This window comes from Paenibacillus sp. Soil522, assembly GCF_001428245.1.
GTDB lineage: Bacteria > Bacillota > Bacilli > Paenibacillales > Paenibacillaceae > Pristimantibacillus.
Map to the genome: position 1 here is coordinate 1 of NZ_LMRV01000034.1, position 99,473 is coordinate 99,473.

Annotated in this window: 76 protein-coding genes and 3 pseudogenes; 66 read left to right on the forward strand and 13 right to left on the reverse strand. The window is 49.5% G+C overall.

All coding sequences use genetic code 11. The annotated features are described in order from the left end of the window. Positions 1-149: 149 nt before the first annotated feature. Positions 150-1,718: a stage V sporulation protein B gene (gene spoVB / locus ASG81_RS10245; protein WP_056632920.1), complete on the reverse strand. Its 1,569-nt coding sequence runs from the start codon at positions 1,716-1,718 to the stop codon at positions 150-152. A gap of 246 nt (positions 1,719-1,964) precedes the next feature. Between spoVB and ASG81_RS10250 the strand changes: the two genes are divergently transcribed. The 13 genes from ASG81_RS10250 (at position 1,965) to ASG81_RS10300 (ending at position 17,479) form a co-directional block, all read left to right on the forward strand. After that, the gene (locus ASG81_RS10250) at positions 1,965-2,204 is read left to right on the forward strand and encodes a post-transcriptional regulator (protein ID WP_056632923.1); all 240 of its coding nucleotides are present in this window, start codon (positions 1,965-1,967) and stop codon (positions 2,202-2,204) included. An 83-nt stretch (positions 2,205-2,287) separates the two neighbouring features. Next, on the forward strand, positions 2,288-3,520 hold the full coding sequence (secD, locus tag ASG81_RS29730) for a protein translocase subunit SecD (protein WP_081417241.1): 1,233 nt from the start codon (positions 2,288-2,290) through the stop codon (positions 3,518-3,520). Further along, positions 3,510-4,424 (forward strand): protein translocase subunit SecF, encoded by a 915-nt coding sequence (gene secF / locus ASG81_RS29735; protein WP_081417242.1) that lies wholly within the window; start codon positions 3,510-3,512, stop codon positions 4,422-4,424. The genes secD and secF overlap by 11 nt, the downstream gene beginning before the upstream one ends. 105 nt (positions 4,425-4,529) lie before the next feature. Next, complete coding sequence (locus tag ASG81_RS10260; protein WP_056632926.1) at positions 4,530-5,447, forward strand: cation diffusion facilitator family transporter; 918 nt, start codon at positions 4,530-4,532, stop codon at positions 5,445-5,447. Positions 5,448-5,479: 32 nt separating this feature from the next. After that, complete coding sequence (gene recJ, locus ASG81_RS10265) at positions 5,480-7,507, forward strand: single-stranded-DNA-specific exonuclease RecJ (RefSeq protein ID WP_056632928.1); 2,028 nt, start codon at positions 5,480-5,482, stop codon at positions 7,505-7,507. A 33-nt stretch (positions 7,508-7,540) separates the two neighbouring features. Next, positions 7,541-8,071 (forward strand): adenine phosphoribosyltransferase, encoded by a 531-nt coding sequence (locus ASG81_RS10270; RefSeq protein ID WP_056632930.1) that lies wholly within the window; start codon positions 7,541-7,543, stop codon positions 8,069-8,071. Between the two features lie 198 nt (positions 8,072-8,269). Then, positions 8,270-10,450 carry a RelA/SpoT family protein gene (locus ASG81_RS10275; RefSeq protein WP_056632933.1) on the forward strand — a complete coding sequence of 727 codons (2,181 nt, stop codon included), beginning with the start codon at positions 8,270-8,272 and terminating at the stop codon, positions 10,448-10,450. A 54-nt stretch (positions 10,451-10,504) separates the two neighbouring features. Further along, the gene (gene dtd / locus ASG81_RS10280; protein WP_056632935.1) at positions 10,505-10,948 is read left to right on the forward strand and encodes a D-aminoacyl-tRNA deacylase; all 444 of its coding nucleotides are present in this window, start codon (positions 10,505-10,507) and stop codon (positions 10,946-10,948) included. Between the two features lie 92 nt (positions 10,949-11,040). Beyond that, positions 11,041-11,211 carry a hypothetical protein gene (locus ASG81_RS31950; RefSeq protein ID WP_200961471.1) on the forward strand — a complete coding sequence of 57 codons (171 nt, stop codon included), beginning with the start codon at positions 11,041-11,043 and terminating at the stop codon, positions 11,209-11,211. Between the two features lie 740 nt (positions 11,212-11,951). Further along, a complete protein-coding gene (gene hisS / locus ASG81_RS10285; protein WP_056632938.1) occupies positions 11,952-13,199 on the forward strand; it encodes a histidine--tRNA ligase in 1,248 nt (415 codons plus the stop codon). Positions 13,200-13,245: 46 nt separating this feature from the next. Next, positions 13,246-15,060, forward strand: a complete 1,815-nt coding sequence (aspS, locus tag ASG81_RS10290; RefSeq protein WP_056632942.1) for an aspartate--tRNA ligase — start codon at positions 13,246-13,248, stop codon at positions 15,058-15,060. Between the two features lie 29 nt (positions 15,061-15,089). Next, positions 15,090-15,845 carry a tRNA threonylcarbamoyladenosine dehydratase gene (locus tag ASG81_RS10295; protein WP_056632945.1) on the forward strand — a complete coding sequence of 252 codons (756 nt, stop codon included), beginning with the start codon at positions 15,090-15,092 and terminating at the stop codon, positions 15,843-15,845. Between the two features lie 326 nt (positions 15,846-16,171). Beyond that, positions 16,172-17,479 carry a replication-associated recombination protein A gene (locus ASG81_RS10300; RefSeq protein ID WP_056632952.1) on the forward strand — a complete coding sequence of 436 codons (1,308 nt, stop codon included), beginning with the start codon at positions 16,172-16,174 and terminating at the stop codon, positions 17,477-17,479. 71 nt (positions 17,480-17,550) lie between these two features. On the opposite strand, the gene ASG81_RS10305 is transcribed toward ASG81_RS10300, so the two are convergent. Both ASG81_RS10305 and ASG81_RS10310 read right to left on the reverse strand, forming a co-directional pair. Then, positions 17,551-18,636: a copper resistance D family protein gene (locus ASG81_RS10305; protein WP_056632954.1), complete on the reverse strand. Its 1,086-nt coding sequence runs from the start codon at positions 18,634-18,636 to the stop codon at positions 17,551-17,553. Continuing rightward, complete coding sequence (locus tag ASG81_RS10310) at positions 18,636-19,187, reverse strand: copper resistance CopC family protein (RefSeq protein ID WP_056632958.1); 552 nt, start codon at positions 19,185-19,187, stop codon at positions 18,636-18,638. Before ASG81_RS10310 ends, ASG81_RS10305 begins: the two co-directional genes overlap by 1 nt. 374 nt (positions 19,188-19,561) lie before the next feature. Here ASG81_RS10310 and ASG81_RS10315 point away from each other — a divergent pair, with 374 nt between their 5' ends. Then, positions 19,562-20,902 carry a hemolysin family protein gene (locus tag ASG81_RS10315; protein ID WP_056632961.1) on the forward strand — a complete coding sequence of 447 codons (1,341 nt, stop codon included), beginning with the start codon at positions 19,562-19,564 and terminating at the stop codon, positions 20,900-20,902. A 90-nt stretch (positions 20,903-20,992) separates the two neighbouring features. Here ASG81_RS10315 and mnmA read toward each other — a convergent pair whose 3' ends face one another. After that, a complete protein-coding gene (mnmA, locus tag ASG81_RS10320) occupies positions 20,993-22,120 on the reverse strand; it encodes a tRNA 2-thiouridine(34) synthase MnmA (RefSeq protein ID WP_056632964.1) in 1,128 nt (375 codons plus the stop codon). Positions 22,121-22,323: 203 nt separating this feature from the next. On the opposite strand from mnmA, the gene cymR reads away from it, so the two are divergent. The 16 genes and pseudogenes from cymR to ASG81_RS10395 all read left to right on the forward strand — a co-directional run bounded on the left by cymR (position 22,324) and on the right by ASG81_RS10395 (position 38,509). Next, on the forward strand, positions 22,324-22,743 hold the full coding sequence (gene cymR, locus ASG81_RS10325; RefSeq protein WP_056632967.1) for a cysteine metabolism transcriptional regulator CymR: 420 nt from the start codon (positions 22,324-22,326) through the stop codon (positions 22,741-22,743). A 13-nt stretch (positions 22,744-22,756) separates the two neighbouring features. After that, a complete protein-coding gene (locus ASG81_RS10330; protein ID WP_056632970.1) occupies positions 22,757-23,911 on the forward strand; it encodes a cysteine desulfurase family protein in 1,155 nt (384 codons plus the stop codon). 56 nt (positions 23,912-23,967) lie between these two features. Then, positions 23,968-24,075 (forward strand): annotated as a pseudogene (locus tag ASG81_RS32650) (PRC-barrel domain-containing protein); the annotation flags it as partial. Further along, positions 24,076-24,474 (forward strand): PRC-barrel domain-containing protein, encoded by a 399-nt coding sequence (locus ASG81_RS10335; protein WP_235548814.1) that lies wholly within the window; start codon positions 24,076-24,078, stop codon positions 24,472-24,474. Positions 24,475-24,477: 3 nt separating this feature from the next. Next, on the forward strand, positions 24,478-24,675 hold the full coding sequence (locus ASG81_RS10340; RefSeq protein WP_056632975.1) for a hypothetical protein: 198 nt from the start codon (positions 24,478-24,480) through the stop codon (positions 24,673-24,675). 152 nt (positions 24,676-24,827) lie between these two features. Next, positions 24,828-25,898 carry an AI-2E family transporter gene (locus ASG81_RS10345; protein ID WP_056632980.1) on the forward strand — a complete coding sequence of 357 codons (1,071 nt, stop codon included), beginning with the start codon at positions 24,828-24,830 and terminating at the stop codon, positions 25,896-25,898. 348 nt (positions 25,899-26,246) lie between these two features. Further along, positions 26,247-28,880 carry an alanine--tRNA ligase gene (gene alaS / locus ASG81_RS10350; protein WP_056632983.1) on the forward strand — a complete coding sequence of 878 codons (2,634 nt, stop codon included), beginning with the start codon at positions 26,247-26,249 and terminating at the stop codon, positions 28,878-28,880. A 50-nt stretch (positions 28,881-28,930) separates the two neighbouring features. Then, positions 28,931-29,191 carry an IreB family regulatory phosphoprotein gene (locus tag ASG81_RS10355; RefSeq protein WP_056633122.1) on the forward strand — a complete coding sequence of 87 codons (261 nt, stop codon included), beginning with the start codon at positions 28,931-28,933 and terminating at the stop codon, positions 29,189-29,191. Between the two features lie 25 nt (positions 29,192-29,216). After that, positions 29,217-29,633: a Holliday junction resolvase RuvX gene (gene ruvX / locus ASG81_RS10360; RefSeq protein ID WP_056632987.1), complete on the forward strand. Its 417-nt coding sequence runs from the start codon at positions 29,217-29,219 to the stop codon at positions 29,631-29,633. Between the two features lie 8 nt (positions 29,634-29,641). After that, positions 29,642-29,938, forward strand: a complete 297-nt coding sequence (locus ASG81_RS10365) for a DUF1292 domain-containing protein (RefSeq protein ID WP_056632990.1) — start codon at positions 29,642-29,644, stop codon at positions 29,936-29,938. Then, entirely contained in the window at positions 29,938-30,249 is a 312-nt protein-coding gene (locus tag ASG81_RS10370; RefSeq protein WP_056632993.1) for a DUF1292 domain-containing protein, read from the forward strand. The genes ASG81_RS10365 and ASG81_RS10370 overlap by 1 nt, the downstream gene beginning before the upstream one ends. Positions 30,250-30,451: 202 nt before the next feature. Continuing rightward, positions 30,452-31,567, forward strand: coding sequence for an endolytic transglycosylase MltG (gene mltG / locus ASG81_RS10375; protein WP_081417243.1), 1,116 nt, complete (start codon positions 30,452-30,454; stop codon positions 31,565-31,567). Between the two features lie 55 nt (positions 31,568-31,622). Then, positions 31,623-32,555, forward strand: a complete 933-nt coding sequence (locus tag ASG81_RS10380; protein ID WP_056632996.1) for a peptidase U32 family protein — start codon at positions 31,623-31,625, stop codon at positions 32,553-32,555. Positions 32,556-32,690: 135 nt separating this feature from the next. Next, complete coding sequence (locus ASG81_RS10385) at positions 32,691-33,953, forward strand: peptidase U32 family protein (protein WP_056632999.1); 1,263 nt, start codon at positions 32,691-32,693, stop codon at positions 33,951-33,953. A gap of 191 nt (positions 33,954-34,144) precedes the next feature. Next, on the forward strand, positions 34,145-36,364 hold the full coding sequence (locus ASG81_RS10390) for a methyl-accepting chemotaxis protein (protein ID WP_081417244.1): 2,220 nt from the start codon (positions 34,145-34,147) through the stop codon (positions 36,362-36,364). A 228-nt stretch (positions 36,365-36,592) separates the two neighbouring features. Next, positions 36,593-38,509, forward strand: coding sequence for a peptidoglycan D,D-transpeptidase FtsI family protein (locus ASG81_RS10395; RefSeq protein ID WP_056633132.1), 1,917 nt, complete (start codon positions 36,593-36,595; stop codon positions 38,507-38,509). Between the two features lie 125 nt (positions 38,510-38,634). Here the strand turns inward: ASG81_RS10395 and ytvI are convergent, their stop codons facing one another. Continuing rightward, a complete protein-coding gene (ytvI, locus tag ASG81_RS10400) occupies positions 38,635-39,786 on the reverse strand; it encodes a sporulation integral membrane protein YtvI (RefSeq protein ID WP_056633002.1) in 1,152 nt (383 codons plus the stop codon). 166 nt (positions 39,787-39,952) lie between these two features. Between ytvI and ASG81_RS10405 the strand changes: the two genes are divergently transcribed. Next, the gene (locus ASG81_RS10405; protein WP_056633004.1) at positions 39,953-41,356 is read left to right on the forward strand and encodes a polysaccharide deacetylase family protein; all 1,404 of its coding nucleotides are present in this window, start codon (positions 39,953-39,955) and stop codon (positions 41,354-41,356) included. A 174-nt stretch (positions 41,357-41,530) separates the two neighbouring features. Here the strand turns inward: ASG81_RS10405 and ilvD are convergent, their stop codons facing one another. Beyond that, positions 41,531-43,216 carry a dihydroxy-acid dehydratase gene (gene ilvD / locus ASG81_RS10410; protein WP_056633007.1) on the reverse strand — a complete coding sequence of 562 codons (1,686 nt, stop codon included), beginning with the start codon at positions 43,214-43,216 and terminating at the stop codon, positions 41,531-41,533. A 410-nt stretch (positions 43,217-43,626) separates the two neighbouring features. On the opposite strand from ilvD, the gene ASG81_RS10415 reads away from it, so the two are divergent. The 9 genes from ASG81_RS10415 (at position 43,627) to ASG81_RS10455 (ending at position 51,715) form a co-directional block, all read left to right on the forward strand. Further along, on the forward strand, positions 43,627-43,932 hold the full coding sequence (locus ASG81_RS10415) for an urease subunit gamma (RefSeq protein WP_056633010.1): 306 nt from the start codon (positions 43,627-43,629) through the stop codon (positions 43,930-43,932). Between the two features lie 88 nt (positions 43,933-44,020). Further along, the gene (locus ASG81_RS10420; RefSeq protein WP_056633013.1) at positions 44,021-44,389 is read left to right on the forward strand and encodes an urease subunit beta; all 369 of its coding nucleotides are present in this window, start codon (positions 44,021-44,023) and stop codon (positions 44,387-44,389) included. Then, complete coding sequence (ureC, locus tag ASG81_RS10425) at positions 44,386-46,101, forward strand: urease subunit alpha (RefSeq protein ID WP_056633016.1); 1,716 nt, start codon at positions 44,386-44,388, stop codon at positions 46,099-46,101. Before ASG81_RS10420 ends, ureC begins: the two co-directional genes overlap by 4 nt. 41 nt (positions 46,102-46,142) lie before the next feature. Beyond that, a complete protein-coding gene (locus ASG81_RS10430; protein WP_056633021.1) occupies positions 46,143-46,835 on the forward strand; it encodes an urease accessory protein UreF in 693 nt (230 codons plus the stop codon). Positions 46,836-46,861: 26 nt separating this feature from the next. Next, positions 46,862-47,590, forward strand: a complete 729-nt coding sequence (gene ureG / locus ASG81_RS10435) for an urease accessory protein UreG (RefSeq protein ID WP_056633024.1) — start codon at positions 46,862-46,864, stop codon at positions 47,588-47,590. Next, positions 47,590-48,456, forward strand: a complete 867-nt coding sequence (locus ASG81_RS10440; RefSeq protein WP_056633031.1) for an urease accessory protein UreD — start codon at positions 47,590-47,592, stop codon at positions 48,454-48,456. The genes ureG and ASG81_RS10440 overlap by 1 nt, the downstream gene beginning before the upstream one ends. 246 nt (positions 48,457-48,702) lie before the next feature. Beyond that, on the forward strand, positions 48,703-49,158 hold the full coding sequence (locus ASG81_RS10445) for a MarR family winged helix-turn-helix transcriptional regulator (RefSeq protein ID WP_155971396.1): 456 nt from the start codon (positions 48,703-48,705) through the stop codon (positions 49,156-49,158). 18 nt (positions 49,159-49,176) lie between these two features. Further along, entirely contained in the window at positions 49,177-50,109 is a 933-nt protein-coding gene (locus ASG81_RS10450; protein WP_056633036.1) for an AraC family transcriptional regulator, read from the forward strand. 109 nt (positions 50,110-50,218) lie between these two features. After that, the gene (locus ASG81_RS10455; protein ID WP_056633039.1) at positions 50,219-51,715 is read left to right on the forward strand and encodes an alpha-glucosidase/alpha-galactosidase; all 1,497 of its coding nucleotides are present in this window, start codon (positions 50,219-50,221) and stop codon (positions 51,713-51,715) included. Here ASG81_RS10455 and ASG81_RS10460 read toward each other — a convergent pair. Next, on the reverse strand, positions 51,712-52,323 hold the full coding sequence (locus tag ASG81_RS10460; protein WP_056633042.1) for a 3'-5' exonuclease: 612 nt from the start codon (positions 52,321-52,323) through the stop codon (positions 51,712-51,714). The genes ASG81_RS10455 and ASG81_RS10460 overlap by 4 nt on opposite strands. 575 nt (positions 52,324-52,898) lie before the next feature. On the opposite strand from ASG81_RS10460, the gene ASG81_RS10465 reads away from it, so the two are divergent. The 18 genes from ASG81_RS10465 (at position 52,899) to ASG81_RS10550 (ending at position 80,075) form a co-directional block, all read left to right on the forward strand. Then, positions 52,899-54,155, forward strand: a complete 1,257-nt coding sequence (locus ASG81_RS10465; protein WP_155971398.1) for an MFS transporter — start codon at positions 52,899-52,901, stop codon at positions 54,153-54,155. 211 nt (positions 54,156-54,366) lie between these two features. Continuing rightward, a complete protein-coding gene (locus ASG81_RS10470; protein ID WP_235548811.1) occupies positions 54,367-55,707 on the forward strand; it encodes an ABC transporter substrate-binding protein in 1,341 nt (446 codons plus the stop codon). A 26-nt stretch (positions 55,708-55,733) separates the two neighbouring features. After that, on the forward strand, positions 55,734-57,518 hold the full coding sequence (locus tag ASG81_RS10475; protein WP_056633045.1) for a cache domain-containing sensor histidine kinase: 1,785 nt from the start codon (positions 55,734-55,736) through the stop codon (positions 57,516-57,518). 5 nt (positions 57,519-57,523) lie between these two features. Then, the gene (locus ASG81_RS10480) at positions 57,524-59,140 is read left to right on the forward strand and encodes a response regulator transcription factor (protein WP_056633050.1); all 1,617 of its coding nucleotides are present in this window, start codon (positions 57,524-57,526) and stop codon (positions 59,138-59,140) included. Between the two features lie 849 nt (positions 59,141-59,989). Continuing rightward, a complete protein-coding gene (locus tag ASG81_RS10485) occupies positions 59,990-61,624 on the forward strand; it encodes a GMC oxidoreductase (RefSeq protein ID WP_056633052.1) in 1,635 nt (544 codons plus the stop codon). 392 nt (positions 61,625-62,016) lie between these two features. Beyond that, positions 62,017-64,857 carry an extracellular solute-binding protein gene (locus ASG81_RS10490; RefSeq protein WP_056633056.1) on the forward strand — a complete coding sequence of 947 codons (2,841 nt, stop codon included), beginning with the start codon at positions 62,017-62,019 and terminating at the stop codon, positions 64,855-64,857. Then, positions 64,854-65,753, forward strand: coding sequence for a carbohydrate ABC transporter permease (locus ASG81_RS10495; RefSeq protein ID WP_056633059.1), 900 nt, complete (start codon positions 64,854-64,856; stop codon positions 65,751-65,753). The genes ASG81_RS10490 and ASG81_RS10495 overlap by 4 nt, the downstream gene beginning before the upstream one ends. 16 nt (positions 65,754-65,769) lie before the next feature. Beyond that, positions 65,770-66,639: a carbohydrate ABC transporter permease gene (locus ASG81_RS10500; RefSeq protein WP_056633062.1), complete on the forward strand. Its 870-nt coding sequence runs from the start codon at positions 65,770-65,772 to the stop codon at positions 66,637-66,639. 20 nt (positions 66,640-66,659) lie between these two features. Beyond that, positions 66,660-68,129 carry an NHL repeat-containing protein gene (locus ASG81_RS10505; RefSeq protein ID WP_162255014.1) on the forward strand — a complete coding sequence of 490 codons (1,470 nt, stop codon included), beginning with the start codon at positions 66,660-66,662 and terminating at the stop codon, positions 68,127-68,129. Beyond that, the gene (locus tag ASG81_RS10510) at positions 68,126-68,758 is read left to right on the forward strand and encodes a Yip1 family protein (protein WP_056633066.1); all 633 of its coding nucleotides are present in this window, start codon (positions 68,126-68,128) and stop codon (positions 68,756-68,758) included. The genes ASG81_RS10505 and ASG81_RS10510 overlap by 4 nt, the downstream gene beginning before the upstream one ends. 32 nt (positions 68,759-68,790) lie before the next feature. Further along, complete coding sequence (locus ASG81_RS10515) at positions 68,791-71,013, forward strand: DUF5696 domain-containing protein (protein WP_056633069.1); 2,223 nt, start codon at positions 68,791-68,793, stop codon at positions 71,011-71,013. 11 nt (positions 71,014-71,024) lie between these two features. After that, entirely contained in the window at positions 71,025-71,927 is a 903-nt protein-coding gene (locus ASG81_RS10520; protein WP_056633072.1) for a carbohydrate ABC transporter permease, read from the forward strand. Between the two features lie 21 nt (positions 71,928-71,948). Beyond that, complete coding sequence (locus ASG81_RS10525) at positions 71,949-72,908, forward strand: carbohydrate ABC transporter permease (RefSeq protein ID WP_056633075.1); 960 nt, start codon at positions 71,949-71,951, stop codon at positions 72,906-72,908. A 137-nt stretch (positions 72,909-73,045) separates the two neighbouring features. Continuing rightward, positions 73,046-74,401 (forward strand): ABC transporter substrate-binding protein, encoded by a 1,356-nt coding sequence (locus ASG81_RS10530; RefSeq protein ID WP_056633078.1) that lies wholly within the window; start codon positions 73,046-73,048, stop codon positions 74,399-74,401. A gap of 91 nt (positions 74,402-74,492) precedes the next feature. After that, positions 74,493-76,067 carry a glycoside hydrolase family 32 protein gene (locus tag ASG81_RS10535; protein ID WP_235548815.1) on the forward strand — a complete coding sequence of 525 codons (1,575 nt, stop codon included), beginning with the start codon at positions 74,493-74,495 and terminating at the stop codon, positions 76,065-76,067. A 25-nt stretch (positions 76,068-76,092) separates the two neighbouring features. Further along, on the forward strand, positions 76,093-77,550 hold the full coding sequence (locus tag ASG81_RS10540) for a glycoside hydrolase family 32 protein (protein WP_056633084.1): 1,458 nt from the start codon (positions 76,093-76,095) through the stop codon (positions 77,548-77,550). Positions 77,551-77,580: 30 nt separating this feature from the next. After that, positions 77,581-79,074 (forward strand): glycoside hydrolase family 32 protein, encoded by a 1,494-nt coding sequence (locus tag ASG81_RS10545; RefSeq protein ID WP_056633087.1) that lies wholly within the window; start codon positions 77,581-77,583, stop codon positions 79,072-79,074. After that, the gene (locus ASG81_RS10550) at positions 79,074-80,075 is read left to right on the forward strand and encodes a PfkB family carbohydrate kinase (protein ID WP_056633138.1); all 1,002 of its coding nucleotides are present in this window, start codon (positions 79,074-79,076) and stop codon (positions 80,073-80,075) included. Before ASG81_RS10545 ends, ASG81_RS10550 begins: the two co-directional genes overlap by 1 nt. 60 nt (positions 80,076-80,135) lie before the next feature. Here the strand turns inward: ASG81_RS10550 and ASG81_RS10555 are convergent, their stop codons facing one another. From ASG81_RS10555 to ASG81_RS10565, 3 genes are all read right to left on the reverse strand, one after another. Next, positions 80,136-80,852, reverse strand: a complete 717-nt coding sequence (locus ASG81_RS10555; protein WP_056633090.1) for a DUF4956 domain-containing protein — start codon at positions 80,850-80,852, stop codon at positions 80,136-80,138. 1 nt (position 80,853) lies between these two features. Continuing rightward, positions 80,854-81,567, reverse strand: a complete 714-nt coding sequence (locus ASG81_RS10560; protein WP_056633094.1) for a polyphosphate polymerase domain-containing protein — start codon at positions 81,565-81,567, stop codon at positions 80,854-80,856. A 264-nt stretch (positions 81,568-81,831) separates the two neighbouring features. Further along, on the reverse strand, positions 81,832-83,922 hold the full coding sequence (locus tag ASG81_RS10565) for an RICIN domain-containing protein (protein ID WP_200961472.1): 2,091 nt from the start codon (positions 83,920-83,922) through the stop codon (positions 81,832-81,834). A gap of 971 nt (positions 83,923-84,893) precedes the next feature. On the opposite strand from ASG81_RS10565, the gene ASG81_RS10570 reads away from it, so the two are divergent. From ASG81_RS10570 to ASG81_RS29740, 5 genes and pseudogenes are all read left to right on the forward strand, one after another. Then, a complete protein-coding gene (locus ASG81_RS10570; protein ID WP_056633098.1) occupies positions 84,894-86,705 on the forward strand; it encodes an ABC transporter ATP-binding protein in 1,812 nt (603 codons plus the stop codon). Next, positions 86,662-88,392, forward strand: coding sequence for an ABC transporter ATP-binding protein (locus ASG81_RS10575; RefSeq protein WP_056633101.1), 1,731 nt, complete (start codon positions 86,662-86,664; stop codon positions 88,390-88,392). The genes ASG81_RS10570 and ASG81_RS10575 overlap by 44 nt, the downstream gene beginning before the upstream one ends. A gap of 578 nt (positions 88,393-88,970) precedes the next feature. After that, the gene (locus ASG81_RS10580) at positions 88,971-90,746 is read left to right on the forward strand and encodes an ABC transporter ATP-binding protein (protein ID WP_056633104.1); all 1,776 of its coding nucleotides are present in this window, start codon (positions 88,971-88,973) and stop codon (positions 90,744-90,746) included. After that, positions 90,743-92,479: an ABC transporter ATP-binding protein gene (locus tag ASG81_RS10585; protein WP_056633107.1), complete on the forward strand. Its 1,737-nt coding sequence runs from the start codon at positions 90,743-90,745 to the stop codon at positions 92,477-92,479. The genes ASG81_RS10580 and ASG81_RS10585 overlap by 4 nt, the downstream gene beginning before the upstream one ends. A gap of 453 nt (positions 92,480-92,932) precedes the next feature. Further along, positions 92,933-93,225 (forward strand): annotated as a pseudogene (locus tag ASG81_RS29740) (DinB family protein). Positions 93,226-93,368: 143 nt separating this feature from the next. Here ASG81_RS29740 and ASG81_RS10595 read toward each other — a convergent pair. After that, positions 93,369-93,710 (reverse strand): CBS domain-containing protein, encoded by a 342-nt coding sequence (locus tag ASG81_RS10595; protein WP_235548812.1) that lies wholly within the window; start codon positions 93,708-93,710, stop codon positions 93,369-93,371. A gap of 27 nt (positions 93,711-93,737) precedes the next feature. On the opposite strand from ASG81_RS10595, the gene ASG81_RS10600 reads away from it, so the two are divergent. After that, the gene (locus ASG81_RS10600; RefSeq protein ID WP_081417248.1) at positions 93,738-94,280 is read left to right on the forward strand and encodes an alpha-L-arabinofuranosidase C-terminal domain-containing protein; all 543 of its coding nucleotides are present in this window, start codon (positions 93,738-93,740) and stop codon (positions 94,278-94,280) included. A gap of 742 nt (positions 94,281-95,022) precedes the next feature. After that, positions 95,023-96,360, forward strand: a complete 1,338-nt coding sequence (locus ASG81_RS10605; protein WP_056633116.1) for a glycoside hydrolase family 68 protein — start codon at positions 95,023-95,025, stop codon at positions 96,358-96,360. A gap of 169 nt (positions 96,361-96,529) precedes the next feature. Here the strand turns inward: ASG81_RS10605 and ASG81_RS10610 are convergent, their stop codons facing one another. Then, entirely contained in the window at positions 96,530-97,408 is an 879-nt protein-coding gene (locus tag ASG81_RS10610; protein ID WP_056633119.1) for a CotH kinase family protein, read from the reverse strand. A 221-nt stretch (positions 97,409-97,629) separates the two neighbouring features. Further along, positions 97,630-98,832, reverse strand: a pseudogene (locus ASG81_RS10615) (IS110 family transposase). A gap of 312 nt (positions 98,833-99,144) precedes the next feature. Here ASG81_RS10615 and ASG81_RS10620 point away from each other — a divergent pair. Beyond that, positions 99,145-99,473 (forward strand): GNAT family N-acetyltransferase (locus tag ASG81_RS10620; protein WP_235548813.1); only part of this gene is annotated, 329 nt, incomplete at its 3' end.

Sequence of the window (99,473 nt, forward strand, 5' to 3'; positions counted from 1 at the left end):
CGATTTCAAGCCAAACTCAAACAGCGCGCGCCGATTGAGTATCGGCACGCGCTGGCAGCTTAGCTTTTTTCATCTGTCTACTTGACAGGGGTATGACCAGGGACTCCCTTTCTTAGCCGCGGTTTTTTTGGGGTAACTGACGCTCAGCATTATTTAAACCAATTGCCAAATAAAGGAATACGAATCATGTCATGACGGTCAATAATTTTCATTCCAACCATTAATATCAAATAAATGATTACACTCGCTGCGCATGCAAGCAGCAGGTTAATCCACTCGTAAGTCAGCGGCTGCTGGTTCATCGTGAACCGGGCGGCAGCTCCCATAATGATCATGGCTGCGCCTACTTTCGTAAAGTCTGTGAGCTGCATGTGAAAGCCGATAAACCGGAGCACGCTAATCCCATGTAAGACGGTGACGAGGACGATGTTGACGTTAATGGCGATTAAGGCGCCATATATGCCAAAGTCAGGATCTGATGCCAGCTTCACGATAAGAAACAACTTGACGATTGCGCCGATTAATGTGTTGATTAAAGCTGTGCCTGGCTTGTTGAGCGCTTGAAGAGCGGCTTGTAGCGGCGCTTGAAGATAAATGAAAATACCGACTGGAGCTATGAGCTGCAGCATCGGCGCAATTTCCGCGTGATTATAAAGGATGCGGCAGATCGGCTCTGCGAATAAAGCCATGATGACGACAAAGGGAGCGCCCGAAACAAGGGCAAGTCTCATCGATTGATGCAGCCGTTTGTGAATTAAGGAGTTATCCCCCCGAGCAGCCGCTTCTGATAAGGATGGGATGAGCGATACGGCAAGTGAATAGGTTAAGGCCGTCGGCAGAAGCAGAAGCGGGACGATCATCCCTTGCAGCGCGCCATATTGTGCGGTGGCAACTCCGGTAGCAATGCCTGCAGCAGCTAAGCTTCGAGCGGTAAGAATGGATTCAAGCAAATACGAGAAGGAACCAACCAAGCGGCTTCCGGTTACCGGTATCGATAAACCAAGGAGTCTGCGAAATACAGGAACGTTTTTGGGAGTATGTTGGTTGGGAAGCTGTGATGATGCTTGTTTCAAGAGATGCTTGTCACGGTAATATTTCCACAGCAGTACAGCCAAACCCCCGATTTCTCCTACGACGGCACCAAGCATCGCGCCTGCAGCTCCCCACTCCAGACCGTACGGCAGAAGCATGTAAGCAAAAGAAAGCGATGCAACAATACGCAGCACGGTTTCCACAATTTGAGAAACAGCAGTAGGTATCATGTTTTGTTTACCTTGAAAGTATCCGCGATAAACCGATGAAATGCCTATAATGAGCAGCATCGGGGTCATAACGATAAAAGTGCGGTATACGCGGGCATCCGGCAGCACATGTTTAATGATCCAGGGAGCACCGAGCAGCATCACAGCAGTCATCAGTATGCCAAGCAGCGTAACGAGTGCCATAGCTGTCCGGAAAATGTACTTCACACGAATGGAATCGCCTTGCGATTCAGCTTCTGCAATCCATTTGGCGACCGCAAGCGGAATGCCTCCAGTAATAATAGTAAGCATAACGGTTAGAAACGGGTAGCTAAGCTGATACAAGCCGACGCCCTCCGCGCCAATAATGCGCGGAAGCGTGATGCGGGGCACGAAGCCGAGCAGACGGTTAATAATGCCAGCGGCAAGCAGAATCATAGCGCCCTTTATAAATGTTTGTTTAGTTTGCTTCGTCATAATAAAATACCCTCTTCTCTTTCATGGAATAGCGAATCCGCTCCTGCTTGATCAATAGACGAAGCTATGAGACAGGCCGGTACTAACATGTTTATGCGGTGCATGTCCGTTTCCATGTCAGTCATTTTGTGGAATACAAAGGCAGCGTGCAGGAATATGGAGAAGACGTAGCGAATAATTGGATTAGACTAAGAAATCGGTTGAAATAGGTTTAGATTAATGTCATAAGCTTTTAGGAGGCGCAGCATGACAGACGAAGAGTTAAGCCGGATGATCGAGGAGCTATGCAACAGCAAGGCTGAGGAATTTCACCTCATTGGCTATGAGCACGTGACGGGACAAGAGGTTTGGGCATGCGTAAGCGAAAAGTACAATACAAAGGGACAACCCGAGCTTCACCAAATGGTGAATGATATTTTATCTCTAAAGGTTATGAAATTTATGAATTTCATGACGATTAGCGCATACAAAGGAACCCCGTTCTAAATCGGCGGGTTTCTTTTTTTTTGACTCGATTTTAACGCGTCTGTATAATAGGAATATTGAGATCATAAGGGGGATTTAGACGTATGTTCGGGAAGAGAATTATTGCCTTCCTTGCGATCGTAGTCATTATGTTTGGCGTTATCGCTTGGACAAGCCCATCGCTGGTAAAAGATGTAAAGCTAGGCCTTGATTTAAAAGGCGGATTTGAGGTTTTGTACGAGGCGGAGCCGCTTGAGGGCGGAGAAGCAGTAACACCGGAATCATTGAAGGAAACAGCAAGAAGCTTGGAATCACGGATTGACGAGCTCGGCATTGTGGAGCCTGAAATTACGACCGAAGGAACGAACCGGATTCGCTTGAAACTAGCAGGAGTTGCGAACGAGGATGAGGTTAGAGAAGTTCTAGCTAAGCCGATCAATCTGACGTTCCGCGGCCCTGACGGCAAGATCGAGCTTGATGGCAGCGACTTTAAGCAAAATGGCGCAGGTATCGGCTATGACGAATTAAGCAAGCCATTCGTTACAATCGAACTCAAAGACGCGAAAAAATTCGAAGAGATTACTACTCGTTTAACGGGCCAATATTTAGCTATTTATCTTGATGATAAAGAGCTTTCCAAACCGTCCGTTAACTTTCCTATTTCCGGCGGGTCTGCTCAAATTTCGGGCGATTACACGGTAGATGAAGCGAAAGAATTGGCAGATATGATCAACCTTGGAGCTTTGCCGCTCAAGCTGGTTGAGAAGTATACACAAAGCGTTGGCGCTAAGCTTGGACTTGCATCCTTGAAGGATACAGTTGAAGCGGGCTTAATCGGTACGGTTATTATTTTGGCGTTTTTAATTATTTTGTTCCGTATTCCAGGCGTAGTTGCCGGAATAACAGTCGTTACTTATACGTGGCTCTTGATCGTTGTATTCAATTTAATGAATGCCACCCTCACCTTGCCGGGTATAGCAGCCTTTGTACTCGGTATCGGTATGGCGGTAGATGCGAATATCATTATGTACGAACGTATTAAAGAAGAGATCCGCAGCGGCAAAAGCTTACTGTCCTCTTTGAAGTCAGGCTCGAAAAACTCCTTCCGTACTATTATGGATGCGAACATTACGAACATCATTGCGAGTGCCGTATTGTATTACATCGGCAATGGCGCGATTCGCGGCTTCGCGCTGACGATGATCTTCAGTATTCTCGTAAGTATGCTGACGAACATCTTCTTATCCAGATTTTTAATTATGCTGCTCATTAAAAGTAACCTATTTACAAACCCAAGCTACTATGGCGTGAAGGAGGCAGAAATCCGTGAACTTTAATACAAAAATTCGTTATGATTTTGTCGGGAACCGCAACAAGTTCTTTCTGTTCTCGATCACGTTAACTGTACTGGGCATATTGTCTTTGCTTATCTTCAACCTTAATTTCGGCGTTGATTTCAAGGCCGGTACGAATATGGATATTTTGGTAGGCAAGCCGGCTACCCAGAAGGATGCCAAAGAGATTCTCGTAAAAGCAGGGATTGAAGGCATTACGCCTACGGTAGGCGGCACTGGTAACGAACGCGTTTCCGCCCGTTTTGACGAGGTGCTCACGCAAGCCAAAATTGTTGAAATTCAAAACGCATTTAAAGCGAAATACGGCGATCAAGTGTCGGCCGAAGTAAACGTCGTATCCCCTGATATGGCACAGGAGCTCGGAATAAAAACGATATGGGCGATCCTTATTGCAAGCGTAGCAATCATGATTTATGTCATGTTTCGTTTTGAATGGCGCTTTGCGCTTGCTGCGAACATCGCGATTTTGTATGATGCGTTTGTCGTAGTTGCTGTATTCTCGATTTTCCGACTGGAAGTAGACCTGCCGTTTATAGCAGCAGTGCTGACAACGATCGGTTATTCGATCAACGATAAAATCGTTATCTTTGACCGGATTCGTGAAAACCTGCGCTTCGGTCAATTCAAAAACCGTGAACAGCTGGCTGAGATGGTAAATGCGAGTATTTGGCAAACGATGGCAAGGAACATTTATACCGTATTAGCGGTACTTATCGTTGCGGTTTGTTTGTTCATTTTCGGAAGCGAATCGATCAAGCTGTTCGCATTTGCTAAAATTATTGGACTTTCAAGCGGAGCCTATTCATCCATCTGTATCGCGAGCCCGCTCTGGCTGCTTCTTAAAGGAAAACAAAAGCCGAAGGCTGCCGTTAAAACTACAGCTTAACTTACGCTTACTATTTATGCTTACGAAGTAGGTTTTGCATCCGCAAGACCTTAGCACATGCTTACGAAGTAGGTTTTGCATCCGCAAAACCTTTAGGAGGTACAAATGTCAACCACACAGCGATATGCAAAAGCAGAGTCCGCAAGCTGGGCCGGCTTATGGGGAAACATGCTGCTGGCACTATTTAAAGGCGTAATTGGTTGGTTGTCAGGAAGCAAGGCGCTGCTCGCGGATGCGTTTCGAACGGCAACTGAAGCCGTTTCGGGGATTGCAGCTATTTCAGGTTTAAGGGCAAGCCGCAAGCGTAAAATGGCAAAATCAAATGCTGCTGCGGAAGCTGAGGATACGAGAGGAGAGGCGACGTCAACGATTCTGTTGTCTGTCGTCCTTCTCATCATTGGGCTCGAAATCGGTATTTCCGCCATTCGGGATATTTCCGATCGTGTAATAAACGCGCCGCATTGGAGTTCGGTAGCGGCAATTGCTCTCTCTTTAATCGTTCAGCAGCTGTTTTTTCCTGCGAAAGACCGTTTGGCCGGCCTTTTTTGCTCGGCGGCGGCTTTGATTGGAACAAGCGGAGCGATAATCGGCAAAATGCTGGCCATTCCGGTACTCTATTATTTTGATCCGGCTGCGGCGATTGTCATAGCTGCAATCGTTGTCATTAACGGATACAAAATGGCTACTGTCCTCATCCGCAAAGATGGCAATGGAACGGTGATAGAGGAAAATCCCGATGAGCTTATGCAGCTTGTTCAGAGAGTTGAAGGAGTCGTCACCGTGCAATCATTGCGAGCTAAAGAGCATGGACATTATGTCATAGCAGAAATGGTTATTAGCGTTAATCCGCGTATTTCTGTTCTTGAGGGCCATGAGATTGCAAAGCGGGTAAAGCAGCTTGTTATGAAACGTTTTATACATGTTACGGATGTTTCGATTTATGTTGAGCCATATGATCCTGGTTATCCTTATAAGTCCAATCATGATCCGAATCAGGAGCAGATGCCGACACTGCTGCAATAAGAACTGCAAACAGCAGGAGAGGGGAAAGCAACATGATTCAAAGGAAGACGCGGTGGGCTGTTGCGCCTTGGTCAGTAACCGATGAGGATAAGGCGAAAAATCTGGCTTCCAGCCTAACCGTGCCGCCATTGGTAGCAAGGCTGCTCGTGCAGCGCGGCTACGGCGATGTGGAATCGGCGGAACGGTTTTTACGGGGCGGACTGGAGCATTTTCATGATCCGTATCTATTGTTAGGAATGAAGGCGGCTGTCGAACGAATAAGATTGGCTGCAGCTAATAACGAGAAAATTCGGATTTACGGCGATTATGATGCTGATGGCGTATCCAGTACAGCGTTGCTTGTGCATTTATTTCGAACTTTACATTATAATTTTGACTATTATATTCCTCATCGCGCTTTGGAAGGGTATGGATTGAACAGAAAAGCAATCGAGCTTGCAGCTGAAGAGGGCATCGGATTAATCGTTACGGTTGATACAGGCATTAGTGCCGCAGAAGAGATTGAATATGCGAAGCAGCTTGGCATCGATGTCGTTGTAACCGATCACCATGAGCCGCCTGAGCATATTCCAAATGCAAGCGCGGTCGTAAATCCGAAGCAGAAGGGCTGCGGCTACCCGTTTAAAGGGCTTGCAGGCGTTGGCGTCGCATTCAAACTGGCGCACGCCCTGCTGGAGCGTCCGCCGCTTGAATGGGCTGATATTGTCAGCTTGGGCACGATCGCCGATTTAATGCCGCTAAAGGACGAGAATCGAATTTTGGTGCGGTATGGTCTGGAAAGATTGCGCAGCCATACGAGCATCGGGTTCCGGGCATTAGCAGAGGCTGGCGGCATAGAGCTGGAAGGTCTTACCGCAACAGGAATTGCTTTTGGAATGGCGCCGCGCGTCAATGCGGCCGGCAGGCTGGATCATGCGAAGCGGGCGGTAGAGCTGCTTACGACCGATGATTATGATAATGCGATTTTGGCAGCAATCGGGCTTGATAGCTTAAACAAGGAACGACAGCGTGTAGTAGAAAGCATCGTGAAGGAAGCGGAACTGCAATGGCAGGCCAAATGCGAGGAAGCTGCAGCGGACGGCGCGGAGCCGCCGCCCGTTATCGTGCTTGCGGGCGAAGGCTGGAACGTTGGCGTCATCGGCATTGTCGCCTCTAAGCTGCTTGAGAGGAATTATAAACCGGTTATTATTCTTGGAATAGATGGGCAGACAGGGATGTGTAAAGGCTCTGCACGCTCCATAGACGGCTTTGACCTGCATGCGGCACTTACAGCCTGCGATGAGCTGCTCGATCATTACGGCGGTCATCAGGCGGCAGCCGGCATGAGCCTGCACCGTGACCGTCTGCTGCAATTTGAACAGCGGCTTGGCGAGCTGGCTGCCGAGTGGTTGACCGCTGACGATTGGATTCCGAAAACATCGGTGGATCTCGTATGCTCGGTAAGCGAAGCTACGCTCGATACGATTACCGAGCTTTCGCAGCTGGAGCCTTTCGGGATGGGGAATCCGTCGCCTAGGCTGCTATTCCAGCGGACCGAGCTGGCGGACCGGCGTACGATAGGAAAGGAATCCAAGCATCTGAAGCTGTCGCTCGGCAACGGACGCCGTTTGTTAGACGGGATTGGCTTCAGCATGGGTATGCTGGCGGATCGGCTAAAGCCAGGCAGCAAAATCGATATCATAGGCGAGTTATCCGTCAATGAATGGAACGGACAGCGTAAGCCGCAGCTGCAGCTGCATGATGTCCATTTTAATCCTGCAGCGGCAGATTTTCCGGAACGCGAGCATTTCGGAAAAGTTTATCAGCTGCTTAAGCAGCTCGGACAAGCTCCGATCCAAGGATTAAACGGACGCTTATCGCAGCAAAGCGGTCTATCCTTAGAGACGGTGGAGCTTATGCTGGACGTATTTGAGGAACTGCAATTTATTGAACGAAGCAATGGGCTAATGACTGCGGCATCGTCGCCTCAGAAACGGGATTTAGCTGCTTCGGAGCGTTACCGTGCCGCAAAGCAGCAATTTGAAGCCTCGCAAATATCGGTTCTCAACTTAAGAACTTAACTAAATATTTTGAAATGGAAAGGGTTGACTTCAGTGTCCAACACACAATACAACTTCAAAGATTACATCCGGGTAATTCCAGATTTCCCGCAGCCGGGTATCCGTTTCAAAGACATTACAACGCTTTTGAAGGATGGGGGAGCGTACCGTGCTGCAATTGAACAGATGCGCGCAGCTGTACAGCATATGAACATCGATATTATTGCCGGACCCGAAGCGCGCGGCTTCGTAGTCGGCGCTCCGCTTGCGCTTGCGCTTGGCGTAGGATTTGCTCCGATTCGCAAGAGCGGCAAGCTGCCTGGCGAGACGATTTCCGCCAGCTACGATTTGGAGTACGGCAAGGATCAGCTGGCTATGCATAAGGATGCGATAACGCCGGGCCAGCGCGTATTGATTGCCGATGATTTGCTGGCAACGGGCGGAACGATTGCAACATCGATTAATCTGGTTCGCCAGCTTGGCGGCGAAGTGGTCGGAGCGGCGTTTCTGATTGAGCTTGCTTACTTAACGGGCCGTGAAAAGCTTGATGGTATCGACGTGTTTTCATTAATGACATACGAATAAATAGAGCGGCATGATCCGTCTCTAAATGAACCGCCAATCCCTTTAATCGCGCAAAGCGATGAGGGCAGGCGGTTTTATTTTATTATTGGAGGCCTCCGGTAGTTGACGCGGTACCGCTGTTACAGGCATAATATTATAAAAAACTCGGAAAACGCATGAATGGGATCCGCCAGGAGTGTAATCAGAAAGGGACGTTTCATGGGCATTGAGCATTTACTCGAGAAGGCATCCGCCTATATGAAAGAGCAGGACCTTATACGCATCCAGGAAGCCTATAACTTTGCGGAGCAAGCCCATCATGGACAAGTTAGGAAATCGGGAGAGCCTTATATACTGCACCCCGTAGCGGTTGCGGATATACTTGTTGATATGCAAATGGACGTGCTGTCGATTATTGCGGCATTGCTTCATGATGTTGTTGAGGATACGACGGTAGATTTGCAGACGGTTCGCGCAAAATTTGGCGAAACCTGTGCGATGCTGGTAGACGGTCTGACAAAGCTTGAAAAAATTCAGTTTCGTTCGAAGGAAGAGCAGCAGAACGAAAATTACCGTAAAATGTTTGTCGCTATGGCGCAGGATATTCGCGTAATTTTAATTAAATTAGCAGATCGTCTTCATAACATGCGTACGCTCAAATTTCAATCGGAGGAAGCCCAGCGCCGTATCGCGTATGAGACGCTGGAAATCTTTTGCCCGATCGCACACCGCCTCGGTATTTCAGCTATCAAGTGGGAAATGGAAGATATTGCGCTTCGTTTTTTGAACCCGCAGCAATACTATCGTATCGCTAATTTGATGAAGAAGAAGCGTGCGGAACGCGAGCAGTTTATTGATGATGTCATCTCCCGCATTACGGAGAAGCTTGAGGAAATGGGCATTGAGGGAGATATTTCCGGACGCCCGAAACATTTGTACAGCATTTACAAAAAAATGACCGACCGCAACAAGCAGTTCACTGAAATTTACGATCTGCTTGCGATTCGCATTATCGTTGATAATATAAAAGATTGTTATGCGACGCTCGGAATTATTCATACGCTTTGGAAGCCGATGCCAGGCCGCTTCAAGGATTATATAGCTATGCCGAAGGCGAATATGTATCAATCGCTGCATACGACGGTTATTGGGCCGAATGGAGAGCCTACGGAGGTGCAGATTCGAACTTGGGAAATGCACCGGACCTCTGAATACGGTATCGCGGCGCATTGGGCGTACAAAGAGGGATCGCTTGTGCCGGGCGGCAGCTTCGAGGACAAAATGTCCTGGTTCCGTGAAATATTGGAGCTTCAGAATGAAGCGCGCGATGCGTCTGAGTTTATGGAGTCGCTTAAGATGGACTTTTTTTCCGATCTCGTATTCGTGTTTACGCCGAGCGGTGAAGTTATTGAGCTGCCTGCCGGTTCTGTGCCGCTTGATTTCGCATACCGGATCCATACGGAGGTCGGAAATCGGACGATTGGTGCGAAGCTGAACGGGCGGATCGTACCGCTTGATCATAAGCTGAGGACGGGGGATATCGTCGAGATTTTAACGTCGAAGCATTCTTACGGACCAAGCCAGGATTGGGTGAAAATCGCTCAGTCTTCCCATGCCCGCAGCAAAATCAGGCAGTGGTTCAAGAGGGAGCGGCGCGAGGAGAACGTTGCGAAAGGCAAGGAGCTGCTTGAGCGGGAGCTGAAACGGCTCGGGCTTGAGCCGTCTGCATGGCTGCATGATGATAAGCTGCAGGAGGCAGCGGCCAAATTTGCCTTTAACGATATTGAAGATATGATGTCCGCAATCGGATTTGGCGGTATTACAGCGGCACAAATTTGTACGAAGCTTACCGAGAAGATGCGCAAGGAAGCTGAGCTCGCCAGTCAGCTGGAACTGACGGCTGAAGTGAAGGAAATTAAATCGCCCGGCAACCGGAAGACGAGGCCGAATCAGGGTGTGACAGTGAAGGGCATCGAAAATCTGCTTGTCAGATTCGCGCGCTGCTGCAACCCTGTTCCGGGAGATTCGATTATCGGTTATATTACGCGCGGCCGCGGCGTCTCCGTCCACCGGATGGATTGCCAGAACATTCCTTTCGGCGATCAAGGTGAAGAGGGCGAACGCGTCATAGAGGTCGAATGGGAAGATTCCATCGAGGCCAACTACAGCGTTGATATCGAGATTACAGGAAATGACCGCAGAGGTCTGCTAAATGAAGTGCTTCAGGCTGTATCGGAGAGTAAAACCAACATTTCTGCTGTTACCGGACGTTCGGTCAAAAACAAAATGGCGCTTATTCATATAACGGTGCTTATCCGCAACATCGAGCATCTGACTTCGGTCGTAGAGAAAATCAAGCGGGTTCAGGATATCTATTCTGTCCAACGCATTATGCAATAGACATTTGGCTCAAGGAGCATAACGGGCGAGATGAATATCGGAGGGTTATAGGCAGTGAAGGTAGTCGTACAACGCAGCAAGCAGGCAAAGGTCGTCATTGAGGGCGAAACAGTTGGTGCCATTGATTTTGGACTTGTGCTGCTGGTCGGCATAACTCACGAGGATACGGAAGCGGACATGGTGTGGATGGCGGACAAGGTGGCTAATCTGCGCATTTTCGAGGATGAGTCCGGCAAAATGAATTATTCGGTTACGGATATCGGCGGACAGCTGCTGTCGGTGTCGCAGTTTACGTTATATGGCGATTGCCGAAAAGGCAGACGGCCGAACTTTATGGCAGCGGCCAGACCTGAGCAAGCGGAGCAGCTTTACGATAAGTTTAACGAAACGCTTCGCTATGCGGGCCTTGTTGTGGAGACCGGCCGCTTCGGTGCGATGATGGATGTCGAGCTCGTTAATTCAGGACCGGTTACGTTAATTTTGGAGAGCGGCGCTTAATATAGCGTTCGTGGGAAACAATATACATTATGCTGTGCGGGCGAGCAACAGACCTCGCACGAGCTGTATGCCATATTGGAGGAATACCACGAATGCATCAATCACGCAAGGAGCAAGGAATGGAACGGGCTTCCCGGAGGCTGCTGCATATGGACCGAAGAGAAGCTAAGGTATTTGCAGAGCTGGAGGATGATATGGAAGCGGCTGAAGAATGGGCGGGTTTCCCGCATCAGCCCCGCCGCGACAATCCGGGTCATTTGTAGCTTTAAGTAGGATACCGTCTGTGCGTATATTGCCCGGACGGTTTTCTAGGCACGCCGTAAAAACGCTTACGAAATTGTAATATTACTGTAATCAATCTCTAACTTTCTTTTAACATCATTAACCTATAATAAATCTCGACCCCCTTTTTAAAAATATATTTTACTTTTGGACCTACAAACACGTTTTGTAGGTTTTTTTCTGCCCATTTTCGCAGAGGGTGCTGTGAGCTCAGACCGGTCTTGACTTTAACCCTTTTGAGGGGTAAAATTAAACCTCAGTATGACCAGCATAAACGGATGAATCCATACGAAGAGGTGGAACCCCGGTTTGTGATGAAATATAAGCATGGGACAAAAGGATTGCTTTTTACATACTTATATTTATGATAGCGATTCGTGGATGGGACAAAGTAATTCTTCGCGCTATATCCAGAGAGGGACGCCATTTGGCTGCAAGCGTCCTTATACCGGCTGAATGAACAGACTTCCCGGAGAACAGACAGTGAACGGCTGAAAGGAGCAGGCAATTGGCTTGCGGCTAACAGCGTAAAGTAGCTGGACTGCGGATGACGGACGTTAACCGTCTTGGAGCGGGCTGATGCATAGGATGCAGGCTCGAAATGTGGGTGGTACCACGGGAGATTCACTCTCGTCCCTTATGGCGCAAGCCGTTAGGAACGGGAGTTTTTTGCGTTTTCCGGTTTTAAAGTGTTTATTACGGAGACAGGAGGTTTTATTCAATGGCATTTCAGAAAATGCCGGGCACACAGGATATTTTGCCTGGCGCGGTAGAGAAATGGCAGTATGTCGAGCAGAAGGCGCGGGATATTTGTCAGCGTTACAACTTCCGTGAAATTCGTACACCGATCTTTGAATCCACGGAGCTATTTCAACGCGGAGTCGGTGAAACGACCGATATCGTTGAGAAGGAGATGTATACCTTCACAGACCGCGGCAACCGCAGCCTAACGCTGCGTCCGGAAGGAACCGCAGGCGTTGTAAGATCGTATGTGGAAAATAAGCTGTACGGCGAGCCAGACGTGTCTAAGCTGTACTACATCGGACCTATGTTTCGTTATGAGCGGCCGCAGGCAGGTCGTTACCGCCAATTGCATCAGTTTGGCGTTGAGGCTTTAGGCTCAGTTGATCCGGCTATCGATGCTGAGGTTATCGCACTTGGTTATACGTTTTATACGGAGGTAGGACTAAAGGGCGTGCGCGTGGAAATCAACTCGGTCGGCACACCTGCGGTGCGCGCGGTATTCCGCGAGCGCTTGCTTGCTTTTCTTGAGCCGAAGCGCGGGCTGCTTTGCAAGGATTGCCAGTCACGGATGGACCGCAATCCGCTTCGCGTGCTCGACTGCAAGGTCGATCAGGATCATTTTACAGACGCGCCTTCGATTTTGGACAGCTTGGACGAGGAATGCCAAAACCATTTTGACAAGGTTAAAATGTATTTGAGCGATATGGGCATTCCTTATGAAATGAATCACCGGCTCGTTCGCGGGCTCGACTACTATACCCATACGGCTTTTGAATATAAGGCTGAGGGCATTGGTACGATCGATACCGTCGGTGGAGGCGGACGCTATAATGGTCTCGTTGCGGAAATCGGCGGCCCCGATCAGCCCGGAGTCGGTCTTGGCCTGGGCCTTGAAAGAACGATTTTGCTGCTGCAGCATCAAGAAACGGAATTGCCTGCTTTTAACCAAGTCGACGTCTATGTCGTTGCGCTTGGCGAAGCGGCGGAGCGCGAGGTGACGAAGCTGGTTTACCAGCTGAGACAGAACGGCATCCGGGCAGAGCGCGATTATCTTGGCCGTAAGATGAAAGCTCAGATGAAGTCGGCAGACCGGCTTCAGGCGCGTTATACAGCTATTCTCGGCGACGATGAGCTTGAGCGCGGCGAGATATCCCTCAAGGATATGTCGAGTGGCGAGCAGCGCAATGTGGCATTAGATAAGCTTGCCGATGAAATTAAAGGTTAAACTTCACCTTTCCAAACAATCTAACTAAATGAGGAGCATGAAAACTATGTTGTTAAAAACACATCACTGCGGCCGCTTAACGAAAGCGGACGTTGGTCAAACGGTTATTCTAAACGGCTGGGTACAGCGTCGCCGCGACCTTGGCGGCGTACTATTTATCGATTTACGCGACCGGTCGGGTATTGTTCAAACGGTATTTAACCCGGATTTCTCCGGTGATGCTCTAGCGATCGCAGACCGCGCACGTAACGAGTTCGTTCTTGCTATTCAAGGCACAGTTGTAGAGCGCGATGCGGAAACCTTCAACGCGAACCTTGCTACCGGCGAAATTGAAGTGCGCGTTACAAAAATCGAAGTGATGAACGCCGCAAAAACGCCTCCGTTCCCAATTGAAGACGGCGTAGAGGTAGATGAGTCGCTGCGCTTGAAATACCGTTATCTGGACCTGCGCCGCCCGGAAATGCAAAAAACGCTGTTCCTTCGTTCGAAAGCTGCAAAGGTATTCCGCGATTTCCTGGACGGAGAAGGCTTCATCGATGTGGAAACGCCGATTTTAACGAAAAGCACACCAGAAGGCGCGCGTGATTACCTGGTGCCGAGCCGCGTGCATGAAGGCGAATTTTTTGCCCTGCCGCAATCGCCGCAAATTTTCAAGCAGCTGTTGATGGTTGGCGGCATTGAGCGTTACTACCAAATCGCCCGCTGCTTCCGGGATGAGGATCTTCGTGCAGACCGTCAGCCGGAATTCACCCAAGTCGACATCGAGACTTCCTTCCTTTCGCAGGATCAATTGCTTGCTATGATGGAAGAGCTTACGGCTAAGCTGCTTAAAGAGACGGTTGGCGTAGAGCTGGAGCTTCCATTCCAACGTATCACTTACGCGGATGCTATGAACAAATACGGCTCGGACAAACCGGATCTGCGTTTCGGTCTTGAGATTGAAGACATTACGGATATCGTATCAAGCAGCGATGTAAAAGTGTTCGCAAGCGTAGCGGCTAGCGGCGGCGTTGTAAAAGCGCTGAACGCTAAGGGCTGCGCGAGCTGGAGCCGCAAGGAGCTTGACGACTTGCAGCCGTTCGCCGCGCGTTACGGCGGTAAAGGTCTTGCGTGGATTACGGTGAAGGAAGGCGAATGGCGCGGGCCGATCGTCAAATTCCTTAAGCCGGAAGAGATTGCCGCTCTTACAGAGCGCCTGCAAGTGGAAGAAGGAGATTTGCTGACGTTCTCTGCGGATAAGAAGAAGGTCGTTGCCGACGTTCTTGGCAACCTTCGCTCGAAGCTTGGCAAGGATCTTGGCTTGATCGACGAATCGAAATTCAAATTCGCTTGGGTTGTTGACTTCCCGCTGCTCGGCTGGGATGAGGATGCGAAGCGTTACGTTGCGGAACATCATCCGTTTACGCGTCCAAATGAAGACGATCTTCACTTCTTCGATACGGATCCGGGACAAATTCGCGCGCAAGCGTATGATCTCGTTCTGAACGGCTACGAAGTAGGCGGCGGCTCGATGCGTATTTACAAGCGTGACGTACAGGAGCAAATGTTCAAGGCGCTTGGCTTCAGCATGGAGGAAGCGCAAGAAAAATTCGGCTTCCTGCTGGATGCATTTGAATACGGAACGCCTCCGCACGGCGGTATTGCCTTCGGCTTCGACCGTCTGGTCATGCTGCTTACCGGCCGTACGAACCTGCGTGAAACGATTGCCTTCCCGAAAACGGCAAGCGCGACCGATCTGCTTTGCGATGCGCCTTCCGAGGTCGAGCTGTCGCAGCTTGAGCAATTGCATATCCGTACCGTGCTTAAGCCTAAGCAGCCGGTTGCCGCAGCAGCAGCTGCAGCGGAAACAAACGAAAAATAAGCGATTTATGCTAAGGAGGCGGCAGCCTGATGCTTCACCAATTTTCACGTACAGAGCTGGCTATCGGGCCAGAAGGGCTTGCGCTAATGAAGGGGAGCACGGTTGCCGTGCTCGGCATCGGCGGGGTTGGCGGCATTGCTGCTGAGGCGCTTGCGCGTACCGGCGTTGGACGTATTATACTCGTAGACAAGGACGTTGTGGATATTACGAACGTCAATCGTCAGATTCATGCGCTCACGACGACGGTTGGACAGCCAAAGGCAGAGCTCATGCGCGATAGGATCAAGTTAATTAATCCCGAATGCGATGTAGTAGCCTTGCGGATGTTTTATACGGAGGAAACGTATGAGCAGTTTTTTGAGTATCCGCTTGATTATGTTTTAGATGCGTCTGATACGATATCGTACAAGATTCATTTGATCAAGCAATGCCTGGAGCGGAAAATACCGATTATTTCGAGTATGGGCGCTGCGAATAAGATGGACCCTACGAAGTTCCAGGTCGTCGATATTTCGAAGACGCATACCGATCCTTTGGCGCGGGTTATCCGTACAAAGCTGCGCAAGGAAGGGATCAAGCGCGGCGTGAAGGTCGTATTCTCGACAGAGACTCCGATGAAGCCGCGCGAGGATGTAACAAAGAAAATTGTTCCGGAAAATGCGCCAGAGATACGTAAGGCCAAGCAGCCTCCGGCCAGCAATGCGTTCGTTCCCCCGGTTGCCGGTCTGATCATGGTCAGCGTCGTTGTGAACGACCTGCTTGCTGCTGGCGGGATTGAGCTATGAATGAAGCGCTTGTCAAAAAGCTGAGATTAACGCCTGAGATGAAGGCGCTTATGGATCACTTATCCGAAGGGCTCATCCAAAATCAAGACGGATATTAACCGCGATACGGGCTGGAAGCACATGCTGACGCTGAATGTGGAAGGTGTCGCTTTGTAAGAGAAGATAGCTGTTTCGGGAAAAAAGCTTCTAAGCTTTTTTCTGCGATGCGGCTATTTTTTCTTTTGGGACAAGAAAGCGAGCGGATAGGGATTTATCCGCTGTCTGGCGAACAAATGTGCTTGTATGCTATGATCGGGTTAACAGAAGGTAGAAGGTTGGGGAGCAGGATGGACTTATTTACCTATCAAGAAGCTGAATTGCCGCGCGCAAGGCTGCTTGCGGATCGCATGCGGCCGCAGACTCTAGACGAATATATTGGGCAAGAGCACATAGTAGGTACGGGAAAGCTGCTGCGCAGGGCGATCGAGGGCGATCAGGTGTCGTCTATTTTGTTATACGGGCCTCCGGGCTGCGGCAAAACGACGCTTGCCCACATCATTTCCCTGCGGACGGCTGGCGAGTTCGTGAAGCTGAATGCGGTGGACGCATCCGTTAAGGATGTGCGCGAGGTTATTGATCAGGCCCGCACGAATAAATCGATGTATGGCAAGAAGACGATTCTTTTCTTAGATGAAGTGCATCGCTTTAATACGGCAAGGCAGGATGCGCTGCTGCCGGCTGTCGAGCAGGGAATCATTATCTTTATTGGAGCGACGACGGAAAATCCGTTTCATCATGTGAACGGCGCTCTGTTGTCCCGTTCGACGCTGTTTCAATTAGAGCCGCTTGGCGAGGCGCATGCCTATGAAGCGATGAGGAGAGCGTTATCCGACCGGGAGCGGGGGCTCGGCTTTATGGATTTAAATGCGGATGAGGACGCGCTGCAGCATATTGCTGCTATGGCGGGCGGCGATATTCGCCGTGCGCTCAATGCGCTTGAGCTGGCCGCGGTGACAACGCCGTCGGAGCAGGATGGCTCGGTACGCTTGACGCTGGAGGTGGCGCAGGAGTCGATAAGGAAGCCGTCAATACGCGCCGATCTGTCGACGCAATACGATGTGCTTTCGGCATTCCATAAGAGCGTGCGCGGCTCGAGTGACGCGGCTCTGTTCTGGTTTCTTTATGCGGTCGAGAAGCTGGGCATGGATCCGATGACCTTTATCCGCAGGCTGATCGTTGCTTGCAGCGAGGATATTGGACTCGCGAATCCGCAAGCGATGATTCAGGCGGTCACCGCGATGGATGCTTATCATAAAATTGGCTGGCCGGAAGCGAAATACAATATATCTCAGGCGATTTTATTTGCGGTAGAGAGCCCGAAGTCAAACGCAACGGCAATAGCAATTGGCCATGCAGAGGCGGCTATCGAACGTGCGGGCGGAGCGGAGGTGCCGCTTCATCTGCGGGATACCCATTACAAGGGTGCGCAGCAGCTGGGACATGAGGGCTACAAATATCCGCATGACTACCCGAATCATTATGTGAAGCAGCAGTATTTGCCCGACAGGCTTGGCGGAATGACCTTTTACAAGGCAACGGAGCAGGGAATGGAAGATAAAATTAAGCAAAATCAGCAGAAACGCAAAGGCAATTGATTCAGCTGCAAACCTAAAAGGGACTTTCCTAGGTATCTAGGAAAAGTCCCTTTTACATACTAGCTTTAGAATTAGGCAATCGAAAACATAAGGCCGAAATAACCGAACACAACAGTCAGAATACCCATTAAAAAAGCAGGGATCAGCTTATTCGAGCGGTACATCCATATCACTCCGCCAGCCATCAGCACAGCTGCGGCAAGCATGAGTATGCTCTCCATATGCAGCGAAAATTGCAAGGCGATGTCGGTGCTGAAGCTGCCTTTGTAGACCGATGTGAAAAGCGGCGAAGGCGAGACGGTCTGCAGCGTTTCTTTCACGGTGTGCGGCGGTGTTTGTTGACCAAGCGCGCCGGTTGCCGCGAGCACGAGCAGCGCGATTATGCTTTCCGCTTGCAGCCATCGCCTCGGGTTGAAGGCAGGATTGCTTTTTGCCATTTTTTTATATAGGAAGCCGTTCGAGTAGGCAAACAGAAGCAAAGGCAAAATCAATAAATGCTTAATGAGGAGCATTTGCCCGTAGGGCAGCATCCAGGCGTTCACATATTCCGGCGTCGTGAACGACATAAGGACAAAGCCTGCTAGAAGCGTCACCAGCACGCAAGCAATCGCGACGGGTGAAAACCACCGCAGAAACGCTTCCCACTTGGCATTATCCTTGGAAAACCAGCTTACGACGAATAATATGCCGATCCATACGCTGACGGCGAGGAAATGGGAAGCATGCGTAACCAGTCCTCTAAACCCGTAAAGGGATGAAGCGTGACCGGCATAGCCTAGCCACACGATTAGCAAAAAAGTGACAAACAAAGCTACCTTAGGCATATGCTTGTCACCCCGGAACGCTTTAAGCCCGAGCAGAAAAGCAAGCCCTACAGCACCTATCGTAGTCCATAGCCAAGCTTTGCCGGTATTGATATCGAGCAGGATGCTCTTCAGAATAGAGCTGTATGTCATATCAAAGTCTTTGGAGAACACGATGGCGAGCTTATGGATAGGGACATATGACAGCACTGGAATTGCTATTACACATGCCAGCAGCAAGCCGCCCGGCACCTGAACGGAGGGCCTTTTGTCCTCCGGCACAAGCCGCAGCAGTAAAGAGCCCGCCAGAATAGCGAAGCAGACGTATAGAAGGCCTTCGCTGACGTATATCATTATTTGCGCCTCCGCAAGAACAATACGAGAGCAGCCGCTGCAATAATGACCCCGATAATTATAGCGGGCGTGTAGTTAGTCCCGGCTTGATCCGTTGCCGACTCCTTATTTTCTCCGCCTGCATCAACACTTGTTTCGGGCGAAGGCGAAGACGTCTCGGCTGTCGCTTCCGGTTCTGCCGATGGCTCGTTCGTCATGACGGGCGCTTCGACGGTAAAAGCGTAATCGCCTTCCACGGAATGGCCATCGGCACCGATAATGGCCCATTTTACAGTGTAAATGCCATTCGGCAGCGCGGCTGGAACCGTTCCGCTCATCGTCATCCCGTCAACTTCGACTGTCCCTTTTTCCATCTCCTCGCCGGCTGCATTCCATATTTTAAAATGACTAAGCTTCTCGATCTTTGTGTTAAAGGTCAGCTCAATACGCTCTGGCGGGACGGCAACCGTCGCATCCTGCGCCGGAACAGCGTTTTCTAGTTTGGAATGAGCCATTGCAACGCCCGGCACGAGCCACAAAGCTGCAAGGCAAATAAGCAATATCCGTTTCATTTGTAAGCCTCCTACATATTATTGTGACAACCTGCATCTTAAGCTGATTGCATTATAACAGATTCCGTGAAGCGTTAGCTCGTCATTAAAGGCGTATTTCATAGCGCTTTATGAACATTTGTTGAAGGCTGACCTCTTCAGCTGTATAAAAAACGCGTGAAAAGGCTGGAATTCCGCGTATAAAGGCTAGCCTATGACGAATACACATAACTACAGTCTTGAGTGAGGCTTAACTTGAGACGTCACCATATGACGCGGCGGCCCTGCATCCTGGAGAGCTCTTACATTACACAAAGATCGCCGTATCTTTGTTCCAAAGGAGGTGCGCCTGTCATCGCATTTGGCTTGCCAATATTGCGGAGGACAGGAAATCGTTGAATGACCCATTACCGATTAGTTTGTCCCTTGCACTCATTCTGTTTTTAGTATTTATGAACGGATTTTTTGTTGCAGCCGAGTTTGCGATGGTGAAGGCTAGAGGAAGCCGAATTGATACGCTCGCCTCCGATGGACATTCGCGGGCAAAGCTCGCTTCTCATGTGACAGGCAATCTGGACGCCTATTTGTCAGCTTGCCAGCTGGGCATTACGCTCGCCTCGCTTGGACTTGGCTGGATCGGCGAGCCGGCCATCTCCAATATGATCGAGCCGTTGTTTGGCTATATAGGTGTTCGTAACGAGGTGTTCATTCATACGCTCTCCTTCATTCTCGCCTTTTCCTTTATTACGCTGCTTCATATCGTACTGGGAGAATTAGCGCCCAAGACTGTAGCAATCCGCAAGGCCGAATCGATTACGCTGTTAACGGCAGGGCCGCTCGTTTATTTCTATAAGCTTATGTACCCCTTCATTTGGGTGCTGAACGGAATGGCGAATCAGCTTCTCAAACGAATCGGAATCGAGCCTGCGAACGAGAAGGACTCCGCGCACACCGAGGACGAAATTCGGATATTGATGAAGGAAAGCCACAAAAACGGACTAATTGATAACACAGAGCTTACGCTCGTAGATAATATTTTTGATTTTACCGAAACGAATGCCCGTGAAATTATGATTCCCCGGACGGAAATGATTTGTCTAAATACGAGCCATACCCTCGCTGACAATAAAAGACTCGCACTGGAGCAAATGCTAACGCGTTATCCGGTTTGCGAGAACGACAAGGACAATATTATCGGCTTTGTTCATATTAAGGATTTGCTGAAGGATACGACGCTAAGCCTCCATGATATTAGGCAGATTACAAGGCCGATTACGACCGTGCCCGAGTCCATGCAAATCAGCACGCTGCTGAAGCTGATGCAGAAGCGGAAATCACAAATCGCCATTTTGATCGACGAGTACGGCGGCACTTCGGGCTTAGTAACGTTAGAGGACATCATGGAGGAAATTGTGGGCGAAATTCAAGACGAATTTGATGAGGAACGAGAGCATCTTGAAAAAAAGGACGACGATACCTACTCGGTCAGCGGCCTTATGCTAATCGAGGAAGTGAACAGCTTCTTCGGTCTTGATATTGAGACGGACGATTACGATACGATCGGAGGCTGGATTTATTCCAAAATTGAAATTCCCCCCGTCAATAACCAACGTGTCGATTACGCGGGCGAGTTTGAATTCATAATCGAAGAGATGGACCATTTACGCATCTCCCGGCTAATCATACGCAGAATTGGAGAACGGACTGAAAGGCATGACGGTCAATATCTAGGTTGAAAATAGAAACTTTGAAAAAGAAACAAGGCTGCTCTCACGCATCGGATGGACGCGTTAAGGCAGCCTTGTTACGCAGCTCGCTTATTAGGCTTAATTAGCGTGAGCTGCGGCAGTTTCAATTTTTTGTACGGTTTCGATCGTGCCGCCTCCAAGGCATTCCTCTCCGTCATAGAGCACGACCGCTTGTCCGGGAGTGATTGCCTTCTGCGGCTTATCGAATGCGATATGAGCTGAACCGTCCTCCAAGACCGTTACGCTAACGCCTTGATCCGGCTGGCGATAGCGGAATTTAGCGGTGCAGCGGAATGTGCCGGTATCCGTTACCGGCATTATCCAATTCATGCCGCTCGCCGTCAGGCTCTCGGAATAAAGGCTTGGATGGCTCTCGCCCTGCACCACGTACAAAATGTTGCGTTCCAAATCCTTGTCGGCCACGAACCATGGCTCACCGGAGCCTGATCCTCCTATGCCGAGCCCTTGGCGCTGACCGAGCGTATAATACATCAGGCCGTCGTGACGGCCTTTCTTCTCGCCGCTCTGTATATCGATCATATCGCCTGCTTGAGCGGGCAAATAACCGCTTAGGAAAGTTTTGAAGTTCCGCTCCCCGATAAAGCAAACACCGGTGCTGTCCTTCTTCTTGGCGGTATACAAGCCTGCTTCCTCAGCGATGCGGCGCACCTCGGGCTTCGGAAGATGCCCGATCGGGAACATGGCTTTCGCCAGCTGCTTCTGATTGAGGGCGCTTAGGAAATACGTCTGGTCCTTGTTCGAATCTACTCCGCGAAGCAGCTTCGTTAGGCCGTCTTCCGTACGCTCGACCCTTGCATAATGGCCTGTCGCCAAATAGTCGGCGCCAAGCTCCATCGCACGCTTCAGGAAATCGCCGAACTTAATTTCCCGATTACACATGACGTCCGGATTTGGCGTGCGTCCGCGCTTGTATTCATCCAGAAAATAAGTGAATACCTTGTCAAAATATTGCCGTTCAAAATTAACGGTATAGTAGGGGATGCCGATTTGTTCACATACGCGGCGAACGTCTTCCGAGTCCTCTTCCGCCGTGCAATGACCGAATTCATCGGTATCATCCCAGTTTTTCATAAAAATGCCGACAACGTCATAGCCTTGCTGCTTCAGAAGCAGCGCAGTGACGGAGGAATCGACGCCGCCGGACATGCCGACGACTACCCTTGTCGAAGCTTTTGGTTTATCCATCGTAAACACCACCTTGCTCGAATCAAACAACTATTATTGTAACATAGGCTGAAAACTTTTTCATGGAGATGTATACCTTTTTGCACACGATGCTTGTGTGATATGTTAACATATAAGTGAAATGGGAATACAGAGGTTTATAGAGCTAATAAATGCAGCAATTTCATTATTCAAATATAACAACTTATAAAAGAGGTGCCACTTTGAAAATATCGACGAAAGGCCGTTATGGCTTAACTATTATGATGGAGCTTGCGGCTAAATTTGGTGAAGGTCCGACTTCGCTCAAAAGCATTGCTGAACGAAATCAGCTTTCCGAGCACTATTTGGAGCAATTAGTAGCGCCTCTGCGTAACGCAGGTCTTGTGAAGAGCATTCGGGGCGCTTATGGCGGCTATGTTTTATCCAAGGATCCGGAAACGATCACATCGGGGGACATTATCCGTATTCTTGAGGGCCCGATTTCTCCTGTTGACTTTACGGAAGAGGATGATCCTGCTAAACGCCAATTGTGGCTGCGAATCCGCGACAGCATCGCGGAAGTGCTTGATTCGACGACGCTCTCTGACCTCATCAACTTTGAGGATGAAGGCAAACCTGACAGTTATATGTTCTACATTTAAAGGAAGCTGACTTATGAAAACATACTACTTTGATCATGCTGCCACTACGCCTTTACATCCTGACGTCGCGAAAGCGATGCTCGAGATTATGCAGGGGCCTGGCGGCAATTCGTCCAGCATGCATGCTTACGGAAGAGCTGCCAAGCAGCAGCTTAACCGTTCGCGCGATTCTGTTTCTGCTGCCCTAGGCTGCAAGCCGGCAGAATTGTTGTTTACTTCCGGCGGAACCGAAAGCGATAACGCGGCGTTGACCGGTGCTGCCAGAGCACAGCGCAAAAGGGGTAAAACACATATCATCACATCAGCGGGCGAGCATCATGCCGTTCTACATACATGCGAATGGCTTGCCAAGGAAGAGGGCTTCAACGTAACGGTGCTGCCTATAGACAGCAATGGACGAACGTCGCCTGAGCTTGTTCAAGCTGCAATGACGCCGGAAACGGGGCTCATTAGCATTATGCATGGAAATAACGAGATTGGTACGCTGCAGCCTGTCGAAGAAATCGGGCAAATCGCTAAGGCGAGCGGCGCGATTTTTCATGTCGATGCCGTTCAAACCTTAGGCTGGATCCGATATCGGCTCAGTGAGCTTCCCGTTGATTTGATGAGCTTCTCCGCACATAAGATCAACGGCCCGCAAGGAGTTGGCGCGTTATACGTGGCTAACGGGACGCCGCTCGAAGCGATTCAGCATGGCGGCTCTCAGGAGAGAAAGCGCCGTGCGGGAACGGAAAATATCGCCGGCATTGCCGGATTTGCGGCAGCAGTTGACATTTGTGTGAACGAGCTGAAAAATAAGCAACTTTTTATGGACAAGCTTCGTAAGAGATGGATAGAAATGCTGCAAACGCATGTTGATGTGCCTATCGTTATCAATGGCAGCGAGCGGCAGTATTTACCGCATATCGTAAATATCAGCTTTATCGGGATTGATACGGAAACGATGCTGATGAACCTGGATATGGAAGGGATCGCGGCAGCAAGCGGCTCAGCCTGTACTTCCGGGGCGCTTGAGCGCTCGCATGTGTTGCGCGCTATGGATCTGCCGCAGGAACAAATTCAATCCGCTGTAAGATTTAGCTTCGGTTTGGGGAATACTTTGGAGGAATTAGAAGATGCCGCACAAAAAGTTGGAACACTCGTGAGGCGTATTCGTAATAACTACTAGGAGGCCTCTTCCTGAGCGTAATTAAACTTCAACAGCTTATTGGTCTTCCCGTTATCGTGATCCACTCCGGGAAGCTAGTCGGAACAGTCAAGGATGCATGGTTCGATGAGCATTGGCTTCTTAGAGGCCTAATACTCGATTGTGCTAAGTGGTTTGCTTCATCCGTGAAAACAGTGGAGTGGTCTCACGTGTTATCCTGCGGCGAGGACACCGTTATTATAGCAAGCGAAGCTGCGATTGTTCGGATGAAATCGAAACGATTGCTGCGTTCTTTTTACACAGGATTAGTGAAAATAAAGGATATGCCCATCGTAACTGTCCAAGGTTTGCAACTTGGCCGTGTATCGGATGTTTATTTTTACCCAAAACAGGGTACACAAATAATAGGATACGAGCTTACGGACGGTTTTGTTTCGGATCTGATGGAAGGGCGCAAATGGCTGAAGGCGCCGAGTGATCCGGATAGTGTGTTACTCGGGGAAGACGCGATTATTGTTCCTGCTGTCAGTGAAGCGGAATTGGAGCCTGTCGCAGCTTCCAATTTCAAGGATAGGGAGAAATGAAAGATGATGAGATGTCCGAACTGTAATTCGAAAGATATCGGAAAGATCGGTTCCCACCAGTTTTATTGCTGGGGCTGCTTCATTGAACTGACGGTTAACGGCGACAAAATGTCGGTTTACCAAGTGGAAGAGGATGGCACGTTAAGCTCGCTCGACGACTTGTTCTTTGAAGAGGAATTACCGCAGATACACGCCAACTGATGTGATTTGCATAAAAAGGAATATCGAAAAACGGTCTTTGGCCGTTTTTTTTGTTGTTCGAGGATGATATTCACCGCTTGTACATATACTGAACTAGTTCCGCTTATCCTATTTACGGCAGGCTGGAATAAGAAAGTTCGGGGGTGAGGGCGGTGGAACGATTCACCAAAAACCGTCTGTTTGTTTGGATGATTTATATGATATTAGGCTTGCTCGCCATTTATCTGATGCTGCTAATAAAACCTTTAATCGTTAACGTTTACGATTTTTTGAAATCCGTGCTTGCTCCCTTCATCATCGCGATGATTATATCCTATGTTCTGAATCCGATTGTTACGCTGCTTCATGACCGTAAAGTGCCAAGAACGATCGCCGTGCTTCTTATTTATGCAGTGTTTTGCGCGGTCATAACGGTACTGCTCGTTAATTTAATTCCGATGTTCATCAGTCAGGTGCAGGAATTGAACCGTCATGCGCCGGAGCTGTCGATGCGCGCCCAAAATATCGTAACCGACATAAACAATACTTCGTTTTTGCCGGAGAGCATTCGTAACGGCGTGAATAAATCGTTGATGCATATGGAGAAGAAGCTATCGGATAGCCTGTTTAATTTTGTGAATAATATCGGGTCGATGGTGAATGTCATATTTATCACATTCATTATTCCGTTTCTCGCTTTCTATATCTTAAAAGATTTTGACGTGTTTGAACGGACCATTATTACTTACGTGCCCAAAACGCATCGTAAAAACACAGTCAGGCTGTTAAAGGATATTGATACTGCTCTCGGCAGTTATATTCGCGGTCAATTTTTAGTCTGCGTTATCGTGGGAGTGCTTGCGTATTTCGGATACTTATTTATTGGAATGCCCTATGCCTTGCTTCTCGCGGGGATCGTTGCCATTACGAATGTTATTCCATACTTAGGGCCGTTTTTTGGGGCTGCTCCCGCGCTGCTGATGGCTTCTACCGTATCCTTAAAAATGGTTATCCTTGTTGGGATCGTAAATACAGTATGCCAAATACTTGAAGGAAACGTCATTTCTCCTCAGGTTGTAGGACGGACGCTTCATATGCATCCCTTGTCGATTATTTTTGCCTTGCTTGTCGGCGGTGAAATTGCGGGTATCGTTGGCATGATTTTAGCCGTTCCCATCTTTGCCGCTTGCAAAGTCATTATTCAGCATATGTTTGCTTATTACGTGCGGCGAAAGATTATTTGACAGGCGTAAGGGGTGTAGCTATAATTTTTAATTAATCAAGTGTTTATCATATTTGGATAAAACGTTGACGAAATGAAGTACGTCATAGCCCGTTAGCCAGAGAGAAAGCTTCTTCGCTATAGGTTCCTTATGGAGCTTTTCAGCGTTGGTTGAGAAAGCTTTTATAACGAAGAGTGGCCGAAAGCTCTTTTCGGAGTGTGAAAGAACTTCACCGGGTGGACCCGTTATCGTCCAATGAAGGCGATTGCGCATGCTGTGCAATAACCAGGGTGGTACCGCGAATCTATTCGTCCCTGTCTATGACAGGGGCGTTTTTTGTGTTTTATCAATTAAAGGGGGCTTATATGAATGAAAGCTAGTGAAATTCGTGCAAAATGGCTTGCTTTTTTTGAAAGCAAAGGCCATAAAATTGAACCGAGCGCATCGCTCGTACCGCATAACGATCCATCCTTGCTATGGATCAATGCAGGCATGGCGCCATTGAAAGCTTATTTTGACGGCCGCATCATTCCGGAGAACCCGCGTATTACGAACTCGCAAAAATGTATCCGTACAAATGATATCGAGAACGTAGGCAAAACCCGCCGTCACCATACGTTTTTTGAGATGCTGGGCAACTTCTCGATCGGTGATTATTTTAAAGAAGAAGCCATTACCTGGGCATGGGAGTTTCTAACCGAGCCGCAGTGGATCGGCTTTGATCCGAATCGCTTGTCGGTAACGGTATATCCCGAGGATGAGGAAGCATTTGCGTTCTGGAATACGAAAATAGGAATTCCGGCTGAGCGCATCTATAAGCTGGATGAGAACTTCTGGGATATCGGCGAGGGCCCTTGCGGACCTTGTACGGAAATTTTTTACGATCGCGGCGACAAGTACGGCGACCTGAATGATCCGGAATGCTGGCCTGGCGGTGAAAACGAGCGCTTCCTTGAAGTATGGAACGTCGTGTTCTCACAATTTAACCATAATAAGGATGGCAGCTATACGCCGCTTCCAATCAAAAACATCGATACAGGTGCAGGATTGGAGCGTTTTGCTTCGATTTTGCAGGATGTGGATTCAAACTTCGATACAGATTTGTTCCGTCCGATTATCGATCGTACTTGCGCGATTGCAAAGGTCAGCTACAAAGCTAACGAAGAGCATGACATTGCGCTCAAGGTCATCGCCGACCATATTCGTACCGTTGCGTTCGCGGTTGGCGACGGCGTAATGCCGTCGAACGAAGGCCGCGGCTACATTATTCGCCGATTGCTCCGCCGCGCTGTGCGTTACGGAAAGACACTCGGCATCGACCGTCCGTTCCTGCATGAACTGACATCTGTCGTTGGCGAGGTAATGGGCGTTTACTACCCGGAGGTTGTAGAGAAGCGCGAGTTTATCGAGCGTGTTATCCGTACGGAGGAAGAACGCTTCCATGAGACGTTGTCAGACGGCCTAGCTATGCTGTCCGAGCTGGTGGCTGCGGCAGCGAAAGCAGGCAACAATGAAATTAACGGCGACGATGCATTCCGGTTGTATGACACTTACGGCTTCCCGTTCGATTTGACAGAGGATTATGCTTCGGAGAACGGAATGACGGTTGACCGCGCCGGCTTCGACGCGGCAATGGAAGCACAGCGCGACCGTGCGCGCGCAGCGCGCCAAGACACAGGCAGCATGAAGGTTCAAGGCGGTCCGCTTGGCGATTTTACGGTTAAAAGTGAGTTTATTGGCTATAATGATCTGGTAACTGAGTCTAAAATCATTGCAATCGTCCAAGACGATTTATTGGTTGATGCTGCAGTTGAAGGCAGCAAAGCAGTAGTTATTTTGGATCGCACGCCTTTCTACGCGGAAAGCGGCGGGCAGATCGGTGACAAAGGAACGATTACGGGCAAGGGTTTTACCCTTCAGGTCGAAGATGTGACGAAGGCGCCACACGGTCAAAGCGTTCATCATGCCGTCGTTACGGCAGGCACCGTGCGCACGGGCGAAGCGGCAGAAGCGACTGTTACAAGAGCAGTACGCGATGATGTTATCAAAAACCATACGGCAACGCATTTGCTTCACAAAGCGCTTAAAGAGGTGCTTGGCGACCATGTCAATCAAGCGGGATCTCTCGTTGAGGCTGAGCGTCTGCGTTTCGACTTCTCGCATTTTGGCAGCATTACTGCGGAAGAGCTGGTTGCCATCGAGCGCCGTGTGAACGAGCAAATTTGGCTGGGTACGGCCGTATCAATCGATACGAAGTCTTTGAACGAGGCGAAAGCGATGGGCGCTATGGCCTTGTTTGGCGAGAAGTATGGCGATGAGGTGCGCGTCGTTCAGGTTGGCAGCTACAGCTTAGAGCTATGCGGAGGCTGTCACGTAAGCAATACGTCGCAAATCGGACTTTTCAAGCTGCTCAGCGAGAGCGGTATCGGTTCGGGCGTACGGAGAATTGAAGCCGTTACGGGTAAGTTTGCCTATAACTTCTTGGAAGGCCAGCTTGATCTGCTTAAGCAATCGGCTTCCCTGCTGAAATCGAATACGAACGATGTGCCGAAACGAATCGAGGCTTTGTACGGTCAAATGAAGGAGCTCTCGCGCGACAATGAGTCATTGCAAGCGAAGCTAAGCCGCATCGAAGCGGGCTCGCTCGAGCAAAATGCGAAAACAGTTGACGGCATTTCGGTGCTCTGCGCAAAAGTAAATGCACCTTCCATGGACGCGCTGCGGGGTATTGTCGATGAGCTGAAGCTGAAGCTTGAGTCAAGTGTTATCGTGCTTGGAGCGATCGCAGATGACAAAGTTAATCTGGCTGCTGCGGTTTCGGCGGATCTTGTTAAAAGAGGCTTCCATGCAGGAAAAATCGTAAAAGAGGCTGCTGTGCACTGCGGCGGCAGCGGCGGAGGACGTCCAGATATGGCGCAAGCGGGCGGAAAAGATACTTCAAAGTTGGACGAAGCTTTGAAACTTGCGGAAGAACTAGTTCTTAATCAAACAAATGTGATATGATATAAATGTATATCTCATTGAAAAGTGGTTTGGAAAGCGAGGTGCTGGCGATGAGTTCCATGGACAAAACAATGAAGTTTAACGTGAAGGCGGAGGGGGTTGAATCTTCTCAAGACATTCTGCTAACCGTGCATGAAGCGCTGTTGGAGAAAGAGTACAATCCGATTAACCAGATCGTTGGGTATTTGCTGTCCGGAGATCCCGCGTATATTCCGCGGCATAACAACGCCAGAAGTTTAATTCGCAAGAAAGAACGAGACGAATTAATTGAAGAGCTTGTCCGGTTTTATCTAAAACATAAGAAACAATAACAAGCAGGCAGGAGCCGGACAAGTCATGAGATTAATGGGATTGGATTACGGTGACCGCAATATTGGAGTTGCTGTCAGCGACGCCTTTCGCTGGACCGCACAAGGGACCGGAGTAATTGAACGCAGACGCGACGGAAGCGAATTTGACCGCATAGCTGAGCTGGTAAAGGAGCATGAGGTTAGTGAAATCGTTGTCGGTCTGCCGAAAAATATGAACGGTTCCATCGGTCCTCGTGGGGAAATTTGCATGGAATTTGCAGAGCAGATTAAGCAGAAACTAAACATACCTGTTCACCTTTGGGATGAAAGGCTGACTACGGTAGCTGCCGAACGGACGCTGATTGAAGCGGACGTCAGCCGGAAGAAGCGAAAGCTCGTAATAGACAAAATGGCGGCAACGCTTATTTTGCAAAATTATCTCGATTCTAAAGCGAAAAGGTGAGGGTAAATATGACAAATGAAGACTTGGAATTCGAAGAGCCGGAAATTATTTATATTCCGGATGAAGAAGGCAACGAAGAGGAATTCGAAGTCATCATGAAATTTGAAGTTGATGGTTCCGATCAGAAATATATGATGGTTGTTCCGCTAAATGGCGAAAATGACGAGGAAGATGAAGTTTATGCTTTCCGTTATGAAGAAGAAGAAGATGATCTGAAGCTATACACGATTGAAGACGAAGAAGAATGGAACATGGTCGAGGAAACGTTTAATACTCTCCTTGGCGAGATGGAGGAAGAGAACTAATGTCGGGCACAGAGCATGAGGCGCCAAAGAAGCTGAACAGCTTAAGAAACGCTTTCGGCAATGAGATTGAACTGGAAGCGGATGACGGCAGTGTAGAAGTATACGATATTAAGGCTGAATTTCAGCTGGGAGATCGTATTTATGCAGCCCTTCAATCTGATCCGATGCGCGGCGAGGAAGATGTAGAGCTATTCCGCGTGATTCAAGTCGATGGTGAACCGCAGCTGGAAAACATCGAGGACGATGAAGAATGGGAAGCGGCGTCTGAAGCTTATGACGATTTGCTGTTCACAACCGATGAACGTCCGTAAGTAGCAGCAAACCTATAGGTATGGAACGAGAGAGCGGCTTATAACCGCTCTTTTGTTCCATGTTAAAGGCTATTCGCACCGCAGAATCTAACTTACCGTTCACCGTGAGAAATAAGCTGAGCGCCAGAGCATGGCCTCAGCCGTTTTTGCCTGCGCAATTAGGCAGAGGACAGCTTACTGAGAGTAAAGAGGGGGTCTAAGATTGGACAAGTCACCGCAGCAGCATGAGCATCGTGATCAGTTGACATCATCCGGTCCGAAGCGAAGCCGGATAACGCTATGGGTAATTTTAATCTTGCTAGGCTTAACGATCGTAGGCGCGGGAAGCATAGCCTTCTACGTATGGAACAGCTTGCAGCCTACTGCTGCAGGCGATGTACAGAAGTTTGATATTCCTAAAGGAACTTCGGCGAATGAAGTTGCAGATTTACTTGAACAGCAGGGAATAATCAAGAACTCGTTTATTTTTAAGTATTATTTGAAGCTGAATGACCAAGGAGCCCGCTTTCAGGCGGGTGTATATGAGCTTAGCCCGGGAATGGACAATGATGCGATCATAGCAAAGCTGAACGCCGGAGAAACGGTAGCAGCTGAAACGATCCGCTTCACGATACCTGAAGGCTTTACCGTACTGCAGATGGCCGACAAGCTTGCGGCGGAGAAGCTGATCGATAAGAATAAGTTTATCGGACTGGTTGCCTCACAAAAAACGTGGGGCGATGCGGAGGCTGTGCGGTCAATCCCGGACAACAAGGAGCTTCACCAGCGTCTTGAAGGATACCTCTTTCCGGAAACCTATGAATTGAAGAAGGGAAGCACGGAAGAGGACATTATTAAGCGGATGGTGTCGGAGCTTGACCGGAAGCTTGCCGATCTGCCAGAGGGCTGGCTGGATGTACTTGAAGAGAAAAAAATGACATTCCACGACCTTCTGACCATCGCATCGCTCGTTGAAAGGGAAGTCGTCGTCGACGAGGAAAGAGCGCTTGTAGCCGGCGTTATTTATAACCGCATTGAAGGCGGCATGAAGCTTCAAATTGACGCGACGGTTCAATATTCGCTTGATAAGCCGAAGGAACGGCTGTATGAAAAGGATTTGCTTATAGACAGTCCCTATAACACATATGAAGTGGAAGGCCTGCCGCCGGGGCCAATTGCAAGTCCGAGTCTCGAATCGATTAAAGCGGCATTGTATCCGGAGAAATCGGAATATTTCTTTTATGTGACGAAAAAAGACGGCAGTCAAGCTCATTTGTTCGCGAAAACCTATAAAGAGCATTTGAGAAACATTGAGAAGAGTAACCAGTCGGCCGGGTAGTTCGCTGCCTAGTCAGTCAGCAGGGTTGCTCGAAGCTTTTGAGGAGGATTAAGGCATGGCGTACAAGCCGGAATTGTTAGCTACCGCCGCATCGTTAGAGGAGCTGGAGAGGCTCATTGCAGCAGGTGCGGATGCTTTTGTCATCGGCGAAGCGCGTTATGGTATGCGGTTGGCAGGTGAGTTCAATAAGGAAATGATCGCACAGGCGGTAAAGATAGCAAAGCCAAAGGGCGTTCGGATTTATGCAGCTCTTAACAACCTGATGGACAATGAAACAGTAGATTCGTTAAATGATTACGTGCGTGCGCTTGCGGAAGCCGGCGTGGATGCATTTGTGTTTGGCGACCCTGCCGTTCTTATGGCTGCAAGAGCGCATGCGCCCGGTATGGCCTTGCATTGGAATGCGGAGATGACCTCAACCAACTACGTGACTGCTAACTATTGGGGGCGCAGAGGTGCTGCCAGATATGTGCTGGCACGGGAGCTGAACATGGATCAGGTTATCGAAACGACAGCAAACACGGAGCTCGAATTAGAGGTTCAGGTGCATGGCATGACGAACATTTATCATTCCAAGCGTTCGTTGTTAGACAGCTACTTGGAGCATCAATCGGAGCCGGAGCGGCTGCCTCAGAAGGATAAGGATCGCGGTCTGTACGTGATGGAAGCGGAGCGGCAGGATGAGCGTTACCCGATCTTTGAAGATGCTAACGGGACTCATATTATGAGCTCGGATGACATTTGCATGGTTGAAAATCTGCATGAGCTGTTAGAGGCTGGAGTAGGCAGCTTGAAGATTGAAGGACTTATGAAATCAATCGAATACAACGAAATCGCCGTAAGATCATACCGGCAGGCAATCGATGCCTATTTGGCAGATCCGGCTGGCTATACCTTTCAAGAAGAATGGCTGGAAGCCATTAAGCGGGTTCAGGATCCAAATCGCGAGCTGAGCTACGGGTTCTTCTACAAGGAGCAAGTGTATTAATAAGCAATGCTTACGAAGTGAGTTTTGCTTCGCAAAACTAAGTGAATGCTTACGAAGTGAGTTTTGCTTCGCAAAAATAAGTGAATGCTTACGAAGTGAGTTTTGCTTCGCAAAACTTTAAGGAGGTGCACATAAATGACCACAACAGAGAAAACGACTCCGCGCTATCAAGGAAAACGGAATCGTCTGGATAAACCGGAGCTGCTCGCACCCGCAGGCAATTTAGAGAAGCTGAAATTTGCTGTCCATTACGGGGCTGACGCTGTTTATATCGGCGGACAGAAATACGGCTTGCGTTCCAATGCGGATAACTTCAGCTTCGAGGAGATGAAGGAAGGCGTAGAGTTTGCGAACCGCTACGGCGCAAAAGTGTTTGTTGCAACGAATATTTATGCGCATAATGAGGACGTCGAAGGTCTTGAGGAATATTTGCGGGCTTTGGAAGAAGCGGGTATTTCTGCGATTATTGCCGCTGATCCGGCTATCATTGAAACAGCGCAACGCGTGGCCCCCAAGCTGGAGGTTCATTTGAGTACGCAGCAATCGACCCTCAATTGGCAGGCTGTACAATTTTGGAAGGATGAAGGCTTGCCGCGTGTGGTGCTTGCCCGCGAAACGAGCTTTAAAGATATCGCTGAAATCAAGAAGCATGTCGACATTGAGATCGAAGCCTTCATCCATGGCGCAATGTGCTCATCGTTCTCCGGCAGGTGCGTGCTCTCGAACCATTTTACGGACCGGGACTCCAACCGCGGCGGCTGCTGTCAGTCTTGCCGCTGGAAGTATGATCTGTTTGTTGACGATATGCCTCTGTATCCCGAGGATGAAGATAAGTTTACGATGGGGTCAAAGGATTTGTGCATGATCGAATACTTGCCCGAACTCATAGAAGTTGGCGTGGACAGCTTCAAGATCGAAGGCAGAATGAAAAGCATTCATTATGTGGCGACGGTCGTTAACGTGTATCGGCAGGCGATCGATGCTTATTTTGCGGATCCGGAGCATTTTGAGCTGAAGCAGCAATGGGTGGAAGAGATCAATAAGGCTGCTAATCGTCCGCTAAATACCGGTTTTTTCCTCGATACCCCCGGAGCCGAGGATCATATTTATGAGCCGGAGGAAAAAGCAGCTCCTTATGACTTTGCCGGAGTTGTGCTTGCTTACGATGCGAAAACGGGATATGCGACTGTGCAGCAGCGGAATCATTTTAAGCTGGGGCAAGAAATCGAATTTGTTGGTCCAGAGGGAACATTCTTCAAGCAGACGGTAACGGAAATGACCGATGCCGATGGCGAGTCGCTTGATGCAGCGCGCCATCCGCTGCAGCATATCCGAATCCGCACGCTGAAGCCCGTTAAGCCGATGGATATGATGAGGAAGAAGATAGGAAAAAAGTAAAAAAAAGAAATAGTATGACCGGAGACTTATTTTTCTTAAAAAATAAGTCTCTTTTTTTGCATTTTATTATTAAGAATTGACAAGGTTCTGTCGATATAAATTAATATAATGTAAATACATATTTCGGCAAGATTCGCTAGCAACATAAGAACTATTTTGGACTCACAATATTGAAGGCGGTGTCTTTCCTAATGAAAAATCAAGAAGAACAAAAAGTGAAGAAGTCTAAGCAGAAAAAACACGAAGCTGAGCAAGGAGGTTCAAACGACGCAAAGTCCGGTACAGCTGTGAAAGCGCAATCAGGAATGAAGGCTGTTTCTGAGGCGGCGAAGAAGGCGGCTTCGGCCTCTATGAAGGGAACGAAGCTGTCCAATCCGATCAAATCGGTTGGCATGAAATTGTTTTTTATTATTTTTTGCAGCATTATTGCTTGCGTTTTGACTGTAGGTCTATTGGCATATTCAAAGACGAAGTCGATTGTAGAGAGCAAGGTTTCGCATGCCAGCTTTGAAACGATCAAGCAAGTTGCGAATAACCTGGACGTTATCTACAAGACGTATGAGGATTTGACTCTGCAAATATTAATCGATAAAGACTTTCATGAGATTGTGCGTAAAATGCTAAGCAGCAGCGACGATTACACTAAATTCGAAGCATCGCGTAGTTTAAGCGACAAAATGCAAAATTATACTATGGGCAACAATACGATTGTCTCGATGATGCTCTTGCCGGTAAATCCGAAGCTGGATGTTGTTACCTCTGGATCGGCATCAAGCAGCAGCGCGGAAAGACTGATGAAAACCGCCTGGTTCATGGAAACCGTTGAAAAAGAAGGGAAAACGAATTGGATTCCTCCGCAGCCGGAAGGATTGTCCAATCCATCCAGCGTTTCTACAATAGGACTAAGCCGTCTTATTAAGGACACGATGTCCAATGAACTATCCTATGTGCTGCTGCTGGAAGTTGAGGCAGATTCCATTGCGGAACGTTACCACGATGTCATCCTTGGCGAAGGCAGCCAGATTTCGATTGTGGACGCGAGTGGCGATTACATAACGAATGCTGACCCGGGTATGACTGGCAAAGCATCCGGCATTAGTCTTCCAAAAGAAGGGGACAATTCGCTCGAGGGCTCCTTAAAGGTGAAAACGATTAATGGAGAAGCCGTGCTTGCCGCTTACAAAACATTTGCACTAACGGACTGGAAGCTGGTCGGAACAGTACCGGTAAATGAGCTGGTTAAAGATGCTAAGGCCATTAAAAGTTTGACCTGGTTGACCGTCTTTGCAGCTGCGCTAATCGCGATTGCAATCGGTATTCTCGTTATTATGTTCATTGCGCAGCCGCTAGTGAAAATACGCAACCTGATGACTGAAGGCGCCAGCGGCAATTTGACCATCCGTTCCGTCATGAATAAGCGCCAGGATGAAATCGGCGAGCTTAGCGAAAGCTTTAACCTCATGATGACGCAAATTACGGGACTAGCTGTTCAGACGACAAGGTCTGCCGAGGAAGTGCTTATGACGGCAACTGAGCTAAGCGATGCATCAAGGAAAACGGCTATGTCCGCAAAGGAAATCGCCGTCGCGACAGAAGAGATCGCAAGCGGAGCAACGAGCTTGGCGGTTGAAGCTGAGAGAGGCACGGATTTGACCGGCAACATCGATGTTCAAATGAAAAAAGTAATTGATGCTAACGAGCAGATGGTGCTCTCCGCTCAAGAGGTCGAGAAAGCCAGCCAGCAGGGAACGACCTATATGGGCGTGCTCATACAGAAGACCGGCATGACGGAAGAAATGACGCGCTCGATGGTTGAGAAGGTAGATGCGCTGAAGGAAAGCACAGGCTCCATCGTTAAAATTTTGGATGTGCTCAACAACTTAACGAAGCAGACGAATATTTTGTCATTGAACGCTACGATCGAGGCAGCTCGCGCAGGTGCGGCTGGTAAAGGATTCATGGTCGTGGCGGACGAAATTCGCAAGCTTGCGGATCAATCCCGTCAATCTATCGATGTGGTTGGACAAATTACTGAGAAAATTAGAGGCGAGATTGACGAGACGGTTCATGTATTATCGGACGCATACCCTTTGTTCCAAGAGCAAATCGGCTCGGTAAAAGAAGCCAATCAAATTTTCTTAACAGTTTCCGGTCAAATGGGACAGCTTGCGCAAAAGCTGGATCTCGTCACGGATTCCATCGGTCAGCTGGATGAATCGCAGTCCGTTCTGGCGGATGCGATGACTAACGTAAGCGCGGTAGCTGAGGAGTCGTCGGCTACTTCCGAGGAAGTCGCATCGCTTAGCTCTGAGCAGCTTAGCATCAGCGACGGCATGGTTCGCCTTTCCGAGAAGCTGGACACGGTATCCCGCGAGCTGAAAAATTCGCTATCGCGGTTTAAGATCGAATAGCAGCGGCGGCATTATGAATAAGCTATTATAAGTTCAAAATTTTCGGGTAATTATTGGGATATAGAAAGAGCTGTTCAGGCATTTATTGCTGAAGGCTCTTTTTTTTGCGTAAAAGATGGTTGATGTTTGAAGGGAAGCGGATGAAGGAAATAATAGGCTATATCGAATGAAGCGCATAGAGCTTCAAGCAGCGACAAAAAAGGAGCTCCGTCATTATGGTGAATGGACATGTTTAAACGTATATGGCTAGCTGCTTGGTTGATCAGCTTAGTCATGCTGGTTTATATAGGGCGTCTTGCCTGGCTGCAGCTAATGCCGGGCAGCTCCCCGGCGGCTGTTCTTTCGCAGCAGGCTAGCCGCGGCGGCTGGCAAAGGCTGTCGGTTCAGCAGCGTCAGCGTAATTTGGTACTGGATACCGGGCGCGGCGATTTTTACGATCGTTATGGCGTACCTATAACAGGTGAAACCTATTCGGCTGTCGCTCTTTTTCCCATTCGGAAGGAGATGCGGGGGCAAAAGGAGGACTTAATCGAGCTTAGCGGTTTGTTAGGCATGACAGAGGAACAATTGCAGCTAAAGTGGGATGCTGTACGAGAGCCTGTATTTTGGAAAGCTGACGGAGGGCAGCTTCCAATGCGTCTAACCGATGCGCAAGCAAAGCGGATTAAGGAGCTGAAGTTAAACGGAATACGCGTGCTTCCATACCGCAACCGCTATTTGCAGCAGTTTGAGGCCAAGCATGTCATTGGCTTTACGAGCCAGCATCCGGAGTGGCTGCAAGCTGTTCATGCAAAAGAGCTGGCGAGCGGCAAAAGAAAGCTTGCCGAGCAGGTTGGCGGCTCAGGGCTTGAAAAGTCGCTGGATAAGCTGATGCACGGTGTAGGGGCTACCTCTGTATCTTATTTCATCGATGGACAAAACGCTCCGATGCATGGGCTTGATATGCGGATTACGCAGCCTAGCAACCGTTACTATCCGCTGAAGGCGATTACGACCATCGATTTGAAGCTGCAAAATGAGATCGAAGACTATGTGGATGCGCAGGGCATGCAGGAGGGAGCGGTCGTCGTGCTTGACACGAGCAACGCGGATATTGTCGCGATGGTGTCAAGGCCGCAGTTAAAGCCGGGGCAGTTCCAAAGCTCCGACGGCTCCGAATGGGCCAATCATGCGCTCAAAGCGGCAGCTCCCGGCTCGGTGTTCAAGCTGGTTACGGAGGCAGCCGCTTTAGAAGCGGGAGCGGTAAACCGGCATGAAACGTTTTTTTGTAACGGCGAGTACGGAAAATACGGCTTGTCCTGCTGGAAGGAAGGCGGCCATGGTCACGTGACGCTTGAGGAAGGACTGGCGCAATCCTGCAATATTGTGTTTGCAACGATTGCGGAGCGGCTCAAAGCGTCCGAGTTAAAGCGCACCGCGGACGCGCTAGGCATAGGCCGGCAGGCGGGCTGGCATTATGAGGAAGCATTTGGTCCATTCGCAGCTCCGCTTCGTCTTCTGGAAGAGGAGGAAAGCGGACAGCTGTTTGCGCCTGCCGGCAGCCTTAAGACTGGAGGCGAGTCTGGCAGCGGCAATACCGGAAAGCGGAGCGGAAAGCAGACGGCGCAGCTGGAGGCGCGGGAACAAGCCGCTATGCTGGCAGCCGTCGATGGCGGCGTGCTCGCGCAGAGCGGAATTGGGCAGCGTGATGTTATGATGTCGCCGCTTCAGGCGGCAAATCTGATTGTGACGATGCTGAATGAGGGGCGCGTGATGGAGCCGCGCCTTGTCAGTGAAATCCGCTATGCCAACGGCCAGCGGATGGTGAAGCTTCCCGCGCAGCGCGCGCAAGCGATTCATGGCCGGATTAGACCGGCCACCGCTCATGCGCTGCTGCGCGGCATGCAGGCGGTCGTCGACCATGGAACCGGCCGATCGATCCGTCAAGGGCTATGGGCTGTAGCCGGCAAGTCCGGCACCGCCGAAACGATCCGGGCCGGAACTGCCCGCAACAACCTGTGGTTTGCGGGCTACGGCCCGGTCAAAAAGCCACGCTACGCCATAGCTGTGCTCGTGGAAAACCAGCCGCCCGGCAGCGCGAATCAGGCGACTAAGCTCTTTCGAGGCGTCATGGATATCGCCGCCGCCTTACCGACCGGCGAGTAGCAGCTCCCTTTTGCATAAGGCAGCCAGCTGACTTTCAGAAATATCATGACTATTTCACCGTGAAAGGAGGCTGCACCTCCACCGACCGGGTGGAGTCAGCCTCCCTTCACTTCGTTATCTGCTATTTATTTTTTATTGTCTTCTTCGCGCTTCGACAGGCTTTCGACGTAGGATTCGGCCTCAGGGTTATCGAATTCCCCAAGAGGCGCATGGATCCAGCGGTGGAAGTAGCCTTGATCATACAGCGCCTTGATCAGGATCATAAGGATTGGCGATAAGATGACGCCGGATACGCCGAACAACGATAGCGACACAATCATGAAAGCGAGCATCGTGAAGGCGGATACGCCTAAGGAGTCGCCCGTAATTTTAGGTTCAAGAATTTGGCGGGTGAGCACGACAACCAGAAATAGCGCGGACAGCCAGATCGCCAGCGAGATTTTGCCTATGATGATCAAATAAATAATCCATGGAATAAAGATGGTGCCGACGCCGAGCAGCGGCAAAATGTCGAAGATAGCGGATACGACCGCGATAACGAACGCATTTTCCACGCCGAGCAGCACAAGCGCGATCAAAATGACAAGAAAGGTGATGCTGATCATTTTGGCCTGCGCCTTAATGTAAAGCGCTATCCCTTTGAATACGTTGTTGCGAAGGAAGAAAAACGCATTTTTGAACGTATTTGGCGTTTTGTCCTCGGCGGTTTTTTTCCATGTAGTAATCTCGATGCTCAGGAAATAAGCTAATATAATACCGACCACAAAATTAAAGACAAACGTGGAGAAGGATGACACGTAACCGATAATGTTAACGAGTACCGTTTGTCCGAATTTTGCGAGTGTGGCCGATGCCCCTTCGATTAATTCTTTAGAGCGCTGAACGAGCTCCAGGTCGGCCGGCAGCGTGCCGAATCTTTTTTGCACCTCTTCGGTAATATTGGCAATTTGAATGGCGAGCATTTCCTGATATTTCGGAAAATTGTCGACCAGCTCCGTGCCCTGCTTCGTCAGCAGGTATGCGGCGCCGGAGAAGGCGGCCAGTATAATAAGCGTGAACAGCAGTACGGAAATGCCGGAGGCGATCGATTTCTTCATCCCCAGCTTGTTAAGCCGCCTCGCTAACGGTTCGATGCATAAATAAATAAGGAAGGACAAGAAAATAGGCGTCGCAATGCGGTACAAATAGCTGAAGGAATACATAATCAAATATACAGTGAGTGCAATTAGCGCGATGTCAAAGGCGGTTCGCCAGTACTTTTTGTAAAATGGCAGCATAGTCATACTCCTTCTTTTTCTATATTCATATTTCCATAAAGATTGTACTATAGTTTTTAAAAAGATGCCTATTTTTTATCGCGGTATGCTACAATTAAAGCTATTGTTGTTGTTTTGTACCGCTAATTATTCGTCGACTAAATCATATAACGGTGGGGAAAACAAAATGGAAAATTTGCTGCTGTGGGGAATTTACGTCGTGACGTTTTATGCCTTTCTTCCTGGTCTCATTAGCCGAACCTTCGGCTTTCGCGTATTTAAGAAGGGACGCGTAGAGAAGGAGATTTCCCTGACGTTTGATGACGGACCGGATCCAGTCTATACGCCGCAGCTGCTTGATCTGCTCGCACGCTACAATGCGAAAGCGACCTTTTTTGTTGTGGGCGCACATGCGGAGGGGCAGGCGGAGCTGCTGCAGCGAATGAAAGCAGAAGGCCATATTATCGGTATTCATAATTATGTTCATAAATCGAATTGGCTCATGCGTCCCCGGACGGTTAAGCGGCAAATCGAGCGTACCATTGATATTATTGAGAATGCGACAGGTGAACGTTCGGCTTTTTACCGGCCGCCCTGGGGGATCGTAAACGTATTCGATTATGCGAATTTAGGTTATTTGCAAATTATTTTATGGTCGGCCATGTTTGGCGATTGGCGTCTGCGCCTTGGTCCCGAACGGTTGAAGAAGCGGATGATGAAGAAGCTGAGACCGGGCGAGGTTATGCTCTTGCATGATTGCGGCATGACTTTCGGGGCGGACAAGGATGCTCCCAAAAACATGCTTATCGCACTTGAAGCTTATCTAGAAGAAGGTATGAAACGGGGCTACCGTTTTGTGGGAATCAACGAAATGATGAAGCTGACCGATGCTGCGCGCGCAGCTCCTTCTTCCATGTGGAAGAAGGCTATCATTTCTCTGTGGCTGCTGTGGGAAAGAGCCTTTCATGTCGTCTTCCGCTTAAAAACGGTTGGGGACGCAGAGGATGCCGCATTTCATTATCGCGTGACGACTTATAACGGCCAAGATATTGTATTTGCCGAAGGCGGAAGAGTAATGAAGGGCGACCGCGTCGCTGAATTGCATTTTGATAACAAAAAACTGTCGGCGATCGCGACGACCTCCAAATCGCCGGTAGCTACCGGCATCCGCATGCTTCGCGAAGTGGAGCAGGCTCTGCCGCTGCTTGCCAACCAGCTGGCAGCAGATACCACGGCGAATGATATTAAGGCGGTCTATGGCGTCACGATGATCCATCGCGGGGCTGATCGATTAGGTTTTGAAATATTCGAGCTGCCGGAAGGCATGTTCGCGAAGTCGACACGTATCTATTTGCGCATTCTGATTAGGGTGCTGACCAATACGCAGCAGACGGTAAAGGGCAAAAAAAGAAGAGAAACCATTTCACCGCGTATGCTGCTTATGCCTGTCGCCACGATAAGGCGGTATGCAACGGTGCAGCTGAACAAGATGCAAGAGGAAGCAGGGCGCATAAGCGATGCTGTGGAACGGACAATAAGCGCGGCAGCCGACGAAGCTGCGCAGCTAGGTACGAAAACAACAGCTATATAGGGGTAGCCCTATAGGCTAACAGAAAGAGGAGTGCAGGCTGTATCCAGCTTGCACTCCTCTTTCTGTTAATTGAATGTATAAATTTACTATTTGTGCGCAGCCTATATTTCAAAGCGGAACGCGCCTTTTCCGTCCATGGACGGAAAAGGCCGTATACGCATGGCTAAGCAGAAACTACATTTTCATAACGCCGCCAGTGCTGGCGGAAGTTACAAGGTGAGCGTAACGTGCTAGATAGCCGCGCTTAATTTTAAGCTCGAAGCCTTTCCATTCGGAACGGCGTTTTTCGAATTCTTCGTCGCTGATCAGAAGATCCATTGTACGGTTGTTCATGTCGATCTCGATGATATCACCATCTTGAACGAATGCGATCGGTCCGCCTTCAGCAGCTTCCGGCGATGCATGGCCGATGCTTATGCCGCGTGATGCGCCGGAGAAGCGTCCGTCTGTTACGAGCGCGACCTTCGCGCCTAGACCCATACCGACGATTTGGGATGTTGGTGCAAGCATTTCCGGCATGCCCGGGCCGCCGCGCGGTCCTTCGTAACGGATGACAACAACATGGCCTTCTTTTATTTTGCCGTTAGCGATGCCATGCAAAGCTTCGTCCTGTGAATCGAAGCAGATGGCGGGACCTTTGTGGTAGCCGCCAACTGATTTATCAACTGCGCCCGTTTTGATGATAGCGCCGTTAGGAGCAAGGTTACCGAACAATACAGCGAGGCCGCCGCGTTCCGTATGCGGATTATCGATTGTGCGGATAACATCGGTGTCTTGGATTTCACAGCCGATAACATTTTCGCGCAGCGTTTTGCCGGTAACGGTTAAGCAGTCGCCGTGCAAAGCGCCTTCCTTCTTAAACATCTCGTTAAGAACTGCACTGACACCGCCCGCATTGTGTACATCTTCAATGTGGTAATCCGATGCAGGAGCGATTTTCGCAAGATGCGGAACGCGCTCAGCCACTTCGTTGATACGCTCAATCGGGTACTCGATACCAGCTTCATGCGCGATAGCAAGCGTGTGAAGTACTGTATTTGTAGAGCCGCCCATTGCCATATCAAGCGCGAATGCATTGTCGATTGTATCTTTTGTAACGATATCACGCGGTTTAATACCAAGCTCAATGATTTTCATAAGCTGGCGGGCCGCATCTTTAACGAACTCTTTACGCTCTGGAGAAACGGCAAGAATCGTACCGTTGCCAGGCAATGCAAGTCCAAGGCCTTCAGCCAGGCAGTTCATCGAGTTAGCTGTAAACATACCGGAGCATGATCCGCAAGTCGGACAACCGAATTGTTCAAGCTCCATCAGCTGATCGTCATTGATTTTACCGGCTTGGTGAGCGCCTACGCCTTCGAATACGCTGGATAGCGAGATCGAACGGCCATCGGAGGTTTTACCTGCTTTCATTGGTCCGCCGCTGACAAGCATAGTCGGGATGTTGACGCGAAGCGCGCCCATAATCATGCCCGGTGTAATTTTGTCGCAGTTCGGAATGCAGACCATGCCGTCGAACCAGTGCGCATTAACGACAGTCTCGATCGAATCGGCAATAATTTCACGGCTGGCAAGAGAGTAACGCATGCCGATGTGGCCCATCGCAATGCCGTCGTCAACGCCGATTGTATTAAATTCGAAAGGAACGCCGCCCGCCTCGCGGATGGCTTCCTTAACCAGCTTGCCGAACTCCTGCAAATGAACGTGACCAGGAATAATATCAATATACGAGTTACAAACCGCGATAAACGGCTTGTCGAAATCTTCCTCTTTTACGCCTGCGGCGCGAAGCAAGCTGCGATGCGGTGCGCGGTCGAATCCTTTTTTGATCATATCAGAACGCATTCTTTTGGCCGCCATTTAAGTGCCCCCTATTTTTGCTTAATAAAATTTCAATACTCTCGATTTTATCACAACGGACAAGCGTTGGCTATAACGCCGGCCGGTTATGCCATAACCTGTAAACGTTAAAAGATGTGAAGAATGATGTGAGCTTTGTGGCATTACGGCAAATGACGGACACGGCGATGAATATTCAATGATGGTTTGCAGCGGCTCAAGACGATGCGGGAGCAATAAAGTGAATTTTGTCGATTTTAGTCGATTATTCCTACCTGTTTAATAGTGTAAATATGATGTTAAATCTATAACGAGCGAAGGGTGATTTTTCTGATTTTTTTGTTCTTGTGTCACAATATGTGACGCGAGTACATTTACTTACCATTATTTGCTGTTTATAATGAAACTATTACGGGTAAAGAGGTGAAACCATGCAGTTGACCGAACGTGAAAAAGAAAAGCTGCTCATTACAATCGCTGCGGATTTGGCCAGACGTCGAATGAAACGCGGCTTGAAGCTTAATTATCCAGAAAGTGTAGCGCTCATCACCTCTGAAATTATGGAAGGTGCACGCGATGGCATGACCGTTGCGCAGCTAATGGAATTTGGAACGCAAATTTTAAAGGCAGAGCAGGTGATGCCCGGTATCCCGGAAATGATTCACGAGGTTCAGGTGGAAGCGACTTTCCCGGACGGGACGAAGCTCGTCACTATTCATTACCCGATTACAGGGTAGATACGGTAAATGATTATAGACGCTGGAAAGCGATATAGGTATATAAACGTGATAGGTCAGTACATAAGAGAGAGGAGCGCTTTGCAGGATGATACCAGGACAATATCGAACGGCAGCAGGCGAAATTGAATTAAACGCCGGACGCCTGACGAAGCAGCTAATCGTCGTAAACACAGGTGATCGACCTGTTCAGGTAGGCTCTCATTTTCATTTTTTCGAAGTGAACCGCGCACTAAAGTTTGATCGCGAAGCTGCGTTCGGTATGCGGCTTCACATTGCTGCTGGAACGGCGGTCCGTTTCGAGCCGGGCGAGGAGAAGCCCGTTACGGTCGTGGAGCTAGGCGGCGCGAAGCTTTCTTATGGCTTGAACGGATTAAGCCGGGGGAAAGCAGAGGCAGGCGCGATGCCTGAAGCGGTTCGGAAACGGCTGGCAGCTTGGGAGGGTGAGAACGCATGACCAAGATGGATCGGCGAAGCTATGCAGCCATGTTCGGGCCGACGACCGGCGATGCCGTTCGGCTGGCCGACACGGAGCTTTGGGCGGAAATCGAGCATGATTATACGGTATACGGCGATGAATGCAAATTCGGCGGCGGCAAGGTAATACGTGACGGGATGGGGCAATCGAGCGGCGCCTTGCGTGATGAAGGCGTGCTGGATACGCTTATTACGAATGCGGTTATCATTGATCATTCCGGCATTGTGAAAGCGGACATCGGCATTAAGGACGGATATATCGTTGGCATCGGCAAAGCGGGCAATCCGGATATAATGGATGGCGTGTTTCCGAATATGATCGTTGGCGCGAGCACCGAGGTCATTGCCGGAGAAGGGAAAATCGTCACAGCCGGAGCGATCGATTCACATATTCATTTCATCTGCCCGCAGCAGATCGAGACGGCGCTCTCCTCCGGCGTAACGACGATGATCGGCGGCGGAACCGGACCGGCGACGGGGACGAACGCGACTACGGTAACTCCAGGCGCATGGCATATGCGCCGCATGCTGGAGGCGGCTGAGCATTTTCCGATGAATATCGGTTTTACGGGGAAAGGCAATGCTTCATTTACCGCGCCGCTCATTGAGCAAATCGAAGCGGGAGCAATCGGACTGAAGCTGCATGAGGACTGGGGCACGACACCGGCAGCAATCGATGCCTGCCTGCAGGCGGCGGATCAGTATGACGTCCAGGTTGCGATCCATACGGATACTTTAAATGAAGCGGGCTTTGTAGAGGATACGCTCGCCGCAATCGGCGGACGGACGATTCATACGTACCATACAGAAGGCGCGGGCGGCGGCCATGCGCCGGATATAATCGTCGCGGCGGGCGAGCTGAATGTACTTCCGTCTTCGACGAATCCAACGCGTCCCTTTACGATTAATACAATAGAAGAGCATTTGGATATGCTGATGGTTTGTCATCATTTGGACAGCAGCATACCGGAGGATGTCGCGTTCGCCGATTCGCGGATTAGACCGGAGACGATTGCCGCAGAGGATATTTTGCATGATATGGGTGTTTTCAGCATGATTAGCTCGGACTCGCAGGCGATGGGCCGTGTCGGGGAGGTTATTATCCGGACTTGGCAGACGGCTGACAAAATGAAAAAGCAGCGCGGACCGTTATCGCCGGATAACGGGCAGCATGATAATTTCCGCATTAAGCGCTACATTGCGAAATATACGATTAATCCGGCTGTCACTCACGGTATCTCTCATCTGGTCGGTTCGCTGGAAGCAGGTAAATTCGCCGATCTCGTCATTTGGAATCCGATGTTTTTTGGCGTTAAGCCGGATCTCGTATTGAAGGGCGGCAGCATCGCATATGCACAAATGGGCGATCCTAACGCCTCGATTCCGACGCCGCAGCCGGTATTTGGCCGTCCAATGTTCGCTTCCTTCGGCAAGCTGGTGTATAACAGCTCGATTACGTTCGTTTCTCAGGCAGCCTTCGAGCGCGGAATCGCGAGCGAGCTGGGGCTCCAGAAACGAATTGAACCGGTGAAGGGCTGCCGCTTGGTGACGAAGAAGGATATGATCCATAATGATGCGACGCCTAAACTGGAGGTGGATCCGGAAACCTACCATGTTATGGTGGATGGAGAGCATGTGACCTGCGAGCCGGCGGAGGTGCTGCCGATGGCGCAGCGGTATTTCTTGTTCTAGCGAATGATTACGGCCTCAGAAGACAGGAGGGGCAAACGTAAATGAATGATCAGATAAGATGGCTGGCCATGCAGCAGCTGCTGGACTCGGCTCTACCGATAGGAGGCTTCTCGCATTCGTTCGGTCTGGAGACGATGGTTCAGGACGGCAGGATGAATAACTCCAGCCAGCTTTATGCTTATGCATCCGCTATGCTGCTTCAAAGCTGGGCGAGCTCGGATGCAATGGTCATCAAGGCGGTTTACCGGGATGCTCCGCAAGCGGATTGGGAGCGGCTTTGGTCGATTGAAAGGCTTGTCCATTTGCAGAGAGTCGCATCGGAAACCCGCAGCGGAGTGGAGAAAATGGGGCGCCGCCTGCTTCAGCTGGCATCGGCCATCCATCCTCAGCTGGATTGGTATCCGCTGACGGAGGCGATGCGCGCCGGTAAATGTTTCGCATCCCATCCGCTTTCGCACGGCTATGCCTGCTGGCTGCTGGGTATATCGGAGGAGCGGGCGATACAGGGCTATTTTTATACATGTATCGTAACCTGCGTGAATAGCGCGCTTCGTCTGATGTCGATGGGTCAGACGGAGGGACAATCGTTAATTGCAAGGCTTACGCTTTTAACGGCAGAAGCGCTCAAGGTTTCGGGGGAGCTGGAGCCGGAGCAGGCATATTCCAATATGCCGATGGCGGAGCTGGCGATGATGCGCCACGAACGCTTATATTCGAGATTATTTATGTCTTAACACTATTGCATATGGGGGAATGACAAATGTGCCAGGGACAAGGGCATTCACATCAGGAATGGGAATGTAAGACGATAGATAACACGAGACCGATCCGCATCGGAATAGGCGGTCCGGTCGGCTCCGGCAAGACGGCGCTTGTAGAGCGGTTGACGCGCGAGCTTCATACGAAGTACAGCGTAGCCGTCATTACAAACGACATCTATACGAAGGAAGATGCCCGGATTTTGTTCAACACGGGTGTGCTCCCTGAGGAACGTATTATCGGCGTGGAGACGGGCGGCTGCCCGCATACGGCAATTCGCGAGGATGCCTCGATGAATTTTGAAGCCATTGAGGAGCTGGAGCGCCGTTTTGACCACTTGGATTTGATCTTTATCGAGAGCGGCGGCGACAACCTGGCTGCAGCGTTCAGCCCCGAGCTCGTCGACCGGTTTATATATATTATCGACGTGGCCCAAGGAGAGAAAATTCCGCGTAAGGGCGGCCCTGGCATCATGCGCTCGGACTTGCTCGTCATTAACAAAATCGATCTCGCGCCTTATGTGGGTGCAAGCCTTGAGGTAATGGAGGCCGATACGGTGAAGATGCGCGGCGGCCGTCCATTCGTATTTTCCAATTTGTTCGGAGGCGACGGCGTCGATGAGATCGTAAGCTGGCTAACGCATGAGGTAGCTCATGCGCGCGGTACAGAACATTCGCATGTCATCCAACTGTCCGGCATACCTTCTGAGCATCGTCACTCCGCTTCTTAATGGAGCGTACGCGAGCAGTTGAGTACGGCACCGGGCCGCAAGTAAAAATATCCGTGCTTCGCGCTTCCTTCGCGAGCCGGCGCGGACAAACGATCATTGAAAATAAATATCACACCGCACCGGTTAAAATAGCAAAAGCATTTCCGCTGGACGGTCAGCTCGGTATCATCGTTATGGATGTATCGCCGGGTCTGCTGGACGGCGACAGCTATGAGCTGGAATGGACGTCGGAGCAAGGTTCCCATGTCATGATTACGAACCAATCGTACATGAAGGTGCATCCGAGCATGCCGGGCGGGGACTCCCGGGTGCAGCAGACGTTTATGCTTGAGGAGAACGCGGTCGTCGAGCATATGCCGGAACCGGTTATGCTTTACAAGGATGCTTCGTTTCGGAACGAGACGCAGGTGCGTTTGAAGGCAGGCTCTGCATGGCTGCAGGCCGATGTGCTTTGTCCCGGCCGTACGCTCCGCGGCGAGCGGTTCGATTACCGTTCTTACTGTAATATGCTTAAGGTTTATTACGGCGAGGAGCTTATTTTCTCGCAGCGGCAGCGGATTGAACCGGCTAAGCAAGCTATTTCTGCGCCGGGCTGCTGGGACGAATTGACTCACTGGGCAACCTTTTATATCTTTTCTGACCGCGTGAATGGCGCTCATCTGGAGCAGCTTCAGGAGAAGCTGGACGGCTTCTCCTCACCTGGGCATCCCATTGTTGCAGGAGCGTCGCTGACGCACCGGTTCGGGATTGCGGTGTCCGCTGCATCGACGGCTGCTTGGCCGCTGCAGCAGCTTATGAAGGAGCTGTGGCAGACGGCGCGCAAAGGCTTGCTTGACAAGCCTCCGCTTCGTTTCTTGCAGGGATAATGGCAGCAGTGAGGTGCATCATAGGCTATGCGCTTCCTAATCAAACAAAATCTTGCTCTTGGCGTTGTCTCCGTGACGGATTTATGGGGCAAAAAGGTCAACCAATTCCCGTTGGTTGGCCTTTTTGAGCTGCATTTAGCGGGGAAGTTGCATATTTCTACAGATGAAAGTTAGTTAAACTATTAAATGAACGTTATAATATGATGGTCGAGGTTATCAGAAATAAAAATTAAGGTTGGTGGTCGCTTGGAGGTTTCAAGTACGGAAAGGCTGGAATTAATGAGGCGTCTGGACGAATCGTTTCGCCAGGTGCGCAAACAAATAAATGCGGAATGGAACACTTATAACGTACATGGTTTAGGGATGACGCATGGAAGAATGCTTATTATTTTAGCGGAATCAGGCGCGCAGAAGGCATCGGCTTTGGCCGAACAGCTTCTTATTACGAGCGGAGGCGTTACCGGCATTGCGGACCGTCTCATCGAGCTTGGCTATGTGAAGCGGGAGCGGGGCGAGCTGGACCGGCGCGTAGTGATGCTGGACATAACGGATGAGGGCTTAAAGATCGTAAATCTCATCGAGACGATACGCTCGAAAATGATGCATAAGCTGTTTGACGGGATGTCGGAGGCGGATATGGAGCTTGGGCTTAAGCTCTTTGAGCAGATGAGCAGAAATATGGAATTGGATACTAGTTGCTGAGCAAGGGGGAAACAGCTCGTGAACGGAACGCTGTTCAAGCGGGAGTGGCTGGAGGGAGATTTGCACCCGCATGTGTTTGCTTATTATTTTAAGCAGTGGGCAGATTACACGATGGCCTCTCATACGCATGATTCGATTGAAATTATGTATGTCATATCCGGGGCCTGCGGCATCGGTCTGGAGGCGACTGCAGCTGCAGCCGCTTGCGAAATGACGCTTAAAAAGGGCGATTTTATTATTCTGGATGCGAATGTTCCTCATCGGCTTACCGTTGACGAGCGCGGCCCTTGCCGGATGCTTAACGTTGAATTTGATTTTAGGGAGCGCCGGACGACGTTTCCTTCTATGCGGCAGCTTGCCTTGGAGGACGAATTTGTGGCTGGATTGATCACAGAGCCGTCCTCTTATTTGTTATTGCGCGATCCCAGCGAGGTGTATCAGGTGCTAAAAAGCTTAGTGCTTGAGCTGGATAGCCGCGGCAAGCGCATCAATATTAAAGCGGAGCTGCTGTTTGCCCAGCTGATTTTAGCCATTGCGCGTTTACGCCATGAGTCTGGCGCACAAGGCGTAAATCCCGCAGATCTCTATGTGAAGCAAACGATCGAATTTATGCATCATAATTATGACCGCGACATTCAGGTAAAGGAAATTGCGGCGGCCGTTAGCTTGCATCCAGGTTATTTGCACCGTGTATTCCGCGCCCAGCTGGGCAAAACGATAACGGGCTATTTGACGGAGCTGCGCATGGAGAAGGCGAAAATGCTGCTGCGCGAGACGGATATCGCAATTGCCGACATCTGTGATTATGTCGGCGTGGGGAGCCGGCAATATTTCCATGCCATGTTCAAAAAATATACGGGTCAGACGCCGATTGCTTACCGAAATTCGGTTGATACACAATTTTGGACAGCCGCGGTCAAGCAGAAGATCACCAGAAGTGACGATTTCTGACACATTGAAAGATAGTTGGTCACTATATTGATAACGCTTCCGTTTTATCGTTGCTACAATGTAGAGGAGATTAAACGACTCTATCTGACGATAAGCGGAGGCTGATTGCATGTCTACTTTTAAAATTACGTTTATAGGCGCGGGCTCGATCGGGTTCACGCGCGGCTTGCTGCGCGACCTGCTTGCAGTGCCTGAATTTCAAAAAATCGAAGTTGCTTTTACGGATATTAATGCGCATAACCTTGAGATGGTAACCGCGCTTTGCCAGCGCGATATTCATGAGAACGGCTTGTCGATCCGGATCCAATCGACAACCGACCGGCGTGAAGCGCTTAAGGATGCGAAGTACGTAATTTGTACAATTCGCGTAGGCGGCCTTGAAGCATTCGCAACCGATGTGGATATTCCGCTCAAATACGGCGTTGACCAATGCGTAGGCGATACGCTGAGCGCCGGCGGCATCATGTACGGGCAGCGGGGCATCGCCGAGATGATGAACATTTGCCGTGACATTCGGGAGGTTGCTGCGGAGGATGCGCTGCTGCTCAACTATGCAAACCCGATGGCGATGATGACCTGGGCCTGCAATAAGCATGGCGGCGTGCGGACGATTGGATTATGTCACGGCGTGCAGGGCGGGCATTGGCAAATTGCCGAAGCTTTCGGGCTGAAGCAGGAGGAAGTCGATATTGTTTGCGCGGGCATTAACCATCAAACGTGGTATATTCAAATTAAACATAACGGCGAGGACCTGACCGGCAAGCTGCTGGACGCATTCGAGAAGCATCCGGACTTTAGCCGCACCGAGAAGGTGCGCATCGATATGCTGCGCCGCTTCGGCTATTACAGCACCGAATCGAACGGCCATCTGAGCGAGTATGTGCCTTGGTACCGCAAGCGTCCGGAGGAAATTAACGACTGGATCGATATGAGCTACTGGATAAACGGGGAAACAGGCGGCTATTTGCGCGTATGCACGGAGGGGCGCAACTGGTTCGAGACCGATTTTCCAAACTGGATGAAGGATCCCGCAAATGAATTCAAGAGCGAGCTGCGCAGCCATGAGCATGGCTCTTATATTATCGAAGGGCTCGAAACCGGCAGAGTATACCGTGGTCACTTCAATGTAGAAAATAAAGGGGTCATCGCCAATTTGCCGATCGATGCCATCATTGAGGCGCCGGGTTACGTCGATCGCAACGGCATTTCGATGCCGACCGTCGGCGAGCTGCCGCTTGGTCCGGCAGCGGTGTGCAATGTAAGCATTTCCGTACAGCGACTGGCTGTAGAGGCAGCGATTCATGGCGACGATAAGCTTTTGCGGCAGGCGTTTATGATGGATCCGCTCGTCGGAGCCGTATGCAATCCGAATGAAATTTGGCAAATGGTCGATGAAATGCTTGTGGCGCAGGAGCAATGGCTGCCGCAATATACGGAGTCCATCGCCGCAGCCAAGAAGCGTCTAACGGAAGGCCCGCTGCTTCCTACGCGTAATTACGAAGGCGCAGCCCGCCTAAAGGTGAAGACGGTAGAGGAGATGCAGCAGGACCGGGATGCCGCGAACAAAAATGCGGGCGAATCGGATAAAGGGAAGGAACGCGTTTAACGCGCGTATTTGAGCTCAATGGGCTCGAGTCTCGTTCCCGGCGGACTCCAAGCGGGAGGCCCGAATTTTTTGAGATAGCCGAGCGTGTTCAAATAACCGTCTACCGGCTGCTCCTCGTTCATTTTCCGGAAAATTTCCCAGCAGGCGATGACGTCGTTAAGCGCACGGTGGCCGCCGATCAGAGGGATGCCGTAACGATCCGACATATCCTTCAGCGTATGCGGATAGACATGCCGCGCGCGGCTGATCGTCAGCGTATCGATATACCTGTTGGTAAATGATCGGCCGGCGATTCGAAGCAGGGAATGATGCAGGAAGCCAAGATCGAAGGCAGCATTGTGAGCGATCAATATGTTATCGCCTATCATCCGGTTTAAAATACGGAATGCGGTATCCTCGTCCATACCTGCAGCGGTCATTTCATCGGTAATGCCGGTCAGCTCCGTTATTTTGGCGGACAGCTTGCCGTCATAACGGACAAGCGTGCTGAATTCACTCGCTATTTCGCCGTTAACGCAGCGGATTGCCGCCATTTCAATGACACGATCCTTCTTCGGATCGAGTCCGCTCGTCTCAAAATCGATTACGGTATAGGAATAAGAAGTCATAGAAGATTCACCACTTTTTCTAGTAATAATATGTTGTCTCTTACGCTAATAATTCGATAAAAAATAAAAAAAACCTTTATTGCCCATAACAAATAACCCATTACCGCAGCTTAATAAGCGGGTAATGGGTCATTTGCGTTTATGCCGGGCTGGCTTGTTCGGTTAGTGGTTATTGCCGGATCCGTTGTTTTTTTTATCGGATGTTTTTGTCGTCGTGTTTTTGGTCGCGTGACCTTGCTGCTTTGCCATGGTAGAATTCCCCCCTTTTCGAAGTGATGACCGTAGTTTGTGACGAGAGGGCAGCTTGCTATTCGTATGTATTAGATAATTAGTGTTTGTTCGTTTAAAGCGGTAAAGCCATTAAGCCTGACATTTTCAAGTCGGGCTTGTAAGTCTAATCATGCGAACAAAGGTCAAAAACAAAGAATACGTTTACTTGGCTGCTTCATATGAGAGGATAGTGACTATTTTGAAGACGAGAGCGCTTTCTTGAGTCGGGGATATAAGGTTTCCGTGTGATAAAATAAATAAAAAGAAAACGTTATCCAGTTGAGAAACAACGGGGGATGCAGCAAATGCGGACGGAGACGAGATTTTGGACCAGATTGAATCTGATGAAGAGTACGCCGCTTCCGGCTGAAAGCAGGCTGGGCAAGGAAGCTGTGACTGCATTAATTATCCACTGCTGTTTTCAGTTCGGCGCATCGATGTCAGGCTTGTTCCTCAATTTATATTTGTGGAGGCTGACACAGGATTTAACGGTTAACGGGCTGTATAACATCGTTGTCTTTTTACTGACGCCGCCTGCTTTCGCGCTCGGAGGCTGGATCGCGAAGCGGAGCGACCGCATGGTTACGTACCGGCTGGGCATCGTCATGATAGCCGTCTTTTATTTGATGGTCGTCATCGCCCAGGAGCATGTTGCGCAATATTACATATGGTTTGCCATTTTTAACGGGATTGCGGCAGGGCTTTACTGGACCGGTTACTTAGTTATTCAATACGATGTTTCGACTGAAGCGAACCGGATAAGGTTTTTGGCGATCAATATGATCGTATTCAATGCATCGGGGCTGGCCGGACCGGCGCTTGCCGGATTTATCATTCAACGCAACGAGGGGCTGCAGGGCTATGTTTTTATTTTCACGCTCGCGTTTGTTATGTTCCTGATTGCTGCGGTCGTCAGCTTCCGCATTCCGATGGTCCCCTCCCATCACAAAGCCTATTACTTAAAGTTTATGGGGCTTGTAATGAACAAAAACCGGCGCTGGCTGAAGGCGTTGTACAGCTTCTTCGTGCTTGGTCTTTTCCAGGGCATCATGCTGTTTCTGCCGAACATTATGCTGTATCAAACGGTCGGCCGTGAGGATTGGGTGGGCTACTTGGGCGTTTTCTTCTCTTCGCTTACAGTCGCTACCGGCTATGTCATTTCCAGGAAAGCGCAAAAGGAGCAAGTGCGCAAATACGTGCTGCTGTCTACGACAGGCGTTGTGATCGGTTCAGCGCTGCTGCTCTTTCAAGTGGCGTTTTGGTCGGTCGCCGTCTTTATGATTTTGTTCTCGATCTGTAATCCGCTTGCGGTCAATACGCTTACCTCCTACTACTACCGGTTAATCGGCACGCTGCCGCTCAAAGGGCAACTGCGCGTAGAATCGGTCGTCATGAGGGAGCTTTTCCTGAACGCGGGAAGGGTACTGTCTATTTCTTTACTCATCCTGCTTGCAGGCGGTTTGCAATCCGTCTGGCTGCCCGTTGTTTTGTTCACGATGGCCGTGCTGCAATACATATCCGTATTGCTGATAAAGGAGAAGCAGTGCGGGGAGCAGGAATAACGGAAATATACTCAAATAGCTCAAGGGACTGCCCGCCAGGTGACAAGACCTGGTGGGCAGTCCCTTGACTCGTTTGCGGGATTGACAGGCCTCCTGAGAATATTTAAATAAAAAAACAGAAAAAATTATAAGCATGGCTGCTCCTAATTCTGTTATTCTGAATGGATGAAATGTCGCAGCAGATCGCGATAGCAAAGGGGGAGTTTCAGCCGTGAGAAGAAATAATTGTGCAATCGCTTTATGGATTACGTTAGGAATTATACTTTTAACGGGCTGTATGAAAGATAACAGCACTCCTGCGGAAAAGGACAGACAGCAGGAAAAAGTCGAGATCGAAAGACCGGTAACCCTTACTTTCTGGAGAAATTCAGGCAATAAAGCCGAAAATGCCGCCTATAATCATTTGATCGCTTCGTTCATGGAGAAGCATCCGTTGATAAAAATAGAAATGATGCCGTTTCCGTACAGCGATTACGATACGAAGCTTAGAACCTCGGTCGCCGCAGGCAATCCACCAGACATTATGGCGATCGACGCACCGAATCTAGCGTCCTACGCGGAAGCCGGCGCGCTGCTGCCGCTCACTGGTAACTTCAAGAGAAACGGATATATCGAAGATATTCCGCAAACGACGATCGACGGCTACACGTACCGGCAAAATATTTATTTGGCGCCCTTGACGGAATCATCGATTGCGATGTTTTATAATAAAAAAATGTTTGAAGCTGCCGGCCTCCCTCTGCCCCCGCGCAATCCGGACGAAGCCTGGACATGGGAGCAGGTGCTTGAGGCAGCGAAAAAAATCAACGATCCGGCGAATGGCATTTATGGCATTGATCCGGCGCAAGGCTTTCAAAACGCGGGAGCGACCGCTTATTTCAAATATCCGATCATCTGGCAATTCGGCGGGGAAGTGATGAATCCGGAAGGGACTACGGCGAAGGGGTATCTGGACTCGCCCGAAACGAAGCGGGCGCTGGCGTTTTATGCGGGGCTGTTCACGAAATATAAAGTCGCATCGTTCGAATATCCTGTTGATGCTTTTCCGAACCGCAAGCTGGGCATTACGATCGACGGCACATGGTCTCTTTCTCATATAGCGGAGAACTTTCCGGATTTTAAGCTGGGTGAAGACTTTGATGTTGCTCCTCTGCCAAAGGGAAGCAGACAAGCTGTAGCCAATGGCAGCTGGGGACTAGGCATATCGGCAGAGAGCAAGCATCCGGAAGAAGCCTGGATGTTCGTAAATTGGATGACCAGCTATGATGGCATGAAAATGTATACCAGTATTACGCGGGATATTCCGGCAAGGTATTCGGTCGCTAAGGAATTTACGGAACTGAATGAATATCCGAAAAATATTTTCGTCATCCAAAACCAGAAGTACGGCAGACCGCGCCCCATTACGCCGGTGTTTCCGCAAGTATCGGAGGCCGTCAAAAAATTGTTCGAGGAAATAACGCTGGAGAAGCGGAACTTGGATGATGCGGTTCAGGCTGCAATCAGCACGATCGATAAGGCGTATGCTGATTCACAGGCCATTTCGAAATGACGATGATGAATGGAGGGTGCTGCCCGATGTTTTTCTCGCTAAGAAGCCGGCTGATGGCGGCTTTCTCTTTGCTGCTTATCGTCCCGTTCATTACGCTCGTGCTCGTGCTCAGCCAAGAGTCGTCCAAGCTTATTCGGCAATCGATCGAAACGTCGACTTCTCAGACGATCGAGCAATTTGGCTCACATGTCAATACGTCTATGACGCAGGTTGAAGAAATCGGCAATCAAGTGATGAGCAACCGCGTGACGCAGGAATGGATCACGGCTCAAATGAGCCGGGAAAGCTCGGTAGAGGAGCGTCTTCTCGCCAAGCAAAAGCTGCTCGAGTATGTATCGTCGTATTCGATAAACAATTCCAGCGGTATCTCCATCGGGGTATTCTCTAACTTCGGCGGCGGTGTATGGACACAGGACCGCACCTATTTGGAGCAGGATTGGTATGCGCGGTTTATCGAAGAGGATAAGCGCTGGACGAAGGCGCATTCGGATCCCGACCAAGCGGATACGATAATGAAAGCCAGATTAGTTAACAGTTATATGCTTCCCTTGGTACAATTGCAATCGTTTACAAAATCAGGGTTTGTGAAAATCAATTATCCAACCTCTGTGCTGCGGGATGCTATCGAGAAAATCCGTTTTGGAGAAACCGGCCGGGCCTACCTGCTGGCCTCGGACGGCAGCAGCGTGCTTAACCAGCAGCTGCCGGAGGAAAGTGTGTCGATATTGTCGGCAGGCCTTGCAGAAATTAAAGCGGCGCAGAGCAATGCGACGAGCGGTGTCTTTCCGATTAAGAGAGAAGATGACAGCTATTTATTGTTTTATCGATATTTTGAAGAGCAGGACTGGTATGTAATCGGAGAGGTTCCCGAGAAGGAGCTGTTCGTAAAGATCGATCAAATCCGCCGGACGATGCTGTTTATTAGCCTGATATTGCTGATGCTTGTTATTCTTGTCGCATTCTGGCTCTCCTACGGCATTACAAGACCGCTTACGTCGATGGCCAGAGCGATGAAGCATGTCGAGCGGGGAGAATTTGCGCAAGCCTTCAGCATGATGCCGTCCGTTCGCACCGGTCATAGCGAGGTCGGCTACGTGACGAGGGTATTCGAAAATATGACGACAAGGCTGCGCTATTTGATAGAGACGGAGTTCGAGACGAATCTGCGACGCAAAAATGCAGAGTATAAGGCACTGCTGCTGCAAATCAATCCGCATTTTTTTAACAACACGTTAGAAATTATAAGCGGGCTTGCCGCAATGAAAAAAAATGACGTATTGATGGACGCGACGGAGGCGCTGGGGCAAATGATGCGATACTCGCTTAATTTAAATAGTGATTTGGTTAAGGTGAAGGAAGAGATGAACTATATTCGCGATTATTTGTTCATCCTGCAGCTGCGTTACGAGGAACGGCTTCATGTCGAGATTGAAGAGGATATGGCAGCCAGTCAACTGATGATTGCGAAATTTATATTGCAGCCGATCGTAGAGAATGCTGTTAAATACAGCTTGGAGGAGAGCGGCGTAGCGAAAATTTCGCTCCAAGTGAGAACGGAGCAGGACCGTCTTCACATTGCCGTGGCAGACAACGGGATCGGCATGGATGCTGCATTAATCGCGCATTTAATGGGAGAGCTGAGCAATGCGGATTCGGTCGATATTTTGAACAGCGGCGGGGACAGCATCGGACTGCGAAATGTGCTGGCGCGCTGCCGGCTATATTATGGGGAGCAGCTTAAGGTTAGCATTGAATCGAGGCGCGGCGAAGGGACTGAAATTCGAATCAGTATTCCCGCGGTTAAGGGGTGAGAGACGTGTACAGCATTATTATAGTCGATGATGAAGCGGGTGTACGGAACAGCATAAAAGCGAAAATCGATTGGAACGCCGCCGGCTTTCAAATCGAGGCTGAAGCGTCGAACGGCGAGGAAGCGCTGGCGCTTCTGCAGGAGCGCCGCCTTCCGGACGTGCTGATAACCGATATCCGCATGCCGCAGATGGATGGCATCGGGCTGATTACGGCTTGCAAGCGATTGTATCCGTCGCTCAAACTCGTCGTATTATCCGGTTATTCCGATTACGCTTATATGCAGGCAGCCATTCAGGCCGGCGTTAAGGATTATTTGCTGAAGCCGGTTGGCCGCAAGGAGCTGGCCGCACTGCTAGAGAAGCTGTCAGCAGAAATTGCTTTAGAGCAGACCGGTGAACAGCTGCAGCGGGCTGAGCAGCTGCAAAGAGAGCAGCAGCTGCTCTCCCTACAGGAGCAAATGCTGCTAAGGCTGGTCAAGGAGGAGTTTTACAGCCTCTTGCTTATTAAGGAAAGGCTGGAGCAGCTGCATTTGTCGGCGCTTATTGATGAGCAGCTTCAAGCCCAGTTCATTGCGGTCGAAATGAGAGTGCCGACCGGCAGGCTTGGCGATGAACGCGAGCATATCGATCTGCTGCATATGGCTTTCCAGATGCTTTGCCGGGAAACGGCAAGCGGATATTCGGGCATTCATCCTTTCTACGATGCCAGCCATCCTACGATGATGCATTTTTTAGTGGAAATAGCGGAAGCGGGTGAAGGGGCCGATTGCACGGAACGGTTTATTCGCCAAATTAAACAAAATATACAAAAGTATTTGAGGCTCGACTCCGTTATCGGAGTGGGAGAAAAGGTTAACGGCGTGCGGCTATTCAAAAACGGCTATTCATCCAGCATGCTCTCGTGGAGCCGCAGCACGATTCACGGAACGAATGGAGCGGGTGACCCTGGGGTACAGGATTTGATAGCGGCTTTTTCGCCGGAAATAGAAAGGCAGCTTGTCGTGTCCGTGGAGAACGGCGACTACAAGTCCTATTCGGCGCTGATTGAGCGCATTATTCCGCGGGGGATCGATTATCCGATGTTTACCTTCACCTTTATCGCTTCGCGCATCCTGCTCCTTTTTCATTCTATCGCCAAAAAGTATGAAGCGGGGGAAGCGGTGCTGCAGAAGCGGATCTGGGATTGTCAAATGACGATCGGTGACTTTCATTCGCGGGAGCAGGTACTCGGGCAGCTGGAGGAGCTTGCGCGTCTGGTCATGAAGGAAGCGCTGAAAACGCGGAGCTCAAGCGGTCAATCTATCGTGAAGGCCGTTCAAAAATATGTGGATGATAATTTTGCCTATGAGCTGACGTTGTCCTCGCTTGCAGGGATGTTCCACCTTAACGAGACGTATTTGTCAGGCCTGTTCAAACAGCATGCAGGCGTGACATTCAGCGAGTACGTTACGAGCTTGCGGATGAACAAGGCGGGCGAGCTGCTCGCGCAAAGCGAGCTTAAGCTGACGGATATCGCGATGCTCGTCGGTATTTCCAGCTCCAGCTATTTCAGTACCTCCTTCAAAAAATATTACGGCATGAGTCCTAAGGAATACCGGGAACGGCAGCACGAGAAAACATGAATCTGATGTAAAAAGAAGGACGTTCGTCTTGCAATAAATACAGATTATAAGTGAGCATGCGAAAAAACATGCGCATCTTACATTGGTATTGTTTGATAGCACCGCGGCGCTCCATTTCTTCGAAGTCTAGCCTAAATCACGAATACAAAGATCGCTTTTTTCAACCGTCTTCACTTGCCCAGAGCCGTATAATCCGTCATTGTTCTTGCCACTTCCCACGTCAACGTGCAAAAATGTACCGGTTATTAATTCATATTCCAGTTGAATTTTCATGCCCGATGCGTGTGCACTGCCACCCGATCCTTAATAGCGATCCGCGTATTGATCCGGGAGTTGAAAAACAGTGGAATCCAAAATCCGAATCCGTTTGATATACGCATCAACCGGTAAGGAATCGAGATAGAGGAAGCTATTTTTTCATGGAGAAGTGTAGAAAACAGGGATCGAGGAAACGCACATCCGATGCATTAAAACGTTGATTGAGACCTTCCGCGCTCATCGAAAGGTCGGTCCGTGCATCCAACTGACCACATAAACATGTGAGGGGTTTGGTGGATAGATCTTCGTTGAAAAAGGCGCATAGCGAGATGAAATCTCGCGCAGTCAGTTTACGTATTCGACGGATAAAGCCTGTTTTTTTGGCAAGTGCCTCGAGCTGGGATCGGGAAAATGTGATTGTAATTCTTGTGCCAGGAGCTGCATTTCATCACTGATAGAAAGAGGAGTTGGTTTCATAATAACCGTCCCGCCGCTTTAACATGATAAGTATTGTCGGACTAATTCCCAGTATCCCTTACATAAACTAAATTAGGCGTAGACTACAGATGCAAAGGGGGGGGGAGAGTAGTCATGGCATTGAAAATATGGGTTGCCCGCAACAACGATACACTCCGAATCATAGCGGAACAGAAGCGTATATCGATTGATGATCTCATAACAGTTAATCCATCCATCGAATACCCCGATCAGAACATCGCTGGTAAGCTGGTAAACCTTCCTTTCGTCACGGAATCGGACATGAGGCAAGCCGCTATTCCTCCGACTTGTCCCCAACCATCAGAATATATCGATAATTGGATTCCTTTGACTCCATTGGAAACCATGGCGGAAAACGAATACGATGTTCTCATTGTAGGTACAGGTGCCGGAGGAGGAACCATGCTCTGGAGACTGTGCGAACAGTGGCGGAATAACGGTAAACGGATTGGCATTATTGAACGAGGAAGCATTGTTATGCCATCACATGGCCGCAACCTTCCTATGATGAATCGTACTCGTCTTACACAATTATATCAATATGTATCAAAATCTTTGCAAGGCTCCTTACCGGAGTTTATAGGGGCAAGAGAAGTTATATGCCTTGGGGGAAGGACCGTGTTCTGGGATTTAGTTACTTCACGCCTGGATTTGTCCCTGCTTCCGGATTGGCCGGTTCCGCTTCGTGAAATGGACACCTATTATGCCATGGCCGAACGGGTCATGAATGTCACCCAAGAATATGCCAAAGGGTCTTCGTTAACGGAGAGTTTGCTCACTCGACTACAAGAAGGCGGTTTTCCCGAATCGAGATATATGCCGATAGCTGCTGATCTTCAGCCGACAAAGTTCGGGGAAGTTCACGCGGATGTTTTTTTTAGTTCGTTTTCTCTGCTGGCTAAAGCTTCATTCCTCAGATCTTTCGATTTGGCTATAAATGCCCGTGCAGTTCAAGTGCTGGTCGATCAGGGGAAAGCAACCGGCGTCAAGGTCATGTCTCCGGATATGAGATCTTTTATTCTCAAGGCAAAAACGGTCGTATTGTCGGCCAGTACGTATGAAACTCCGCGTTTGCTGCTCAATTCGGGTATCGAGGGAGGGGCGGTCGGCCATTACATGACCAATCAAGTTTTTATGCTGGCTCCCGGAAAAGTGAGGCGCAGCGAATTCACGGGCATTGCAGGAACTCTTGCCATATTAATTACTGGAACGCCGGAAAAGCCCTATCAAATACGTCTAATAGGGCCGAGCGGTTATGATTGGTATCCATCTTCCGAAGAAAAACCGTTCATAGATGAGCTGGACATACTTCTCCAATGTTTTGGCAAGATTGATCCGCGGTATGAAAACAGGGTCAGTCTCAACCCTAACAGAAAAGATGAATACGGAGTACCGGAAATAGAAGTATTCTTTTCTTTCAGTGAAGCAGAACATGCCGAAATTCAAAAGATGTTGGAAACTGTTAAGCAGATTTCTTCCGTCGTCGATATCACCATGGGTGAAGTCTGCCTTGTACCTACCGGAGATTTGCATCACACTTCGGGTACGTGCCGTATGGGGGATGATCCTTCGACATCGGTCACGGATCAGTACGGTCAAGTTCACAGCATTTCCGGACTGTATGTGGCCGACAACAGTGTTTTGCCATTCATCGGGTCCGGAAATCCAACGTTGACAACAGTTGCGCTAGCCATTAGAACGGCAGATCATATCATCACGCTAGCGTGAATATTTCATGAGCATTTTTTTCATTTTGGGGGTGTAGGTATTTCTAACTTGATGGGCATGTGTAATCACCCCCATTTTAAGCAATAATTATCCATATCAACGGTATCAGAACAAAAAGAGTAGCTGATAGCGCTAAAAGCTATTTTGCTATTTCGCGTTCCAAATTCAAAAAGATGACCCAAAATCCGGGGTCATCTTTTTTTATGTCCGCCTTCATAATGAAATCCCCGCCTCGATCATTAGTCCCAAAAACTTTGAAAGTCCTGACCCGAGCATTCTGAAATTAGTGTGGATTTCTTTTTGATATATTGATCATGCAGCAGCAATTCAAAGTGCTTTCTCCCTGTTCCGGCAGGGCGGGAGAGCGGAAAAAACGAATTCGGGGGTTGGCCGTGAATAAAAATTGGATCTTTTACACCGTGATGGTTTCGCTTCTCATAGCAACGATAGGCGCGGCAGCAGTATTCTCCTACTCCGAGGAAGAAACCGCCGACGCGGTGGCATACAAGCTAACGGATGCAACGCGTCCGTCAGAAGGCATCCTGCTGGATGCCGGCAGCCTGAACGCCCCGCATACGAGCGCGGGCATCCTTCCTGAGTGGAAAGGAAGACAGCATATCGCGCAGTGGAAGGAAGGCGAGAAGCTCGAATGGACGGTTAACGTTGCAGAAGAGGGAGATTATGAGCTATCCCTTGGCTACTATCCGCTAAAAGGAAACGGACAGCCGATCGAGTTCATGCTTTATGTAGACGGTGAAGCGATCTCTGATCCGTATGCGCCGTTTGAGCTTAACCGATTGTTCTACGATGAGCCGGGCGCGCTTCGGAAAAGCGGCGGTAACGAGCTTCGGCCAAAGCAGCTTGAAGGAGAAGTTTGGCTCCACACGAAAGTGGCTGCTGCAGGAGAGATGGAGGATGGATCTTTGCGCCTCTCGCTGAAAAAGGGCGAGCATGTCATCAGGCTTGAAAATGTGAGAGAGAGCGCAGCCGTCGATTATCTCCAGCTGACAAAGGTAACGGATGCGCATGATTATGCGGATTACAAAGCGTCGAAAAATGCTGGCGCCGCTGCTGAAAACAGCAAAGCGTTCATTACGGTTCAAGCGGAGCACGCTTATGCCAAGTCGGCTTCGGGCTTGTTCCCGACCACCGACAGAACGTCGCCGTTAACGACGCCGTATAGTCCGACGCTGCTCCGAATCAATACGATCGGCGGCAGCAACTGGGACAGCCCGGGTCAGTGGATCAGCTATAAATTCGAGGCGCCGGAGGATGGCTGGTACAAAATCGGCATCCGCTATCACCAGAACAAGGTGAAAGGCTCATTCGTCTCCAGGAAGATCGAGCTGGACGGCAAATTGCCGTTTAAGGAAATGAATGCTGTACGTTTTCCTTATGAATTGAAGTGGAACATCATGGAGCTGGGCGAAGAAACAGGGGAGCCTTACCTTTACTATCTCGCGAAGGGCGAGCATGAGCTTAAGCTCGAGGTCACGCTCGGCGATATGGCGGGCGCAGTGAAAAATATTCAGCAAATGGTGTACGACCTCAATCAAATTTATCGCAAAATCGTGATGATTACAGGCGTTAAGCCTGACGTCTACCGCGATTATGAAATTGACAAAAGCGTACCTGGCCTGATCGAACAGTTCCAGAAGCTTTCCGCTCAAATGAAAGAAGAGGCAAACAGGCTCGATGAGATGTCCGGACAAGGAAGCGCAGGCTCCAGAACGTTAAAACTGCTTGCTCTTCAGCTTAAAGGCTTCATCGACCGGCCGGACCAAATTCCGAAGCGGCTGGAAAATTACAAAACGAATATTACAGCTTTAGCAGATTGGATGCTCAGCGCCATGAAGCAGCCGCTGGAGCTTGATTATTTGTATATTGCTGCTAAGGATAACGTACGGCCGAAGGAGGAAGCGGGGCTTCTTGCGCAAAGCGTACACGAGATTCGCGCGTTCGCAGGCTCGTTCCTGCAAAATTACGATTCGATGGAAGGCAGCGAGGATGCGGAGCGCTCCATCCAAGTATGGACGGGACTCGGCCGCGACCAAGCGTTTGTATTAAAACGGTTAATTGATGAAACGTTCATTCCCGAAACCGGAATCAGCGTCAATCTGAATCTCGTCGGCACCTCTCTTGTAACGGCCGTCATGGCGGGCGAAGGGCCGGATGTCAATCTATTTACAAGCCGCGGCGATACGATGAATCTAGCCGTTCGCGGAGCGCTGACTCCGCTGGATCAGTATGGCGGGTTCGAGACGATGAAGAAGGAATATATGGACTCTGCATTCGTTCCGTACCAGTACAAAGGCAGCACATTCGCCATACCGGATGAGCAGGAATTTTTTATGCTTTTCTACCGCAAAGACGTGTTGAAGGAGCTTGACATCGAGCCCCCGCAAACATGGGAGGAGCTGCTCAAGATCGCTCCCGTGCTGCAAAACAATAATATGCAAATCGGCTTGCCTTACGAGAATCTGGATGCATTCCAGCTGCTGACCAAAGGAATCGGCTCGCTTAATCTGTTCCCGACGCTTCTCATGCAAAGCGGAAGCGGCATCTACAATGCCAAAGAGGACGGAACCCGCTTCGACGAGCCGCAGGCGTTCACAGCCTTCAAGCAGTGGACGGATTTCTACAACCTGTACGATTATCCGCTCTATAAGGATGATTTTAACCGGTTCCGCACCGGAGAGATGCCAATCGTTGTCTCGACCTACAAGCTTTATACCCGTTTAGCGGCGGCGGCGCCGGAAATTACCGGCACTTGGGACATGGTGCCGATTCCGGGAATGAAACAAAAAAACGGATCGATTGACCGTTCGACGGGCGCGACGGGCACAGCATCTATCATTTTGAAGGATGCCAAAAATGCGGATGATGCATGGACTTTCATGTTGTGGTTCAACCGGCCGGAAATTCAAAGCCAGTTCGTCAGCGAGCTTGAAAATGAGATGGGCATGCTGGGCAGAAGAGTGCCGGCTAATCTGATCTCATTCGAATCAACGAACTGGAGCCGCGCCGAGCAAGCGAAGCTAACCGAGCAGTGGAAGCAGGTCAAAGAAATTCCAGAGCTTCCGGGCGGCTATTATACGTCAAGAAACATCGATAACGCGTTCCGTGAGGTCGTGTTCCAAATGGGCAACGCAAGGGAGAGCCTCTTCTATTGGAACAAGGACATCAATGAAGAAATTATACGAAAAAGGTATGAATTCGGGGTGGAGCAATGAAAAAATCGATAACCCAAACGATCGGCAGACATAAGGAAAGCTATTTACTGATGACGCCGTACATGATTTTCTTTCTGCTCTTCACGATCCTTCCTGTCGTGCTGTCGATTGTACTCGGTTTTACTTATTACAACATGATTGAGCCGCCGCGCTTCATCGGCTGGTATAACTATATCCGGCTGTTTCTGGATGACGACATCTTTATCATTGCCGTCAAGAACACCTTGTTCTTTGCCTTCGTCACCGGGCCTGTCAGTTATGTGCTCAGCTTCCTGGTCGCTTGGATGATCAACGATCTGTCCAAAACGCTGCGCTCCATTGCGACGACCGTGTTCTATATCCCGACGATTATCGGAATATCCGTATTCCCGATGTGGCGCTTGATTTTCAGCCCGGATGCTTACGGCTATTTGAACGGCATGCTGATGGGACTGGGAATCATAAGCGACCCTATCGCATGGCTGCTGGATAAGGAATACATTTTGCTCATTCTGATCGTCGTTCAGCTTTGGATGAGTCTAGGCATTAGCTTCCTCGCCTTCGTAGCAGGCTTGCAAACCGTAGACCGCAGCTTGTATGAAGCGGGTGTAGTGGACGGCATTAAAAACCGGTTTCAGGAGTTGTGGTACATTACGCTGCCCTCGATGATTCCGCAGCTGATCTTCGGAGCGGTCATGCAGATCGTCATTTCCTTCAGTGTAGCGGATGTGTCCATCCAGCTTGCAGGGTTTCCGAGTACGGAGTATGCGGGCGAAACGATGGTGACCCACATTATGGATTACGGCAGCATCCGTTACGAGATGGGATACGCTTCCGCAATGGCGGTCGTGCTGTTCTTCATGATGGTGTTCACGAACCGGCTCGTAACGAAAATATTGCAAAAGGTCGGAATTTGATTGCAGGAGGACATCCATGTTCACGATAACTACCAAAAAATCCGGCATGAAAGCAAGGCGGTCATTAGCCGGCAACATCGCGATATTCGGATTCGTGGCGCTTCTCGGTCTTTTCTCCGCGTTTCCGTTCATCTTCGCTGTTATTACGTCGCTGAAGCCGATTGACGAGCTGCTGCAATTTCCGCCTCGCTTGATCGTCATGAGGCCGACATTCAATAACTTTTCGGATTTATTCCAACTCGCATCCAATATGTGGGTTCCGCTGTCCCGGTACATTTTCAATACGGCGCTTATATCTATCGTAGGTACGGTGCTGCATGTGCTGTTTGCGGCCATGGCGGCTTACCCGCTTGCGAAGCATAAGTTCCCGGGAAAAAATATTTTGTTCTCCATTATTGTTATGGCGCTCATGTTTGTCCCTCAGGTGACATTCATACCGCAATTCGTGCTCATGTCACAGCTCGACATCGTGAACACCTACGCGGCATTGATTCTGCCATGGATCGGCGCTTCGCTCGGGCTGTTCCTCATGAAGCAGTTTATCGAGCAGCTGCCCGATGCGATTCTGGAGGCGGCGCGCATTGACGGCGCAAGTGAGTTTAAAACGTTTTTCTCGATCATTTGGCCGAATTCGACGCCTGCGATTATGACAGTCGTCATCTTTCAATTCATTAATCTATGGAACTACGCGCCGAAGGAGCTTATTTTCGACGAATCGCTCAAGGTGTTCCGAATGGCGCTTGAGCAAATCGTGGCAGGCGACCCTATCGCGAGGATGGGTGCCGGGTCTGCCGCAGCGGTCATTCTGATGATCCCGCCCATTATCGTATTTATATTGCTGCAAAGGAAGGTCGTGGAGACGATGACCTTCGCGGGGATCAAATGATGGAGATTAGAGGTGGAGCCATGAAAATCAAAATGGTGCTGGCTGCGGCGCTGCTTCTCCCGATACTCGCCGCAGCGCCGTTAACCGTAAAGGCCGAAGCGCCTTACCAGTCTTATGTATACGACGAATGGGATAAATCGAAAGCGGCCCCGGCCAGCTATTTGCCTGAGCGTACGTATTCGGGAATCCAGGCAGGAGCCGGAGCGTTCAGCGAGCCGCAGGATCTGTTCGTGGACAAGAGCAACGCCATCTATGTCGCGGACACCGGCAATAAACGAATCGTGAAGCTGAATGATCGCTTCGAGACGGTTGACATTATCGACAAGCTCGAATGGAACGGCAAAGAAACGACGCTTGCCGCGCCTACGGGACTGTTTGTTGCAAATGAAGGCACGATGTTTATCGCGGATAAGGATAACGGCCGCATTCTTCGCGTAGGAGCGGACAAGAAGGTGCAGCTTGTCATTGAGAAGCCGAGCGATCCGCTCATCCCGGAAGGCTTTCAATTCAAGCCGACGAAAGTGGCCGTGGACCATGCAGGGCGAATTTATGTGCTGTCGGAAGGCCAGTTCTACGGCCTTATGCAGTTTAACAGCGAGGGAAAATTTACAGGCTACTTCGGAAGCAACCGGGTGGAAGTGACGCCGGCCGTCGTGCTCGAGACGTTCTGGAAAAACCTGCTATCGAAGGAGCAGCGCTCGGCAATGATGAAGCTGCTGCCGATCGAGTACTCGAACCTCGACATCGGTTATGACAACTTCGTCTACACGACGACGATTATATCCAAAAACTCGCGGGAAGAGATCAAGAAGCTGAATCCGCTTGGCAACAACGTTCTGATGGGAAAGCAGGGAGCGGCCGATTTCGGTGACAAGGAATTTTCCTTCAAGCAGGGGGTTAAGCAGGATACGTCGTTCGTCGACCTAAGCGTCGATGCGGACGGCTTCATCGCCGGGCTTGACCGGACGAGGGGACGCGTATTCGAATACGATTCCGAAGGCAATCCGATTGCGGTATTCGGCTCGCTCGGCAATCAGAAGGGAACGTTTCTGCAGCCGTCAGCAGTGGCATATTGGAAGGGCGAGGTGCTGGTGCTCGACACGGCGAAGCGCAATTTAACGAGATTCGCGCTTTCGGAGTACGGCGCTCTGGTGCGTAAAGCGACGGTGCTTTACAACCAGGGGCTATACGAAGAAGCGGCCGTAATCTGGCAGTCGGTGGCGAAGAGAAATGCCAATAACCGTATAGCCTATGTAGGCATTGCTAAGGCGCTCGAGAAGGAAGGAATCTATGGCGAAGCGCTTTCCTATTACCGGCAAGGAACGGACCGGTCCGGCTACTCCGATACGTTCGGGCAAATTCGGATGCAGACGGTGCGCGACAACCTGCCGGTCATTATGACGATTTTCATTTGCGCGGTGGTCGGCTATTACGGCTTTAAGGCCGTTAAAGCAGCCAGGTACAAGAGACGAAGGGAGGTTAACCGATGACGGCTCCGGCTGTTTCTCCAAAGAGACTAAATCCGTTCAGCACTTTGCTGCATCCTTTTGACAGCTTTTATTCCGTCAAGGAGGACGGCAAGGGCTCGCTGCTTGTTTCAGGCATGATCGTGCTCGTCTTTTTCATCGCCTCGATCTTCAAGCGCCAGAGCACGGGCTATACGTTTAACCTGTCTGATCTCAGTGCCTTGAATGTTTGGCTGATCGCGGCAAAAACAATCGTGCTGTATGCGCTTTGGGTATCGGGCAACTGGGCCGTTGCAACGTGGATGGACGGCGAGGGCAAAGCGAAGCAAATCGCGATCGTCAGCGCGTACGCCATCGTTCCTTATGTGGCGGCGGTCATCGTATCGACGCTGCTCAGCAGGGTGCTTGTACAAGAGGAGGGAATGTTCCTCGGCTATATGACGACATTAGCGATGATATGGAGCGCGGTTCTGATGTTTATCGGCATGCTAACCATTCATGATTACGGAGCGGTTAAGACGCTTCAATCGTTCGCTATGACGTTCGCGGCAATGGGAATCGTTATTTTCCTGGCGGTGCTGTTCTATACGCTGTTCCAGCAGGTATATGTGTTCATCTATACGGTATATAACGAAATGCTGTTCCGCTTATGAGGCAGAACGTTGATCAGAAAGGGGAAGGCAGCATGAAATTGCGAATATGGACGGCTATCCTGGCGGCAATGCTGCTTGTTATAACCGTAACGGGCGGCGCAGAAGTTCATTTTGCGGCGGGCCAGACGAAAAAAGCGGAGCAAAGCGGCGATAAGATTCGGGCTGCGGATACCGGAAGGCTCACGCTCGATTATATGCCGGCTACAGCCGGGATTATCGTGACGGATACAGCGTCTGGAGCCGTCTGGACGAGCAATCCGGTCGACCTTGAAGCGGATAAGCTGGCCAAGGGCGCCAAAAAAATGGATCTGTCCGCACAGCTGCTGCTCGATTACGTGGATGACCAAAATAAGCCGTTCCAGCTAAACAGCTTTACGGGAAGCGTTAAGGAAGCAGCGCCGGCATGGAGCAAGGTGCAGGGCGGCATTGAAGTGACGTATCAGTTTCCGAAAGCAGGCTTTACGGTGCCCGTCCGGTATACGCTTAGCGGCGATGCATTGTCGGCGGCGATCGTAACGGAAGGCGTTAAGCAGCAGGATAAGTTCAAGCTTGTCAATATTAGTCTGCTTCCGTTTTTCGGGGCGGCCGGCAGTGCGGATGAAGGCTATCTGTTCGTACCGGATGGCAGCGGAGCGCTAATCAACTTCAACAATGGCAAAAGCAGCTACAAAAGCTATAACGAACGGGTTTACGGCGTGGACCAGGCACTGGATTATCCAAGTAAAACGGATCAGAAGGAGACGGTCAGACTGCCCGTGTTCGGCATGAAGAAGGATGACTCGGCCTTTATCGCGGTCATTCATAAAGGCGCTTACCAAGCGGGCATTACGGCCGAAGTGAGCGGCAAGAACAATTCGTACAATAACGTCTTCAGCTATTTGAACCTGATCGAATTCGAAACGAATCTGCTGCTGGAAGGAACCTTGAACGAGAAGCAGGTTACCCGTTCTTCGCAGTCGCTGACAGGCGGCGCAGATTATGAGGTCAAGTATTACTTTCTAAACGGAAAGGATGCTAATTACGCGGGGATGGCAGGCAAGTACCGCGGCTATTTGCAAACGGAGCTGGGCGTAAAGCCAACGTCCTTGCAAGCCGCAGCGGGCGGGAAGCAGCTTCCTATGCTCGTGGATTTTGTCGGCGGCGTGAAGAAGAAAGCGACGTTTCTGGGCGTTCCTTACAACACGGTAGAAGTGCTTACTTCCTTTAAGGATGCCGGCAAAGCGGCGGACCGCTTGCTGGCGGACGGAATCTCGAACTTATCGGTCCGGCTTGAGGGCTGGTCGGCGGGCGGCGCGAAGGGTGAAATTCCGGTCTCGCTCAATGCGGAAGGAAAGCTTGGCGGAAACAAAGGCTTCAAAGCGCTGGCTAAAAATCTGGAGTCGAAAGGCGTCGCTTTTTACCCCGTTGCGGATCCGGTCAAATTGTATGAAGGCGGAAACGGATTCAGCAAGTTTTGGGATGCTGCGAAAGGTATTAGCCGGGCGCCCGCGCTGAAATATGATTACCGTTTGAGCGATCAAACGAAAAACAAGGATATGAAGCTGTGGTATTTGCTGAAGCCGGCATCGGTGAACGAGGCGGTTGACCGCTTTACCGCTGCCGCGGCAAAGGGCGGCCTGAAGCATGCTTCGCTGCAGACGGTCGGCTCGGTCATCTATTCGGACTTCCGGCGCGACAGCCAGCCGAAGAACGTGACGGGCGCCGTATGGGAAAGCGGCCTGCAGAAGGGGCAAAGCAATCTGGGCGGCCTCATGTTCGATCAGCCGAATGCGTATACCTTCCCTTATGCGCAAAGCTTGTCCGGCGTTCCGCTGTTCTCGAGCGGCTTTGACTCGGAGGATGAGGAGGTTCCGTTCTACAGCATTGCGCTGAGCGGACTGCTGCCTGCTTACAGCGAGCCTGTTAATCTCTCGAGCATGCCGCAGCGCTATTTGCTGAAATTGATCGAAACCGGCACATATCCTGCCTTTAAGTTTATCGCAAGAGACTCCGCGCTGCTGGCAGGAACCGAATACGATTCACTTTACAGCGCCGATTTCAATCTGCTTTATGAGGATATGAAGGACCAATATCATCGCTTGAACGAAGCGCTTGGCGAAGTAGCGGGAATAGCGATTAAGAACCATGAGAAGCTGCAGGACGGCGTATACCGCACAACGTTCGAAAACGGCAAAACAGCCGTTGTCAATTACAACAATGAGGGAGCTGCCGTTGGCGCTGATCAAATTCCGGCGCTCAGCTATCTCATCCGTTAGGAGGTGAACGCATGATTAAACAACTAAGAGCTTTGCCGTATACGAAGAAAAAAGAGCTGTACGGCTTTCTATTCGTGCTTCCCTGGGTGCTCGGCTTTATCTTGTTTTTCGCAAAGCCGTTGTTCACGTCGCTCCTTTATTCGTTTCAAAACATGGAGATGACGCCCGAAGGGCTGCGCGGTGTATTTATCGGCTGGGACAATTTTGAGTACGCCTTGTTCAAGGACCCGGCTTTCATCAGAGAAGCGGCTAATTCCTTCATTAACATGCTTTACGGCGTTCCGCTGATCCTCGTGTACAGCTTGTTCGTGGCCGTGCTTTTGAAAAAAAAGTTTCGGGGCAGAGGGTTCATGCGGGCGGTATCCTTTCTACCCGTTATTATCGCCTCCGGCGTGCTTATGCAAATTTTGAAGGAGGATGTGTTCTCTGAAGGGATGCGAGGCGGAGCGGGAAGTGTGTATTTGTTCACGGGAGCCGGCATTAACGGCATTCTGCAGGAGCTTGGGCTGGGGGCGCAGCTAATTGAAATTTTCAATAACGTGATCGCCCGCATTTTTGACTTGACGTGGCGGTCCGGCGTGCAGGTGCTGCTCTTTTTGGCAGGGCTGCATGCCATTCCGGGATATTTGTACGAAGCTTCTTCGATCGAAGGGGCGAGGCCTTGGGAGCAGTTTTGGAAAATAACGCTGCCGATGCTGACGCCGATGATGATGCTGAATATCATCTATACGATTATCGATACGTTCACGGATTATGGTAACAGCGTCATTCTGATGATTTACAATACGGCTTTCTCGCAGGTCAGGTTCGGTTACAGCAGTGCGCTCGCGTGGCTGTATTGCCTGCTGATTGCCGTGTTCCTAGGCGTTGTCTATATGCTGCTCAAGAAACGCATCGTCTACATGCAGGATTAAACGGAAAGCGGGGAACCCGAATTGAACGCAACCATTCAGAAAAAGCAGCTGAAACGGGCCAGGAAGATTTTCTCTTCCGTCATTCGCTTCGCGCTGCTGGCGGCACTGGCCTATCAACTACTGTATCCGCTTCTTTACATGCTCAGCATGGCGCTCCGCCGTCCGGAGGAGGCGATGGATCCGAGCGTCATCTGGGTGCCGAAAAATTTTACATTAAGCAATTTCACCGACGCGCTGCGCGTAATGGACTTCTGGGACGCGCTGCAAAACAGCATGATCATCGGCGTCGGCTGCGGGCTGCTGGATGTATTGTCCTGCGCCTTCGTCGCCTATGGATTCGCGAGATTTAAATTCCGGTTTTCGGGACTTTTGTTCACGCTCGTCATCTTGACGCTGGTCGTGCCGGTACAGACCATTATTTTGCCGCTTTACGCGGATATGAAGTACTTTGATGCTTTCGGCATCATGAAGCTGACAGCGATGGCGACAGGCGGACCGGAATCCATTAGTCTCGTCGGCAGCTACTGGGCGTTCTACCTGCCGTCGATGCTCGGCATGGGTCTGCGCTCCGGATTGTATATTTTTATCTTCCGGCAGTTTTTCAAAGGGATGCCAAACGAGCTGGAGGATGCAGCTTATATGGACGGCTGCGGCCCGTTCAAAACCTTCTTTACCGTCATGCTTCCAAATGCGAAGAACGCGATCATTACCGTATTTCTATTCTCCTTCGTGTGGCATTGGAACGAGTTCTACATGTCGAATCTGCTGCTTGGCAATTTGAAGAAAAACTTTGCAATCGCCTTATCCTCGCTGCGCGTTGATCTGCAGTCCGTCGTCAATGTGCAGACCATCAGCGATCCGCTTGTCATCGTCACGCGAATTCAGGCAGGCGCTTTGCTCGCCATCCTGCCGCTGTTCATTCTTTATCTGGTCACGCAGCGATACTTCACGGACAGCATTGAGCATGTTGCGATTAAATAAGGCGAATGAGCCGGATAGAGCTGTTTATGAAGGGAGGCGAGGCCCGGTAGTTGACGTAGAGGCTAAGAACAATCCGCGTTTAACAAGAATGTTTTGCACGCAAACCAGTTTACTCAAATAAGGGGAGGTTTTTTAAAATGGTCAAAAATATGAAATCACTCGCGCTGATGTTGGCTGCTATTATGATGATCGTCACGGTAATGGCCGGCTGCTCCGGCAATAATGCTGGCAATGCAAAAACAAATGAAGGCGCCGCGAACAGCGGCGGCAGCAAGCCGGAAGCAGCGGAAGAGACAAAGGAAGAAGCGGCTAAGCTCGAAAACGGCAATATTACCATTTTATACCACACGTCCAAAGAGCAGTATGAACAGAATAAAGCGGCAAACCCGGCTGCTTATGACGCAGTATGGGAAACCGTACCGCAGTTCGAGCAGACTTTCGGCGGTAAAGTAAACGTGATCACGGTACCGTGGGGCGACCAAAAGTCGACGCTTATTTCGATGGTCAACGCAGGCGATCAAGTTGACGTAGCGCAGGCAAACGATCAAAATTTCCCTGTGTATCCTTTGAAAAAAATCGTTCAGCCGCTTGATCAATATATGGATATGGCAGATCCTACCTGGAATGCATCGGTTACCAAAGCGTTCACATTCGGCGGCAAGCCTTATGCGGCAGGCGCAGGCGCGGCTCCGATCGTCATCTACTACAACAAAACGCTGTTTGACAACAATGGCGTGAAATCGCCAGGCGAGCTTTACAGCGAAGGCAACTGGAACTGGGATACGTTCCGCACGACTGCGCTAGAGCTTACGCAGGATACGGACAGCGACGGCAAAAACGACCAATTCGGCTTTGGCTGGTGGGATGCAGGCTATCCGCTGATGGTTGCGTCGAACGGCGCGACATCTCTTTCTTACAATGAGGATGGCTCGATCACTTCGAATTATGAGTCCGACAACATGAAGGAAGCGATGCAATTCACGCAGGATGCGCTGCTTAAGGATAAATTCATCGACAAAGACAAAGAAGGCGACTACTTCAACGCGGAGTTCAAAAACGGCAAGCTGGCTATGACGGCAGAGTACGGCTTCGGCGGCTTCACCGTCTTTAAAAGCGATTACGAAATCGATTTTGTACCGGTTCCGACAGGTCCAAAAGGCACGAAGGATGTTGGTCCGGGCGGAATGTCCGGCTGGTCGATTCCGACGGTATCGAAAAACCCGCAGGGCGCTGCTGTATTCATCAAGATGATGTCCGAGAACGAAATGAAGATAGCAACGGAAAATAATGTGAAGCAATTTGGTCAAGAGAAGGTTGATCAAATGAACGAGCTTGGCGGCAAAATCCTATTCACGCCGATCGGCGTAGAAAAGTACTGGGATGCAAACACGGCTGCTTTGACAGGAATCAAGGACGGCACGCCGGTAGGGACGTTCGCGGCTACTGCCAAAGCGATGCTGGAGGAAGGCATTAAAATTACGCTGACTCAATAAGTAGAACAGAACTTTATCCGCCGTCATGCACGCATGGCGGCGGGTATAGTTATAAGCGCTCAGACAGGAGGAGAATGATATTTTGACAAAAATGCCGAAGGCGCTTATGGTTGCCGCGATTAGCTTGGCCGCTGCTGCCATGTTTAGCTCCTGCAGCGGCGAAGATACGAGAAATCCTGGCGTGACGGAAGCACCCGGCAGGGCGGCTGCTGCGGAGCCTGCCGAAGCGGCAGCGCCGGCAGCTGAGGCAAAGCAAGCGGAGGACCGGTTGTTCTGGAAGCCGCCCGAGGGCTGGGTCGGCGATGTGATGCCGTTTAACGATAACGGTCAAATCCATTTATTTTATTTGCAGGACTGGCGTGACGGCGCGCCGGGCTTTCATCCGTGGCATCTTGCTTCGACAGCTAATTTGACGGACTATTCGTACGCCGGGGAGTCGATCCCGTTCGGGGAAGAGCATGAGCAGGACCTCGCGCTTGGCACGGGCAGCGTCATTAAGGCTGGCGATACGTACCATGCTTATTATACCGGCCACAATTGGAAATTCCCGCAGGAGGGCAAGCCGAAGGAAGCCGTTATGCATGCGGTCAGCAAAGATTTGAAAACGTGGACGAAGGCGGAAGAGGATACCTTTTATGCGCCAGCAGGCTATGAAAAAGACGATTTCAGAGATCCATATGTCCTGTTTAATGAGGAGCAGGGCGAATATTGGATGCTGGTTAGCGCCAGGAAGGAAGGCACGGGCGGCGTCATCGCGGTACTCGCTTCAAAGGACCTCAGCAAGTGGGAGGTTCGCGAGCCGCTCTCGGTCGAGGCATCGTCCTCGTTCTTCATGCTGGAATGTCCGGACGTTTTCCGGATGAATGGCAAGTGGGTTCTCGTCTTCTCCGAATTCAGCGACAAAAAGGCAACGCATTATCGCGTAAGCGATACGCTTAACGGTCCTTGGGAGAAGCTGGATAAGGATGTGTTTGACGGCAGAGCGTTTTATGCGGGAAAAACCGGCAGCCTTGGTGAGCGGCGGTTCCTGTTTGGCTGGGTGCCTACGCGCCAGCTGGAGAAGGATTATATGAAATGGGACTGGGCCGGCAATATGGTCGCGCACGAGATGACACTCGGCAAGGATGGCCGGTTAGGCGTAAAGGTGCCGGATGAGGTGGACCGCTTATTGTCGAAGAAGGCGGAGCTTGGAGCGGCTCGCCAGCTTGGCAGCGTGACCGGAAATGGCGACGAGACGGTGCTTGACGGAGAGGCAGGCGTAGGAGGCATTATTTTTGGCCAAATGCCGCAAATGGCGAAGATTACCGGAACGGTTCGGTTCGATAAGAAGGTCTCTTACAGCGGCCTTGTGGCTGGCGTAGGCGAGGAGCCGGAGAAGGCATACGGGATTCAGATCGAGCCTGCCAAGGATCGGATCCGCTATGACGTGGCGAACGGCGAAACGCTTCCCTCCATCGAGCCGGATGTTCAGGTGCCGATTGACTTTGAGCCGGGCGTTGATTACAAGTTCACCATCGTGATCGAAAACGACGTGGCCGTCTTTTATATCGGTGATTCCGCGCTTACGACTAGAATTTACAAAATGCCGGAGCAGGCCTGGGGCTGGTATTCAAGAGGCGGTAAAACAACGCTTTCGAAGCTTGAGCTCTTCGTTCCGGCGCCTTAAGTAAACGTTACATGGGGGGATCAGCGTGACCGAATTATTCAAGGAGCCGTTCCGGCCGCAGTACCATCTAACGCCGCCGCATGGACCGATGAGCGATCCGAACGGCATGGTGTTTTTCGAGGGTGTGTACTACCAGTTTTATCAGTTTACGGGAAGATGGGGGCATGCGGTCAGCCGTGATCTCGTTCATTGGGAGCATTTGCCGCTGGCACTTGATGCCGATGAGCTTGGCGATATATGGTCGGGCTGCTGCGTCGTGGATAAGCAGGATTCGAGCAGCTTGTTCGGCGGCGCAGCGGGGCTGGTCGCCATATTTACCCATTATAAGGAAGGCTTGCAATCGCAAAGCATCGCTTACAGCCGGGACAATGGAAGCAGCTGGACCAAATATGCCGGCAATCCCGTTATCCCTAATCCGGGTGTTCGCGACTTTCGTGACCCGAAGGTGCTGTGGCATGAGCCGAGCGGCAAATGGGTGATGGTCGTCTCCGTTGACAAAAGGGTTCATTTCTACTCGTCCGGCAATTTGACGGAGTGGCGCTTCGAGAGCGAATTTGGCGAGGGTCAAGGCTCTCAAGCCGCCGTATGGGAGTGCCCCGATCTGTTCCAGCTTCCGGTAGATGGCGATTCCGGGCACCGGAAATGGGTGCTGCACGTCAGCATTGGCGATAACGAGGAAACGGACGGCTCAACCGCGCAATATTTTATCGGCGAGTTTGATGGACGCCGCTTCGTAAACGATGATGCGTCTGGCGGGCATATCCGGTGGACCGATTACGGCCAAGATTTTTATGCGGCGGTCACCTACTCCGATATTCCGCAGGAGGACGGCCGTACCATTTGGCTCGGCTGGACGTCCAATTGGAAATATCCGTTCGCGGGACCGACAGAGCCGTGGAAGGGCGGCATGTCGATCCCCCGCGCGCTTGATCTGAGAACCGCAGCTGACGGCGCGATCAAAATTTGCCAGCAGCCGATCGATGAGCTTGAACAGTTGAGAACGGAAGCGCTGCGGCTAACTTTCGTAGAGGCGGCGGATCAAGCCGTGAAGCTGGATTTTCAAGGCACCTCTTATGAGCTGATCGCGACTATCGAGTGGGAGGATGCCGATATGATCGGCCTACGCGTACTTTGCTCGGATACAGGGTCCGAGGCGACGGTTATCGGCTACGAACCGGCGAATCAGACGGTATTCGTGGATCGGATGCAAGCCGGAAAGAGCGATTTCATTAATCGCGGGGGCGAACCGTTTCATTTTGGCAAGCGGTTTGCCGCGCCTCATCAGACAGCTCATAACCGCATTAAGCTGCATGCTTTTGTCGATGAGTCAGTGGTTGAGCTGTTTGTTGATGACGGAGAAACGGTATTTACGACGCTCTTGTATCCGTCGCCCGGCAGTCATGGACTTGAGTTATTCGCGAGCGGCGGGACTGCCTTGTTCCGAACGGTTGACGTCTATAAGCTGCAGTCCATTTGGAAATAGAAAAATAGCCAGTAAGGATAGGTGATTGAGTTGGAAAATACGACAAGCAAGCATAGCAAGCATCAAGCTTTCATCGCGCAAGCCGAAGAAGCGCTGAAAGAAAACAGCAGCGCCATGGATACGACGTTCCGGCTTCATTATCATATGATGCCGCCGGCGGGCTGGATGAACGACCCGAACGGGATGATTTATTTTAACGGATATTATCATTTGTTTTATCAGCATGATCCCTATCAGGCAAAGCAGGGACCCATGCACTGGGGGCATGCCCGGAGTAAGGATCTTGTGCACTGGGAGCATCTGCCGGTTGCGCTTGCGCCATCTGAAGATTACGACAAGGGCGGGAATGGCGGTCAAGGCTGCTGGTCAGGCAGCGCCGCTCTGCATAACGGGACGTTAACCCTGATATATACGGGGCATGTCGACGGTAAAACGCCGGAGGAGGTTCAATGTCTGGCGACAAGCGCGGACGGCGTGACGTTCCATAAGCACGAAGCCAATCCGGTTATCGGTGACTCGCCGGACCCCGTGTGCTTTGGCTTCCGCGATCCGAAGGTATGGAAGCACGGAGACAAGTGGCATATGGTGGTCGGTTATGGCAAAGACGGACTTGGCAAAGCCATTATTTATACGTCGAACGATTTGCTGAGCTGGGAATATCAAGGTGCCGCAGTGGAAAGCGATGGAACGATGGGCGATATGTGGGAATGTCCGGACCTGTTTCCGCTCGGAGGAGATGACCGGCATGTGCTGCTCATTTCCCCCATGAACATTGCGCCGGTCAAAAACTTGTATTTGTCGGGAACTTTCGATTATGAAAGCTGCCGCTTTGTGAAGCAGCAAGCTGAGCAAATCGACTACGGCTTCGATTTCTATGCGCCGCAAACGCTGATTGACGACCTTGGCAGAAGAATTATGATCGCATGGATGAACATATGGGGAGCTGCAATGCCGGAGCAGGCGCATGGCTGGCTCGGGGCGATGACGCTGCCGCGCGAGCTGAAGCTGGCAGCGGACGGGACGCTGCGAAGCCATCCGGTGCCGGAGCTATCCGTACTGCGCGGACAGCATATTTCCGCTGCCGATATCGCTCTGGCGGACGGCGGTCTTACGGCTATAGATAACGTTCAGGGTGATTCGCTCGAACTCGATATCGTGTTTGATTTGTCTAAATCGAGTGCATCGGAGCTTGGACTTCGTGTTCGATGCTCCGGGGACGGCTCTTCGTACACGGAGATCCGTTACGCGATCGCTGAGCAAAGACTCTATATGGATCGCAATTTAGGCGGAGCGGGCGATGGCGGAGTAAGCGAAGCGCCGCTGGGGCAGCTGGAGGACGGACGATTGCGGCTGAGGCTGTTTATCGATCGCTCCTCGCTTGAATTATTTGCAGGTGACGGGCGCATCGCGATCACGAATCGGGTTTATCCGGATCCGGCTAACGTCGGCATCGGCTTCTTCGCCCGCCAAGGAACGGCGGTTATCGAAACGCTGGACGCATGGGAGTTGAGTTCGATTTGGTAATGGATGCGAATATTACCTACGGATTAGACGTTGTCGCGCTGGGCGAGCTGCTGATCGATTTCACGCCGAATGGCGTTTCAGAGCATGGGCAGCTGCTGTTTGAGCGCAATCCGGGCGGCGCGCCCGCGAATGTGCTGGCTGCTTTAGCCAAGCTTGGCTGCAGCACCGCCTTTATCGGAGCGGTAGGGGATGACGCTTTCGGTTATTATTTGAGCGACGTGCTTGCGCTAAGCGGTATTCAAACGGAGGGGCTGTTGTTTTCGCCAGAGGCTGGCACGACGCTTGCTTTCGTCCATCTGGATGACAGCGGCGATCGATCCTTCTCGTTCTACCGGCAGCCGGGCGCCGACCAGATGCTGCGTGCGGAGGATGTTAACCGAGGGCAGATCGATACGGCGAAAATATTCCATTACGGCTCCATCTCCATGACGCACGAGCCTTCGCGGACAGCGACGCTTAGTACAGCCGCCTATGCGAGAAGCAAGGGGCTGCTCATCTCCTTTGATCCTAATTTGCGCTTATCGCTGTGGGACAATGAGGCACTCGCGAAGGAGCGTATTTTTGAAGGGCTGCAGTATGCGGATGTGGTGAAGCTGTCGGAGGAGGAGCTGCTTTTTTTAACCGGAACGAGCGAGCTTGAGAAGGGCACGAAGCAGCTATCGGAGCAATTTCCGACGCTTTCCATGCTGCTCGTGACGCTGGGGGCGAACGGCAGCTATTGCCGTGCAGGCGAAGTCACCGCTGCTCATGCCGGCTATAGCGTCGAGATCAAGGATACAACAGGCGCGGGGGATGCCTTCTTGGCCGGTATCCTTTACGGGCTTCTTACGAGACTGGCGGCCTCACAAAGGGAGTGGACGCAGGAGCAGCTGGGTACGATACTTGCATTCGCGAATGCGATGGGAGCTTTGGCGGCGACCGGCAAGGGCGCGATTCCATCGATGCCGTCGCGAGAGGCGGTTACTGCGCTCGCCGGAGCGTCGGTCATTAGCTTGGCGTAGCTTTCGATAATCAGGAGAGACCGCATGCGCCTTCGCTTTCATTTGAGCACCTCCCGAATTTTACGAGACATAATCCCCGCTGTAGCTGATGAGCACCGCATTGCGAACGCCTGCCAGCTCCGTCATTTGGTTAACGAAACGGCCGGTTTCATCGCGCAGACGAATTTCTAGCGTCATTTCGATATTGCCTTGCGTCACCGTTTTTTGCTTCACATTGTAACGCTTCACTAAAGTACCGACTTGCTTGTGAACCAGCTGCTCCGTTGCATCGCTGTCGCAGTTAACGACGAGCAGGTATGGCGTTTCAACGGAACCGCCTTTGACGAAGAAGAAGAGAATAAGGCCGACGATGACAGAACCGATTACCGCAAGCAGGAAGAAGCCCGCGCCCGTTACGATGCCTGCAACCGCAGCCCAGAAGAGGAAGATCAGATCGGTTGGATCCTTAATCGGCGTTCTAAAACGTACGATGGACAGCGCGCCGACCATACCGAGCGACAGCACGAGATTGGAGTTAATGGCAATAATGACGACAGCCGTAATCATCGTCATGCCGATAAGTGAAACGTTAAAGCTTTTCGAGTAAAGCACACCGCTAAATATCTGTTTGTAAAGCAAGAAAATGAACAAGCCGAGCAGAAAAGCGACACCAAGCGTAATTAAAATCTTTGATAGGCTGATGTCAGAAGCAAAGTTCTCCAGCACTGATTTTTTTAATATATCGGTAAAATTTGTCGTAGCGTCCGTCGTTGCGGCAGCGGTTACAGTCGTTTCCATTTTAATAATCCTCCCAAGTGTTGAATTTCAAATGTTTGCGGCAGATGACGTATTTTGAAGCCGATTGCCGGTTTAAGCCTTCAAGCTGCAAAGCGATTTTGATATAAGCCGGAATGTACGCATCGTACTTGACCTCCAGGATGATCAGGTCATGATCGAGGGCGCGGATAGGCTCCAGGCTTTCATTAAAAATATCGACTGCGTGCAGTCCGGTGCGCAGCGCCTTATCGAACGTGATCCGCACGTTGCCGTTCTCGCATACATATGGCTCGCGGACATAATCGACGATGACCTTCGGCCGCAGCAGATTATGCTTCATTTCATCATGTATTTCGTTCAAAAGCGGTTTGTCCGGCCCTTTCAGCACATCGTGATCGCCGGCCATCAGCTTGTCGTACATATCTCTGGTGAGCGGCTCCTTCACCTTGGCGATATACTCTTTGAATTTAATTTTTTTCTCAAAGTGAATGATGTTATCTTGGCCGTTGTAGATGCGGATACGATATTTAACCCGATCCCGGACGCCGCCCAGCTTCTCGTGCAGGGCCTTGTTATTCATATCATCAAAGTACAAGCTTCGGATATGATACTCGCCTGTCGGGCCCGCATGCTTGTCTTGCTGCATCAGATCTTTCAGCCTCTGGCGTATAATGAAGAATTGATGATAATTAATGAAAAATTTCAATTCGTTGCGGTAGTTCAGATCCTTGTTCATCTCACACCTCTTTTCTTGTTCAGCGCCCCTTATTGCTTACAAAAGCTATTGTACCGGCCTTTACTTATTCTTTACTTAAGGCGGGCTGAAAGATTGCTGAATGCGCCTTATGCGGCGGTTTTTGATATGACGATGTTTGTAATAAAATGGCCTCTTGTAAAGACATTGAAAATAAAAATGGCTGTCGAGGTTTCTCGACAGCCTGGCTCTATATCTATTGATATAGTTTATAAAGAAGCTTTCCAATTTGAACTTTACTTGGCTTTACGGAGCGACTTCAGTAAAAGTCGCATCGGCGTTAAACGTCGATCCTGATCCAGCCTGAGCATACAATAGATAATTGGAGTGGCGCAAATATTTGGTCGAATCCGTCCACATTTGGTAGGACGATTTTTGGGCATCCGCTAATCCAGCTACGCGGCGGAAGGTTGCCTCATTTTTGAAAGTTGTCGTACTATCGTTCACATCCAGCCATACCTCTCCATTGGAACGGACACGCAGGAAGCGACCTGGGAAGTTGACGGACTCGAACGAAACTCCGTTCGAATCGGCCAATCCGGCAACCATCTTGAACTGTGAGTCTTGAACCGGAGAAACATTGGCATCTATCCGTCCACGATTGTTAGAGTGCCGCACGTAACGGTCCGGAAAGTTATAAGATTGCAAGCGAACGTTTACGGATATCGGTTCGAGCCTCCACTGCTGATTATTGCCAAGAACATAGCGCCATTGCTGTAAAAGGGCTCCATCTGCTGTGGAGTTACCTTCCACTTCACCTGGCTTGTTGCTATGCACAGGTGTGATGCGATGATAACCGCTGCCTACAGGGAGAAAAGAAAATTTCTGATTGTCTCCGCCATTACTGCTCCACAACTGAAATTTGGCGCCATGATCAAGAGACGCACTTGCTACATCCAAAAACTTTCCGCTTCTTACATCCTTAACGCTGTATTGGCCGCCGCCAAGATGTGTTACCGTCCACTGCTGATTCGTTCCCCCATTGGGTGTCCATTGTTGTACACTTGAACCATTTGCTGTTCCGGCTGCATCCAGAGCCTTGCCGGTATGGCGCACAATGATACGATAAGTGCCGTCGGGAATATTTCCGCTAGGAAGAGTTGCCGTTCCGCCGCTGCCGGATGGCCGGGTATAGAGAAGTGTACCGAATCCGGGTTGATCATACGTCGAAGCGTGTGAAGTGCCTGAGTTCGGACCGCCTTCCGGTCTCAATAGCTGGGCGCGTGCGGCAATATTGGGCACCGACAGCCCCTTGCGGTTAGCGTAATGGTTATAAATCATTTCCCAAACCGGACGCGGTTCATTACGGCTGGCGCTGGATATTACCGTTTCTGTTTGAACGGCGCCGTTTGTGCCTGTGCCCCTTTCGTAGGTCGCAAACGGTACGTTATCATCTCCGTTGTTATATTTGGCGACGTATTCGGCGGCGCGCATAAAGCGGTTATTTGCCCACCCGTACAAATCGTCGCCCTGATTCCAAGCCATTTCAGCCGTTGAAGCCATTAATCCGATGCCCATTTGCGTGTGCGCCTGGTCGCGCCCGGACTCCTCCCACTGTGCGAGCCCGCCCGGGTGCAGGAACGGAATCGCATTATAGATGGAACCGTTTCCAGCACCGTGTTTAAAATATTCTATTCCGATGTTGTAGATATCCAGGCGGTCAGTAAAAATGCCAATCGCAACCGTCGCCGCCATATTGCACAGATCCCAGTTCGCACGGTAATTCTGAATGTGTGCGTCGTTGTGATCCCCACCGAATTCATTGCCAATAAGGAAGCGCTCGTTAAGAGGCTTATAAAATACATTGAGCAGCATGTCTTGCATCTGGGTCACGTTGAAACCGGAATAGCCGCGCATAATCTCTGACACGTTAGCCAGCTGATATCCGAAAAGTCCGGCAGCCAAATAGCGGTCGGCATTGCCAGAGATCGTCGTAAGGGTGGACGACCAGGCGTTCAGAATGTTGCGCGCCGTGTCGCCGTTAGCCGTGTTGCCTGTGATCTTCCATAGTAAGGCATTCTGGTAAGCACGGGCAACATCAATGTACAACAAGGATACATTGTCGCCATCGCCGCCGCGAATGATCGTAGCCGTAGCGCGCGGGGTCCAATTGGACGATGAATACGCACTGTTGACCAGTTGGTTATAACCGTCCAGATAGGGCTGCGTGCCTGCATTTACCATCTGCGTCATTCGATCGAAATCCGCCTGTGTGTGCAGTATGCCAGGATGTACAAAGGGAATTGTAGCTGCTTGCGCCCTTTGCCCTTCATTAACATACACTCCCATGCTCATCAGAAGACTTAAAATAATTGAAAACGCTAACATCTTCTTCATCACAAATCATCTCCTTTAAACTTTGATAACAAAACAGAGCGGGGACTGCGCTTTTTTCCAATACTTGCTAAAACCTCCTTTTGAAATAAGAAGGAATACAATCACATACCTAGTTACCTTAGAACAATGTGTCGTCTGGTCATATTGTGTAAGCGATTTCATTATTTATTTCGATTACTGATTTTCGATCGCATCACCTCCCCCAAGCTAACCCCTACCGGGGTCCTACGAATATGAGAAGCTCTAAATGGTGATAACAAGCTAAACTTTCGAATCGTTAAAGCGTTTTCATTTCGCTTTGCGATAACCCTTTTTCCTCGCTTTTCTCGATCCCTTACGCTTTACAATAGCAAACCATGCAGGTTTCATCTATTGCAAAATCATTCGTTTTTATCAAATTTCTTTAAACTCGCATTTTATACACATGCCTAAATTGGAACTGCAAATGCGCTCGTCGCCATTCGTTTGACCGTCGATGACGAACTATTGACTGTAATAATCTTCAACACAAATGATGCTATTTAAGTTGAACTAAAGCTGAGAATAAAATTCCGTTATAACTGAATTAGGCGTTGATTTTTCCATAATCGAGCTATATAATTCATAACAATTGAAGTCCGGCTACAATATTTCCCATTATTTAATTCGTCTTTGCAAGTCAGGACGGTTATCCTGGGAACTGCCCAATATGGCAAGAGAGGGGAATAAAATGAATTCCAGCAAAGATAGCAGCAACTCCTTATGGCAAGTGTATCGGTGGATGCTGCACTATTTGAAGCCATATCGGTGGAAAGTTTTTTTTACGGTTGGGTGTGGTGTCGTGATGACTGCAGGAGAAGATGAGTTTATTAAAAAACCTTAATAGTTTTAAGAATATTAAAATCGACAGTGGGATTTTGCCTCAGTATGATACTAGAATCTGAGGACGGTGATCACGGGAACAGCCCAATTTGGCAAGAGAGGGGAATAAAATGAATTCCAGCAAAGATAGCAGCAGCTCCTTATGGCAAGTGTATCGGTGGATGCTGCACTATTTGAAGCCATATCGGTGGAAAGTTTTTTTTACGGTTGGGTGTGGTGTCGTGATGACTGCAGGAGAAACCATTGTCCCCAAAGCGATCCAATATTTCATTGATGATATTTCCATGACAAAAGATTATAACGCATTTATTATGCTGTTGCTGCTGTTGGCAGTGTTAGTAATTGCCGTCATTGCAGCTGGAAATGCCCGGAATTTGGTAGAGCGAACAGTAGGAGTTAAGGCATCGCGAGACTTGCAATATGACATCTTTAAGCATTTGCGTCAACTCGGATTCTCCTACTTCGAGCGACACCCAGTCGGGGAGACGTTATCGCTGCTCAATACGGAAGTGGCTGCTGCAGAAAAAATCTATTGGCGTTTCCTTCCGGCTACATTGGAAAACACATTGTTTGTAATGGTAAGTGTTGCTGTGATGCTCACGATTAGCTTGCGGCTTACTCTCATCCTTGCTCCTTGTTTTTTGCTCTATTATTTATTTGGCCCATCGATTGATCGTAAAGCATCGAAGTACAGTAAACAAAAGGCTCAGGATCAGATTGATCTGAACAAAAAAATTTACGAAGGCATGTCCGGGGTGCAAGAGTTTCGCGCTTATAATCGTGAAAGCTGGGATTTGGGACGTACGTTTGATAAGATGTCGATTTTGTTTCGAAGCTACTTGAAGTGGTGTTTTTTTGCTAACCTTCGGGGTTCTTATCGGTATTTAACCTTTAATGCGGGAGCCATTGCCTTATTTATTACCGGTTATATTCTGATTCGCAATCAGACGCTGACGGTCGGTGAATTCGTCGCTTTCATTCTTATGTACTTCACAACGATGTGGAAATTAACATCAATCGTCGCCCTTCTTAATGAACAGAAATTAATGATGTTTCAGATTTTGCCCTTATACAATTTAATGAAGCTAAAGCCCGAAGTGGCGGAATGCGCGAATCCGGTCATTTTACCGCAAGTAAATGGTGAAATCCACTTCGAGGAAGTTAGTTTCGGTTATTCAGAAGGGAAGCACATCTTGCAGCATTTCAATTTACGGATACGTGCGGGAGAACGTGTCGCCCTAGTCGGTATGAGCGGAAATGGGAAATCGACGGCGCTCAAGCTTGTCGGGCGATTCTATGATCCGCTGGCAGGCACTGTTTCATTAGACAACGTGCCTCTGACTAAATTGACGCTCGGTCAACTGCGCGAATCGATTGGGTATGTATTTCAGGAAACGTATTTGTTCGGTACCTCAGTGAAAGAAAATATTCGCTTCGGGAACCCGGATGCGACAGATGAACAAATCGTTGAAGCTGCGATGGCCGCGAGCGCCCATGACTTTATTGCGCTGCTGCCTGAAGGATACGATACATTCATTGGCGAGCGGGGAATTAAGCTTTCAGGCGGGCAAAGGCAGCGCATATCGATTGCGCGAATGCTGCTCAAAAATCCGAAGATAGTACTGCTCGACGAAGCCACCTCAGCGCTCGACAACATCAGTGAAAAAGAAGTGCAGCAAGCGCTCGATCATTTGCTCATTGGGCGTACAACGATTACGGTTGCCCATCGTTTATCGACGGTACAGGACTATGACCGCATCATCCTGATCTCTCAAGGAAGGGTACTCGAAGAGGGCAGCTATGAAGCATTAATGACTCGAAGAGGTGCCTTTTACCAATTAGCCGAAGGGCAGTTTTCCGAAAGCGAGGTGAACGTTCATGAAGAACCTGCGTTGGATGTGGCGTTACGTAAAGCTCGTTAAAGCAGGTTTTGCTGCTGCCTTGTTCTTGCTCGTTTTGGATACATTGGTCAATTTAGCGGCCGTCTATTTTCAAAAAAACTTAATCGACCAAGTTTTCCTTGACCGCAAATATGAACAGTTCCCGCAATTGCTGATCTTATTTGCCCTCGTGTTTATTATCCACTCCGTGCTCGGTACGGCGAAACCTTATATGTTTGTCAGAAATGAATATTTCTTAATTCGGTTTATGTTTGCCGATATGATCCGGGCGATACACAAGATGCCGTTTAAACGGTTTCAGAATGAACGGACGGCCAAATACGTTCACTACATGACGTCGGATATGATAAGAGTAGGGGGTTTGATCTCATGGGAAATGCCGCATTTCGTGCAAACTGTGCTTACCACGTTGTGTTTGGTGGTCACGATCGGCATGATCAGCCCGCTCATCTTGGTTGCCGTCGTGACTTTTACCGTCATCTATGGCGCGCTCGCGAAGTATTTTTTACCCAAGATGAAACTTGCGTCTAGAGAGGCGCATGATCGCAGAACCGCTCTGCTTATTCATTTGGAAGAAGGAATTTCCTCGACGCGGGAAGTGATCTCCTTCCATCGAATGAAGTGGGAACAGAACATCTATAATGGTTTGTTTGCCAAATATTTCGACCGTGTCATCGCCGAGGGCAAGCTGAAGAATAAACAGATGTTGATGACGAATCCGTTAAAGTGGGGTATCACGATCGCTGTGCTCGCGATTGGCGGTTATCAGCTCATGGAGAAGAACATCACGGTCGGGACGTTTGTGATCGTCTTCCAATTCGCAATCCAATTGACGGACTCTTTAAATCGCGGCTTTGAGATGTTTATGACATTTTCATCAGGTCTTGCTCAAGTCGATCGAATTAATCAAGTGGTGCAGGAGGAGAGCATGCAATATGGTGATAGGAGGTTGAAGGGCGACGTAACGAGTCTCCGCTTCGATGACGTATCGTTTCGTTACGACGAGAATTTGCCGCTAGTGCTTCAGAACATGATGCTCGATATCCCCATTGGACAGAAGGTAGCCTTCGTTGGCACAAGCGGCGGGGGCAAGTCAACCATCGCGCAGTTGCTGCTCCACTTTTATGATCCATCAATCGGTAATATTGTTGTGAACGGGGTGCCGCTTAAGCAAATAAGACGTGACGACTGGGGAGAACGTATTCGTATCGTATTCCAGGAGCCGTACTTGTTGGCGGATACGATTCGGCAAAATTTGCTGCTCGGACGTGATACAATTAGCGAAGATAAGTTGATAGAATCGTGCCGTATCGCACAGATCCATGATGTTATTACCGAGCTTTCCGATGGTTACGATTCAGTAATCGGGGAGCGTGGCATCACGTTGTCCGGCGGCCAAAGGCAACGGCTTGCCTTAGCGCGTGCTCTGCTCGATAATCCGGAAATTTTAATCTTGGATGAAGCGACGTCGGCGCTTGACTTGGAAACGGAACGTCAGCTGCAGCGCAACCTTGATAAAATCCGCCAAGGCCGCACAACAATCATCATCGCACACCGCTTGTCCACTGTAATGAACGCCGACCTTATCGTTGTTATGGATCAAGGACGCGTAGCAGAGCAGGGAACGCATGAAGAGCTAATGGCAGGCGATACGATTTATAAATCTTTGGTTTATGCGGAACAACAGTCGGCTCTAAAAGGCGCATAAATATATCTGTCTATAAATCAGTTTTCCATGAATATAAAATAAGACCTCCTTATCCATAAGGCGGTCTTATTTTTCGTTCGCTGCAGCGGCTGCAATATCTCAATCGCCATTTAGGGAAGTAGTCTGATCAGCCGCAACTGAAAGCAATAGCGTAATATGCCTAGTGTAAGACATTTTTGCATTGACATAATATGAATCCATTTTTTGTTTCAGAAAAATGAATTGACAACCTATCTACAATGCCGCCAATTCCTGGTAGTTCTCAACTATTAGCTGGACAGTTGTTGGAGTTAGAAGCGATAAACGATCAGACTTTTCTGGGGTTAGAACTTTTCACTCTCCAGTTCTGTGTAAAATGCGAGTTTTAAAGAAATCTGATAAAAATGAAAGGTCTTGCAATAGATGAAACCTGCATGGTTTGCTATTGTAAACTGTAGCAAGTGGACATGGCAGGATGCCAGCTGTAGACCGAGGTAGCTTCGAGCCCAATATGGATTTAGGGCTTGTTGCTAAACAATATGAATTCAGGGTCATTATTTAAAATAATTGGTGCCATTCGAACAAAGATGGAGGAGAATATGGAGTTTACTACAAAAACAAAGCAAATCAAGCCTCGATCGAAGAACCATTTAAAGATGTATTTCTGGGTGCTTTCGTTCCTGCGAAATTATATGTGGCTTGTGATTGCGTTTCTTCTGCTAGGGCTGCTGATTCACGGGATCACCATGTCGATTCCGAGGCTGATCCAGCATTTTATCGATAATACGCTGCCAATGAAGGATAAACAAAGTTTGATCGAGGTGCTCGGATTTTTGATTATCGGTGTTGTCGTGCTCTTATGCGCCAAAGCGATAAATAATATGCTGCAGCGGTTGATTTCTGAGAGAACATTGCGGGATATTCAGATTTCATTGTTTGCTCAACTTCGGCGGTTGGGTTTTTCTTACTATGAACGTCATTCAACCGGCGAGACGCTGTCCATGTTTACATCGGAAGCTCAAGCGATCACAAATATATACAGGCACCATTTGCCACAGGCGATTCATCTTTTGTTTATGGTTATAATTGCTTTTGTCATGGTTTTCCAGATTCATTTTATGTTAAGTCTCATTATCGTTCCGTCGCTTCTGCTCTATTACTTGTTCGGTGCGCGTTTTGCCAAAAAAGCTGCCCTCGCCTCCCGTTCGTCGCACGATAGCCGAATGGAGGTTAACCAAACGATCTACAACTTGTTGTCCGGCATGCAGGAAATACGTGCCAATCATAAACAAGCATGGTCGTTCAAGCAGTTGTCTGAGAAATGCAGCGTATGGCGAACAAAAGCGATCATAACAATGTTCTGGCTGCAGAGCAGGGGAACCGTCAGGAAATCGCTGGTTCACTTCGGATTGTTTGCCGTATTTGTAATCGGCATTATACTTGTCAAGAATGATCAAATCTCCGTCGGCGAGTTTGTCGCTTTCGTTCTGTATTATGAAGTGGCAATCGGGCGGGTGACAACGTTAATTACAAATTTAACGGAGCAGCGGGTACTGATGTACCAAATTGAGCGTATTTACGGAATGGCTGCCGAGACGCCGGAAGTGGAGGAGCCCGTCTCTCCTGCATACCTGCAGAAGGTTAAAGGCGAGCTTGAATTTCGCAATGTCCATTTCCAGTACCGTAGCGATGTACCGGTGCTGCGGGGAATCGATTTGAACATCCGCCCCGGTGAACGCGTCGCGTTCGTGGGGACGAGCGGAAACGGAAAATCGTCGCTGCTCAAGCTGGTCGGGCGCTTCTATGATCCTGCCGCGGGAGAAGTTCGGTTGGATGGGATTCCCTTGACCAGACTGTCTAACGATCAAATTCGCGGGAGCATCGGCTATGTGTTTCAGGAAACGTACTTGTTCGGGAATTCGGTGAAGGAAAATATCCGGTTCGGCCGTCCGGATGCGACGGATAAAGAAATTGTACAAGCGGCCAAAGCCGCTTATGCACACGAGTTTATCTGCGAGCTGCCCCAGGGGTACGATACGTTGGTCGGTGAGAGGGGCGTCAAGCTCTCGGGAGGACAAAAGCAGCGAATCGCCATCGCCAGAATGTTCGTTAAAAATCCGCAAATCGTTCTGCTTGACGAAGCGACTTCGGCGCTGGACAACGTCAGCGAGTACGAAGTGCAAAAAGCACTGGAATCGTTGCTGAAAGGGCGAACGACTCTTGCAGTCGCCCATCGTTTAACGACAATTATGGATTATGACATGATCGTTGTGCTGAACCAAGGCCAAGTTGAGGAAGCGGATACATACAATGCGTTAATGGAACGCAAGGGATTGTTTTACCGACTGGTAGAAGGCGGGGACCGCGCAGGATGAGAACATTGAAATGGATGATCAGATATTTGTCAGCGATTAAATGGACATACATGGCAAGCATTATTTTGGAGACGATCTCCATGCTTGGAGCGCTTGGGATAATTGCCATTCAAAAGTTCGTCATTGACGATATATTCATGAAGAACAATTATTCATTGTTTTGGCCTTTGATGGGTTGGCTCTTTGCTGCTATCCTGATTTATTTTATAGCTCATGCGGCGGCCTTTATTTTTATGAGAAGAAACGAAACGGATCTCATCGTCACTTTTCACAGTAATTTGATGAAATCGTATTTTGCGATGCCGTTCTCGAAGTACGCGCAGGAACGTATCGGAAAAATGCATACCTATTTCACGAATGAAGTGAACGCAGTCGGAGGATTTCTCGGAAACAATGTAATGAATGGCATCGTGGGCATCATCCAGTCCATTGTGCTGATCGTGGTTGTCGGGTTTTCCAGTTGGCCAGTTCTTGCTATCGTCATCTGCGCGGCTGCCTTGTATATTTTGATAGGAAAATACTATACCCCAAGAAAAAAAGAACTAGCCAAAGAAGTTCATTCGATGCAGGGCGATATCAATGTGCTTATGGAAGAAGGGATTTCTTCAACAAGAGAAGTGGTAGCCTTTCACCGGACCGAGTGGGAGATGAGACGTTTAAAAGATAAGTATCGCGAGTATTTAAATAAAGTGATGCGGGAAGGGAAGTTCGGGAACAAGGAACTGTTTTCGGTTGAACCGTTAAAATGGGCCGTTGATTTAAGTGTGCTTGGGTTTGCGGGATACCAGGTGATACAAGGGACACTCAGCATTGGGATGCTGGTAGTCCTATACCAGTTTTCGTCTCAGTTGATGAGTTCTCTTCAAAACACGTATGGATTTGTAACGGGCTCGGCAAGCTCCTTCGCCGCCGCGGAACGTTTGAGAAACGTGTTGGACGGCGTCCGAATGGAAGACGGCACGAAACAGATCGCCGGTCCGATCACGGATCTCCGTTTCGAGCGAGTCTTCTTCCGCTATCAGGCGGATACGAACGAGATTTTCGACCGATTATCGCTCGAATTGCCGGTGGGAAGCAAGATCGCTTTCGTCGGATTTAGCGGTGGTGGCAAATCGACGATCGTACAGCTGCTTGCTCGCTTCTATGAACCTCAAGCCGGGAAAATTGTCGTAAATGGTACCGATCTGAAGGAGATCGCCCGGGAAAGCTGGATGAGCCGGCTAGCCATCGTGTTTCAAGAGCCATATCTGTTTCCGGATACGGTGAAGAACAATTTGCTGTTCGGAAGCGAGGACGTACCGGAAGAAAGTATCATCCGCGCCTGTAAGGCGGCGGACATTTACGAACAAATCCGATCGCTTCCGGACGGCTTTGACACGATGGTCGGCGAACGCGGCATCCAGTTGTCCGGCGGCCAACGCCAGCGGCTGGCCATTGCCCGCGCGTTGCTCCGCAACCCCGAGATATTGATTCTGGATGAGGCGACATCGGCATTGGACCTGGAAACCGAACGGCGGGTATTCCATCATTTAGACCGGGATTATCCGGGCGTGACGAAAATCATTATTGCGCATCGATTGTCTACCATCGAGAATGCGGATCATATTTTTGTACTGGATAAAGGAAAGGTTGTCGAACAAGGAACGCACGAACAGCTGTTGAAGCGTGATTCGCTCTATAAATCGCTTGTTGTGAAACATTCCGAGTTGGGAGCCGCGCTTGCTCTACACTAAAAGATTATGTACCGGACTGAACCGTGGGAACAATCATAGGGAAGGAGTCGCTTGAAGCGGCTCCTTTTTTATGTTTATTGAAATAACTGGCAGCTTAGTACAGCAAAAAACTGAATAAAATGTAAGTAAAGGGAACTTATAAAATTACTCGAATAACTAAATATAAGACTAAAAGAGAGAACGTATTTAAATGATACATAGTTATGATTTTAAACATCAAGTTGAGTATCGAGCGAGTTTCAATCGCCTTTCTAGACTTGTATTTGGTATTGACTTTGAAGCATGGTTTCAAAAGGGGTGCTGGGATGATCGTATATTTGTCACTCAATCGTTAAAGACAAGGAAATAATTTCCAATATTTCTGTAAGCAAGATAGACTTGGTCATCAATGGTGTCAATGTAACTAAATATGAGGGGGTAAGTATGGATATTTACAAGATAAATAACCCTTGGATGCTGCCGTTTTTTCAATACAACTGGGAAGTTCGTGATGAGTTGTTTGATTTATGCAGAGAATTATCTACCGAGGAGCTTTTACGTCAGCGTATAGGGTCGACATTGAAAGGTTTTTCCGTAATTGGTCAAATGGCATGGAAGAGCTTACTTTGGATAAATTCACATATGCGGAAGTAATAAGACATGTCATTGCTCACGAGGTCCACCATGTTGGACAGTTATCGGTTTGGGTAAGAGAATCGGGACTAAAACCGGTGTCTGCTAACTTCATCGGAAGAGGTTTGGCATAAACGAAATGAATTAATAAGCCTAAATTAAATTTCAAGGAACTCTCCGGACGTACATTTTATCTCCACTAACGAGGATGATAGCTCCATGACGATAGGCTGCCAGAACGGCAGCCTTCATGATCCGCAAGATCAGATCTTTCCCACTAATCTGCAATATTCCGGGTATAGTATTCGATTATATCTTTGCGGCGAATAATACCGAGGAAGACGCGATCGGCGTCTACGACCGGAACGAAGTTCTGATCGGCCGCTAGCGCCAGCATATCGTCCAAATCGGCGCTGATCGCGACGCATTCGACTTTCATCCGTTTTTTGATGGAGACGACAGGAATTTCATGCATCGTATCGAAGCCGAGGCCGGGTGTGGCTTTCAGCTTCCATAACAAATCTCCCTCGGATAGCGTTCCGAAATATAAGCCATTGTCGTCCAAGATCGGAATGGCCGTATAGTGGCTCGCCTCCAATTTATCCATGGCTTCTTTCATATTAGAGGATGTCATGAGGTAAGAGACATGGCGGATGCTGTGTTCACAGCTTGTTTCCTGAACCAGTGCCTCAAACATAGCGATGTTGTCGGAATGGCGAATTTCGCCCCGACCGTTAATACAAGAGGAGCCATCTTTACGCATCAAGACGGGATCGTCCTGAGATCCACTTACTTTGTGTTTGAGCTCTATATTCATCACTTGGGAGATATCATCGTTGACTCTTGGCTGTCGGAAAATTCGGCTTTCGATGTAGAGATGGCAGGAAAGACAAGAAGTGTCCCGTATGTTGATGCAGTCGCGACCAAGCGGATGGGAAGTAACGATTTGAGAATTGCTTTGGTCAATCGCCATCCGGATCAGATGGAATCCGTTTCCCTGCATCTTGGAAGTGCTATCCAGTATTCTAATGCGGTGCTTTACAGTGTGGTCGGCGATTCAAAGGACGCTTACAATGATATCGGAAGAGAGCAGGTACGAATCGTAGAACAGCCTTTGAGTTGGAATATGAATTCGAATCTTACGGTTGAAATTCAGCCTCATTCCGTGAACGTTCTTGTAATAACGTAACGGAGGCCGGATCAGAAGCAGCAGTCTAGGACTTCTCGGAGATTGCCGCTGTTTCGATTTACTGTGTATGTTCCAATGGGGAGGAGCGGTAAAGCAGGATCGGTGTCATAATGATGGTGAAAGATAAACTTTATTATTATTAAATTAACTTTTCAGGAAATTATATTGGAGGATGAAAAATTGCAGCAGCTTCGTCCAGAATACCCGCGCCCCCAGTTCATTCGGGATGCATGGGTTCATTTGAACGCTGAACGGGAATTCGAATTTGACGATAAGCGTAACGGTGCCCGTGAAAATTGGGAAAAGGGAGATCGAGCCTTTTCCAGGCGAATGGGACAAAGTTCATGTCATTTATGACATCAAATTCTTGTCATCCAACACTATACAAACGATGAAGGAGCTGCCGCGGTAGCGACTTAAACATGACATTTAATGAAGAAGCAGCAGCGCGGGCTTACTAAGATCCCGAATGGAGGAACTGTCCGGGATGTTACTTTTATCCTATTGATTAACCGGTTTCTTCGGCATAGAATGTACTTGTACAAACTATACAAGTGGGATTGTGACTGAATTCTCAGGCAAGACCCAAAATGATGCGAGAGTGGCCATATTTATGGTACTGCTCATTCTTGCTCATTTTGGGTCTTTTTTTCGTGAGGAAAAGGGGGGAGAGTGAATTGAGGAATATTGGGTTCGGCTATTCATTGCAACAAAAAAGGAGAAAAAGGAAGGGGATAGATCTATGAATTGGAATGTAAAAAAGATCGTAAAATTTCTGTTTGCCGTCACTACTGCTTTTTCCGTCGTTTTAACGCCAGTCACCGGTTCGGACTTATATGCGCAAGGAACGTCGGTGACGACGGACTGGACGCGAGAAGCGGCAAGTCAAATACGATTGGACGGCAGCAATACGGCGCCCAAGATCGATAAGGACGAACTTGAGGAAATCACTTCAGAGTTTATAATTTGGGATACTTGGCCGCTGCAGGATAAGAACGGACATCCGGCGGTGGTAAACGGTTATAAAATCATTTTTGCGCTTTCCGTGCCTAAAGGTACAATTCCCGGCAAGCGCCACGATTCGGCCGAAATCCGGTACTTCTATTCAAATGATGGAAAAAGTTGGAATCTCGGCGGGCTGGTATTCGAAGACGGAAAAGCGCTCGGCTCTCGGCAGTGGGCGGGCTCTTCCGTTATAGACAAAAACGGAAGGGTTCACATGTTTTACACCGCAACCGGTCGCAAAGGCGAAGAACGGCTTTCATACGGGCAAAAGCTAGCGACTGTTACGGCCGACATCGTGACCAACAAATCTGTTGCGTTTGCCAACTGGTCGAACCACAAAGTCATTCTCGAAGCCGATGGGACCTATTATCAGACCGAGGAGCAGGCCGGAATTGGCGAGTTTTCATACGCCTTCCGTGATCCTTCCTACTTCCTGGATCCGAAAACCGGCGAAGAGTATCTGTTGTTCAGCGCGAACACCAGCGGGACGTTGAAGGAACGCGCTTGCCGACCGGAACATGCAGGAACCGCGGAATTTATGCGAACCATGCCTTCAGAGGCAAAATTCTACAACGGAAGCATCGGAATCGCCAAAGCCGTTAATGACGATTTGACCGAATTCGAAGTACTTCCTCCGCTGCTGGAAGCGAATTGCGTTAATGAAGAACTGGAACGTCCGAATATAGTGGTTAAGGGTAATCAATACTATCTGTTCACCAAAACACATAGCAATAAGTTTGCGGAAGGCATAGACGCGCCGGAAGGATTGTACGGCTTTGTGTCGAAATCTTTGACCTCGGAATATAAACCGCTAAACGGCACCGGGCTTGTCATCGCTAATCCGGATGACAATCCGTACCAAAGCTACTCCTGGATGGTCATGTCCAACGGTACGGTGATCAGTTATGTGGATTATGTCGATGTCGATGGGAAAGACATTCAGGAAATAGGCGAACAATCGACGGAATATCAAATTGAACATTTCGGCGGTATGCTGGCACCATCGATAAAATTGTCGATAACCGGAGACCGAACGAGCCTTCTTGGGGAAAAGAAACAGGGCGTTTTTAAGTAATTCACAAGGATTTACGACCATAATTAATTTTAAGAATCAATTAGTTGATTAAACTAACGGACACGATAGTTCAATAAAACAGCGGCAGTCTAGGACTTTATTTTCACGTCCCAGGCTGACGCTGTTCCTATTATTGGGGTCAGTCTAATCCTTTATTTTCCTTTAACACTTATAGCCGTTTACGCTTATAGAATACGACGAATGCACAGGATAACAGCAGGACAACGAGTGCGATTCCGGCAGTAGCCGCTTCCTTTGGACTTCCTTGTGCCTGAGCAGCTTGAGTACCCGATCCCCCGAAGCCACCGTCCATACCACCACCCATGCCGCCTTGCCCGTCTGGCCGTTGGCCGCCGAATCCGACTTGCAAGCCGTCCTGCTGGTCAGGCATCTGCCCGTCTGGGGGAAACATGCCTGAATCGCCTTGAGCCGCTATGTCACTGCCGTTCAGAGCAGCTGGGCGATTGCCGCCAAAGCCGCGACCGCCGCCCATTCCGCTAGTTCCGCTGCCCGAGCCGTCGCCGGAGGATGGAATCGTGCCGGCAAGCTGCTGTGAGATATTGGTCGTTTGCGTTTTATTAAACGCGAGAACGGAAGTGATGCCTTTCTCATATTCGTCATAGGTGTAGAAGGCTGAAGGGTCGGCTTTCACATAGGCGGAAATCATGTCGCGGATTTCCTGCACCCGTGCTGCTATTGCGTTTTCGGACAAGTAGCCTTCAATGGCTTCCGAAAGGATGTTATGATAGACTTCCTTATATTCATCTACGGCTAACAGCTTTGCCACGAGAGGACGATCCGTCAAAGTGCCGGAAGTCGGTTCATCGATTAAGAGACCGGTTCCCCCCAAGCCTCCGAAGGCCATATTATAGTCCCATGGCATTACATTGAATATGCCGTCATCCTCGTACAAATAATAATTATGCTTATTTTGGCCTAAGTAGCTGTCCATGTTGCCGGTAAGTACATTTAAAACGATAAACCTTAATGCTACATCGACATCCAGTATGCTCGCAACGTCTGTTCCATTGTTCAGCTTATCCAACATATCGAGCAGAATATCGTCATTAAGCTCCCAAGGAAGAACGCAATTACTTCCATAATCTGTGGTGTTGCGTGAGCGGCATGAATGGCTATTCCAGCTGATAGCTTGTCAATATTTAATTATTAATAATCAATTCATGAGGTGGTATACTTAAAAAAGTGTATGGCAAAGAACCGTCCCTTATCGCTCAGGAAGGCATTCCATATATTTCTATATCATGCTGCTTACTCTAAACGGAACGCTTCTTTATTAGTTAAGATGGCAAAAATCCAGTGAATGAGTTTATTCACACAAGCAATTATCGCTACTTTGAACAGCTTTCCTTCAGCACGTTTCTTATCATAATAAGCCCTTAATTTTTTATTTCTATTACTACGAATACCACATCGTACAGCTTGGTATAGGGCTGTACGGAGCCTCCTGGAGCCATGCTTAGTGATTCTATTTTGGGTTGCAACAAACTTGCATGAAGAAAAAACACTTGGATCAACACCGGCAAAGGCCGCCAGTTTCTTTGAGTGATCAAACCGATCGATTTCCCCGATCTCAGCTAAAATTGTTGCACCAATTTTAGTGCCAATACCGGGTATCGATTGGATTAAATCATATTCAAGTAACTCTTCTGCCAAGGCATCTACCGATTTACTAAGGGATGCTAGATGGTCCTGGTATTGAAGAAGCAACTTGATCAGCAGCTGTATGGAGATCAAATGACTTGGAAAAGCCGTCTCCTTAAAGGGATTTCGCCTTGCTTCAGCCGCTAGGATTTGAGCGCGTTCCAAACACCATGAGGCGGATCTGCCGCGCCCAGTAAGACGTTGGATTTCAGTTGTAATTTCCTTCTCAGACATTTCTAGGACCCCTTTAGACGTCGGGTGTAAAGCCGGAAATCGAAGGGAAACTTTCGAATAAAGGTCACCAAACACGCCATGGTATTCGGAAAAACTTGATCCAGAATGGCCTGAAATTGTAGTTTTACTTGAACATACATACCCGTTAGAGACTCATGCTTTCGTGTTAGATAGCGTAAATTCATGAGATGCTGACCCCGTTTTTTGTAGGGTTCAAACTCTTCTTTATAAAACAGCGCCCCAAGTTGATGGGCATCAGCGGCATCCGTCTTCACCCGTCGCAAATTGGTTTTCTTGGCTTGATGTGAGATTAACGGATTAAATGACGATGTTCAGATACTGGTGTTCATCCAGAAACTGAACGACAGGGCTATGATAATGGCCTGTTGCTTCCATCACAATGGAGGGGCGCATCCCAGCAGCGGACTCCACTTCTCTAACATAGTTAAGAAAGGACACTAATCCTTCAAGATCATGTTTAAACCTAAAGATCTTCCCGTGAGTTATCCCACGGTCTAAAAAAGCTTGTACATGACTCTCTCCCTTGGACACATCCAAACCAATGACTGGATTCATTACATCACTCCTATAGCATTTTCACCGGCAGCCCCTAACCTTCTTGTCTTCCACACTATCGCATGTGATACGGGAGCAATGTCCCAACCAGCCTAACCATGGTTTAACAAGTAGGGGGGATGAACGGAATAGCTCTCGGGATCCAACTCCCACGGGCAGATACGTTCGATCCCCGGCTACCGCTATCTTACGACCACACAAAAATGAGGTCTACCAGAAAGATCTGGTGACCTCATAATACGAACGGGCAGGATAGTTGTACAATTAAAAATGTTGATATGGTAAGATTAGTAATAAAATAGAGGAGCATGTATGAAACTATTTGAAGTAATACCTTCTATAACAACAGAAAATTTTTTATTACGGTCGATGACTTTAGTAGATGCTCAGGCTGTATTTGAAAACCTATCCGATAAAGATGTGACAAAAGATATGGGGATTGACCCTTTTGTAAGTGTAAAGAATGCTGAAGACTTAATAAATTTCATGAACGATCTGTTTGATAAAAACATAGCTTTTCGTTGGGGGATAATTCGTAAATCTGACCAGAGATTAATCGGGACATGTGGTTATAATGGATGGGAGACAAACCGTGGTTCACGAGTGGAGATTGCATATGACTTAGGTAAACCATATTGGAG

Coding starts and splice junctions, on each gene's coding strand:
- ASG81_RS10505 (WP_162255014.1), top strand. CDS start 66,660: ATGAAAATCAAAATGGTGCTGGCTGCGGCGCTGCTTCTCCCGATACTC.
- ASG81_RS10580 (WP_056633104.1), top strand. CDS start 88,971: ATGGAGTTTACTACAAAAACAAAGCAAATCAAGCCTCGATCGAAGAAC.
- ASG81_RS10485 (WP_056633052.1), top strand. CDS start 59,990: ATGGCATTGAAAATATGGGTTGCCCGCAACAACGATACACTCCGAATC.
- ASG81_RS10475 (WP_056633045.1), top strand. CDS start 55,734: ATGTTTTTCTCGCTAAGAAGCCGGCTGATGGCGGCTTTCTCTTTGCTG.
- ASG81_RS10405 (WP_056633004.1), top strand. CDS start 39,953: ATGGAAAATTTGCTGCTGTGGGGAATTTACGTCGTGACGTTTTATGCC.
- ASG81_RS10305 (WP_056632954.1), bottom strand. CDS start 18,636: ATGATATACGTCAGCGAAGGCCTTCTATACGTCTGCTTCGCTATTCTG.
- mnmA (WP_056632964.1), bottom strand. CDS start 22,120: ATGGATAAACCAAAAGCTTCGACAAGGGTAGTCGTCGGCATGTCCGGC.
- alaS (WP_056632983.1), top strand. CDS start 26,247: ATGAAAGCTAGTGAAATTCGTGCAAAATGGCTTGCTTTTTTTGAAAGC.
- ureG (WP_056633024.1), top strand. CDS start 46,862: ATGTGCCAGGGACAAGGGCATTCACATCAGGAATGGGAATGTAAGACG.
- ASG81_RS10565 (WP_200961472.1), bottom strand. CDS start 83,922: ATGAAGAAGATGTTAGCGTTTTCAATTATTTTAAGTCTTCTGATGAGC.
- ilvD (WP_056633007.1), bottom strand. CDS start 43,216: ATGGCGGCCAAAAGAATGCGTTCTGATATGATCAAAAAAGGATTCGAC.
- aspS (WP_056632942.1), top strand. CDS start 13,246: ATGTTGTTAAAAACACATCACTGCGGCCGCTTAACGAAAGCGGACGTT.
- ASG81_RS10555 (WP_056633090.1), bottom strand. CDS start 80,852: ATGGAAACGACTGTAACCGCTGCCGCAACGACGGACGCTACGACAAAT.
- ASG81_RS10500 (WP_056633062.1), top strand. CDS start 65,770: ATGTTCACGATAACTACCAAAAAATCCGGCATGAAAGCAAGGCGGTCA.
- ASG81_RS10610 (WP_056633119.1), bottom strand. CDS start 97,408: ATGTTGGATAAGCTGAACAATGGAACAGACGTTGCGAGCATACTGGAT.
- recJ (WP_056632928.1), top strand. CDS start 5,480: ATGATTCAAAGGAAGACGCGGTGGGCTGTTGCGCCTTGGTCAGTAACC.
- ASG81_RS10600 (WP_081417248.1), top strand. CDS start 93,738: ATGGCGGATGCTGTGTTCACAGCTTGTTTCCTGAACCAGTGCCTCAAA.
- ASG81_RS10430 (WP_056633021.1), top strand. CDS start 46,143: ATGAATGATCAGATAAGATGGCTGGCCATGCAGCAGCTGCTGGACTCG.
- ASG81_RS10390 (WP_081417244.1), top strand. CDS start 34,145: ATGAAAAATCAAGAAGAACAAAAAGTGAAGAAGTCTAAGCAGAAAAAA.
- ASG81_RS10365 (WP_056632990.1), top strand. CDS start 29,642: ATGACAAATGAAGACTTGGAATTCGAAGAGCCGGAAATTATTTATATT.
- hisS (WP_056632938.1), top strand. CDS start 11,952: ATGGCATTTCAGAAAATGCCGGGCACACAGGATATTTTGCCTGGCGCG.
- ASG81_RS10515 (WP_056633069.1), top strand. CDS start 68,791: ATGAAATTGCGAATATGGACGGCTATCCTGGCGGCAATGCTGCTTGTT.
- ASG81_RS10295 (WP_056632945.1), top strand. CDS start 15,090: ATGCTTCACCAATTTTCACGTACAGAGCTGGCTATCGGGCCAGAAGGG.
- spoVB (WP_056632920.1), bottom strand. CDS start 1,718: ATGACGAAGCAAACTAAACAAACATTTATAAAGGGCGCTATGATTCTG.
- ASG81_RS10460 (WP_056633042.1), bottom strand. CDS start 52,323: ATGACTTCTTATTCCTATACCGTAATCGATTTTGAGACGAGCGGACTC.
- ASG81_RS10385 (WP_056632999.1), top strand. CDS start 32,691: ATGACCACAACAGAGAAAACGACTCCGCGCTATCAAGGAAAACGGAAT.
- ASG81_RS10340 (WP_056632975.1), top strand. CDS start 24,478: ATGATGAGATGTCCGAACTGTAATTCGAAAGATATCGGAAAGATCGGT.
- ureC (WP_056633016.1), top strand. CDS start 44,386: ATGACCAAGATGGATCGGCGAAGCTATGCAGCCATGTTCGGGCCGACG.
- ASG81_RS10575 (WP_056633101.1), top strand. CDS start 86,662: ATGAAGAACCTGCGTTGGATGTGGCGTTACGTAAAGCTCGTTAAAGCA.
- ASG81_RS10380 (WP_056632996.1), top strand. CDS start 31,623: ATGGCGTACAAGCCGGAATTGTTAGCTACCGCCGCATCGTTAGAGGAG.
- ASG81_RS10520 (WP_056633072.1), top strand. CDS start 71,025: ATGATTAAACAACTAAGAGCTTTGCCGTATACGAAGAAAAAAGAGCTG.
- ruvX (WP_056632987.1), top strand. CDS start 29,217: ATGAGATTAATGGGATTGGATTACGGTGACCGCAATATTGGAGTTGCT.
- ASG81_RS10530 (WP_056633078.1), top strand. CDS start 73,046: ATGGTCAAAAATATGAAATCACTCGCGCTGATGTTGGCTGCTATTATG.
- ASG81_RS10415 (WP_056633010.1), top strand. CDS start 43,627: ATGCAGTTGACCGAACGTGAAAAAGAAAAGCTGCTCATTACAATCGCT.
- ASG81_RS10585 (WP_056633107.1), top strand. CDS start 90,743: ATGAGAACATTGAAATGGATGATCAGATATTTGTCAGCGATTAAATGG.
- ASG81_RS10355 (WP_056633122.1), top strand. CDS start 28,931: ATGAGTTCCATGGACAAAACAATGAAGTTTAACGTGAAGGCGGAGGGG.
- ASG81_RS10605 (WP_056633116.1), top strand. CDS start 95,023: ATGAATTGGAATGTAAAAAAGATCGTAAAATTTCTGTTTGCCGTCACT.
- ASG81_RS31950 (WP_200961471.1), top strand. CDS start 11,041: ATGCATCAATCACGCAAGGAGCAAGGAATGGAACGGGCTTCCCGGAGG.
- ASG81_RS10420 (WP_056633013.1), top strand. CDS start 44,021: ATGATACCAGGACAATATCGAACGGCAGCAGGCGAAATTGAATTAAAC.
- ASG81_RS10560 (WP_056633094.1), bottom strand. CDS start 81,567: ATGAACAAGGATCTGAACTACCGCAACGAATTGAAATTTTTCATTAAT.
- ASG81_RS10260 (WP_056632926.1), top strand. CDS start 4,530: ATGTCAACCACACAGCGATATGCAAAAGCAGAGTCCGCAAGCTGGGCC.
- ASG81_RS10250 (WP_056632923.1), top strand. CDS start 1,965: ATGACAGACGAAGAGTTAAGCCGGATGATCGAGGAGCTATGCAACAGC.
- ASG81_RS10275 (WP_056632933.1), top strand. CDS start 8,270: ATGGGCATTGAGCATTTACTCGAGAAGGCATCCGCCTATATGAAAGAG.
- ASG81_RS10455 (WP_056633039.1), top strand. CDS start 50,219: ATGTCTACTTTTAAAATTACGTTTATAGGCGCGGGCTCGATCGGGTTC.
- ASG81_RS10440 (WP_056633031.1), top strand. CDS start 47,590: ATGGAGCGTACGCGAGCAGTTGAGTACGGCACCGGGCCGCAAGTAAAA.
- ASG81_RS10535 (WP_235548815.1), top strand. CDS start 74,493: ATGCCGAAGGCGCTTATGGTTGCCGCGATTAGCTTGGCCGCTGCTGCC.
- ASG81_RS10510 (WP_056633066.1), top strand. CDS start 68,126: ATGACGGCTCCGGCTGTTTCTCCAAAGAGACTAAATCCGTTCAGCACT.
- ytvI (WP_056633002.1), bottom strand. CDS start 39,786: ATGCTGCCATTTTACAAAAAGTACTGGCGAACCGCCTTTGACATCGCG.
- secD (WP_081417241.1), top strand. CDS start 2,288: ATGTTCGGGAAGAGAATTATTGCCTTCCTTGCGATCGTAGTCATTATG.
- ASG81_RS10495 (WP_056633059.1), top strand. CDS start 64,854: ATGAAAAAATCGATAACCCAAACGATCGGCAGACATAAGGAAAGCTAT.
- ASG81_RS10370 (WP_056632993.1), top strand. CDS start 29,938: ATGTCGGGCACAGAGCATGAGGCGCCAAAGAAGCTGAACAGCTTAAGA.
- ASG81_RS10465 (WP_155971398.1), top strand. CDS start 52,899: ATGCGGACGGAGACGAGATTTTGGACCAGATTGAATCTGATGAAGAGT.
- ASG81_RS10570 (WP_056633098.1), top strand. CDS start 84,894: ATGAATTCCAGCAAAGATAGCAGCAGCTCCTTATGGCAAGTGTATCGG.
- ASG81_RS10395 (WP_056633132.1), top strand. CDS start 36,593: ATGTTTAAACGTATATGGCTAGCTGCTTGGTTGATCAGCTTAGTCATG.
- ASG81_RS10310 (WP_056632958.1), bottom strand. CDS start 19,187: ATGAAACGGATATTGCTTATTTGCCTTGCAGCTTTGTGGCTCGTGCCG.
- ASG81_RS10300 (WP_056632952.1), top strand. CDS start 16,172: ATGGACTTATTTACCTATCAAGAAGCTGAATTGCCGCGCGCAAGGCTG.
- ASG81_RS10595 (WP_235548812.1), bottom strand. CDS start 93,710: ATGAAAGAAGCCATGGATAAATTGGAGGCGAGCCACTATACGGCCATT.
- ASG81_RS10550 (WP_056633138.1), top strand. CDS start 79,074: ATGGATGCGAATATTACCTACGGATTAGACGTTGTCGCGCTGGGCGAG.
- ASG81_RS10330 (WP_056632970.1), top strand. CDS start 22,757: ATGAAAACATACTACTTTGATCATGCTGCCACTACGCCTTTACATCCT.